Genomic DNA, 93,773 nt, shown 5'->3' on the forward strand with positions numbered 1-93,773 from the left:
ACTATGATGTGCCTGCCACTAAAGCGATAATGGAGGAATTAATTAAGATACCAACGCTTGCCGAGGCGGAAAAGATTGAGGTAAGTTTTGGTGGCAATACCTACACCATTAGTACACTTACAAAATATGATGAGGATCTAATGGATGAGAGCGTATCGACTTTAAGTGGAACGCTTTCAACGTCAAAAGAAGATCGCCAAACCCTTAAAGCGAATCCCTATACTCCTGCGGTCATTCGAACATTCTCGGAAATTACAATAGTTAATTTTCTTAAGCACCTAGGAATCGAAAAATTCTCTCCACAATATATGAGATCTATTGAACACTATAGCAAGCACAGGCCGCTAAGCAACTACATAGATTGCTTGACAGCTTACACTATGGATGCCATGGAAAGTGGAAATCCGCCTGGAAGAAATGATGGGCATGACATAGCGCATTTGGCCTACAGCGATGATGTAGAGTTTTTTGTATCAGATGACAAGATCTATCAACGCCTGCAGCAAGATCTATTCACTGTCAAATTTTTGAAATTTGACGAGTTTATTTTGCGAAAATTCTAGTCAAGCGTTTATACGCTGATTAAGTAAAGCACCCTGAGTTTCATTGGGCAAAGATACTTTCCGCGCTCCCGACGAGTTGTCTATGAAGGGCTGTTATGAGCCGGTTGCAGCCCTTGGCAACTGGCAGAGAACGGCCAGTATCTGCCCTTCGCAGAGGGGGCAGTAGTCGGTCAAAAATAGGAACTATTCATCAGTATATTCGGAGCATTTTAGTACCAAGTACTTTCGATGAACATTATAAAATACACATCCATTGTGAATGATCAGTCCTCAATGTAACTGAATAGGTGCATAAGCTGGTCGTTAGGGCTGGAGGCGCAGCAGAGCCACTGTACTACCCATAATCGAAAGTGATGGGTACTCGAAGGGAGTGGCACAGACAGCCGTTGATTGCTGTCAATCAGCGGCCGCATAACCTTGCACGTTTGCTTAGCTCTCAAGATGAATTTGCGATTTGAACAATTTACCTATCCGCAGAGATGCCGAGAGGCCGTCTGATGATGTGTAATTTCGGCCTATCAGCTTTGGCCAGTCTGTTGATGCCTGCTGTAACAGGCTGGTGACGGTGGGTTGGTCCGCGAGCTCGTCTACCGCATCACGATTTACTCCCTGTTGAATGATCACATTAGTGACCAGAACGCCGTCGATGCGCAAAGCTCGAGGCAGCGCGAGTTTGGTCTCACGGCCGATGAACCCGTCTTCGAATACCTGTCGTTGCGAAAGGTCTTCAGTCAATTCGCTGCGTATCCTCGTATCCCGCTCATTCAATGCCTGACGTTGACGGTCAGCCGCTGCCCTGGTTGGAGTTCTCAAAACATCCGCCCATACGCCTTCTGGCAACGCTACAGCCTCGGCTGCGTTCTCGAATCCGGACATTCTCAACAGTTTGGACATTACGCCTCGAGTGGCCGCGTCGTTGGCTTGAGGAATTTCACTCGACAAAATTTCTACAGGCTCATCCGGTGGAGGGTCAATCACGTGAAGTCTACTTCCACCCATATCTTCCAGACCGATGGTTAGGCCACACACCAGTCTCTGACCAGTGTAGTTAGGTGGAAACACCAATGAATGTTTCTGTGCAACGCCCCCCGCCAACTGTTGAGTGCTGTAATTGACACCCGACTGTGTACCTTTGCATTCGATGACGTGCCAGCGACCTTTCGAGTCTCTTGCCACGAAGTCTGGGGTCTTGTTAGGCCCTCGCTTGGCAAGACGTCGCTGGGTCACGCCGAGGGTCCGAGCGTGTTGGCGCATGAAATAGATACCGTCTACGACCAAATCAAAGTCAAGCGTGTCCCACAGCCATGCCATGGACACACCCATACCGAAATCATCGCTAAGAATGGTTTTCTGGTGAGGGTCGAGTGATGCAAAGCTCTTGGTCAGCTTCATCTGCACATCATTGGGTGTGATTGCGGCGAGATAGCGAACCCACGCCCAAAATTCGCTGAGACTGACGCCTGTGACGGCGGCTGGCGTAGTGAGGTAACCGATCGTCAAAAGCATTTCAGGAATGTTCAGATCGTATTCACTCAACCCTTTGTGAAATTTTCTGGGAAAGAGCGGATGGATATGAGAGCCTGGCCAAGTGGATTTGTCGATGAAGATAGATAGTTTTCGGTTCACGCCGTTACGGTCCTTGAATGGTTCACAACCAGGGTTGGCCATTTACCTTGGCAACCCATCCTTTTAACTTCGGGCTGGGTACCCAGACCTTTGTGACCTCTGTCTCAGAGGTTTTAGCGGCTCAATCTACAGATGGACGCCTCATGACGATATGCTCTGGAGTCACGTCTGCGTCCGAAAGTGTATACCGGCTGCTCACGCTGCAAACGGTGATATCCGTGTAGGGTGATGACAAGCATGGATATGAGGATGAATCGCCTCTGGGTTCGTGGACAACTTCGAGTCACAGCTTCTGGCCGTTTTCTGCCTGTCCCGACCGACCGAAATCGGCCAAAAGCAGTCGTTGGCAAAAGACTGCTTTCCACCACAAGGGAACCTCAAACTTATTAAGAAGGTTACTGAGCTCCAGTGCTTCAGTCCAAACAAATTGAGAGACTCAATCAAGCTACGTAAGGTTGCTCCGTTCTTCGCATATTCATGCAAAAAGAGACGGCGGTTTAGGAGGAGGGGGTGGTGCTTCAAGTCTTCTCATCCACTGATTGAAGGGCGCTGTTTGACCGGGAATTTGGAATGGATTAGAAAGAACGTGGCAATATTGTTCTGCGTGACTTGATCTGTCAGCAGGATATAAAAAGGACACGTCGTATTTCTTCAATAGAGCGAATGTACTCTCAGTTGGGTAGGGGTCGTCAATGTGATCATGTAGAAAAAGTTCATAAAGCAATAGCCAATTTTGGTCTAGCTCATAAAGGGTTGCGTTATTGATAACCCTTAATGCATATTCTTTAGCCAGGGCGATAGAGTTGTTGAACTTGCATAGCATAGTGATTGCTGCACAGTCTTCAGAATTAATCACCTCCGTAATTTGATTGTTGCCTGGCTCGCGATTGAGCTGCTTTAAATAATAAAGAGCCCAGCACATACCATCTGATCGCCTATGCAGTGCATTTATTGTAATGATCTTGTTGAGCTTGTCATGTGTTGCATCTACATCATACTCATCGGATCGAGCATCAATTTTTTCGAGTAGCGGAAGCAGGGCTGGGAAATGCCAAGAAAGATTTAAAGTATAGTTAAAAACTGCAGCCGCAGCTTCATTGTTTGATCGAGGGGCAATTGCACTGATAGCATATCTAAGCACGCTGCCATCTGGAGTTTCGTTGTTGAGACGGACGGCAAAATCAAGAAAGTTAATTGCCTCGCTGGTGTTTAGTGTAAGTAATCCTTCATTGTCCGTACGTTTAGGGAGAGCGTTGTTTAGCAAAGAGGTCCATGAGTCCTGCAAAGGCTCGGGCAATTCCTTGATGGAGGTTTTAGTTAAATTTAGAGATAGTCTATAACTTGAGAGCTCTTGTCCAAGTAGTCGGATAAAGCTTTGTGCCTCGTCATGAGTTTCACAGTACGCTGTGTAATCATCAATGTATCGTGTAAATATAAAACCATATCCGTCAAGCACTTTATCAATTCGGCATAAAATTATCTCTACAGCTAAGTTGGAGGCTGCGGGTCCAATAGGAAGGCCAGAGGTTTCGTTTCTTTTCGTGTTTCTGAATGCGATATCTAGAAGGCTACTCCAATGCTTTGGCTTTGCATAAAGATTTTTCTTTGCTTCGTCGTATCCTTGGATGGCCCATTCAAGAGAGTGCGAGTAGACGGAGCCAAAGCAGTTGGAAATGTCGGTATGGGCACGAAATCGCTTCCCAAAAGTATCTTCAAGAGCGGTATTAGTGCGCGCTTCATGGCTCTCGTAGTTCATGATAAACATTCGCCCATCGATATGTTCTTCTACTCTTATGGCGCTCTGGTCACTGGAGGTCAGTTTCGTTATTTCGTCGTAATTGGCCATGATTCTTGCATGCAATCTTGCATAAGCAAGCGGATGTAATAGAGCCAAGGTGCGGGAGATATTGTTGTACCTAGTTACGCGGTATTCAACAAGATCGAACCAGTGCTGCTTTCGAGTATCTTGAATAGGTAAATTTGAAAGCTCTACTGCAATTTCCGGAGTAAAGCGTCGTGTTGTAAAGCAAGGAGGTAATTCGCTAGCTGAGCCTTTCTGATTTGGGAAGTAATTCCATCTCGTCAAAGCCTCTGAGAAATGTCGTTCAGGAGAAAGGCCTAGTGGAATGCTAGTGAAGGGGCTAGTAAACTCTTTCAATTAAATCTCCTTATTCAACCGTTTGCTGCCTGAACATAAAAATCATATTACTCTGCTCCAAGAAAAACGAGTTGTCGAATTTTTCTAAGTGCTGAGCGATGTAACCGATTTGACTGGTCATGATACGCCGTCTAATGTGGCCAAAATTAGCTGAGATGAAAGGTTCGCTTGAGGCGGATGGGCGAATGTAGAGACTAGATAACGGCAGCATATGGCCGAAAGACTGACCAGTCTTGAGCGTCCGCTTATGGCCGGTTGCTGCCCCTCAAAACCGGCAGTAATGAGCCAAAAGCGATGGGGGGCCTCTGCTATGCTTTTCACCTGGCTTCCTGTCACTAGTGCTGCGCCATCCCTCCATTGAGATACGTTCGTTGGCTTTGAGTTAGCCGCGACGTTTGGGGCGACTGTATCCGGCTTGTTCGAGGAGTTTACTAGCCTCAATAATGTCTAGTGGGTGCCGCTCCGGATCCATCAGATCAGTGTAGAAATTTGCGCAGCCACCTACCACATGACCACTCCAAATGCAGGTTTCCCTGTACTCTTTACGAAAAACCTGAAGCAGTAAAGTTTTAAAATTAAGTGTTGGAGAAAATTTAGATTTGTAAGCGTTCCCCTTGATCATATAATCCTCCAAATTTAGCCTTATAGGCAGTCGAAAACCTTCCATTCGGGTGGACAGATCTAAGATAATATTAAACGTCAAAAACTCTACTCTGACCCCAAGAAGATCTTGTGCCAAAATCCTGTTTAATACGTTGTCTCTTCCCTCGTCAGTATTGTACAAACTGGTCCATACACCTTTCTGTGACGACTGGACCACGACAATGTGAGCACGTTGGATAGAGCCGGAGCCATCCATGACTATTGCATATTCGGCAGCGCACGGTTGACGATCGTTGCCAGCGTAAAAGATCTGCTTCAAAAGATTATCTCGCTCTCCTGGCAGTTAACTCAAAAAAGTCACGAGTTTGCTGCCGAACTGTGTGGTCTGTTTTGATAAACAACTATCCGCGCTTAGAATCATTTCAAGCTGCTTTACTTCAACCAATCCCTTTTGATAGAGGTCAGCCCATATGCTATCGAGAATTTCATGGTTTTCAATTAGTTCGGGCATGGCGCTTGCGATAATCTGGGATAAAGAAACTGTGGTTTGGTACGGTTTTACTCGGTTGTTATCCGCAAACCACCGATCAGGATTCTCGAAAAGCTTTAGCAGTCTAATGTGAGAAACTGTGCATACGTCTACAAAATTGAGAAATACCTGGCGATAATCATCGCTTGGACATGTAGGCAGCGCAGAATTTATTACAGCGTTGCGCAATGCTTCGAGTTTCTCTGCTTGGTGATTTCTTAGGGAGATATTGCAAACCTCCGCAACAGTGCTGACAAAGGCTTCATTTTCCTGTAGACCTGCCTCCGTTACAATTCCTTGCTCTATGAGGTCGTTAAGAGCAGCCCCAATGGCAAGCATTGTTTCCGTGCGGCGCCTATTTAAAGGAGCCTCGAGTAACGAATTAAAAATCTCCAATAACGGGCTTCCCACAACTGGGATCGCACCTATAGTAGCTCTTCCAATGCGGTGTAACTTCTCATCAAACGGCTCGACTTTTGGGTCTGCCGCTTCAAGATCAACTTTTTTCATGATTAGTGAATCCTTGATATGCCATGTGAGCTGATGCTTACTACGATCGTTGCTTGCCGTTGACAAGCATATCAACTTCACTTGGAGCTAGGTAGCGACTCAGTAATGGGACCCTAGCAGGCAATTACTATACCTGGTGTGTCTAATCCTCTATTCATACAGCTCTATTCGCTGACGGCTGATGTAGAGTATCTCTGGGGCATCGGACTGTTTTGCAAATCGAAACAGCCTGCACCGAGCTTGGAACTTAACGGAAGAAGGACCATTTTCCGAGCAACCTAGAGCCATGTGTCCGCCATTCGCCTGTTTCTGACCGTTGAATCCGAGGTCTGCAGGGGAGGGCTGATGTTCAGTTATGCGTTGAAATGTTGGATTGACTGTTAGCGTTCGAAACGCGATAACGGCTACCGTGATTGAGATTAAGGCCTCATTCCACACGAACTGGTCGGCCGGTTGTGGCGCTGCAGTGAAATGGGCTTGGAACCTAGCTTGCCCGCTTACATCGACTTAACCGAAATAACTTCCACAAACCTGAATTTTTTCTTGGCGATTTTTGTAGCTTCTTGCTCTGCAACTAGGGAGCTGAGCGTATCGGCTTCATGTACGATCTCGTGCATATTGCCTTCGAATTCATTCCCCACCCTCAGTGTGACTTTCAATCTCGGAGTAAAGGTTTTTGATAATTTATTTTTCTTCACTGCCTTTGTCGGCTTCGCGATCACGATTTCGGGTGCGGTATCTTGCACGTGTGTGTCGATTACTAAAGCAGGGACCTCAGGCTCACCGAACAGCGCCCGGCGCATCTCTTCTTCCGTCAATTCTGTATTCATACCATTTCTCGAGACGATGTCATGTATAGCGTTACCGATTCTATCAGTGTGGTCGGACTCGGTAGTGAAAAGACGCTGCGTGGCGCCTGATTTGCCAGAGTCACTAGATGCCGATGAATGTTAGTTTCTGCCCGGCACGTTCATTCGGATGCGGCGCTTATTGACACTCATGCTTGTGTTGTCGCGGCTTCACATTTACGCTTTGCTCCGTCGCGGTCAATCCCGCGACCGGGTGTCAGAACCTGAATTGTTCGAGGCGCATGGCGCCATAGCGAGTAGAAAGTGCTTACACAGACTTAGCTGCTGCTTTTCTATGGCGGTCCGTGCGGGGCAGGCTTTGGCCTGGCCGGTTCCCTCGGACGCCGGTTTCTGACCCCCGTACGGTCCGCCACCTATTTCGTGTCAGAACGGCTGGGTGGACGGCTCCTTAACTGTCCGAGGAGATAAGGAAAATGCCCTGTCCCCCTTTTAAGCTCGTGCGCCACCCCGGCCGTTTGTTTTGTACTTCAAACCATCTCGGAGGATTCCGTGATGTTTGATCTCTCGCTTCTAATCGGCCTCCCCAAACCCCACACCATCGATACAGCATCGCTTACCCCTGAAGATGGCGCGATTAAACTACGGCAGGCTGCCACGCTTCGGCTTAATGGAGCACAAAGTATTCTGCTTCATTTTCCGCAGGACGTTGAGCTGGCAGTGGAGCTGCTGGATGATGCCGCCGTGTTATACGACAAGGCGTTCCGGTACTTGACCGGCATCCCTGCTCAGCGCGTTCATCAGCAGATCGGTGAGTACGTCTCTGTCCCCTCCGCTGAAGGCTGTCCCGCGATCCAAACCCCGTGGGGCGATGAGTTCGCTCCGACGATCAAGGATGGCGTTCGGTGTGCAGAGACCTGGCTTGACGGTTCATCATTACCGTTATGGTGGGCACTGGCGCAGAACCGGAAACGTCATCGTCCAGGGGATTTTCAGGAAGCGTTCGAGGCCGGTTTTCTGCTGCGTTTGCAGCAGACGCTGCTCAACCTTCGTGACGCTGCTGCATCCCGACCAACAAGTTTCGATGCTTGAGGCGCTAATTGACGTTTGAGACTTTGCTTTTTCCGCCAAACCCTCCGATCCAGCGATCTTTGATCGCGCCGATCGGAGGGTTCACTCGCTTTTTCTCGAAGCCAACTCCTTCCACCTTCCCATTTCAAATTTGATTAGCGCCACGCCGTTGTTAATCCGTCAGTAATTGTCCGTGATCTCTATCGAGTGGAACGCAGTTTCAGCGTCAGAGCCGAGCTTGTCGTAGGGCTATGGCTAGAGAAGTGGCGACACCTGCGACACCGGCGACAACCCATGCAGAACGCGGCCTGGAGCATGGCGACAAAAGTGGCGACAGTCGCCACTTTTTGTACGCCTTGCCCTTGATGCTTGACCGTCTTTTCTAGTGGGTATAAAAATTGGTGCACGGATCGCTGTCGTTGACAGCAACAGCCCAGGTAGCCAGAACCTTCAAGGCTACGCCACTTGTGTGGTGGTTCTCCCCGAAGTGCGATTAGCGTCCGGCGGCTCGCACGGTCACTCTCCAAGGGTGATGGATGCCTACTCGACTTATCTGTCCGCAGCGGCAGACGACGGACCTTCCCCGCTGCACTGCAGCAACCTCACCTCTCAGCAGACTTCATTGCGCCAGACTGCGCCCGTCTCTTTCTCCCGGAAAGAGACGGGCGCTCGTACCACTGCTGCAAGCCACGTCGTATATGGCATTGTCGCAACTCTCCTCGTGACAATCGGACTGACAAATCCGATTTGTCGCCATCCGCAACGACACAGGTACCGGTGCCGCAGCTTACGGAAGTGCTGCACCTGACTGACAGTCAGGCATGCATCAGGTGTCTAGGTCTTTGCTTTCTCCCACCCAGGATATCCAGGTGCCGAACTCGTCAGTCGGCACAGCCTCCACCCGCCCGCCTCTTCGGATGCGTCACGGAGGTCAGATTCCTGGGGGCATGCCCTTGCTCCCGGTCGTAAGGAGCCGTTCGTTCCGCGTCAGTGAACATCTCACAGGTCGCAGGGGCCTTGATCCCTGATAACACTCAACAGCCGTGGCGGGACTACGTGAGGACAAACAACAATGAACGAGGAGAGGGCTAATGCAGCAGTTAGATCCGAAGCTTGAACTACCACGACCACCTCGACCGCTGATTGAGTCGAATCCCGCTGCCCAGCCTTATCCGGCGCAGGCACTGGGTGGGATTCTTGGGCCTGCAGTCGAACGCATGGCCGAGGTCATCGGGGTGCCCCAGGCATTGGCTGCACAATCGGTGCTGGCTGCTTCGGCGCTGGCCACCCAAGGTCATGCGGGCTTACAGCTCGACGGGAGAAATTATCCCCTGTCGCTGTACCTGATTACGGTGGCCGCGTCCGGTGATCGTAAGACCGCCGCAGACCGATGTGCATTGCTGCCAGCACGGCAATGGGAGCGTGAACAATGGCAGCGCTACCGCGAACAGCTTGCCCACTACCGCGCCGCACAGCGACAGGCGCAGCGTATCAAGCCTGGCGATCCTGAGTCCGCGAACGGAATGTCGCTCGAAGCGGAGCCCTCAGCCCCTAGGTTGATCACCACGGATCCGACTATCGAGGCCTTGATTAAGGGGCTCTGTCATGACTTGCCCAGCATGGGCCTGTTCTGTGACGAGGGCGGACAGTTCCTTGGCAGCAGCACTATGAGTCGGGATAACCGTTTGAAAGCGGTCACGACCTTGTCGTCACTCTGGGACGGTAGTCCGATTGATCGCGCTCGCTCCATGCCAGGCGAAAGCCTACGGGCTTATGACCGGCGCTTGAGCCTGCACCTGATGCTGCAACCGTACTTGGCCATGCAGCTACTCAGTGACCCGTTACTGCAGGGGCAAGGCATTCTCGGTCGCTGCCTGATGACCTGGCCCACCAGCCTGGCCGGACAACGCAGTTACCAGGCGGTCAACTTGTCCAAAGATCCCGCCCTAAAGCGATATCACCACCGTCTTTCGGCCCTGTTTCATCAGCCTTGGTCACTTTCCGCTGACGGTGCCTTGCGGCTATCACCGCTGACACTCAGTCCGTTAGCCCGCCGTCGCTGGATTGATTTGCATGATGCCATCGAAGCTCAACTGGGTGAGTTTGGTGAGCTGGCCAGCGTGCGGCCCAGCGGTTCGAAGGCCGCCGACAACCTGTTGCGCGTCGCCGGCATTTTGGCCGTAGTAGAGGAGAGCAGTGTTGTGGAGGTCGATCACATCCAGCGGGCCTCAACCTTAGTTGGCTATTACCTCACCGAGATCCAGCGCTTGACCGAACAGGAGCCGGTGTGCCGAGTAAAAGAGGAGGCAGACCGGCTGCTGCGCTGGCTGCAGGTCAAGAATTGGAAACGCTTCAGTATTCGAGAGCTGAATCGCAACGGTCCTCGCTTTGCCCGCAAGAGCAGCCGTCATGCCGCCAAGCTGCTGGTCGAGTTGATTGATCATCAGTGGTTGATCACCGATGGCCAAACCTTCGAGGTGCGTCATGTTCAATCTTGATGAAGCGCTGCGTAACCATCTGGCTCAGCGCCAAAATGAACCGAAAGTGCGGTTTGTCGCCGCGAGTGTCGCCACTTTGTCGCCACGCTCAAAGCCAGACAAGGCAAGGGTTGTCGCCGGTGTCGCCGATGTCGCCACCACCCGTAAAGCTATCTCCTCGACGACAGCCCTCATTCAATGGTTGGAAGAGGAGGGGGCGATCCTCTTCGTCATGAACAATTCGCTGTATTTTCGCCCGACTGATGGGGCCCAGCTCGCCATCGTGAGTGCGCACTGGCAAGCCCTCTTGCATGATCTCGCGGCAGTCGATCAGGAGCAGAGCAATGGCTCGGGTCGGTAAGCGAGCGGGGCGCAATTTCGGCTTCGGTCGTCAGCTCAGCTATGCCGGCCCGCAAGCCCTGAAAGATCTGTTCGGCGACGGCCATTTTGCTACCGTCAAAGCCCATAGCGATCGCTGGCAGGCCTTCGTGCAATGGTGTCGATCCGAGGAAGGACCAGGACTCAACGACGCGCTACAGATCGACCGTGAGATCCTTATGCGGTACGCCTTCCATTTGCGCGAGCAGGTTGATCAGGGCAACGTTGGCATTGCCACCGCGCAGAACCGCCTGTCCAGCGTGAACCGAACGATGGCCGCGCTGCGCGGTGATCAGTACGTCAAAATCCCCAGTCCAAGCAAGGCGCTGGGCTTGCAGCGCTCAAGCGTGCGTAGTGAGGCCCCGCAAGGCCAAGACCGTGCGCAGGTCGAGTTGATCGCACGGGCACTGTCAGATCGTCAGCAATCGAGGGTGAGTGCCATTGTGCTTCTCGCCCGGGAGACAGGTATGCGCCTGCGTGAAGCGATCTTGGCAGACTTGCCACGGCTGCAACGAGAGGCCCAACAGCTGGGGAAAATCAACATCCAGGACGGTACTAAAGGTGGTCGATCAGGGGCCTCGGCACCGCGTTGGATTACGGTCTCGGATCAAGTTCGCGATGCCCTGGATTGGGCCAGCGCGACCTCACCCAATGGCAGCCGGAATTTGTTGGCGCCCGACGAAAGCTACAAAGACTTTATGCAGGCAGTTGTGCGACCGGCACGGGACCTCCTGCATGAGCAGGGGTTGAAAGGTTTTCATGAGCTACGGGCGGCTTACGCCTGTGAGCGCTATGAGCAAATGACCGGCTTTTCTGCACCTGTAAATGGCGTTCGTGTTCATCCCGAAGATCGAGAGCTTGATCTGTGGGCGCGACAGCAGATCAGCCAAGAGTTGGGGCATAACCGCATCGATGTGGTGAGTGCCTACATCGGAGGTCGGCGATGACGTCTGAGTTCGACATAGCGTTGTTTCTGAGCCCTGTGCTCAAAGGTGCGCATGCCACGCGGCAGCGGCACATTAGGCAAGCAGAAAGGATGCACGAGGTGATTCGTGAGCGCTGGGGTTGCGCGACTCCCTGGTCCTGGAGAGAAAAGCACGTGAGATGGTTTCTGGAGCACTACCTGCGATGCTCAGCTCCAGCTACCGTCTACTACTACGAGTTAACAGCAGGGTTGATCCGCCTTAGAAAGGCAAAAGCCGTGGTTGTCTGATAGGCCTTTAGCGTGAGCCCCTGAGTATGGGAATGCGGAGCCTTCCCATACTCAGGGGCTTGGCCGAAGAAGCGCTGGCAAGCTCCACTACACGGATGGCATGAACTGTCGCCGTGATGTCAGCGTATCGGCACCACCTTGCGGTCCCTGGTTTGATTGATGGCCGACGCTGACAGGCTGCCGGTAGCCGCTTTCTGGATATGTTCACTCCACCAGGCCATCATCGGGCGCCGACGTTCGATGTAATCCGCCCGGTTGTAGGCGCTCCGAACTTCGTCCTTGTCGACATGCGCTAGCGCGACTTCGATTAGCTCCGGATCCCATCCATGCTCATTCAGGATGGTGCTCGCCATCGAGCGCAAGCCGTGGCTGACTAGGCGGTCCTGAAAGCCCATGCGCTTCAACGCCATGTTGGCGGTCTGGCTATTGGCATGGGTGCGGAGGGTTCTATCTGAGGGGAACACGTACTCTCTGTTACCGCTGAGTTGCTTGAGCGTCTCCAGTAACGAAAGTGCCTGATCGGTAAGCGGGATTGTGTGCGGACGACGCTTTTTCATGCGCTCTGGCGGAATGGTCCAAATGCGCTTGTCGAAGTCGATATCTGCCCATCGGGTGGTCGCCGCTTCGGCAGGGCGGGTCATGGTATGAAGCTGCCATTCGATCAGGCAGCGGGTTGTCCGCTTGATGCTGGCGTTCGCGATTTCCATCATGAGCTCCGGAAGCTCGTCAGGCGGTAGCGCGGCCATGTTCTCTTTCTTAGGTTTCTTGAACACCGCTCGAATGCCGCTGAGAGGGTTGGCAAAGATCATTCCGGAGTTGACCCCGTAGGTCATGATCTCGTTAAGGCGCTGGCTCACTCGCTTAACTGTCTCGAGGCTGCCTTTAGCTTCAATCGGACGAAGCAGCTTGATGACCATCGGCGCGTTCACTTCCGATAACGGCGTTGATTTCATGCTTGGAAAAACATGCAGTGTGAGCGAGCGCCAGATGTCTTCGGCATACGCCGGGGTGACGGAGTCTTTCTTCAATTCGAACCATGCGGTGGCTACGTTCTCGAACGTATGTTCCGTTTCCGCTCGTTTGGCTTCCTGCAGCTCATTGCGCTGAGCTTTTGGGTCGATGCCCTGTGCAAGCAGCTCTCTGGCCTCAACGGTTTTCTTCCTTGCTTGCGCAAGAGAAACCTCGGGATAAGAGCCCAGTGCCATGTTGATTCGATTCTTGGTGACGGGATGCCGGTAGTTGAAATTCCACTGCATCGAGCGATTGACCCTGACTCGCAGCTGGAGCCCGTCGCCATCGGTGAGGACGTAATCTTTGTCTTTCGGTTTGACCGCCTTGAGCTGACGGTCGGAGAGGCGAGTGGTTTGAGCGCACATGAGAAGTACTCCATGACACCTTTTGGTATTCCCAAGATTAGCGCCGGGTAGCCGGGAATACCATTGGGAATACCAAATTGCCTGGAACTCTAAAAACCTCGAAAGCCCGCAATAGCCCTGAAACCCCCGTATTTACTGGATTCCAGGCACAAAAAAAGACGTCCGTGGACGTCTTTAGATGATGAAGTGGTGGAGCCGGGGGGATTTGAACCCCCGTCCGCCAGTACTCCGCTGTCGGTACTACATGCTTAGCCGTTTCTATTAAGTTAACCCTCAGCGACCCGAAGGGCAGGGTGCTTTGGGCGAGTTGTGTAAGTTTTAGCCGCTTCGTCCACAACGTACTGCACGGCGATCCTGTTCTATATGACAATCACTTCAGGTTTACAGGCATCCCCTAGTGATTGCTGGACCCGAAGGTACCAGGAGGATGGCTAAGGCAGCTTACGCTGCGAGAGCTTGACCCTCGTAGGTTTCGTCATTGGCAACTATAGAAAGTTGCAACAGTGGATTTACGAGTTCTGTTACCAACTCGGCATGCACCTAGAGTTTCGCAACCGGCGTCGAATCCTAAACGGCCCCGATGCCTGCTGTGTGTAACCAGCAAGCCAGCGCAGTCTACGCCAATCCTGCGCAGAAGGCCAACCTCAAGGCTTATTTGCCTTCACCACCCTTGTTGATGTTTTGAATGCGCTGCAACTCTTGGGTGGTGATAGAAATGCATTCTTTGTCGTTGCCGCTCTCTTTTTCAGCCACGGCTTTGTCATGAGCGGCTTTGAGGTTGTCATTGGTGTTTTCGCTGGTTTGGCCAGACGTTGCCATCGCATCGTTGATCTTTTGCAGGTTGATGGAGCACAGATCATCTTTAGCCGGTTCGGCCGCAAATACGGGAGAAGCCAACATTGCAGCAGTGATAAACAGGCCAGCAAGAGCGGTACGCTTCATGGGAAAACTCCTTGTGCACAGATGAGGCCCGGTGTTTGCGGGCTCGGTTTTATACCCCAAACAGTGGGGCCTTAAGCCAATTGACTATAGCTGTGCTCAAGGGTTCTGCTTTTATTTGGCCATCATTGGATTAGTTTTTTTATGCTCAAAAAAGGTGCGCAGAACCTGCATTGTCTGGGGTAGTCGTTGCCACAGGCTGTGAGCTTTTCATTTGAGAAGCGCGCAGCCTTTGGCAGCGACATACCGACTACGTGGCGTTACAGCGATTTGGCCGCCGTCACGCGATCGACCAAATACACCAAGCCGTGGTAGTCAATGCCGCCATGTTGCGTCAGGCCAATCTCGCACGTGCGACTGGTGGAAATCCCTTCGCTGCAATGCTGCACGGCGTCTTTTAAGCTGCGCAGCGAATGGGCGTTCAGCTCTGGCGTGGTGAACCCTTTGTCGCCCGCGAAACCGCAACAGTGAATGCCTTCCGGGATCACGACTTCTGTGCTGCACATTCGTGCGATGTCGATCAGTGCCTGACTCTCGCCCAAGTGTTGCGTGCTGCACGTAACGTGGACGGCGATCGGAGCTTGTTGCGGGGTGAAGCGCAACTTATCCACAAGGTGGGTGCGAATGAAACGTACCGGGTCGTACAGGTCGAGACGCGTTTCACCCAGGTCTTGCACCAGGCGTAATGTGCACGGGCTAGTGTCGCAATAGATCGGGTCAAGCCCGCCACGGCTGGCGTGCAGTAGGGCGCCAATCAGTTCCTGGCGTTTGTGTTCGGCTTGTTCGGCGTAGCCCTTGGAGGCGAATGGCTGACCGCAACACAGGCTGTCCAGGTTGTCCGGGAAGACCACTTGGTAACCGGCTTTTTCCAGCAAGCCACGGGTTTTATCCAGCAGTGACATTTGCTCGCTGTCGCCTGCCGCGGGCCCCATCACGCGGGATACACATGCCGCGAGGTACACCACGCGTGGTCGTGCATCTTTCACGGGCGGGCTAAAGCGAATGGCCCGCTCGGGTTGCGGCATGGCGTTGGTCCACAGCGGGACTCGTCCTTTGCTGGCCTTGGTGAGCGTCGCCGACAGTTTGGTTAGACGCGGCGCGCCCAGTAACATGCGCGCACCGTTGGCCACGTGCAGGGTAAAGCGGGCGCCTTGTAGCGTGGTCGGAAAATGCGTGCCCAGCCAGTCGGCCGTTTTGAGGTGAGTTGCCTCGCGAGCGCGCAGTTTTTTGACCAGTTCTCCAGTGTTAATCCCTACCGGGCAACGTTGCGCGCATAAACCGGTCGCGGCGCAGGTATCGATGCCTTGGTATTCGTAGGCTTTTTCCAGTTCGCGGGTATCCACGCCTGCGCGTTTTTTCGCCTGTATGTCGCGCCAGATCACTATTCGCTGTCGGGGGCTGAGCGTCAGTCCTTTGGACGGGCACACGGGCTCGCAAAATCCGCACTCGATGCACTTATCCACAATCTCGTCGGCGGCAGGCAGGGGCTTCAAGTGTTTGAGGTGGATTTGCGGGTCTTCGCTGAGTACCACGTCCGGGTTGAGAATGCCTTGCGGGTCGAGCAGGCGTTTAAGTGCCCACATGAGTTGATACGCGTCGCTGCCCCACTCCAGTTCTACAAAGGGCGCCATGTTGCGACCGGTACCGTGTTCCGCTTTGAGGGAACCACCAAATTCCACGGCCACCAACTGCGCCACGTCATCCATGAACGCCTGATACCGTGCCACTTCTTGCGGGCTATTGAAGCCCTGGGTGAAAACAAAGTGCAGGTTGCCTTCAAGCGCGTGGCCGAACAGGATCGCTTCGTCATAGTGATGTTTGTCGAACAGCTCAATCAGGCGATTGACGCCGATGGCCAGTTGTTCGACAGGGAAGGTCACGTCTTCGATGATCACTGTTGTGCCGGTTTTACGTACCGCGCCGACTGCCGGGAAGGTGTCTTTGCGAATGGCCCACAGCTTGGCGTTTTCGGCTGGATCTTCGGTGAAGTCGACTTGTTTCTCGACAGGGAATGCCGACAGCGAACCCATGATGTGCGCCAATTGTTCGTGCAACAACGTCTGCGTAGCGGCGCGGGACTCGATCAGCAGGGCGCAGGCATTAGCCGACAGTTGTTGTACGAAAGCAGGCATGCCGGGCTTGTCTTGTACTGAGCGCAGGCTGCGGCGATCGAGAAGTTCAACCGCAGACACGGGTTGGCTTTTCAGTACAGTCACGGCGTTACAGCAAGTTTCAACGTCCGGGAACACGATCAACGCCGAGGCTTTGTTCGGGTGATCAATGACGGTGTCGTAAGTCACCGAGCTGATAAACCCCAGCGTTCCTTCGCTGCCCACCAGTAGGTGGCTGAGGATATCCAGCGGGTCGTCAAAATCCACCAGGGCGTTGAGTGACAACCCGGTGGTGTTTTTCAGACGGTATTTGTGGCGGATTTTCGCAGCCAAATCAGTGTTGGCGCGGGTCTCGCGGGCCAGGGTCGCAAGCTGTTCCAGTAACGGGCCGTGGCTTTGGCGAAAGTCGGCGACATTAGCGGCGTCTTCGGTGTCGATACGCGTACCGTCGGCCAGCACTACGCGCATGCCCGCCAGGGTGTGATAAGTGTTTTGCGCGGTGCCGCAGCACATGCCACTGGCGTTATTGGCGACGATGCCGCCAATTTTGCAGGCGTTGATCGAGGCCGGGTCGGGACCGATCTTACGCCCGTACGGTGCGAGCCAGGCATTGGCTTGTGCGCCAATCACACCGGGTTGCAGGCGGATTTGAGTGCCTTGGCCGCGAATTTCTTTAGCGTTCCAGTTATCGCCGAGCACGATCAGTACGGAGTCGCTGATGGCTTGGCCGGACAAGCTGGTGCCGGCAGCACGGAAGGTGACTGAAACCTGGTCGCGGCGCGCCAAGTGCAGCAGTTCAACCACTTCGTCTTCGGACTCGACGCGGATGATCAGCTTTGGGATCAAGCGATAAAAGCTCGCATCGGTGCCAAAGGCCAGCGTCGACAGCGCGTCAGTGAAGCGACGATCGGGTGGGATCAGTCGCTCAGCATCACGCACAAAGGCTACGGGCAGGCTCATGCATCCTCCAGAATTAACACCACCAGGTCTTTCGGACCGTGGGCACCGTAAGCCAGGACTTGTTCAATGTCAGCGGTTTTAGAAGGGCCGGACACCAGCAAGGCATTGGTCGGCATGCCGGCGGACCAGTTCATTTCACGTTGCACCTGATAGAAGTTGTCGCGAATTTCGCTGGCTTTCAGCAGGGCGAAATGCACCGGTGGCACAAGGCTCATCAGGCGCGGCTCTTCGGCTGTCGGCCACATGATCAGGCTACCCGTGGCCGCGATCGCGCCCAACGTAGTGGTCAAGCTGGCGGGCGTGTCGTTGAACAACTCGTCTTTCCATTCCTCCACCGGCCGATCGTAGGCTTTGAGTGTCGCTAGCGTCGGGTTCTGCGCCCAGTGCGCGGTAACTTTCTGTCCGTGGGGCGTCGACGGAGCAATCAGCAAACTCGGTAGCTGGCGATCTGTAATCAGCTGGGCCAGCAGCGCAGGCCAGTCGTGTTCGGTGCTGAGGTGGATTTCCGTGTGCACGGCTTCCATCAACTTACGCAGTTGGGGGATGCGCTGTTCAAGCGTGTACGTCCAGGGCTGGGTCACCAATTGTTCGTCGAAGTTGTCAGCCACGGGTGTAGTGCCCGTCAGGCTGTTGCGCAGTTTGTTGAGGATATTTTGCTTAGCGCTCATGACTGATCTCCCGACTGTTTCGCCAAGTGCTCGCGGGCCATGTCGTGCAACGAACGGGCGGCGGGTTTAGGGGCGCTGTGGTTTTGGGTCCAGGGTCCTACCTTGTTCGGCGTCAATGCGCGCAAGCGAGTGGCGGCCTTGAGGAACAAGCGGTACAGGTTGGGTGAGCTGTTGAGCTTGGCCCAGGCGTTCCAGATGAAGCGTTCTTTGCGTGAATACTTGCTGCCTTGACCGCGCATGATGCGAGGTTGGCTGGTGGGCGCTTTGACGTTTTCTTCACGCAGGCGGCGTAACAGAGCAGGAATCGGGATCTTGACCGGACAGACTTCCCCGCACGCTCCGCACAGCGACGAAGCGCTCGGGTGATCCGGCACCTTGGCCAGCCCCACCATGTGCGGCGTGATAATTGCGCCGATAGGGCCGGGGTACACCTCGCCGTAGGCATGACCGCCAATGCGTGTGTAAACCGGGCAGTGGTTCATGCAAGCGCCACAACGAATGCAATTGAGGGTTTGGCGCAGTTCACTGTCGGCAAATGCCTGGCTGCGGCCGTTGTCCAGCAGCACTAAATGCACTTCTTCAGGACCGTCTAACTCGCCGGGCTTACGTGGCCCAGAGATCATGTTGACGTAAGTCGTGATCGGCTGGCCGAGCGCAGAGCGGGTCAATAGCGAGAGCAGTGGGACCACATCACGCAGGTTCTCGACTACCTTCTCGATTCCGGTGACGGCAATGTGCACCGGTGGAACGGTGGTCGACATGCGCCCGTTGCCTTCGTTTTCCACCAGTAGCAGGGTGCCGGTTTCGGCCACCGCGAAGTTGACGCCTGAGACGCCGATATCTGCTTCAAAGAATTTTTGTCGCAGTACACGCCGACCAATCTGGATCAGTTGGTCGACATCTTTGGTGTAGTCCACACCGAGTTTTTCGTGAAACAAGTCGGCTACTTGCCCGGCGTTTTTATGGATCGCGGGCATGATGATGTGGGACGGTTTTTCGTTATCCAGTTGAACAATGTACTCACCCATGTCGGATTCGAGGCATTCAATGCCTTGAGCACCCAGGACATGGTTCATCTCCATTTCTTCGCTGACCATCGACTTGCCTTTGATCACCTGCTTGGCGGCGCGGCGGCGCGCAATCGAGAGCACGATGTCGTTGGCTTGTTCGACCGTTTCAGCCCAGTGAACGTGCACGCCGTTACGGGTCAGGTTGGCTTCGAGCTGTTCAAGCAGGTCTGGCAGTTTGGATAAGGCGCGGGCACGGATTGCATTGCCCAGTGCCCGTAGGTGCTCGCGCTCGTGGGCGTCGCTGAAGGCCACGGCGCGTTTGGTCATCAGAGAATCCATGGCGCTGCGAAAGTTATTGCGCAGTTGTTTGTCAGCCAAGGCTTCATGGGCGCGCTCGCGGAAGTCTTCTTCCACTGCAACGGTCGGAATCAGTGTGCCGGTGCTCATTGTTCACCTCCGGTGCGCTGCCACAGGAAACTGGCCAGATGCTGGCCGCGCAGGGATTGTTTCTGTTTTTCCAGTGAGCCGTTGATGTTCATCAAGCAACCGCAGTCAGCTGTGAGTACTTGATGCGCACCGGTTTCAATCAGGGAGCGGGTTTTGTCAGCCACCATCGCACCGGAAATATCCGGCATGCGCACGCTGAATGTTCCACCAAAGCCGCAGCATTCACTTTCGTGGCTGTGGTCGATGCGTTCCACATTCGCTAATTGCGCCAGCATTTCGCGGCCGTGCAGGTGGGTGTTCATTTCACGGCGGGCCGAGCAAGACGTGTGCAGCGCCACCTTGACCGGGGCGCCGTGGTCCTTGAATTGAACCTTGCACACGTACAGCAGGAATTCGGTGAGTTCGAAAGTACGCTCAGCCAAGGCATGCACGCGTTTCAACGTCTCAGGTTCGTCTTTGAACAGGTCTTCATAGTGTTCGCGCAGCATGCCCGCGCATGAGCCGGACGGCACGACAACGGGATAGCTCTCGGTAAACAAGGCGAGCTGTGCGCGTGCGACTTCGCGCGCCTGATCGGTGTAACCGGAGGTATAGGCGGGTTGTCCGCAGCAGCTTTGACCTTGCGGGTAGTCGACAGCAATGCCTTCGCGCTCTAGCAGGTGGATCGCGTCCATGCCGGCTTCAGGGAAGAACAGGTCGACCACGCAGGTGCCGAACAGGTACACCTTATGTGGTTTTTGCGTGGGGTAAATACGAGGTGTAGGGAGGGGCGGGGCGACACGGGTCGCGTTGGGCACGGCGTTGTAGAAAAGCTCGCTCATCAGGCGTCTCCGGGTGGTCCCGGTTATGTGTCCACGGGTGTGGACCGGGTAGTGAATTACTGACGCCGGGGCAGCCCCGGCGCCATTAACGTGCTGTAACCATAGCGCGTATCAGTGCACCAGCATGCCGGTGAACCAGTAGGCTTGCGCCAGCGTGATCAACCCCACGATGGTGGCGAAGAACAGGCTGTGTTTCAGGGTGAAACGGAACAGGTCGGATTCTTTACCCACCAGGCCGGTGGCCGCACACGCCACGGCAATCGATTGGGGTGAAATCATTTTGCCGGTTACGCCGCCGCTGGTATTGGCGGCCACCATCAGGGTGTCGCTGACACCAATCTGGTGTGCGGTGGTGGCTTGCAACGAGCTGAACAGGGCGTTGGACGAGGTGTCCGAGCCTGTCAGAAATACGCCCAGCCAGCCCAAGAAAGGCGAGAAGAACGGGAACGCAGCGCCCGTGCCAGCCAGCACCAACGCCATGGTCGAAGACATGCCGGAGTAGTTAGTTACAAATGCGAACGCCAGCACCATACCGATGGACAGGATGGGCCAGCGCAGTTCGAAGAATGTTTCTTTTAAAGTGGTCAGACCCGTTTTGATGTCGATTTTCAGGATCAGCATCGAGATCAAGGCCGAGAAGAAAATAGCGGTGCCGGTGGCGGAGATCGGATCAAGTTTGAAAACAGCTGCAATCGCAGTCGGTGCATTTACGATTGGTGCGGTTTTGATCACCAGTTGATCGAGGTGCGGGATCGCGAAGTTGAACACCCAGCCGTACATCGAACCGCCTGCCGAGAACAGGGCTTTGAACGGTTTAAGCGTCCAGATGGTGACCAGAACCGTCAGGATCAGGAACGGGGACCACGCTTTCAGGATCTGCAACAGGCTGTAAGGCGATGCCAGCAGATTGGCTGGTTTGCCGAAACCGCCCGGGTTGGCCGTCACGACAACATCAGAGGCCACGCCTGCAATCTGCGCGCCTGCGGTGCGTTTTGGTTGCCAGATTTTCAGAAACAGCGTCAGGCTGACCAGGCTGGCGAGGGCAGAGGTAATGTCCGGCAGCTCGGGGCCAATGTAGTTCGAGGTGAAGTACTGGGTCACAGCGAAGCTTAGCCCCGCCACCAGCGCGGCTGGCCACGTTTCACGCACGCCGCGCAGGCCGTCCATCATGAACACCAACCAGAACGGCACGAACAGCGACAGCAGCGGCAGTTGACGGCCTGCCATGGCGCCGATCTTGAACGCGTCAATGCCTGTCACTTGGCCAGCCACAATGATCGGGATGCCCAGTGCGCCGAACGCGACGGGGGCGGTGTTGGCGATCAGGCACAGGCCCGCGGCATACAGTGGGTTGAACCCCAAGCCTACGAGCAGGGCGGCCGTAATCGCTACTGGTGCGCCGAATCCGGCTGCACCTTCCAGGAAGGCGCCGAAGCAAAAACCGATCAACAGCACCTGCAAGCGTTGGTCGTCAGTGATCGACAGGACCGAACTGCGGATAATTTCGAACTGGCCACTTTTCACCGTCAGCTTGTAGAGGAACACCGCGGCCACGATGATCCAGGCGATTGGCCAGAGGCCGTAGGCAAATCCATAGCCCGCTGCTGCAAAAGCCATGTCGACAGGCATCTGGAAGGCAAAAATAGCCACCAGAATCGACAGGGCGAGGGTGATGCTGCCGGCGACATGTCCTTTGAGACGGAACACGGCCAAGGCCAGAAAGAAGAACACGATCGGGATGACGGCGGCGAGTGCGGACAAGCCGAGGCTGCCGAGCGGACTATAGAGCTGTTGCCAGGTTTGCATATGGGGTGGCCCCTAATTGTTATTGGTCGTTGCTGCTGGTCGCGTCTGGATAATTGGTATTACCAATTTACAGCCGCTGTCGGGTAGGTTAAAAGCCTTATGTGGGGTGTGTCAATTTGCCGCCCTAAATCTTTTGTCTGACAAAACGTTACTGGCGAATCTGATGGGGTGTTTGTTAATGCTTCTGGCAGGTGTCTGAAGCGCGCTAATCAGCGAGAATGGCGGCCCCGGCACGTGGCCGGGAGGATGGAGAGCGTTATGGGGTTTGATCAAATTCGTCAGCGCCGTTTGTCTGACGATATTGTCGAGCAGCTTGAGGGCATGATCCTTGAGGGCACATTGAAGTCCGGTGAGCGCTTGCCAGCTGAGCGTGCCTTGGCCGAACGATTCGGTGTATCGCGCCCGTCGTTGCGCGAAGCGATTCAAAAACTATCAGCCAAGGGGTTGCTGGTCAGTCGTCAGGGTGGCGGCAATTATGTGGCGACTTCACTTGGGTCGACGTTCAGTGATCCGTTGCTGCAATTGCTGGAAAGCAACCCTGAAGCGCAACGCGACTTGCTTGAGTTTCGTCATACGCTAGAGGCGTCATGTGCGTTTTATGCGGCTTTGCGCGCCACAGAGGTGGATCGTGATCGGCTGCGCCTTGCATTTGAGCGCTTGCAGGATTGTTATGCGCGGGTTGACGAGGTCAGTCGTGCCGAGGAGGGCGAGGCGGATGCAAGCTTCCATTTGGCCATTGCCGAGGCCAGTCATAACGCGGTGTTGCTGCACACCATTCGCGGGTTGTTTGACCTGCTAAAGCGCAACGTGGTGACCAACATTGGCGGGATGTACAAGCAGCGCAGCGAAACGCGCGACATGCTGATCAGTCAGCATCGCGAGTTGTACCTGGCGATTATTGAGGGGCGGGCAGAGGATGCGCGGGAAGTGGCCAGCCGCCATCTGATGTATGTGCAGGAAGTGTTGGAGGAGGTGCGTCAGGAGGTTCAGCGCACAGCGCGGGCCGAGCGGCGTAATGGGTTGTAATAGCTGCCGAAGGCTGCGTCCGGCGACGGAGTCGTCGTAAAGCCGGTGAACACGAACTTTCACTAAGGTCGTGTCTTCAGCATTTACGATCGCTTCGCGACCGAACGCAGCCTCGCAGAGCACGGCAGCTGCTACGGGGGGCTTGGAACTAGTCTTCCTTGCCCTTGTTGCGCACCGCACGCTGTAGCTCACGATCAGAATCGCGCTCGCGTTCGGTATGGCGCTTGTCGTATTCCTTCTTGCCTTTACCCAGGGCAATTTCGCACTTGATCAAGTGCTTGCTCCAGTAAATTGAGAGGCAGACGCAGGCGTAACCCTTCTGCTGTACCGCGGCAAACAGCTTTTCAAGCTCGCGCTTGTTGAGCAACAGTTTGCGGCTGCGCGTGGGGTCGGCAATAACGTGCGTGCTGGCGGTCGTCAAAGGGGCGATGTGGCTGCCGAGCAACCAGGCTTCACCGTCCTTGAGAAGCACATAGCTGTCGACCAGCTGTGCTTTGCCTGCACGCAGACTTTTTACTTCCCAGCCGGCCAGGACCAGACCAGCCTCGAACCGATGTTCGATGAAGTAATCGTGTCGCGCCTTTTTATTCTGCGCGATGGTCCCTGTGGGGTGTTTCTTTTGTTTAGCCATAGGGGCGGCATTATAGGCAGTTGCGAGCAAGTCGGCTACGGGCACCTGCGTGCTTGAGCACGTAGGTTGAATCCCGGACAATGCGCGCTCTTTTTTATCGGTTGGGCGTAGTAACGATGTCGACAGACAAGGTTTCTGTCCACGGCAGTTGGGCAAGCCGTTGGGTCTTTATTCTCGCTGCGACCGGTTCTGCCGTTGGTTTGGGCAGTATTTGGAAATTCCCTTACATGGTTGGCGTCTACGGTGGTGGCGCATTTGTGTTGGTATTTTTGGCGTGTATCGCGCTGATCGGTGTGCCGGTCATGCTGGCCGAGACGTTGATCGGGCGTCGCGCGAGGCTAAGTCCGGCTAACGCCTTGAAGGTGCTGGCGCTCCAGGCGGGGCATTCGGGGCGTTGGTCCTGGTGGGCCTTCGCCGGGATGATCACGGCGTTGCTGATTCTTTCTTTTTACAGCGTGGTCGGTGGCTGGTCGCTGGATTACATCATCAATATGGGCAAAGGCGACTTCCAGGGCACGACGGCCGATCAGGTGGGTGCTTATTTTGGCAAGGTTATTTCTGATCCCTGGCGTCTGACGTTCTGGCACACCGCGTTCATGCTGCTTTCAGCCTTTGTCATTGCTAAAGGTGTGGTGGCGGGGCTTGAGCGCAGTTTACGGATCATGATGCCCATCCTGTTTGTGTTGCTATTGGTATTGCTGGGTTACAGCATGACCACGGGGCATTTTATGGAGGGCGTGCATTTTATGTTCGACTTCAACCCGGACCGCGTTATGGATGGATTGCTGGCTGCGATGGGCCATGCGTTCTTTTCACTGAGCGTGGGCGTGGGGTCGATCATGATCTATGGCGCCTATATGCCGAAGAATGCATCGATATCCAGCACGGTGGTGGGCGTAGCGTTGATTGATACGTTTGTCTCATTGCTGGCTGGCCTGGCATTGTTTCCAATTGTATTTGCATCAGGACTTAACCCGAGTGAAGGCCCGGGGCTGATGTTTGTGACGTTGCCATTCGCCTTCGGTAACGTGGCGTTCGGCCAATTGATGGGCGTGGTGTTTTTCGTTTTGGTCGCTGTTGCGGCCTGGAGCTCTGCGATTTCCTTGCTGGAACCGATGGTGGCTTATTTGGTTGAGCGCACTAAGGTGCGGCGGCTTTGGGTCACGTTTTGGCTAGCGTTTAGCTGCTGGTTTGTTGGTTTGGGCACGGTTTTCTCGTTCAATATCTGGAAGCAGGCCAAGTTTTTTGTGAACGAAGAATCAGGCTTTCGCCTCTACCAATGGGGAGCGGAGCAGGGTTTGGACTTCTTTGGTGTCGTCGATTTCCTTACCTCGCGTATCATGCTCCCCTTGGGCGGGCTGTGTTTTGTAGTCTTTGCGGGCTGGATCATGGGCCGTGGCGCCGTGCGCGACGAGTTGTCGATGCGCAGCCCGGTACTGTTCGCCCTGACTCTTTTTTTGATGCGCTATGTGGCGCCACTCGGCATTCTGATTGTGTTTGCCGCCCAGCTGTGGAAGTAACGCTGACATGACTACCCATATTCAACGCTCCGCCTTGCTGCCTTACCCTGCGCAGGCTCTGTATGACTTGGTCAACGATGTGGCCAAGTACCCGGAGTTTCTGCCGTGGTGCTCTTCTGCCGAAATTATTGAAAGCACTGAAGTGCTGATGCGCGCCAGTTTGGGGGTGGCAAAGGGGGGCTTGAGCCAGCACTTTGTGACGCGCAATACCCTGGTGCCGGGCCAGTCGATTGAGATGAATCTTGAAGAAGGCCCGTTCAAGCAGTTGCACGGTGTTTGGGTCTTCAAACCCTTGGGCGAAAAGGCCTGCAAGATCAGTTTGGACATGTCGTTTGACTACGCCGGATCAATCATAAAAACAACGCTGGGTCCGCTGTTCAATCAGGCGGCAAATACGTTGGTGGACGCCTTTTGCCAGCGTGCCAAGCAGTTGTATGGCTAAGCCGGTGATTACCATTGAAGTGGTGTATGCCGCCGTTGAACGTCAGCGTCTGTTGGAGATGACTGTTGCCGAAGGCACCACCGTACGTGCAGCGGTGTTGGCGTCGGGGTTGAATGCTGATTTTCCCGAGTTGGATCTGGCGAGTTGCCCTGTCGGAATTTTCGGTAAGCAGGTTAGCGATCCCGAAGAACGGTTGTTGCAGGCGGGGGATCGAATCGAAATTTATCGACCGTTGCTGGCTGATCCCAAAGAAATTCGTCGCCAGCGTGCAGCCAGGGCGGCTGAGATTAAGCGGTTGAATCAGTCGTCGTAGTTTTGCAGGCAACAAAAAGCCCGGCATGCCGGGCTTTTTGTACCGAACGATTATTGTTCGGTGGTATCCAGTGGTTCTGGCGTCGGCACGGGCACTGTTTCGACCCCGTCGACATCCTTCTGGATTTGATCAAGCAGCGAACCAGGCTTGGCTGGAACTTCGCTCTTCTCGGTCGGAGCAGCCGGTGTGGTCACGTTGGAGCCACCGTCTTTACCAAGAATCGCTTCGTCTCGGCTTACACCAGGCATGAAATCACCTGACAAGCTGACGAGCTGGTCATTTTGGTTGAAGAACACGCTGACGCGTTCCTGTTGGCGTTCACCGCCGCCTGGTTGCAGGCTATACAAATAATCCCAACGATCCGGATGGAATGTATCGGTCAGCAGGGCGTTCCCCATGATAAACCGCACTTGCCGACGGGTCATTCCCGGGCGTAACTGGTTTATCATGTCCTGCGTGACGACATTGCCCTGCTGGATGTCGATTTTGTAAACCCCGGGGAATGAACAACCGGCGAGTGCGAGCAGTCCCACAAAGGTGAAACTGGTTAGCAAGAGCTTGGTGTTTTGCATCGGTGGGCGACTTCCACTATCTTGGCTGGGACAACGTAAACGCCGATCATACCCGTATTAAGAGAAGCTGCGAAGCGGCTTCCGCGAGAAAGCTAACCATGGTTGAAAATAGCGAACTACGTAAGGCCGGACTTAAGGTGACTCTGCCACGAGTCAAAATTCTGCAAATGCTTGATTCTGCTGAGCAGCGTCACATGAGCGCCGAGGATGTTTACAAGGCTCTCATGCAAGCTGGCGAGGACGTCGGTCTGGCCACGGTTTACCGTGTACTGACTCAGTTCGAGTCTGCTGGGCTGGTGATTCGCCACAATTTTGATGGCGGTCATGCTGTGTTTGAGTTGGCGGATGCCGACGGTGGCCACCACGACCATATGGTCAACGTGGACAGTGGCGAAGTGATTGAGTTTTTCGACGAAGACATTGAAAAGCTCCAGCATGCGATCGCTGCCAAACACGGTGTTGAGTTGGTAGACCACAACTTGGTGCTCTACGTACGTAAGAAAACCAAGTAAGCAAGTCACACGAATTGCGGTTCGTGAAACGATCGAAGGCGACCTTAGGGTCGCCTTCGTGCTTTCTCTCGGTCTAGTGTGTTAACCGTTCGTCGCTAAGCTGCCTGGTTTTTTGCACTGACGACCATTTTCTTGGCGTGCGCCAAGGACTCTTTGGTCAGGTCGATGCCTCCCAGCATGCGAGCGACTTCTTCTACGCGTTCTTTTTGGCTGAGTTTTGACACCGCCGTGCGCGTGGCTTCGCTGTCGCGGACCTTGTGCACAAATAGATGCTGATGGCATTGCGCGGCGACTTGCGGCAAGTGCGTCACGGTTAATACTTGGCCCCGCTCGCCCAAACGGCGTAGCAACTGGCCGACAATTTCTGCCGTTGGGCCACCAATCCCCACATCCACTTCGTCGAAAACAAGGGTCGGTACGCGAGAGGTTTGTGCGGTGATGACCTGAATGGCCAGGCTGATGCGTGACAGTTCGCCGCCAGATGCCACTTTTGCCAAGGCTTTGAGTGGCTGACCCGGGTTTGCACTCACCAGCAGTTCGACGTGTTCAAGGCCGTAGGGCATCGGGTCGCTGCTGCTTTGCGATTTGAGTTCGATCACGAAACGGCCACCGGGCATGCCCAGGCGCTGAATCTCTTCTTCAACAGCGCTGCCTAAGCGTGTGGCTGCTTGAGTGCGCAGGTTGCTGAGTTCGCGCGCACATTCTTGATAGTGACGAGCGTAAGCCGTCAGTTCATTCGCCAGTCGTTCGATGGACTCATCATTGGCATTGAGCGTTTCGAGTTCATCCATCAGTTTTTGCTGCAAAGCGCATACATCAGCGGGCTGGACGCGGTGTTTGCGCGCCATTGTATAAATGGAGTCCAGTCGTTCTTCTAAATACTGCAAGCGCCGCGGGTCTGCATCGAAATGATCAAGGAAGCGATTAAGCTCGCCGACGGCCTCTTCGACTTGAATCTGTGCACTCGCCAGTAGATCAGAGGCTTCATTCAAGGCGCTGGCATTGTTGTTAACGCTGGACAGCCGATTCAGGCTGACAGTCAGGGCGTTGAGCACATTGCCAGAATCGCTTTCGCTGCACTGCTCGACTACCTGGCGGCAGATGGTGAGCAGGGTTTCGGAATTGGTCAGGTTTTTGTGTTCCTGCTCCAGTTCTTCCAGCTCGTTTTCGGCAAGTGCCAGATTTTCGAGCTCTTCAAGCTGGTAGCTGAGCAGCTGGTGGCGCGCTTGTTGTTGCTCGCCTGAGTTGGAGAGATGTTCGAACTCTTGCTTGGTCTGGCGCCAGCGTTGTGCGGCGAGCTGAACCTGGCGAGCGAGATCGGTGGCGCCCGCATATTCGTCGAGTAGTCGGCGATGAGTGTCGGGTTTTAGCAGTGACTGGTGTTCATGCTGGCTGTGGATATCGATCAGCAATTCGCCCAAGGCTTTTAAGTCGCCTTGAGGGCATGGTGTGCCGTTGATGTACCCGCGCGAACGACCTTCACTGGTAATCACGCGGCGCAGAATGCATAGGCCATCGTTGTCGAGGTCGCGCTCGGCCAGCCAGGCCCGTGCTTCGGGGATTTCCTGTAAGTCGAAGCTGGCCAGGATGTCCGCTTTTTCGGCTCCGGGGCGGACTACACCACTGTCTGCGCGGTCGCCCAGGGTTAGTCCCAGTGCGTCGAGCATGATCGATTTACCGGCGCCGGTTTCGCCAGTGATTACACTCATTCCGCGATCGAGTTCAAGATCGAGGTGTTCAACGATGGCGTAATTGTGTACGGACAGGTGCACCAGCATAGGAGCCGCTCCAAAACGTAATGTCTGGTTATTTATACAGTGTTTTGATTCGTGCTGACAATGGGCGGACTTAGTTCGATTTGCTCGTATTCTCAGAATTCTTAGGCCGTTTAGTGTTTTTACGTGGCCAGGAGTGATGCAAACCCATGACTTCCTGTTTCTGGCTCTTGAACCTGAAAATTGCGACCCCATATAACTTGGCACAAGCGCGAGTCGAGCTCGCGGACAAAGTTTGAAAGGAGAAATCTATGGCAGACGAACAGACTATGGATACGCAGAACCAAGACGCTAATCAGGCCGCCGATGCAGCAGGCGAAGATCTGGTGGCCCGTGTGCAGTCACTTGAAGAGCAGCTGGCAGCCGCCAATGATCAGGCTCTGCGCGTAGCTGCCGATCTGCAAAACGTCCGCCGCCGTGCCGAGCAGGACGTTGAGAAAGCACACAAGTTTGCTTTGGAAAAATTTGCGGGCGACCTGTTACCGGTTATTGATAGCCTGGAGCGTGGTCTTGAGCTGTCCAGCCCGGACGACGAGAGCATTCGTCCGATGCGTGAAGGGATTGAGCTGACCCTGAAAATGTTTCAGGACACCCTGAAGCGTTATCAGCTGGAAGCGATCGATCCGCACGGCGAGCCCTTTAATGCTGAGCATCATCAGGCAATGGCCATGCAAGAAAGTGCTGACCTGGAGCCTAATAGCGTGATCAAGGTGTTTCAAAAGGGCTATCAGCTCAATGGTCGCTTGCTGCGCCCGGCCATGGTCGTAGTGAGCAAGGCGCCTGCGCCGGTTTCGCCTTCGATTGACGAGCAGGCTTGAAATCGGTCGTAAGGCCCCCATTTAGAAGTCAAGCGATTAAGTAATGCCGCAGTTGGTCATTACTGCTGCGGCAAAAAAATTCAAATTTAGGGAGAGTTAACATGGGCAGAATTATCGGTATTGACCTCGGGACCACTAACTCGTGTGTTTCGGTTCTGGAAAACGGCAAGGCTAAAGTCATTGAAAACGCTGAAGGCGCGCGTACTACGCCGTCGATCATTGCGTACGCCAACGATGGCGAAATTCTGGTTGGCCAGTCGGCCAAGCGTCAGGCAGTGACCAATCCGCATAACACCCTGTACGCGGTGAAGCGTCTGATCGGTCGTCGTTTTGAAGAAGAAGTTGTACAAAAAGATATTCAGATGGTGCCTTACAAGATCGTCAAGGCAGACAACGGCGATGCTTGGGTTGAAGTGAACGGCCAGAAAATGGCGCCGCCACAAATCTCGGCTGAAATTCTGAAGAAAATGAAGAAGACCGCCGAAGACTACCTCGGCGAGCCAGTGACTGAAGCGGTTATCACCGTTCCTGCTTACTTCAACGACAGCCAGCGTCAGGCAACTAAAGATGCCGGCCGCATTGCGGGTCTGGACGTTAAGCGCATCATCAACGAACCAACCGCAGCAGCTCTGGCCTACGGTATGGATAAAGCGCGCGGCGACCACACTGTCATCGTTTATGACTTGGGTGGCGGTACGTTCGACGTGTCGGTAATTGAAATTGCCGAAGTGGATGGCGAGCACCAGTTTGAAGTGCTGGCGACCAACGGTGACACGTTCCTGGGTGGTGAAGACTTTGACATCCGTCTGATTGACTACCTGGTTGACGAGTTCAAGAAAGAAAGCGGCATGAACCTTAAAGGTGACCCGCTGGCGATGCAGCGTCTGAAAGAGGCGGCTGAAAAAGCCAAGATCGAACTGTCTTCCAGCCAGTCGACTGATGTGAATCTGCCGTATATCACTGCGGATGCCACTGGTCCTAAGCACTTGAACGTGAAGATTTCTCGCGCCAAGTTGGAATCGTTGGTTGAAGACCTGGTTCAGCGCACTATCGAGCCTTGCCGTATCGCGTTGAAAGATGCCGGTATCGATGTGTCGAAAATCAACGACGTGATTTTGGTCGGTGGTCAGACACGTATGCCGCTGGTTCAGAAGCTGGTAACTGAGTTCTTCGGTAAAGAAGCACGTAAAGACGTGAACCCGGACGAAGCGGTTGCCATGGGTGCTGCTATCCAGGGCGCAGTATTGGCGGGTGATGTTAAAGACGTTCTGTTGTTGGACGTTAGCCCGCTGACTCTGGGTATTGAAACCATGGGCGGTGTAATGACTGCTCTGATCGAGAAAAACACCACGATTCCTACCAAGAAATCGCAAGTGTTCTCGACGGCTGACGACAACCAGGGCGCTGTGACTATTCACGTTCTGCAAGGTGAGCGTAAGCAAGCTGCTCAGAACAAATCGTTGGGCAAGTTCGACCTGGCTGACATTCCACCTGCTCCACGTGGTGTGCCACAGATCGAAGTGACCTTCGATATTGATGCCAACGGCATCTTGAATGTAAGTGCAAAAGACAAGGCGACTGGCAAGTCCCAGTCCATCGTGATCAAGGCTAACTCGGGTCTGTCCGAGGAAGAAATTGCTCAGATGGTACGTGACGCTGAAGTCAACGCCGAGGAAGACCGTAAGTTCGAAGAGCTGGCGGCTGCACGTAACCAGGGCGACGCACTGGTTCACTCGACTCGCAAAATGGTTGCTGATGCAGGCGACAAAGTAACCGAGGAAGAGAAGGTCGCAATCGAAGCTGCAGTAGTTGCTCTTGAAGCTGCTGTTAAAGGCGACGACAAAGCGGCTATCGAAGCCAAGGTTGAAGAGCTGTCCAAAGTGTCTGCTCCGGTTGCTCAGAAGATGTACGCCGAGCAAGCGAACCCGGCAGATGCGCAAGCTCAGTCAGCTGATTCGGCTGAAAAAGCAGACGACGTTGTCGATGCTGAGTTCGAAGAAGTAAAAGACAACAAGTAATCAGCTTGTTTGTCGCCCGGTTGACCGCGCTTAAGCGGTGACTGGTAGGATGTCGCCGCGCGGGAGCTAGCTCCCGCGTTGGCGTGTCTGGAGTAGAGGAATTTTTACAGCATGCGACAAGGTCGGGTGCTGGCGGGCCGGGTCGAAAATTTCTAACTTTTTGGCTTTGAGTTACCGCTCCTGTCGGCCAAAGCATTGGCTGTTAAACAGAAACCAAAATCGTTGAAAAGACGTGAGTCGAGACTGATCTCCATCGGGCTTGGCGGGTTTGGTGAGGCTCGGGAGGGTTTTGCCGAACGTCCTTGAGAGTGCAAAGAATTATGGCAAAGCGCGACTATTACGAAATTTTGGGTGTTGAACGCACCACAACTGAAGTTGAACTCAAGAAAGCGTATCGCCGCCTGGCGATGAAGCATCACCCGGATCGTAATCCGGATGACAAAGCATCTGAAGAGCTCTTCAAAGAAGCCAATGAAGCGTATGAAGTCCTGTCGGACTCCAGTAAACGTGCGGCCTACGATCAATACGGTCATGCCGGTGTTGATCCGCAAATGGGCGGCGGCGGTGCTGGTTTTGGCGGTCAGAACTTCTCCGATATTTTCGGTGATGTGTTCAGTGATTTCTTTGGCGGTGGTCGGGGCGGCTCCCGGGGCGGTGCGCAGCGTGGTAGCGATTTGCGCTATACGCTGGAGCTTGACCTGGAAGAAGCCGTGCGCGGCACCACGGTCAATATTCGCGTTCCGACGCAGGTCAATTGCAAGCCCTGCGATGGCTCTGGCGCGAAGAAAGGCTCTTCGCCTGTAACCTGTCCTACGTGCGGCGGTATCGGCCAGGTACGCATGCAGCAAGGTTTCTTTGCTGTGCAGCAGACCTGCCCGCGCTGTCATGGTCAGGGCAAAATCATTTCCGACCCGTGTGACAGCTGTCATGGCGCAGGTCGGGTCGAAGAATACAAAACCCTGTCCGTGAAAGTGCCTGCTGGTGTGGATACGGGTGATCGTATTCGTCTTTCCGGAGAAGGTGAAGCAGGCATTCAGGGTGGGCCGACTGGCGACCTGTATGTCGTGATCGATGTTCGTGAGCACGCGATTTTCCAGCGCGACGGTAAGCACCTGTTCTGCGAAGTGCCTATCAACTTTGCAGAGGCAGCATTGGGTGCTGAGCTTGAAGTGCCGACGCTTGATGGTCGCGTGAAGTTGAAAATCCCGGAAGGCACGCAAACCGGCAAGCAGTTCCGTCTGCGAGGCAAGGGTGTGGCTCCAGTGCGCGGTGGTGGTGCTGGCGACTTGATGTGCCGTGTTGTCATTGAAACGCCGGTCAAGCTGAGCCGTCGTCAGCGTGAGCTGATGGAGGAGTTTCGTTCGACACTGGAAGGCGATAGCAGTCATTCGCCGAATGCCACGGGTTGGTTTGAAGGCGTGAAGCGCTTCTTCGGCGATTTGTAAGGAGCAGGGCATGCGACGTATAGCTGTGATGGGCGCTGCCGGGCGCATGGGCAAGACGCTGGTCGATGCGGTGCAGCAGCGCTCGCCGCTGGGTGGTCTCACGGCGGCGATTGTCCGTCCAGGTAGCACGTTGGTGGGGGCTGATGCTGGTGAGCTGGCATCTCTGGGGCGCATCGGTGTGCCGTTGTCCTCTAATCTGGACGCAGTGATTGATGAGTTCGATGTGTTGATCGATTTCACGCTTCCAGAAGTGATGTTGAAAAATCTGGAGATCTGCCGCAAGTCGGGTAAGGCCATGGTTATTGGTACTACCGGATTGACTCAGCCTCAAAAGCATCTGTTGTTTGAGGCGGGCAAGGACATCCCGATTGTGTTTGCCGCCAATTTCAGTGTTGGCGTCAATCTATCGCTCAAGCTGCTGGATATGGCAGCTCGTGTGATGGGGGATGATGCGGACATTGAAATCATCGAGGCGCATCACCGTCATAAAATCGACGCACCCTCGGGCACTGCGCTGCGCATGGGAGAGGTCATCGCCGGTGCGTTGGGGCGCGATCTGGATAAGGTCGCGGTCTATGGTCGTGAAGGTCACACGGGCGCTCGTGAGCGTGAAACCATTGGCTTCGCCACTGTTCGCGGCGGTGATGTGGTCGGAGATCACACCGTGCTGTTCGCTACTGAGGGGGAGCGGTTGGAAATTACCCACAAGGCTTCCAGTCGAATGACCTTCGCCAAAGGCGCTGTTCGCGCAGCGTTGTGGTTGGAGGGGCGTGAGCCTGGCCTCTACGACATGCAGGATGTGCTCGACCTGCGTTGAGTTGACTCTGTAAAATCCGGCTGTTGGTACGCCACTAGCCGGATTTTTAACCGCTACGCGATGTTCTGTCGCATTCCTCTGCCTTTTAGGCTCTTTTAGCGGTAGACCAAAAAAGCCTTTTTCTGTAAGCTACAGCTTTAGTGTGTCCACTAAAAGCGCGCAGATAATTCGATGAAGAAGCGGGGTGACGTGTCCATACGTCACTCCGCTTTTTTACAACCTGCGATCGCCCTTTCAGGCTTTATTTACGGGAGGTCTTCTTGACTAAGCAAGCCATACTCGCCCTCGCTGATGGCAGCATTTTTCGCGGCGAAGCCATTGGAGCCGACGGTCAAACCGTTGGTGAGGTGGTGTTTAACACCGCAATGACTGGCTACCAGGAGATCCTGACGGATCCTTCCTATGCTCAGCAAATCGTGACCCTGACTTACCCGCATGTTGGCAATACCGGTACTACGCCGGAAGACGCCGAGTCTGATCGTGTTTGGTCCGCAGGTCTGGTAATTCGTGATCTGCCGCTGGTTGCCAGTAACTGGCGCAACACGATGTCGCTGGCCGACTATTTGAAAGCCAACAATGTAGTGGCGATCGCCGGTATCGACACGCGCCGCCTGACGCGCATCCTGCGTGAAAAAGGCGCGCAGAACGGTTGCATCATGGCCGGCGATAACATCTCTGACGAAGCTGCAATTGCCGCCGCACGCGGCTTCCCTGGCCTGAAAGGCATGGATCTGGCGAAAGTTGTCAGCACTGAAAAAGCCTACGAGTGGCGCTCCAGCGTCTGGAACCTTGCTACTGACAGTCACCCGACTATCGAGGCCAGCGAACTCCCTTACCACGTTGTTGCCTACGACTACGGCGTAAAGTGGAACATTCTGCGCATGCTGGTTGAGCGCGGTTGCCGCGTGACCGTAGTGCCAGCACAGACCCCAGCCAGCGATGTACTGGCACTCAATCCGGATGGCGTGTTCCTGTCCAATGGCCCGGGTGATCCTGAGCCTTGCGACTACGCAATCACTGCCATCAAGGAAGTGCTCAACACCGAGATCCCTGTGTTCGGGATCTGCTTGGGTCACCAGTTGCTGGCTCTGGCCTCAGGTGCCAAGACGGTGAAAATGGGTCATGGCCACCACGGTGCCAATCACCCGGTTCAGGACCTGGACACAGGCGTGGTAATGATTACCAGCCAGAACCACGGTTTTGCGGTAGACGAAGCGAGCTTGCCGGCCAACGTGCGCGCCATTCACAAGTCGCTGTTTGACGGTACGTTGCAAGGCATCGAACTGACCGACAAGAGCGCTTTCAGTTTCCAGGGTCACCCTGAAGCAAGCCCTGGCCCGAACGACGTAGCGCCGCTGTTCGATCGCTTCATCAATGAGATGGCCAAGCGCCGCTGATCAGTTTCCTGCCGTAACGCCTTGTGGCGGTCCCGATTCCGGTGACCCCCGGGCGCTTCAGGAACCTGATTGACAGCTTGCCGACTGACCTGCGGATTTGAGTGACAAACCCATGCCAAAACGTACAGACATAAAAAGCATCCTGATTCTCGGCGCTGGCCCGATTGTGATCGGCCAGGCGTGCGAATTCGACTACTCCGGCGCCCAGGCCTGTAAAGCCCTGCGTGAAGAGGGTTACCGCGTCATTCTGGTGAACTCCAACCCGGCCACCATCATGACCGATCCGGACATGGCCGACGCGACGTATATCGAGCCGATCAAGTGGCAGACTGTTGCCAAGATCATCGAAAAAGAGCGCCCGGACGCCCTGTTGCCAACCATGGGCGGCCAAACTGCACTGAACTGCGCGCTGGACCTCGAGCGCGAAGGCGTTCTGGAGAAGTTCGGCGTAGAGATGATCGGCGCCAATGCCGACACCATCGACAAAGCCGAAGACCGTTCGCGCTTCGACAAGGCCATGAAGTCCATCGGCCTGGACTGCCCGCGTTCCGGTATTGCCCACACAATGGAAGAGGCCAATGCGGTCCTCGAGCGTCTGGGTTTCCCGTGCATCATCCGTCCGTCCTTCACGATGGGCGGTACGGGTGGCGGTATCGCTTACAACCGTGAAGAGTTCGAAGAAATCTGTACGCGCGGTCTGGATCTGTCGCCTACCAAAGAGCTGCTGATCGACGAGTCCCTGATCGGCTGGAAAGAGTACGAGATGGAGGTGGTCCGCGATAAGAAGGACAACTGCATCATCGTGTGCTCAATCGAAAACTTCGACCCGATGGGTGTGCACACCGGTGACTCGATCACCGTTGCTCCGGCACAAACCCTGACGGACAAGGAATACCAGATCATGCGTAACGCCTCCTTGGCGGTACTGCGTGAGATTGGCGTTGAAACCGGCGGCTCCAACGTTCAGTTCGGCATCTGCCCGGACACCGGCCGCATGGTCGTGATCGAGATGAACCCGCGCGTTTCTCGCTCTTCGGCGCTGGCATCGAAAGCGACCGGCTTCCCGATTGCCCGCATCGCTGCCAAATTGGCCATCGGCTACACCCTGGATGAACTGCAAAACGAAATCACGGGCGGCGCAACGCCTGCGTCCTTCGAGCCGTCCATCGATTATGTTGTAACCAAGTTGCCGCGCTTTGCGTTTGAAAAATTCGCCAAGGCTGACGCGCGTTTGACCACGCAGATGAAATCTGTGGGTGAAGTCATGGCTATTGGCCGGACTTTCCAGGAATCCCTGCAAAAAGCCCTTCGTGGTCTGGAAGTGGGTGTCAGCGGTCTTGATCCCAAGCTGGACCTGAGCAACCCGGAAAGCATGGCCGTGCTCAAGCGCGAGCTGACAGTGCCGGGCGCAGAGCGTATCTGGTACGTAGCTGACGCGTTCCGCGCCGGCATGACCGTAGAAGATATCTTCGGCATGAACATGATTGACCCTTGGTTCCTGGTACAGATCGAAGATCTGATCAAGGACGAAGAAAAAATCAAAACCATGGCCCTGTCCTCGATCAATCGCGACGCCATGTACCGCTTTAAGCGCAAAGGCTTCTCCGATGCACGTCTGGCCGTATTGCTGGGCGTGACCGAGAAGAACCTGCGTCGCCACCGTCACAAGCTCGAAGTGTTCCCGGTCTACAAGCGCGTTGACACCTGCGCGGCCGAGTTCGCGACAGACACGGCCTACATGTACTCCACCTACGAGGAAGAGTGCGAAGCCAACCCTTCGGATCGTGACAAGATCATGATCCTGGGTGGTGGCCCGAACCGTATCGGCCAGGGTATCGAGTTCGACTATTGCTGCGTTCACGCGGCTCTGGCGCTGCGTGCCGATGGTTACGAGACCATCATGGTCAACTGCAACCCGGAAACCGTTTCCACCGACTACGACACTTCGGATCGCTTGTACTTCGAATCCGTGACCCTGGAAGACGTGCTGGAAATCGTGCGTGTCGAGAAGCCAAAAGGCGTCATCGTTCAGTACGGCGGCCAGACCCCGCTGAAACTGGCACGCGCTCTGGAAGAAGCGGGTGTGCCGATTATCGGTACCAGCCCTGACGCTATCGACCGTGCAGAAGACCGTGAGCGCTTCCAGCAAATGGTTGAGCGCCTGAACCTGCGTCAGCCGCCTAACGCCACGGTGCGCAGCGAAGACGAAGCTATTCGTGCTGCTGGCAAGATCGGTTACCCGCTGGTTGTTCGTCCTTCCTACGTGTTGGGCGGTCGTGCGATGGAAATCGTCTACGAAGAAGAAGAGCTCAAGCGCTACCTGCGTGACGCGGTGAAAGTGTCCAACGATAGCCCGGTGTTGCTCGATCACTTCCTTAACTGCGCCATCGAAATGGACGTAGATGCTGTCTGCGACGGCACTGATGTGGTGATCGGCGCGATCATGCAGCACATTGAGCAGGCAGGTGTTCACTCGGGTGACTCCGCGTGCTCGCTGCCGCCGTACTCGCTGCCGCTGCACATCCAGGACGAGATGCGCGAGCAGGTCAAGAAGATGGCGCTGGAATTGGGTGTTGTTGGCCTGATGAACGTGCAGTTGGCCTTGCAGGGCGAAGACATCTACGTCATCGAGGTGAACCCTCGTGCTTCGCGTACTGTTCCTTTCGTATCCAAATGCATCGGCGTTTCCCTGGCAATGATCGCTGCACGCGTCATGGCCGGTAAAACCCTGAAGGAAATTGGTTTCACTAAAGAGATCATTCCTAACTTCTACAGCGTGAAAGAGGCGGTGTTCCCGTTCGCCAAATTCCCGGGTGTCGATCCGATCCTTGGCCCTGAGATGAAGTCCACCGGTGAAGTGATGGGTGTGGGCGATACCTTTGGCGAAGCGTTTGCCAAAGCTCAGATGGGTGCAAGCGAAGTATTGCCAACGGGCGGTACTGCATTCATCAGCGTGCGTGACGATGACAAGCCTCTCGTGGCTGGCGTTGCGCGCGATCTGATTGATCTGGGCTTCGAGATCGTTTCCACGGTTGGCACTGCCAAGTTCATCGAGGCAGCGGGTCTGAAAGTGCGCCGCGTGAACAAAGTGACCGAAGGTCGTCCTCACGTTGTCGATATGATCAAGAATGATGAGGTCACTCTGATCATCAACACGACTGAAGGTCGCCAGTCGATTGCTGACTCTTACTCCATTCGTCGTAACGCTTTGCAGCATAAGATTTACTGCACCACGACCATTGCTGCTGGCGAAGCAATCTGTGAAGCGCTTAAATTCGGTCCTGAAAAAACCGTACGTCGTTTGCAGGATCTACACGCAGGATTGAAGGCATGACCAAGTACCCAATGACAGTCCAGGGTGCAAAAGCCCTGGAAGAAGAGCACGCACACCTGACCAAGGTTGTCCGACCAAAGTTGAGCCAGGATATCGGCACAGCGCGTGAGTTGGGCGACCTTAAGGAAAACGCTGAATACCATGCAGCCCGTGAGCAGCAAGGTATGGTTGAAGCGCGTATCCGTGACATCGAAGGTCGCATGCAGAATGCCGTGATCATCGATGTGACAACGATTCCTCATACCGGGAAAGTCATTTTCGGTACGACGGTCGAGATCGCCAACGTTGAAACTGACGAAAGCGTTACCTATCAGATCGTTGGCGAAGATGAAGCGGACTTCAAACTCGGAAAAATCTCAGTGGGTTCGCCCCTGGCTCGCGCCTTGATTGCCAAGGAAGAGGGTGATGTCGTGGCGGTGAAAACACCGGGCGGCGTCATTGAGTACGAAATTGTTAAAGTCAGTCACATCTGAGTCAAAGCGCCCGCTTCGTGCGGGCGCACTGCTTTTTGCCGCTGACCCGGCCAGGTCGGGTTGGCAGCTTGCACGTGCTGTATACAGATTTTTACCGGCGCTGGCGGCAAAAGGGTTGGCGCTGTTTTTGATCGATGAAGTGCGCGGTACGGATTGTACGCGGCGGGTAGCCTGAGCGGCTTGCGGGTAGTTTTAGCTATTGATCAGCAAGAGTATCAGGGCGCGCCAGGCGCACCCTTGACCCTTGTCGGCATCACTTGAAACGGTGGATGTTCGACAGTTGCTTGTTTACATTGACGTTTCTGCGGTACAGAAGCGCCATTTTGCCGATAACCTGTACCAATTCCGCTTTGCCGCTTTTGCACAGTTCTGCAACGGCTGCCAGGCGAGATTCGCGATCCAGGATGTTGACTTTGATTTTAATCAACTCGTGATCGCCCAATGCGCGTTCGAGTTCGGCTAAAACACCTTCAGTCAAACCATTGTCAGCCACAGTCAATACTGGTTTCAGATGGTGGCCAATGGATTTGTACTGTTTCTTCTGCTCTTGAGTGAGCGGCATAATCTGACCCCTGTGTCTGATCTTGTAAAAAGCGGCGGCCAGTTTACCCGAGCGAGTCCCAGACCGCCCAGTTAATCACGACCCGTTTAAATTTTTTGAGGTGGCCCGTGGCCCGTTCCAAAACTAGCCTGAATTGGCTGAAAGAACATTTCAACGATCCATACGTCAAGATGGCGCAGAAAGATGGGTATCGCTCGCGTGCCAGTTACAAATTGCTGGAGATTCAGGAGCGTGATCGTCTGATCCGCCCGGGCATGACTGTAATTGACTTGGGCGCTGCTCCCGGTGGTTGGTCGCAGGTGACCAGTCGTCTGATTGGCGGGCAGGGTCGTTTGATCGCATCTGACATCCTGGAAATGGACAGCATTCCTGACGTGACCTTCATTCAGGGGGATTTTACTCAGGATGACGTTTTGGCTCAGATCCTTGAGGCGGTCGGAAATACACAGGTAGACCTTGTGATTTCCGATATGGCCCCCAATATGAGTGGGTTAGCAGCTGTCGATATGCCGCGTGCAATGTTCTTGTGCGAATTAGCGCTGGATCTTGCCGGTCGCGTCCTACGTCCGGGTGGTGATTTCCTGATCAAGGTTTTCCAGGGCGAAGGCTTCGATCAGTACCACAAAGACATTCGTAAGCTGTTTGACAAGGTGCAGATGCGCAAGCCTTCTTCGTCTCGCGACAGGTCCCGTGAACAGTATTTGCTGGGCCGGGGCTTCCGCGGTATTGATGGTTCTGCCAGTGATGAGCGTCTCTGACCAGGGCGATAGTTTTTTTTGTATCGCTTTACAGATCTGGCATAACGAATATTGTGTAGTCAAAGTTTCACAAAGGGTTACAGACGGAGCCTGCAAGGGTTGTAGGCAATGTAGTAAGTTATGCCGGTGAATATCATGCGAAGCACGCTTTCAGTAGCGGAGCTTGCTTCAGAGGGTAGCTAATTGAACGATATGGCAAAGAATCTGATCCTGTGGTTGATCATCGCGGCGGTCCTTGTGACCGTGATGAACAACTTCTCGAGTCCCAACGAGCCGCAAACCCTCAACTATTCCGACTTCATCCAGCAAGTTAAGGATGGCAAAGTCGAGCGCGTAGCGGTTGATGGCTACGTGATCACCGGCAAACGCAGTGATGGCGATACGTTCAAAACCATTCGTCCGGCGATTCAGGACAACGGTTTGATCGGCGATCTGGTGGATAACCACGTCACCGTTGAAGGCAAACTGCCTGAGCAACAAAGCATCTGGACCCAGTTGCTAGTTGCAAGCTTCCCGATTCTGGTGATTATTGCGGTCTTCATGTTCTTCATGCGCCAGATGCAGGGCGGTGCCGGTGGTAAAGGCGGCCCGATGAGCTTTGGCAAGAGCAAGGCGCGTCTGCTGTCAGAAGATCAGGTCAAGACGACCCTGGCTGACGTAGCGGGCTGTGACGAAGCCAAGGAAGAAGTGGGCGAGCTGGTTGAGTTCTTGCGGGATCCGGGCAAGTTCCAGCGCCTGGGTGGTCGCATTCCACGCGGCGTGCTGATGGTTGGCCCGCCAGGTACCGGTAAAACCCTGATCGCCAAGGCGATTGCGGGTGAAGCCAAGGTGCCGTTCTTCACGATTTCCGGTTCCGACTTTGTGGAAATGTTCGTGGGCGTCGGTGCAAGCCGTGTTCGTGACATGTTTGAACAAGCCAAGAAACACGCCCCTTGCATCATCTTTATCGATGAAATCGATGCTGTCGGCCGTCACCGTGGTAACGGTATGGGCGGCGGTCATGATGAGCGCGAGCAGACCCTTAACCAGTTGTTGGTTGAGATGGATGGCTTTGAGATGAACGATGGCATCATTGTGATTGCCGCCACCAACCGTCCTGATGTGCTTGACCCTGCGCTGCTGCGTCCGGGTCGTTTTGACCGTCAGGTCGTGGTTGGCTTGCCGGACATTCGTGGTCGCGAGCAAATCCTCAAGGTACACATGCGTAAAGTGCCCATGGGTGATGACGTCCAGCCGGGCGTTATTGCACGCGGTACTCCGGGCTTCTCCGGTGCCGACCTGGCTAACCTGGTGAACGAAGCTTCCCTGTTCGCAGCACGTACCGGTAAGCGTGTTGTTGAAATGAAAGAGTTCGAGCTGGCCAAGGACAAGATCATGATGGGCGCCGAGCGCAAATCGATGGTCATGTCGGATAAAGAAAAACGCAACACGGCTTATCACGAAGCGGGTCACGCAATTGTTGGTCGCGTAGTGCCTGAGCACGATCCGGTCTACAAGGTGTCGATCATTCCTCGCGGCCGAGCCTTGGGCGTGACTATGTTCTTGCCTGAAGAGGATCGTTACAGCCTGTCCAAACGTGCGTTGATCAGTCAGATCTGTTCGCTGTATGGCGGCCGTATTGCTGAAGAAATGACCTTGGGCTTTGACGGCGTTACCACGGGTGCGTCCAACGACATCATGCGAGCGAGCCAGATTGCCCGCAACATGGTGACCAAGTGGGGCTTGTCCGAGAAGCTCGGCCCGCTGATGTATGCCGAAGACGAAGAGTCTTATCTTGGGCGTGGCGGTGGTCAGGGGGCAAATGTTTCAGGTGAGACGGCCAAGCTGATCGACTCTGAGGTGCGCAGCATCATTGACCAGTGCTACGGCACGGCTAAGCAGATACTGACCGACAACCGTGACAAGCTTGAAGCTATGGCGGATGCCCTGATGAAGTACGAAACGATCGATGCTGATCAGATCGACGACATCATGGCGGGTCGCCCTCCGCGCGAACCGCGTGATTGGGGTGATGGTTCAGGAACGCCGACAGCGCCGAGTCTGGACAAGACCGATCGCCCGGAAACACCTATCGGCGGCCCGGCAGCTGATCACTAAGGCTTGAAATGACTTCTGTTCAGTCCTCAACCCGGTTGCCTTGCGGCAACCGGGTTCTTGATTTTTCCCGCACGCATGTGATGGGTATTCTCAATGTAACCCCTGACTCGTTCTCTGATGGCGGTCGCTTTGCGCGCCTCGATGAAGCGTTGCGCCATGCGCAGGCGATGGTCGAGGCGGGAGCTACGTTGATTGATGTCGGTGGTGAGTCAACCCGGCCCGGCGCGCGCCACGTGAGTGCGCAAGAAGAGTTGGAGCGGGTTGCGCCGATAGTCGAGCGTATCAATCGTGAACTTGATGTCATCATTTCGGTCGATACCTCAACCCCCATTGTTATGACGGAGTCGGCCCGTTTAGGCGCTGGCCTGATCAACGATGTGCGTTCACTTCGCCGTGAAGGTGCCTTGCAGGCTGCTGCGGCGACGGGTTTGCCCGTTTGTCTGATGCATATGTCGGGCGAGCCTGGCGATATGCAGGATGACCCGCAGTATCAGGATGTGTTGGCTGAGGTACGTGCGTTTCTCGTGGATCGAATGCGGATGTGTGCAGCGCAAGGCATAGCGCCTGAGCGCATTATTCTCGACCCCGGTTTTGGCTTTGCTAAAACCTTGCAGCATAATTTGAGTTTGTTTAAGCATATGGACGCCTTGCATCTGTTAGGGCGGCCATTGCTCGTGGGTGTTTCGCGAAAAAGCATGATCGGGCAGGCTTTGAACCGGCCTGTGACTGAGCGATTGCCTGGCAGTCTGGCGCTGGCGGCACTGGCTGTGACCAAAGGTGCGCATATCTTGCGTGTTCACGATGTTGCCGAGACAGTTGATGTAGTACGGATGATTGCCGCGGTAGAGTCCGCCGACTAAGCATGATGGAGCACTTATGACGAAGAAGTATTTTGGCACCGACGGTATTCGCGGTCGGGTCGGCGTTTACCCAATCACCCCTGACTTTATGCTCAAGTTGGGCTGGGCTGCGGGAATGGCGTTTCGCAGCATGGGTGCTTGCCGGATATTGGTGGGTAAGGACACGCGCATCTCTGGCTACATGTTTGAATCTGCACTTGAGGCCGGGTTATCTGCGGCGGGCGCAGATGTGATGTTGCTGGGGCCTATGCCGACGCCAGCTATTGCGTACCTCACGCGTACGTTCCACGCCGAGGCTGGCATTGTGATCAGTGCTTCGCACAATCCTCATGACGATAATGGGATCAAGTTTTTTTCGGGGGAGGGCACCAAACTCCCTGATGAAGTTGAGCTGATGATTGAGGAGTTGCTGGAGGCGCCGATGACGGTGGTCGATTCCGGCAAGTTGGGTAAGGTGTCGCGCATCAACGATGCTTCCGGCCGCTATATCGAATTTTGCAAAAGCAGCGTTCCTACGAGCACCAACTTCAATGGTCTCAAGATCGTTATCGACTGCGCACACGGCGCCACTTACAAGGTTGCGCCGAGTGTGTTCAAGGAGCTGGGCGCCGAAGTTACAGTGCTTTCAGCTCAGCCTAATGGGTTGAACATCAACGAGAACTGCGGCTCGACCCATATGGGGCAGTTGCAGGCTGCGGTATTGGCGGAACATGCGGACCTGGGTATTGCCTTTGATGGCGATGGTGATCGGGTGCTGATGGTCGATCACACTGGCGCGATTGTTGATGGTGATGAGTTGCTGTTCATCATCGCGCGCGACCTGCACGAGCGCGGCAAATTGCAAGGCGGTGTGGTCGGTACACTAATGAGCAATCTCGGGCTTGAGTTGGCGTTGGCCGACTTGGGTATTGCGTTCGTGCGCGCCAATGTAGGCGACCGTTACGTCATCGCAGCCTTGCAAGAGCGTGACTGGCAAGTTGGCGGCGAAAACTCCGGTCATATTGTGTGTTTCCAGCACACCACCACAGGCGATGCCATCATTGCGGCACTTCAAGTGCTGCTTTCGTTGCGTCGACGTGAAGAGAGCCTGGCTCAGTCGCGTCAGGCGCTGCGCAAGTGTCCTCAAGTCCTGCTCAATGTGCGTTTTTCAGGGGGTGTTAACCCTGTTGAGCATCCGGCCATTAAAGAGGCTTGTGCGCGTGTGACCGAAGCTATGCAGGGCCGTGGTCGCGTGCTTTTGCGCAAGTCAGGGACTGAGCCGCTCGTGCGTGTCATGGTCGAAGGTGATGACGAAGTCATGGTTCGTGGCTATGCACAAGAACTGGCAAAACTGGTAAGTGAAGTTTGTGCCTGAATTCGGCTTGCCAGCGCGGATGTGGTTGGGTAACATCTGCGCCCACTTTGACCGACGAGGTAAAGCATGCGTCGCATGATGGTAGCTGGTAACTGGAAGATGCACGGTACCCGCGCCAGCGTCGCTAAGCTGATCGACGGTCTGCGTGGTCTGGCCTTGCCAAGCGATGTTGATGTTGCAGTATTTCCGCCGGATTTGTTCATTGATCGCGTGATCAATGGCCTTGAAGGTACGGCGATTTCGGTCGGTGCTCAGGATGCTGCAGTGGAGTCGGTGCAGGGTGCTCTGACAGGTGAGGTTTCGCCTTATCAGTTGGTAGATGCAGGCTGCAAATTGGTGTTGGTTGGGCATTCCGAGCGTCGCCTGATTTTGGGTGAGCAGGACGAAACGCTCAATCGCAAGTTTGCGGCGGCTCAGGCTGCGGGCCTGATGCCAGTGTTGTGTATAGGGGAGACCCTGGAGCAGCGCGAGGCGGGGCAAACGCTAGAAGTTGTAAAGGCTCAGCTGGATGCGGTCATTAATGCATTTGGTATTGATGCTTTTGCAAAGGCGGTGATTGCATATGAGCCAGTCTGGGCAATCGGAACTGGGCTTACAGCTTCTCCGCAGCAAGCGCAAGATGTGCATGCGGCCATTCGCGCACAGCTGGCGCAGCAGAATTCTGAAGTGGCACAAGGTGTGCGGCTTCTATACGGCGGCAGCGTGAAGGCGGCCAATGCGGTCGAACTGTTCAGCATGCCGGATATCGATGGGGGGCTCATTGGTGGGGCTTCCCTGAATGCAGATGAGTTCGGTGCGATCTGTCGCGCCGCGGGAAACTGAGAAAATGCTGGAAACAGTCGTAGTCGTTTTTCATCTGTTGGGTGCATTGGGCGTAATTGCTCTGGTATTGCTGCAACAGGGTAAAGGTGCGGATGCTGGAGCATCTTTCGGAGCAGGTGCTTCAAATACTGTGTTCGGAAGCCAAGGTTCCTCTACCTTTCTTAGTAAGTTTACTGCTATACTTGCCGCAGGTTTTTTCATAACCAGCTTGGGGTTAGGTTACTTTGCTAAAGAGAAGGCTCAAGAGCTGACTCAAGTAGGTTTGCCAGATCCAGCGGTGTTGGAAGTTCCAGTGCAAAAACCGGCTTCAGATGATGTGCCGGTGCTTCAAGAGCAAAAGTCGGCTACTCCAGCGACTGACGTGCCTCCAGCTCAAGAGCAAAAGTAAAACGGGTTTCATGATGTAACGTAGTATTGCCGAGGTGGTGGAATTGGTAGACACGCAACCTTGAGGTGGTTGTGCCCATAGGGTGTAGGGGTTCGAGTCCCCTTCTCGGTACCAATTATCAGGAATGCCCGCAATAGCGGGCTTTCTTGTATGTGGAAGGTTGGATTGACCCTGAAAAGGATCGACCGTATACTTCCGCTCCAGCTTTGTCGCGGGATGGAGCAGTCTGGTAGCTCGTCGGGCTCATAACCCGAAGGTCGTCGGTTCAAATCCGGCTCCCGCAACCAGTTTTAGCGGAGCCCCTAATTCAGGGGCTTTTTGTTAACTGGAGACTTTATAGCGTCGGTATTCAACGACGTTTCAGAGATGGGCGCTTCGCCCATTTTTTCATTTTGCACAGCATGCACAAACATGCACTAGGGGGTTCAGGTGTCGAGCAAGCTAGAACAGTTGCAGGACTTGTTGGCCCCGGTGGTCGTGGCCCTTGGCTATGAATGCTGGGGTATTGAATTTTCGGCTCAAGGCCGCCATTCAATGTTGCGTGTGTATATCGACAAGGAAGGCGGCGTATTGGTGGACGATTGTGCCATCGTGAGTCGCCAGGTAAGTGGCGTGCTGGATGTTGAAGATCCTATCGCGGCTGAATATACCCTTGAGGTTTCCTCTCCTGGCATGGAGCGCCCGCTGTTCACTCTTGAACAGTTTGCCCAGTATGTCGGTGAGCAAGTGAAGATCAAGCTGCGCTCCCCATTTGAAGGGCGACGCAACTTTCAGGGCCTTCTGCGCGGCGTAGAGGAGCAGGACATCGTGGTGCAAGTGGACGACCATGAGTTCTTGTTGCCGATCGATATGATCGACAAGGCCAACATTATTCCCAGTTTTGACTGAGACGCGGATCCCGCGGATCCAATGGCTTGCGAAAGGCGAGGCGTACGATGAGCAAAGAAGTACTGCTGGTTGTTGAGTCGGTGTCCAATGAAAAGGGCGTACCGGCAAACGTTATTTTTGAAGCGCTGGAGCTGGCTCTGGCCACCGCGACTAAAAAGCGTTTTGAAGACGAAGTCGAACTGCGTGTGGAAATCAATCGCCACACCGGTAACTATGAGACTTTCCGTCGCTGGACTGTGGTCGAAGACGAAGATCTGGATGATCCAGCATACGAGTTGGCTGTAGACCAGGCCCAGGCGAAACAGCCAGGCGCTGTAGCTGGCGATATTATCGAAGAGAAAATCGATTCTATCGAATTCGGTCGGATTGCTGCACAAACGGCCAAACAGGTCATTGTGCAAAAGGTCCGCGAAGCCGAGCGCGCTCAAGTCGTTGATGCCTATCGCGAGCGTCTGGGCGAGATTATTTCAGGTACCGTTAAGAAAGTTACACGTGACAACGTGATCGTTGATCTGGGTAATAACGCAGAAGCGTTGTTGGCTCGTGAAGACATCATTGCGCGTGAGACTTTCCGCGTGGGTGTACGTCTGCGTGCACTGCTGAAAGAAATTCGCACTGAGAACCGCGGTCCACAGCTGATTCTGTCGCGTACTGCGCCTGAGATGCTGATCGAATTGTTCCGTATTGAAGTGCCTGAAATTTCTGAGGGCCTGATCGAAGTGATGGCGGCCTCCCGCGATCCAGGATCACGCGCTAAAATAGCCGTTCGCTCTAAAGACAAACGCATCGATCCGCAAGGTGCTTGCATTGGTATGCGCGGTTCGCGCGTTCAGGCAGTATCGGGCGAGTTGGGCGGAGAGCGAGTGGATATCGTCCTTTGGGATGACAACCCGGCGCAGTTTGTGATCAACGCAATGTCGCCAGCAGAAGTGGCGGCAATTATCGTCGACGAAGATGCCCATGCAATGGACATCGCCGTTGGCGCAGACAATCTGGCCCAGGCGATTGGTCGCGGCGGTCAGAACGTACGTTTGGCCAGCCAGTTGACCGGCTGGACCTTGAACGTGATGACCGAATCGGACATCCAGGCTAAGCAGCAAGCAGAAACCGGCGATATCCTGCGCAACTTCATCGAAGAGCTGGAAGTTGATGAAGACCTGGCGCAGGTTCTGGTAGATGAAGGCTTTACTAGCCTGGAAGAGATTGCCTACGTACCGGTGGAGGAAATGCTCAACATCGATGGCTTTGACGAAGATACCGTCAACGAGCTTCGCGCTCGGGCCAAGGATCGACTGTTGACTAAAGCCATCGCTACTGAGGAAAAGCTGGCAGACGCCCATCCGGCCGAAGACCTGCTCTCGCTTGAGGGTATGGACAAGGATTTGGCGATGGAACTGGCGGTGCGCGGCGTAATTACCCGCGAAGACCTGGCCGAGCAGTCTATTGACGACCTGCTCGACATCGACGGCATTGACGATGATCGTGCCGGCAAGTTGATCATGGCCGCCCGAGCCCATTGGTTCGAGTAATTAGGCGCGGCCTGAGGAGAGAAATGCATGACGCAAGTCACGGTGAAACAACTGGCCGATGAGGTCAAAACACCGGTTGAGCGCCTGTTGCAGCAGATGCGTGAGGCAGGTCTGCCGCACAACGCCGCCGAGCAGAATGTGACCGACAGTGAGAAGCAAGCTCTGCTGACTCACTTGAAAAGCAGCCACAAGGCTAAAGTGGAAGAACCGCGCAAGATCACTTTGCAGCGTAAAACCACCAGTACCCTGCGTGTTGCTGGCAGCAAAAGCATTAGCGTTGAAGTACGCAAGAAGAAAGTCTTCGTACAGCAAAGCCCGGAAGAAATTGAAGCCGAGCGCAAACGTGAGATGGATGAACGTCGTGCAGTAGAAAATGCCGCACGTCAAAAGGCTGAAGAAGAGTCCAAGCGTCGCGCCGAAGAAGACGCGCGCCGTCAGCCTGCATCTACTCCTGCTGCTGCTCCAGCTGTTGCCGCGCCTGCACCTGTGCAAGCCGCAGCTCCAGCCGCACCGGCTCCAGCAGTTGATGCACGCAAGCGTGACGAACAGCGTCGCCCGGACAAGCCACGTGCTGACGATAACAATCGTCGCGGTAGTGGTGACGGCGATCGCAAAAACGCTCCGCATCGTGCCTCGGTTAAAGAAAAAGCACCGACTCCACGTGTTGCTCCGCGTACTTCCGACGAAGAAAGCGACAGCTTCCGTCGCGGTGGTCGTGGCAAGGGCAAGCTGAAGAAGCGCAACGCACACGGTTTCCAGAGCCCAACCGGCCCTGTAGTACGTGATGTACAGATTGGCGAAACCATCACTGTTGGCGATTTGGCTGCACAGATGTCGGTCAAGGCTGCCGAAGTTATCAAGTTCATGTTCAAGCTGGGTACTCCAGCGACTATCAACCAGGTACTTGATCAGGAAACTGCTCAACTGGTTGCTGAAGAACTGGGCCACAAAGTAACTCTGGTCAGCGACAACGCCCTGGAAGATTCCCTGGCCGAGTCCCTGAAGTTTGAAGGCGAGTCGTTCTCCCGTGCACCGGTTGTGACCGTAATGGGCCACGTTGACCACGGTAAAACGTCCCTGCTCGACTACATTCGTCGTGCCAAGGTAGCGGCGGGTGAAGCGGGTGGTATTACTCAGCACATCGGTGCGTACCACGTCGAAACCGAACGCGGCATGGTCACTTTCCTCGATACCCCGGGTCACGCTGCGTTTACCGCAATGCGTGCACGTGGTGCCAAGGCGACTGACATCGTGATTCTGGTTGTGGCTGCAGACGACGGCGTAATGCCGCAAACCATCGAAGCTGTTCAGCATGCGAAAGCAGCTGGCGTACCGCTGGTTGTTGCAGTGAACAAAATCGACAAGCCTGGTGCTGATCTCGATCGCATCCGCAGCGAACTGTCCGTTCACGGCGTGACCTCGGAAGAGTGGGGTGGTGACACTCCGTTTGTTTCGGTCTCGGCGAAAATGGGTACCGGCGTTGACGATTTGCTCGAAGCCGTATTGCTGCAAGCTGAAGTTCTGGAACTCAAGGCAACTCCATCGGCTCCTGGCCGTGGCGTAGTGGTTGAGTCCCGTCTGGACAAAGGCCGTGGTCCGGTTGCAACTGTTCTGGTTCAGGACGGTACACTGCGCCAGGGCGACATGGTTCTGGTCGGTTCCAACTACGGCCGTATCCGCGCCATGCTCGATGAGAACGGCAAGCCTATCAAGGAAGCCGGTCCATCCATCCCTGTCGAGATTCTCGGCCTGGACGGTACGCCAGACGCTGGCGACGAGATGAGCGTGATGACTGACGAGAAGAAGGCGCGTGAAGTTGCCCTGTTCCGTCAAGGCAAGTTCCGCGAAGTGAAACTGGCGCGTGCTCACGCAGGCAAGCTGGAAAACATCTTCGAGAACATGGGCCAGGAAGAGAAGAAGACGCTTAATATCGTCCTCAAATCTGACGTTCGTGGTTCGTTGGAAGCTTTGCAGGGCGCTCTGAGCGGCCTGGGTAACGATGAAGTGCAAGTGCGCGTAGTAGGCGGCGGCGTCGGTGGTATCACCGAAAGCGACGCTAACCTGGCACTCGCCTCCAACGCTGTATTGTTCGGCTTTAACGTGCGTGCTGATGCTGGCGCTCGCAAAATTGTCGAGCAAGAAGGTCTGGACATGCGTTATTACAACGTCATCTACGACATCATCGAAGACGTCAAGAAGGCCCTCACCGGCATGCTTGGCAGCGACGTCCGGGAAAATATCCTGGGTATCGCCGAAGTTCGCGACGTATTCCGTTCGCCGAAGTTTGGTGCGATCGCAGGTTGCATGGTGCTTGAAGGTGTTGTCCACCGTAACCGTCCAATCCGCGTACTGCGTGAAGATATCGTTATCTTCGAAGGCGAGCTGGAATCCTTGCGCCGCTTCAAGGATGACGCTGCCGAAGTACGTGCCGGCATGGAATGCGGTATCGGCGTCAAGAGCTACAACGACGTTAAAGTCGGTGACAAGATCGAAGTGTTCGAGAAGGTCCAGGTTGCTCGCAGCCTCTAAATCGCGAGCTTCAAGAGCCAGGACGAAAAGCGGCATGCCAATGCCAGCGGCTCGTCCCGGACTCTAAACGCAACGCCCGGTCCGGCTCCTGCCTGGCCGGGCGTTTGCCGCTTTCAGAACACATGGGTTTCCCATGGGTGAGTAACAGGTAACAAGACATGGCAAAAGAATACAGCCGTACCCAACGTATCGGCGATCAGATGCAGCGTGAGCTGGCACAACTGATCCGTCGTGAAGTCAAAGACCCGCGCGTAGGCCTGGTCACTATTACTGCTGTTGAAGTCAGCCGTGACGTTGGTCACGCCAAAATCTTCATCACTGTGATGGGCCAGGACAACGCTGAAGATATCGCTCAAACGATCAAGGTTCTGAACTCGGCTGCCGGTTTCTTGCGCATGCAACTTGCACGCGAAATGAAGCTGCGTAGCGTTCCACAGCTGCACTTCCACTACGACGAAAGCGTTGTCCGTGGCGCGCACCTGTCTGCTTTGATCGAGCGTGCGGTGGCTGAAGACAATCAGCACCCTGATGCGACGGCTCCTGAAGACACCAAGGAGTAACCGGTGGCTCAGGTCAAGCGTATCCGTCGTAACGTCAGCGGTATCATCCTGCTCGACAAACCGCTTGGGTTCACCTCCAACGCGGCCTTGCAGAAAGTCCGCTGGCTGCTCAATGCCGAAAAGGCCGGGCACACAGGTAGCCTCGATCCTTTGGCCAGCGGCGTATTGCCGTTGTGCTTTGGCGAAGCCACCAAGTTTTCGCAATACCTGCTCGATTCCGACAAGGGTTATGAAACCTTGATGCAATTGGGTAAGACCACCACCACTGCGGATGCGGAAGGCGATGTTTTGCTGACCCGCCCCGTAACCGTTGGTCGCTCCGATATCGAAGCTGTTTTACCCAAGTTTCGTGGGCAAATCAGTCAGATACCGCCGATGTACTCTGCCCTCAAGCGCGATGGTCAGCCGCTTTACAAGCTGGCCCGTGCAGGCGAAGTGGTGGAGCGTGAACCGCGTTCTGTTACTATTACCCGCCTCGAATTACTGGCCAGCGAAGGCGACACCGCGCGTCTGGCTGTCGACTGCACCAAAGGCACCTATATCCGCACCCTCGTGGAAGATATCGGTGAGCAATTGGGGTGCGGGGCTTATGTTGCAGAGTTGCGCCGCACGCATGCCGGACCTTTCAGTCTGGCCCAGACGGTGACGCTGGAAGAGTTGGAAGCTGTGCATGCAGAAGGTGGCAATGAAGCTGTTGACCGCTTCCTGATGCCCTCCGACAGCGGCTTGCTGGATTGGCCATTGCTGCACTTTTCGGAAGCCAGCGCGTTCTACTGGCTCAACGGCCAGCCGGTACGTGCTCCCGATGCACCCAAGTTCGGCATGGTGCGGGTACAAGATCACAACGGTCGCTTTATCGGTATCGGTGAAGTGAGCGAAGACGGGCGCATAGCGCCGCGTCGACTGATTCGGTCAGAATGACCGGAGCAGGACGGGCCGGGATTTCATTGTTGCGGGCCGTACTGAAACGAGGGTGGCTGTTATTAGGCACGGTCACATCTCATTTTTAAATACGAGGATTTGTCCTCGGCCTATTGGATCTGTCTTGCTCGCAAGCAGAGCCCCTTTATGAAAGGAAATGCCTCATGGCACTGACAATCGAACACAAAGCAGAAATCGTAAAAGACTACCAGCAAGCGCCAGGTGATACAGGTTCTCCAGAAGTGCAAGTTGCACTGCTGACCTTCAACATCAACACCTTGCAGGGTCACTTCAAAGAAAACAAAAAGGACCACCACTCCCGTCGTGGTCTGATCCGTATGGTAAACCAGCGTCGTAAGCTGCTGGACTACCTCAAAGGCAAGAACGTTGAGCGTTACAAAGCGCTGATCGCTCGCCTGGGTCTGCGTCGCTAATAGCGATGTTGCTAGAGGCTGGTTGTCTGTTGTGTGTCTGTGGGGTTCCTACAGGCTTGCGGCAGGCTTCCAGCCTCAAGTTTTATCTGGACTAGCCGGATCTTTACGAAAGCTTGCCCTGCTGGCCGTTTTCGTAAGCATCTTGAGTCGGGCCAATGCCCGACATTGCCCAAGCATTTCGCAAGAAACCCGTTCCCCAAGAGCCACAAAGAGAAGGTAGGACACCGTGAACCCGGTTATCAAAAAATTCCAGTTCGGTCAGTCGACCGTAACCCTCGAGACAGGCCGTATCGCCCGTCAAGCTTCCGGCGCTGTATTGGTCACTGTTGACGATGACGTCAGCGTATTGGTGACTGTCGTCGGCTCCAAGCAAGCTGATCCAGGCAAGGGCTTTTTCCCTCTGTCGGTTCACTACCAGGAAAAAACCTACGCCGCGGGTAAAATCCCGGGCGGTTTCTTCAAGCGTGAAGGTCGTCCTTCCGAGAAAGAAACCCTGACTTCGCGACTGATCGACCGTCCGATCCGTCCGCTGTTCCCTGAAGGCTTCATGAACGAAGTGCAGGTTGTCTGCACCGTGCTGTCCACCAGCAAGAAAACCGATCCGGACGTCGCTGCGATGATCGGTACTTCGGCTGCGCTGGCTATCTCCGGTATCCCTTTCGATGGTCCAATCGGCGCCGCTCGCGTTGCTTACCACGAAAGCACTGGCTACTTGCTGAACCCGACTTACGAGCAACTGGCTGCTTCTAGCCTGGACATGGTTGTTGCCGGTACGTCCGAAGCCGTATTGATGGTTGAATCGGAAGCTAAAGAGCTGACCGAAGACCAAATGTTGGGCGCCGTACTGTTCGCCCACGACGAATTCCAGGTTGTTATCCAGGCTGTTAAAGAGCTGGCTGCCGAAGCTGCAAAACCAACGTGGGACTGGGCTGCTGCCCCAGAAGCTACCGTACTGTTGGGCGCTATCCGTGCCGAATTCGGCGAAGCGATCTCCCAGGCTTACACCATCACCGTCAAGGCTGATCGTTACGCGCGTCTGGGCGAGCTGAAAGACCAGGTGGTTGCCAAGTTGTCCGGTGAAGAAGGCCAGCCTTCTGCCAGCGAAGTGAAAGCGGCGTTCGGCGAAATCGAATACCGCACCGTTCGCGAAAACATCGTTAACGGCAAGCCGCGTATCGATGGTCGTGACACCAAAACTGTTCGCCCTTTGAACATTGAAGTTGGCGTTCTGCCTAAAACCCACGGTTCGGCTCTGTTCACCCGTGGCGAAACTCAGGCTCTGGTTGTTGCAACTCTGGGTACTGCCCGTGATGCACAGCTGCTGGACACCCTGGAAGGCGAGAAAAAAGACCCGTTCATGCTGCACTACAACTTCCCTCCGTTCTCGGTAGGTGAGTGTGGTCGTATGGGTGGCGCAGGTCGTCGCGAAATCGGTCACGGCCGTCTGGCGCGTCGTTCGGTTCAGGCCATGCTGCCTGCTGCCGACGTGTTCCCGTACACCATCCGTGTCGTATCGGAAATCACTGAGTCCAACGGTTCCAGCTCGATGGCATCGGTGTGCGGTGCTTCCCTGGCATTGATGGACGCTGGCGTGCCGATGAAGGCACCGGTTGCCGGTATCGCGATGGGTCTGGTTAAAGAGGGCGAGAAGTTCGCCGTTCTGACCGACATCCTGGGTGACGAAGACCACCTGGGTGACATGGACTTCAAAGTAGCGGGTACCGCGAAAGGTGTTACTGCGCTGCAGATGGACATCAAGATCAAAGGCATCACCGAAGAAATCATGGAGATCGCACTGGGCCAGGCCCTGGACGCTCGCCTGAACATCTTGGGTCAGATGAACCAGATCATTGCTGTCTCGCGTAACGAGTTGTCGGCTAATGCACCGACGATGATCGCGATGAAAATCGACACCGACAAAATCCGTGATGTTATCGGTAAAGGTGGCGCGACTATCCGTGCAATCTGTGAAGAAACCAAAGCTTCGATCGACATCGAAGACGACGGTTCGATCAAGATCTTCGGCGAAACCAAAGAAGCAGCAGAAGCGGCGCGCCAGCGCGTTCTGGGTATCACCGCTGAAGCTGAAATCGGCAAAATCTACATCGGTAAGGTTGAGCGTATCGTCGACTTCGGCGCATTCGTTAACATCCTGCCAGGTAAAGACGGCCTGGTTCACATCTCCATGCTGAGCGATGCTCGCGTTGAGAAAGTGACTGACATTCTGAAAGAAGGTCAGGAAGTGGAAGTGTTGGTGCTGGACGTGGACAACCGCGGCCGCATCAAACTGTCCATCAAGGACGTCGCAGCAGCCAAGGCTTCGGAAGCTTAATCGCCTCTAAAACCTGTGTTTAAAAAAGGATCCTTCGGGATCCTTTTTTTATGTGTGAAGAAAAGATCGGCAACATCACGGGCCAAAGGCCATGACGAAAATACCGCAACTTGCATGTAGCTGGCAGGGCAAGTCATGCAATCTGCACGAGCAAGAAAAAATCGAGTTCTTCTAAGTATCTGTTTTATAAGGGTTTATTGTTTTTATAAAGTTGGCACAAGCCCTGCAATATTACAGATAACCCTGCTGCCAGATGACGGCGCAGATTCTAAAGAAGACAGGAGTTACTCGTATGAAGAAGTTCGCTATCGCTGCTGCAACTGCCACCGCGCTGACCCTGACCATGGCCAATGCCGCATTTGCTGCTCAGTCGACTACCCAAGCCCCAATGGTCGTCGCTGCTGGCGAAATGACTAAAGCTAAAGAAGCTACTTCTGATACTTGGATCACGACCAAAGTTAAATCTGACCTGCTGACCGAAAAAGGCATTCCAGGTACTGACATCAAAGTAGAAACCAACAAAGGTGTTGTTTCTCTGTCCTCCACTGTTGCAGTGACTGAGGCACAGAAAACCACCGCAGTGAACATTGCCAAGAAAGTTAAAGGCGTGAAAGCCGTTGCTGCTGATGGTCTGAAAGCTGAGTAATAACCCTTTCTCGTAGAACCGGGGGAAAGCCGGATCAGGTGCTTGAAGCTGCGCACCTGAAGCTTTCGAAATAGGTTCATGCGACGGCCACACGGATGTGGCCATTACAGCCCTCGGCGCTTGCGTCGGGGGCTGTTCTATTTGGGCGAAGGATGGGCGTTCCAAATTCAATAGTGGCGGTCGAGGCATAAGGCTGCGATCTGGCGCGAACCGGGCCTCGTTGAATGGTACGACGGCGGCTCTGTTGCGGATCAGCGTCTTGTATTTCTCGTAGGCTCCTACGGATTATGTTTGTACGCATTGTCGCAGCTGTCGAGGCTTGAAGCTGCGGCGTACTTCGTAGGTCGAAAGGGAAAGGAGATTGCGCTGGCTGCACAACCTCACGTCGCACGTGAGCGCTGGGACGTTTTTACTCAGTGGCTACACCGGTGAAGAGCAGGCTTGCTGCGAGCGGCATCTGACCACCGCAGTATTTCAATCGCGAGCAAGCACGCTCCTGTATATCTTCACCGCCGCTTAATTACTCACTGTCCAGGTGCAACGGTGAAATCACCCGGCCATCACTTTCAGCTTCGCCCAAGGTTGCGTCCACAAAGTACACGCGCTCATCTGCCAATTGGCCTTTGTCCACCAAGAAGTCCTTGATGCTACTGGCGCGGTCTTGCCCTAGTTGGCGCAACAGCACTTCGCTTTTGCTCCAGAATTCGATCAATGCGTCACTCATCTTTTTCGCACGTTCGTCACGGCTCAATTTAGCCCACTCAGCTGGCGGTTGCTGTTTCAGGCGGGTGCGGTAGATACCTTCAAGCAATGGGCCTTTTTCATCATCCGGCACTTTCAGTAATGAAGCCTGTGCTGGCACTTTGTCGCCTCGGCGTTGCAGGATTTTGTAGTAGTTGTATTGGTATTCGCGTTCCAGGCGTTCTTGTGCAATGAGCGGGCCGTCGCTGCTTTGTGCGGCGGTGCCTTCGATTTCAAGGCGCAGTGCCGGGCGTTCTTTGAGCGCCGCGGCCAATGTGGTCAGCGCTTTTTGCGCGTCAGGGCTCAGCTCGCTTGAACCAGGTGCGAAGGCCACGGTACCCAGGTCTTCAGCGCCACCGCCGCTGATCAGCCCGCCAATGAACTTGAAGGGGGCCTGAGCGGCGCGCAGCACTAGGTTGCGCAGAGTTTGCCAAACAATTGGCATCACGCTGAATTGCGGGTTGTTCAAATCGCCCGTGACGGGCAGCTCGATGGAGATTTTGCCGTCGGTGTCCTTGAGCAAAGCAATCGCGAGTTTGATCGGCAGATCCACGGCATCCGGGCTGTCGACCTTTTCGCCCAGTTGCAATTGCTCGACCACCAGTTTGTTCTCGGCCTTGAGCTGCCCCTTGGTGATCAAGTAGTGCAGGTCCAGATTCAGGCGACCCTTGCGGATGCGGTAGCCCGCAAATTTGCCCGAGTAAGGCGTCAGGGTTGTCAGCTCGACGCGCTTGAAACTGGTGGCAATATCCAGGCTGGCCATGGGGTCGAAAGGGTTGACGCTGCCTTTGATCGTCACGGGTGCATACCGGTCGACTTTACCTGCGATGTTGACGCTCGCCGGTTTGGCTTGTCGGCTGTCGATGGTGCCGATCTGTCCGTTGAGTTGCTGAATGGCAGTGGCGAAGTTGGGCGTGAGGCTGAAGTCTGCGAAGTTGGCCGACCCGTCATTGATCGCGATGCCTCCCACATGAATGCCCAATGGTTTTTCTTTGCTGGTGGCGGGTTTGGTCTCCTTTTTGGCGCCTGTGTCGGCGGGTTGCGGGATCAGCAGGTCATCAATGTTAGTGGTGCGATCATCGTTGATCATGAAGCGCACGTACGGTTGCGCCAGGTTGACTTTGGCAATCGACAGGCTGTCACCGTGCTGATAATTCAAGTTCTCCAGTACCACACGTTGCCACTTGAGAAAATCGCGGTTTTTGAGGGTGTCGAGTGTGTGCAGTTGGTCGACCTGTGCCTTGCCCTCCACGCTGAAAGCGAGTGGCTCGACGCTTTTCAGGTTGACTGCCAGATCGCTGCCCAGCATACCGCTGCGCAGTTCCAGGCGAATAAAGGGGTCGATGTAAGCCTGCGCCACGCGCAGGTCGATGTCTTGGGTGGTGACGTTGAGCTTGGCACTGATCGGGCTTAGATTGATCTCGCCGCTGGCAGTGAGCTTGCCTTGCTTGCCAATCCCGGTGTCGAGTTTCAGGTTGAAAGGTGACTGATTGAGGCTGTCGAAGTTTTTCAGGTCCAGGTTCAACGGGCCAATGTCCAGCGCGACCGGGGTTTTTGGTTCTTTATCTGCCAGATGCACGCGGTAATCGCGTAGCTGCACATCCTTGAGCAATACTTGCCACGGTTTGCTGGGGGCGACAGGTGCCGGTTTTGGGGCTTCAACGGTGACTGGCCCATCGGCTTTGGATGAGGTTTTGGTCGGTTGGCCGGCAAACAATTTTTGCCAGTCAAGTTGGCCGTCAGCTTCGCGCGTGGCCCAAGTCTCAAGATTTTTGCTGTTGATTTTACCGACCACCACTTGCTGCTTGGCCAGGTCTACGCGGGTATCACTGACGTCCAGGCGCTCAAGCCGCGCCAGCGGCCGACCGTCCGGTGCATTGATTTTGAACGGGGCGATACTGGCCGAGGCGTTGCTCAAGACCATTTCGGTTTCTTTGGACAGATTCAGTGTGTAGTCGGTCCTGAAGTTCAGCACCCCGTCTTCCAGTACCAGCGGCAGGGCGTCTCGCACATAGGGCCACCAGACTTTCATCTTGCCGTCAGTCACTTTGAGCGTGCCTTCGGATGCAATGGGCACCAGGCTCAAGGTGCCGGTCCAGTCAATGCGGCCGCCTTCTGGCCCGGCCGCCACTAAGGTCATGTCAGCGTTGTCATCGGGCAGCGTGCTGAGGTTTTTAAGTTCCAGATCCATTGAGTCATACAAAAACTCGATCGGCTCGCTTGGGCGCAAGTCAGCAAAATGCAGGTAGCCGCCCGCCAGCCCGATGCGGTCGATACGCAGGGGGAAGGGGTTGCTGTCAGGTGTCTGGGGCGCAGGTTCGCTGGCAGGTAACGTGAACAATTGGGTCAGGTTCAGCGTGCCGTCCTTGCTGAACAACAGCTGCGTCTTGGGTTTGTCCAGTTGCACGTCTGCCAGGTGCAAGGCTTTTGTCCACAGGCTGTCGGCTTGCACGTTGGTGTACAGGCGCTCGAAGCCTACTTGCTCCTTGCCCGGCTCACCGACCTTGAACCCCCACAGTGTCAGCTCCAGACTGAACGGGTTGAACTCCAGTCGGTCGAGCCTGGCGGGCACGGTGGCGTAGTTGGCCAACTGCTGGTTGATGATGCGTAAGCCAATGCCGGGCAGGATCAAAAAACCCAGCAAGCTATAAAGTGCGAGGGCAGTCAGCACGGCGCCAATGGCGCGAATCAATCCTTTGGGCATGTGAGGCGTCGTCTATAGCAGTCGGGAGTGCCTTGGAGTATGGCACGCGATTCTGGTTCCGAGACGATCGCCTTATTTTTAGTAGGACTTTTTGCGTGCGAGATTAGGCGCTTAGAACTGTAGGATCAGCGTCTTTAGTGGCGGCTGCTGGTCCATTGACGGAAAGTCGCTGGCCGGATTAAGCACTTGCCAGTCCCGGACAGGGCGGCCGGCTTTCTCAGCACAGCGCAGGACTTGCTCGCGCCAGTCGTCCATGCTGACTTTCGCCAGATTATTGCAACAGATCAGCACGCCATCCGGCGCGGTGGCCAATACCGCGGGTTTGAGCAGGCTTTGATAGTCGCGCAACAGGTCTACCGTGCCGAACGCACTCTTGGCCCACGCGGGAGGGTCCAGCAGCACCAGGTCGTATTCACGCTGATCCATGCGCGGGTAAGCGGGCAGCTTGTGGCGACGCTGGATAATCGGCAATCCCGCCAGTTGGCGAATGGCAGCGAAATAGTCCGATTGCACAAACTTCATCGTGGGCAATTCGGGATTTAGCAGCCCGTTTTCGCGTCCGACCGCCAAGTTGCCTTCAGCAAAGTCCAGATTGCACACCTCGCTTGCGCCGCCTGCCGCAGCGCTTAAGCCAACGCCACAGGTGTAGGCGAACAAGTTAAGCACGCGCTTGCCGGCGCTGTGCTGTTTGACCCAGCCGCGCGCGTTGCGCAGGTCGAGAAACAGCAGAGGGTCTTGCCCCGCGTGACGGCCGCGCACACGGTACTTCAGGCCCCATTCGTGGCCGATCATGTCTGCCAATGCGGCGTCTTCGGCGCGGTAGACGGTGTCTTCGCGATCAATACGTGAATTGCCCTGAGAGCGGTCGTTGTAGACCAGCAGCAGTTCCAGGCCCAAGTGCCGATTGATCGCTTCATGCAATTGCAGCAAATCATCGCGCTCAAGGCGCTGGTGAAAGCTTTGCACCAGCAGTTGCGGGCCGTAGCGGTCGATAGTCAGACCGCCAGCGCCTTCCTGGCTGCCGTGGAACAGGCGATAACAGTCAGTGCTTTGAGCGTGCAGCTCGGCCAGCAAGTCGTGACGGTTATCGAGGGCGGCGCGCAGCGCCTGATTCAAGGAAGACATGCGTTGCGCCTTGGGGGACAGATAGGGCGCGCGAGTTTAACAGAATCGCGTGAAGGTTTAGGGGTGCGCACAGCCTCATCGGGCTGGCTACGCTGTTCGTATAGACGCTATCGAGGCGTAAAAGGATGGACTGTTGGTGTGTGTAACAGTTGCCGGAGGCGACGTCCGAGGGCGAAGCCGTCGACCTGCCTTAGAAAACGGTATTGCGGGTACATCGCGCACATGGAATTTACGACGGTTTTGCCGCCGGACGCAGCCTCGCATCACCCGTCAGCGCTACGGGCTATACATGTGCGAGGCTTTACGCCCTGAGGTGGCCGTTATTCGCGTTCGAGCGCCAGAGCTACACCCTGTCCACCGCCGATGCACAAAGTGGCGAGGCCTTTTTTAGCGTCACGCTTGAGCATTTCGTGGAGCAGGGTGACCAGAATCCTACAGCCCGACGCGCCAATCGGATGACCAATGGCAATTGCCCCCCCGTTGACGTTGACCTTGTTCGCGTCCCAATCCAGCGCTTTGCCGACCGACAAGGCTTGCGCCGCGAAGGCTTCGTTGGCCTCGATCAGGTCCAGTTGCGCCAGCGTCCAGCCTGCTTTAGTCAGGCAGCGTTGAGTCGCGCTCACGGGACCAATGCCCATGATGGCCGGGTCTACACCGGCGTTGGCGTAGGCCGCGATTTTAGCCAGTACCGGTAAACCCAGCTCACGGGCTTTGGTCGCACTCATCAGCATGACGGCGGCTGCACCATCATTGAGTGAGGAGGCATTACCTGCTGTGACAGATCCGTCTTTTTTGAACGCAGGTTTAAGCTTGGCCAGCGATTCGGCCGTCGTGCCCGCGCGCGGTTGTTCGTCTGTGGCAAACGCGATCGGATCACCTTTGCGTTGCGGGATCAAAATCGGCGTGATTTCGTCCACAAAACGCCCGGTCTCAATGGCTTCGATGGCTTTGCGCTGCGAGGCGGCGGCAAAGGCATCCTGGTCTTCGCGACTGATGCCGTACTTATCCACAAGGTTCTCTGCGGTGATGCCCATGTGGTAATCATTGAATGCATCCCACAGGCCATCGCTGATCATGGTGTCGACGATTTGGCTATGGCCCATGCGCAGGCCGGTTCGGGCGCCGGGCACGATGTAGTTGGACAGGCTCATGTTTTCCTGGCCGCCTGCGATGATCACGTCAGCGTCGCCACAACGGATGGCCTGGGCAGCCAAATGCAGCGCTTTGAGCCCGGAGCCGCAGACTTTGTTGAGCGTCATTGCTGGCACGGCAAATGGCAGGCCGGCCTTGATGGCTGCCTGGCGTGCCGGGTTTTGACCTGCACCCGCGGTGAGGACTTGCCCCATGATGACTTCATCGACCTGTGCACCCTCCAGACCGGTTTTTTCGAGCAGTTGGCGAATGACCGCGGCGCCCAAGTCGACAGCGGGTACATGGGCCAGTGAGCCTTGAAAGCTGCCGACGGCAGTGCGGGTAGCGGCAACGATGACAACGTCTTGCATAGCGGGAGTCCTGATTATTATTGGAGAGGCCGCGTCAGACGCAGCGGTAGGAATCAAGCGCCATGGTGGCATACAAACAGCGGCATCGTCTCGTCACGGCTGGCGCACAGAGATGAGCGTCCTTGTGTGATGGCATGGCGGTTACCCACCGTGCCGGCCCATGCGTCGCTGCGCCCTTTGCACCGAGCCATTGCGCACTGCCCAGCGCAGAACCGGCGCGGTGCTGTTGACTGTGGCGCGGATCAGCGTGCGTGTCGGCGGACGTTGATGAAGCCCCAACTGATCACTGGCCCAGTCGGGCAGCAAGTCGATGCCGGCTTGCATCATCAACGCGGCAAATGGTTTGGCCAGCAAACTGGGGGCCGGGGCGTTGAGCAACAGGCGAATCACTTCATGGCTGCGCTCATCACACAGCAACTGCGGGCGTATGGCTTGCAGGTAGTCTGCGATGTGCTGGCGTGAGCGGGGCACGTCTGTAGCGCCCAGGCGTTCAGCGACCACGGCAATTTCGTCGTAGTAACGGTCTTGATCGGCTGGGGACAAATCCGGATTGCGATAGCGTAAATGAGCGGCAAGGAAATTACTGACTTCCGCCACATGCACCCACGTCAGTAATTGCGGGTCACTGGCAGCATAGGGACGGCCGTCAAGTCCGGTGCCGGTCACTTGCAGGTGAATGCGGCGTACTTTGTCGATCAGCCAGTCGGCATCGCCTGAGGAGCCAAAAGTGGTGCCAGAGATGAACTGGCCAGTGCGACGCAATCGCCCCAGCATGTCGAGTCTGAAATTGGAGTGATCCCACACCCCGGCCAGTGCCAGAGGATGCAAGGCTTGCAGCATCAGGGCGCTGATGCCGCCGATCAGCATGCTGGTGAAATCACCGTGTACTTGCCAGCTGATGGAGTCGGGGCCGAACAGGCCGGGGTCGCCCTTGGGGTTTTCGAGGTCGAGCTGGCCGAGCGAAAGGCCGGTCAGACTCATGATTTGGCGTTCGATGGGGCGGCGGATAAATTCCATGGCGTCTCGGTGCCGCCAGCCAGTCGTGAAGACTGGCTGGCGCTCAATCAACCGCGATGGCGACCGCGGAAGTAGTTGATCAGGCCTTGCGTTGACGCATCATCGGCAGGCTCTTCGAGGCTGCCGGTGAGGCGATAGTAAACGCCTTTGCCCAGTTCTTTGCCCAACTCTACGCCCCACTGGTCGAAGGCGTTGATGCCCCAGATCACGCTTTGCACGAACACTTTGTGCTCATACAGCGCCACCAGCGCGCCAAGGCGACGCGGGCTGATGCGTTCAACCACCAAGGTGTTGCTCGGACGGTTGCCCGGAATCACTTTATGCGGCGCGAGCTTTTGCACGGCGTCTTCGGGCATGCCCTGTTCGCGCAATTCGGCTTCGGCTTCGGCGCGGGTTTTGCCCAGCATCAGGGCCTGGCTTTGCGACAGGCAGTTGGCATAGAGCCACTGATGGTGGTCGGCGACCGGGTTGAAGCTGACAATCGGCACGATAAAATCGGCCGGAATCAATTGGGTGCCTTGGTGCAGCAACTGGTGATACGCATGCTGGCCATTGCAGCCCACGCCCCCCCAAATCACCGGGCCGGTGTCGGTGGACACGGGGGTGCCGTCCTGACGCACGCTTTTGCCGTTGGATTCCATGTCCAGCTGCTGCAAGTGTTTGGTGATGTTGCGCAGGTAGTGGTCGTACGGCAGGATCGCGTGGCTTTGCGCACCCCAGAAGTTGCCGTACCAAACGCCAAGCGCTGCCATCAACACCGGCATGTTCTGTTCGAACGGGGCGGTCTGGAAGTGTTGGTCCATGCTGTAGGCGCCGGACAACAGTTCTTTGAAGTTGGACATGCCGATCGCCAGGGCAATTGGCAAGCCGATGGCCGACCACAGCGAATAACGCCCACCCACCCAGTCCCACATCGGGAAGATGTTTTCTTCGCGAATACCAAACGCGACCGCTGCCTCGTTGTTGCTCGACACGGCGATGAAGTGGCGATGCAGTTCAGCTTCCGAACCGCCTTGCGCCAAGTACCACGCGCGGGACGCTTGGGCATTTTTGAGGGTTTCGAGGGTGTTGAACGATTTCGACGACACGATGAACAGCGTGGTTTCGGCGCGCAGCTTGTGCGACAGCTCGTGGAATTCACTGCCGTCGATGTTCGCCAGGTAATGACAGCGAACGCCTTTTTGCGCGTAGGACAACAGCGCTTCGGACACCAGCTCTGGGCCAAGGAACGAGCCGCCGATGCCAATGTTCACGATGTCGGTAATCGGTTTGTCGGTGTAACCGCGCCACAGGCCTTCGTGAATGCGACCGACCAGCTCGGTCATCTTGTTCAGGACTTTGTGCACCTCGGGCATGATGTCCGCACCGTTGACCGACAGCTTGTCGGCAACTGGGCGGCGCAGCGCGGTGTGCAAGGCCGGACGGCCTTCGGAGGCATTGACGATCTCCCCCGAGAATAACGATTTGATCGCGCCCTGAAGATCGACTTCGTTGGCCAGATCGACCAGCAACGAACGGGTTTGGTCAGTGATCAGGTTTTTTGAATAGTCCAAAAACAGCCCGCAGCTGCTCAGGGTGAAATCTTCAAAACGTTTTGGGTTGCTGTTAAACGCATCGCGCATGCTGAAGTTTTGCATGCTGGCGCGGTGTTGCTTCAACGCTTGCCAAGCGGGCAGAGCGGTAACGTCGTGAGGAGTGCGGTAGTACGCCATCGCTGCGGATATCCTTTTTTGCTTGAACTGCCTGTTGGACACTGAAAACCCCGAAACCTCCTGATTAACCTCGGGAGGCATCGGTTGACCTGCAAATGCACATCGGACACAAGCAGGGCGATCACATTAACCCTAGTGCCTGCATCTGTCTTGGCTTTGTCTGACGCCGGGCTGTAACTTTTGTCACGACCGTGTGACGCCCGGTGAATCGTTTCAGTGTTTCTTTATCGGGTGCGGCTGACGCGCCAGCTATCAATCAGAGCGTGTTGTCCAGGTTCAGGTGGATGTTGTCGATCAAGCGCGTAGTGCCCAAGTAGGCCGCGACCAGAATGACCAGATCCCGGTCACTGGTTTGCGCGGGCAGCAACGTCGTTGCGTGGCGAACTTCCAGATAATCCACTCGCAACCCGATGGCTTCAAGGTGGGCCGCCTGTTGGGTCACCCGCGTGGCGTAGTCGCGTTCACCGGCTTTGATGGCGTCTGCCATTTCGCGCAGGTGGCGATACAGGGCGGGCGCCAAGGCACGCTGCTCTTCATTCAGGTAGCCATTGCGCGAGGACAAGGCCAAACCGTCTTCGGCGCGTACAGTCGGTTCGCCGATGATTTGGACGGGCATGTTCAGGTCGAGCACCATGGCGCGAATAACGGCCAATTGCTGGTAGTCCTTCTGACCAAAGATCGCCAGATCGGGCTGAACCATGTTGAACAGTTTGTTGACGACCGTGGTGACGCCATCGAAATGCCCAGGGCGACGGCTGCCGCAGAGCTCATTGCTCAATTGAGCCGCAGTGACGCGGGTTAGCCCCGTCATCCCGTGGGGGTACATTTCATCCACCGTTGGAGCAAACAGCAGGTTACAGCCTGCTTGCAGGAGTGTTTCCTGATCGGCAGCGAGGGTGCGCGGGTAGGTGTCGAGGTCTTCGTTGGCCCCAAATTGCAGAGGGTTAACGAAAATGCTCGCGACCACGAAATCGGCCTGCTGCGCCGCCTTGCTGACCAGCGCGGCATGGCCGCTGTGCAAGTTACCCATAGTCGGTACCAGGCCGATTTGTTTGCCTTCGCTACGTGCGCGGGCGATGGCTGCGCGCAACTCGCGAACGGTTTTTACTGTGTTCATGCAGAGAATCCGTGTTCGGTGCCAGGAAAGCTGACGGCTTTGACTTCAGTCACGTAGGCGCTGAGAGCCGATTGAATGTCAGGTTGGCCGGCCATGAAGTTCTTCACGAATTTAGGCACGCGGCCAGTCAAGGACAAGCCAAGCATGTCATGCAGCACCAACACTTGACCGTCGGTATCACTGCCGGCGCCGATGCCGATCACCGGGATTTTCACCGCGTGGGTGATTTCTTTCGCCAGTTCGCTTGGCACGCATTCGAGCAGCAACATGGCGGCACCGGCTTGTTCCAGTGCAATTGCATCTGCACGCATCTGGCGTGCCTGGTTTTCGTTACGGCCTTGTACCTTGTAACCGCCCAATACGTTTACCGTCTGTGGCGTCAGGCCCATGTGCGCGCACACAGGAATGCCGCGCTCAGTCAGCAGGCGGATGGATTCGGCCAGCCAGACGGCACCTTCGACCTTGACCATGTGCGCGCCCGCCCTCATGAGTTGTGCGCTGTTGTTCAGCGTTTGCTCAAGGGTGGCGTTCGCCATAAAAGGCAGGTCGGCGAGTATCAGGGCGTCCTGATTGCCGCGTTTAACGCACGCCACGTGATACGCCATGTCATCGTTGGAAACAGGCAGGGTGCTGTCATGCCCTTGCAAGACCATGCCCAGGGAGTCGCCCACCAGTAACACTTCTACACCGGCCTGGTTGCAGGCATGTGCGAAGGTGGCGTCATAGCACGTCAGCATGGTGATTTTTTCACCTTTTTGCTTAAGGCTTTGCAGGGTGGTCAGGGTAATAGCTGGCATGAAAAGGATCCTCGTCAGGCAGTGCGATAACCACTGCGAGCAACGCGCGTGATTCATCGTTATAAGCAGGCACACCTTTATAGAGGTGCTAAACGGCCTGCTTTTCACATTGCGCCACCGGGTAGGTGGCAGCGGGATGCCTATAGTCGTGACGAGGACACGGGAAGTCAATTAGAGGTGTTACCGCCGATGTGTTACCGCGCTAATTGATTCGATTCAGCTAAGCCGGGCAGGCGCTCAAGACCGACAAAGGGGCAGTCTTTGAGAAGTTGTTCAAGGCTGCGGCCATCGGCCAGTTTGAGCGAAGCGGGCGCCAGCTCGGCCAAGGGGTACAGCACGAAAGGACGGGCGTGCATGTGGTAATGCGGGACCTTGAGCCGAGGCTCGTCGATCAGCTGATTGCCGAACAGCAGGATGTCGAGGTCCAGCGTGCGCGGCCCCCAGCGCTCAAGTCGCTCACGGCCTTGGTCGTTTTCGATGGCTTGCAAAGCATCGAGCAGCTCAAGGGGGGCCATGTGAGTCTCGATGGTTGCCACTGCGTTGGTGTAACGCGGTTGGCCTGGCAGCAGGGAGTCGCTTTGATAGAACGCTGAGACCCCGACAAACACCGAGTTGGGCAGTTGCGCAATCGCTTCTACCGCGTTGCGCAATTGCTCGGCCGGGTCAGCCAGATTGCTGCCCATTCCAATGTAGATGCGTTCCATCACTTACTCGTCGGCGCCAGCGCTGCGTTTGCGCTTGTTAGCGCCTGTACGGCGGCGTTTACGCGGTGCAGGGCCGGTGCCATCGTCCTTGGCGTTGCTCAGGTCGCGAATCATGTCGCGGCGGCCACTGTCGTTGGCATCCTGATAGTCGGTCCACCATTCGCCCAGGCCGTTGGTCTGCTCGCCAGCGCTTTCACGCAACAGCAAAAAGTCGTAACCGGCACGGAAGCGCGGATTGTCGAGCAGCATGTCGGCACGTTTGCCGCTGCGACGCGGCAGACGCTCTTGCATGTCCCAAATTTCGCGAATCGGCATTGTGAAGCGCTTGGGAATTGCAATGCGCTGGCACTGTTCGGCGATCAGTTCGTGCGCGGCTTCTTGCATGGCAGGAATAGGCGGCATGCCTTGGTCTTGCAGGCGCAAAATACGGGCGGGCAGAGCAGGCCACAACAGGGCTGCAAACAGGAACGCCGGGGTCACCGGTTTACCCTGCTTGATTCGCAGATCTGTGTTGCGCAACGCTTCGCTGATCAAGGTGTGGGTGTAGGTCGGGTTGTGCTCCAAAGCTTCGGCGCTGGCCGGGAACAAGGGATCGAACAACTCAAGGTCGACCAGCATCTCGAAGGTGTCGCAGGCGTTACCGGAGAGGAAGAGCTTGAGCACTTCTTCGAACAGGCGAGCCGACGGGATTTCGCGCAGCATGGGGGCCAGCTCGCGGATCGGCGCGGCGGTGTGTTTTTCAATCCCGAAGTTCAGCTTGGCGGCAAACCGTACCGCCCGCAGCATGCGCACCGGGTCTTCCTGGTAACGCTGTTGCGGATCGCCAATGAGGCGCAGCAGGCGATTGCGGATGTCGTGTACACCATTGGCGTAATCGAGAATGCGCTCGCTGACCGGGTCGTAATACAGGGCATTGATCGTGAAGTCGCGACGTTGGGCGTCTTCTTCGAGGGTGCCGTAGACGTTGTCGCGCAAAATACGCCCGCTTTCATTACGCGAGGACTGGTTGCTGTCTTCCTCTTCGTCGTTTTGCGGATGATTGGCACGGAAGGTCGCCACCTCGATGATTTCGCGCCCAAAGTGGATGTGCACCAACTTGAAGCGACGACCGATGATTCGCGCATTGCGAAATTCGGCACGCACTTGTTCTGGCGTAGCGCTGGTGGCCACGTCAAAGTCTTTGGGTGTGATGTTGAGCAGCATGTCGCGTACGCAACCGCCGACCAGATAAGCCTGGTAACCGGCGTTTTGCAGGCGTTCGACAATGTTGACCGCGTAGCGGCTGAACTGGGCACGTTGCAGCGAATGTTGGCTGCTGTTGAGCACTTCAGGGGTGCTGCGCAGTTGTTGCGTACGACGCTTGGGAGAACGGAATGACTGGAACAGCTTCTTCAGCATGGGATGCACTGTTTGAAGGAATGTTCGGCCAAAACGAAGAATGACCGCATGATGGGCGGGGATTCTAGCATTTAGTCAGGGGATGGTGTAGGACGCGTAGCCTGTCGATTGCCTCTAGTGGCCTTGGTCGTTACGAGAGTACCGGGCCAGACGGGCTGTAAAATTTTCTGAATGTCAGGAACCACAAGGGGAGCCGAAGCTCCCCCAGAATTAGTTGCGTGCTCTATTTTTATTATTGGTTGCGGGCTTTTTGTTTTTGTTAATTGCCCTGGTTACCCAAGTTTTACCTGTGTAACCCTCCCAATAGGGAGATAAGAGCAAACGGATTGCTTTGGTCGCTGTGTTGATGTGATCAGTGATCCAACTAGTTCAGGCTCTGCTTTAAGTGCAGTTTTTGTTGTTCTCTGCCTAGTCGTGGGGCAAGCCCCAATGACAACACCTCTCCAAAAGAATCAGTTAGCTGCGCCTCCGCCGTGTTGTTCTTGTTATGCGTGAGCCGATACGTCTTATTTTTATTGTGTGTTGCTGTGATTCTTATTGTTCTTGTACGAATACATATAGCAGGGGTCGTGCCAACTTTTGTCCGGCCCAGCAAAATAAGGGTCTTTCTGGGTTTTCATGTTTTTTAGCGCAAAAAAAAGCCGGGCCTTCGTTACCGTAAGACCCGGCTTTTGTTACGTGTTTAGCGTGCGGTAACAGTTTTTTCACCGTCGGCCGTGTTACCTGTCACGTTACCCTTCGCTGGTGACACCGGTTTTTCTGCGTGGAATACCCAGGCGCTGGCGCCGTTCCCACAAGCATTTACGACTCACGCCCAGTTTTCGCGCCAGTTCGGTCTCCGTCATGTGGTCCTGGTGCTCAAGCACAAAGTGCTGGAAGTAGTCTTCCAGCGACAGGTCTTCAGTCGGGTCATGGCTGGTGTTACCGCTACTGATGCCCTGTTGTGGGCCCAGGCCGATAAAGTCGTCGTCTTGCAGATCGCTCAACTCGATGTCGATGCCCAGCAGTTCGGCTGAAATTTCCGGGCTTTCGCACAGAATCACAGCACGCTCTACGGCGTTTTCCAGTTCTCGTACGTTGCCTGGCCACGTGTAATGTCGAATGGCTTGTTCGGCATCGGGAGCAAACTTCAAGTCGGTGCGCCCCACTCGGGCACTTTGACGGGCGAGGAAGGCATGGGCGATTTCGTTTACGTCCGCGCCACGTTCACGCAATGCCGGCAACTTGAGGGCAATGACGTGCAGGCGGTAGTACAAGTCTTCACGGAACTGGCCGACTTTGGCCAGGCTCTTGAGGTCTCGGTGGGTGGCTGCGATCAGGCGCACATCGACCTTTTGCGATTGCACCGAACCCACACGGCGAATTTCGCCCTCTTGTAACACCCGCAGCAGACGGGCTTGTGCTTCCAGTGGCAGCTCACCGATTTCATCAAGGAACAATGTGCCGCCATCGGCCGCTTCAACCAAGCCTGCACGGCCTGCGCTGGCGCCGGTGAAGGCCCCTTTTTCGTGGCCGAACAACTCAGATTCAATCAACGACTCAGGAATCGCCGCACAGTTAACCGAGATCATCGGCGCTTTGGCGCGCTTGGAAAGGTTATGCAGCGCGCGGGCCACCAGTTCTTTACCGGTACCGGACTCACCCTGGATCAGGACATTGGAGTCGGTGGGCGCCACTTTGCGGATCTTGCTGTACAGATCCTGCATAGGCGGGCATGAACCGATGATGCCGATTTCGCCATTACAGTTATCGCTCGCGCTTTTATCGGCACCCGACGCTTTGGCTGGGCGCTCGGCAGGCTGGCTTTGAGCGTTTTGGCGATCACGCAAAATACGTGCGACGGCTTGCAGCATCTCATCGTGATCAAACGGTTTGGCGATGTAGTCGACGGCGCCCATTTTCATCGAGTCAACCGCTGAGCGCAGGCTGGCATAGCTGGTCATGATCAGCACCGGTTTGCCTTCGCCCAGCTTGATCAACTCGGTGCCAGGTGCCCCTGGCAAGCGCAGATCGCTGACAATCAGGTCGAACGAGGGAATGCTGAAACGCTCTTGAGCTTCCTGCACCGAGCCTGCTTCGCTGACCTGGTACTGATTACGCTCCAACAAACGGCGCAACGCGGAGCGGATGATTGTTTCGTCTTCGACGATCAAAATATGCGGCATTGATTCAGTTCTCTCGACGGTCTCAGTTCACAGCGGACGTCGCTTCGACATGGCGCGGTAGTGTCACCCGGATACGGGTTCCGCGCTGGCTTTGAATGTCAGCCGGGCTGTCGATGGTGATTTGTCCATAATGCTCTTCAACGATGGAATAGACCAGTGCAAGGCCCAGACCGGTGCCTTCCCCAGGGTCTTTGGTGGTGAAGAACGGTTCGAACAGGCGGTCCATGATGTTCTTCGGGATGCCCGTGCCCTCGTCCTCTACGATCAGGTCGACGGTGTGTTCGCTGGCTTCGCTTTTGACCCGTACGGCGCTGCCGGCAGGGCAGGCGTCGCGGGCGTTGGACAGCAAGTTGATCAGCACTTGCGCCAGGCGCTGCGGATCACCTTCGACCCAGTGGTCGGGATCGCACAAGTTATAAAACTGCACTTCAAAATTGCGCCGGTTCAAGGCCAGTAGACCGATGGCATCCTGAGCCACCTCTGCCAGACAAACGGGCTCGTCCGTGTGCTGATGGCTGCCCGCGTGAGCGAAACTCATCAAGGACTGCACAATGCGTGAGATACGTTTGGTTTGCTCAAGGATCTGGCCGCTGATTTCGGTCAGCTCGCTGTCATCTTCGCGTTCTTCACGCAGATTCTGCGCCAGGCAGGCGATCCCGGTGACAGGGTTGCCGATTTCATGGGCAACCCCTGCCGCCAGACGGCCGATGCTTGCCAGTCGCTCCGAATGCACGAGTTTGTCTTCGAGCATTTGGGTTTCAGTGAGGTCTTCTACGAGCAGTACCAAGCCACTGTTGCCGGGCGCCAACGGTTCGTCGATGGCGGCCTTGTGCAGGTTTAGCCAGCGGGTTTGACCGTCCAGGGCCAGGTGTTGTTTGTGCAAGTGCTCATCGGGCAGCTCAATAAAACCTTGCAACAGCTGGCGCCAGGGATCACCCAGCGTATTAAGGCGCGAACCCACCACGCGCTGAGCCGGGATGCCGGTCAGCTCTTCCATGGCTTTGTTCCACATCAGGATCTCTTGGTCCTTGGCCAGTGAGCACACGCCCATCGGCAACTCTTGCAGTGTTTGGCGATGGTAACGACGTAAGGCGTCGAGTTCGGCCGCCAGACCGGTCAAGCGTGAGTGGTAGTCCTCTAGCCGACTTTCAATGAAGTGAATGTCTTCGGTGACGTAGTTTTCGCCGCCTGACTTGTAGGGCAAGAAGGTTTCGACCATATCCTGAGCGACGCTGGGCCCCATCAACCCGGAGAGGTTGGCTTCGATACGGTCGCGCAAGCGGCGCAAGGCATACGGGCGGCGTTCGTCGAAGGGTAGATAAAGGTCGCGCAAGGCTTGCTCGACTTCTTTTTGCGCGGCCTTGGCTCCCAATGGCTTGGCCAGTTGGGTGGCGAACTCTTGCGGCGAGGCGGCATGCAGTTCACGTCGCTGCGGGCGGCGCACGTTATCTACCGCACAGGCTTCAGCGGCGCTGGCTTCTTCTGGGCTGGCGTTGGTGAACAACGAAATCAAGGTGAACATCAGTACGTTGGCGGCCAGTGACGCAATGGCAGCCATGTGCCAACTGGTGTCGTCCAGCACGTAGATCATGTCCAGCCACGGAATGTAGAAGCCCTGAAAGTTGCCAATCAGCGGAAGCAGCATGCTGATCATCCAGACCGCGATACCCGCGAGCAGTCCGGCGATAAAGCCGCGACGGTTGGCGGTTGGCCAGTACAAGACAGAGAGTACGCCCGGCAGAAATTGCAGGGTGGCGACAAACGCGACGATGCCAAGGTTGGCCAGGTCTTGTTCGGCGCCCAGCAACAAGTAAAAGCCATAGCCGGCCATGATGATGGCGACGATCAGGGCGCGGCGCGTCCATTTCAGCCAGCGGTAGATGTTGCCTTCAGCCGGTGGCTGATAAAGCGGCAGCACCAAGTGATTCAAGGCCATGCCCGAGAGAGCCAGCGTGGTCACAATAATCAGCCCGCTGGAAGCGGATAAGCCGCCGATATAAGCCAGCAAGGCCAGCGATTTACTGTTGGCAGCAATGCCAATGCCCAGGGTGAAATATTCGGGGTTGGTGGTCGCGCCCAGCTTTAGTCCGGCCCACAAAATGAGCGGCACTGCGAGACTCATCAGCAGCAGGAACAACGGCAGGCCCCAGCTGGCGCTGACCAGCGCCCTGGGGTTGAGGTTTTCGGTGAAGGTCATGTGATACATGTGCGGCATCACAATGGCCGAGGCAAAAAACACCAACAGCAGAGTGCGCCACGGGCCTTCTTGCAGAGGGGTATGCAAAGAGGCCAGTGCGGTCTGATTTTGTTGCAGCCACACCTCAAGTTGTTGCGGGCCATCAAATACGCCGTATAGCGCATAGAGGCCCACCCCGCCGATGGCGAGCAGTTTGATGACGGACTCAAACGCGATGGCGAAGACCAGCCCTTCGTGTTTCTCGCGCGTCGCGATGTGCCGGGAACCGAAGAAAATAGTGAACAGCGTGATCATGGCGCAGAAGCTGAGTGCGACACGGTGTTGCACGGGTTCGCGGGTGAGGATGCTGATGGAGTCTGCCACGGCCTGGATTTGCAGGGCTAACAGCGGTAGCACGCCAATCAGCATAAAGATGGTGGTGAGCGCGCCGGCCCATGTGCTGCGAAAGCGGAAAGCAAACAAGTCGGCGAGTGAGGACAGTTGGTACGTGCGAGTGATTTTCAGAATGGGATAAAGCAGTACAGGCGCTAGAAGAAAAGCCCCTGAAACGCCGAGGTAACTGGAGAGGAATCCGTAACCGTATTCGTAAGCCAGCCCCACCGTGCCATAAAACGCCCAGGCACTGGCATAGACACCCAGTGACAGGGTGTAGGTCAGCGGGTGACGAATAATGGCGCGCGGGATCATCCCGCGCTCGCTGATCCAGGCCACACCGAACAGCACCAGCAGGTACGCGGCGCTGACGAGCACCATCTGGGTCAGGCTAAAGCTCATCGGCATCTTTTTGGCTCTGAAGAATAAAGGTCACCACGATCAGAATCAGCCAGAGCAGGTAGGGCCGATACCAGGCACCTGTCGCATTGATCCACCAATCCATGATGGCAGGGGAAAACAGGTAGATCCCGACCACCAGCAACAGGACCAATCGATAGATATACATCCTGGCCTCACTTTTACGGGCCGCATGCCCAAAAACGTGCGGCGATGGTAACGGATGGCTGGCAACCTGCAAGAGGTGTCAGCGTAATTGCGCTTCTTGCAAGGTGAGCGCGCGCGGGATCAGCCCGGCGTCCCAGTGCGCTACGCCCCAGTCTAGAACCTCACGCGGGCTTGCGTGCGCAAGGCTGTCGTCAGTGGGCTGGCCCAGCGCGCGCAGGGCACGTAACAGCAGCGGCGTGGCTTGCTCGGGCGTCAGGGGGGGCGAGCGGTAGGACTTGCCCAGTTTGTGGCCGTCGGGTTGCACGATCAGCGGCACGTGCAGGTAGCGCGGTTGTGACAATCCCAGCAGCTCTTGCAGGTAAAGCTGGCGCGGTGTTGAGTCCAGCAAGTCGGCGCCGCGCACGATATCGGTAACACCTTGGGCGCCATCATCGAGTACCACCGCTAACTGGTAGGCATACAGCCCGTCGCGGCGGCGAATGATGAAGTCGCCGACCTCGCGTCCTACATGTTGGCCATACCTGCCTTGCACGCGATCGGTGAAGGCGTAGTGCAGTTCAGGCACCCGCAAGCGGATGGCTGCGTTTTCCATCGGGTGGCCGGCGTTCCGGCAAAAGCCGGGATAGATTCCGTTGTAGCCTTCGAGTTGTTTACGCGAGCAGGTGCAGGCATAGGCCAGGCCTTGGCTGAACAATTTATCCACAACCTGGGCATAAGCCTCGTGACGTTCGCTTTGGCGTATCAACGTCCCATCCCATTCAAAGCCATAGCGCTCAAGGGCCTGCAGAATGGCGGTTTGGGCGCCGGGCATTTCACGCGGGGGATCTAGGTCTTCCATGCGCAGCAACCAGCGGCCACCCACTGAGCGGGCGTCAAGATAAGAGGCGAGGGCAGCGACCAGTGAGCCAAAGTGCAAATGGCCACTGGGGGTTGGGGCGAAGCGCCCGATGTAAGAGGGGTTTGAGCAAGGAGCGGTCATTGCATAATTCCGTAGCAACTGCCGAAGGCTGCGTCAGAGTGCGAAGCGATGGTGGACCCAGCGTGCAAGAGTGGTCTGCCGTAGCGCAGAGCCTGACGTTACGACGACAGCGTCATTGTTGCCACGGTACGCGGTCATATCGCAAAAACAAAAATGGGGCGTTCGCACGCCCCATTTGGTCAAGCCAGCGGTTATTTGCCGACTTGTTTTTCCTTGATTTCAGCCAAGGTTTTGCAGTCTACGCACATGTCAGCAGTCGGGCGTGCTTCGAGTCGGCGAATACCGATCTCAACGCCACAGGACTCGCACCAGCCGTATTCTTCGTCTTCGATCAATTGCAGCGTCTTGTCGATTTTCTTGATCAGCTTGCGCTCGCGATCGCGGGCACGCAGTTCCAGGCTGAATTCTTCTTCCTGGCTAGCGCGGTCGGCCGGGTCAGGAAAGTTTGCCGCTTCGTCTTTCATATGATCAACGGTGCGGTCGACTTCCTGCATCAAGTCCTGTTTCCACTTTTGCAGAATCTTGGTGAAGTGCTTGCGCATGGGCTCGCCCATGTACTCTTCACCCTTCTTTTCAACGTAGGGTTCGAAGCCGCTAAGTTGACTATTCTGTTGCTTTGCTTGTGTGGGCATGAAATGGACCGCCTCTCATTCTTCTAATCCATTGCGCAGGATTGCAACATCACCGACACCTGCCGGCCCTGCGGCTGCAAGCGGGCGAACTTACCAGATCAAATCGGGCCGCGCTACTCCCTGTTGTCTGGCCTGTGGCCGATGATTGTGTACAACGCCTGTGGTGCTTGAGATTAATGGCTGAATATTAATTTTAGTCGAGCTGTGACCGGGGCTTGCGCCGTTTGGTTCTACTCGCGCTGGTGTTAAGACTGTATTTAGCTCTCCCTTGAGCACGGCCTTGGGTAGAATCGGGCTTTTGCTTACCCAGGAAGGCAGGCTCATGGCTCAGTCTTACAGTGCGCGAAGCCGCGCAATCGAACCGTTCCACGTGATGGCATTATTGGCCCGAGCCAATGAGTTGCAAGCGGCGGGGCACGATGTAATTCACCTGGAGATCGGTGAGCCTGACTTCACCACCGCCGAGCCCATCATTGCGGCAGGGCAAGCGGCGTTGGCGGCGGGTAAAACCCGCTACACCGCGGCCCGCGGCCTGCCAGAGCTGCGCCAAGCCATCTCGGGGTTTTATCAACAACGCTACGGGCTGGATATTGACCCGGAGCGAATTCTGATTACTCCAGGTGGATCAGGCGCACTGCTTTTAGCCAGCAGCCTACTGGTAGATCCGGGAAAGCACTGGCTACTTGCTGATCCTGGCTACCCCTGTAACAGACATTTCCTGCGTCTGGTTGAAGGCGCTGCGCAATTGGTGCCCGTCGGTCCGGAGGTGCGCTATCAACTGACCGCCGACCACGTTGAGCGTTATTGGGATCAAGACAGCGTGGGTGCCTTGGTCGCATCGCCTGCCAACCCCACTGGCACCCTGTTGAGTCGTGAAGAGTTGACGTCGTTGTCAGCTGCGGTAAAGGCGCGTAACGGGCATTTGGTGGTCGATGAGATCTATCACGGCCTGACCTACGGGTGTGACGCACCGAGTGTGCTGGAGGTTGATGACAGCGCTTTTGTACTTAACAGTTTTTCCAAGTATTTCGGTATGACCGGCTGGCGCCTGGGATGGTTGGTGGCGCCACCGCAAGCCGTGGCAGATCTCGAAAAGCTGGCACAAAACCTCTACATCAGCGCGCCAAGCATGGCGCAATACGCCGCGTTGGCCTGCTTTGAGCCGCAGACGCTGGCCATTTTGGAGGAGCGACGCGCCGAGTTCGGCCGTCGTCGTGACTTCTTGCTGCCCGCATTGCGTGAGCTAGGGTTCGGAATCGCAGTAGAGCCCGAAGGCGCGTTTTACCTGTATGCCGACATCAGCGCATTTGGGGGCGATGCCTTCGCGTTTTGCCGACATTTCCTAGAAACGGAGCACGTAGCCTTCACGCCGGGCCTTGATTTTGGCCGTTTTCAGGCGGGGCATCATGTGCGCTTTGCCTACACCCAAAGCCTGCCACGCCTACAGCAAGCGGTTGAGCGCATTGCGCGTGGCTTACAGAGCTGGAAAGCCTGATGCTTTTTTCTCCAGCGTTGGAAGAAGGGCGTTTGATCAAGCGCTACAAGCGTTTCTTGGCCGACATCGAAACTGCCGACGGTGAGTTGATGACCATCCACTGCCCGAACACTGGATCCATGCTTAATTGCATGGTCGAGGGTGGGCAGGTCTGGTTCAGTCGCTCCAATGACCCAAAGCGCAAGCTGCCGGGCACGTGGGAAATCAGCGAGACGCCACAAGGGCGGTTGGCGTGTGTGAACACCGGGCGCGCGAATCGCTTGATTGAAGAGGCGTTACTGGCCGGTCAGATCAGTGAACTCAAGGGTTTCACCGCGCTCAAACGTGAAGTGGCATACGGGCAGGAAAACAGCCGGATTGATTTTCGCCTGGAGTACCCTGACGGTTTTGCGTTTGTTGAAGTCAAAAGTGTGACCTTGGGGTTTGAGGACTCGCGTATCGCTGCCTTTCCGGATGCGGTCACACAACGGGGTGCCAAACACTTACGTGAACTTGCGAGTTTGGCGCGTGAAGGCGTGCGAGCCGTGCAACTGTATTGCGTCAATCTTACGGGGGTCGATGCGGTGCGGCCGGCGCAAGAAATTGACCCCGGTTACGCGGCCGCATTAAGCGAAGCGGTCGCTGCTGGCGTGCAAGTGCTGGCTTACGGCGTGAGCCTTACTCCTGAAACGGTTGTGGTAGACCGACGCTTAGCAGTCATCTTCTGAAGCGTCATCGCTCATCCATATGCCTTGGCTGTCTTCACGACAGTCAATGGCTGTCAGAAATTGCCCGGCGCAAGGCCCGGCAACGCACTCACCAGACTCAATCAAAAATAAGGCCGCGTGTGTCGCGCATTTAATCAGGCTGGCACTTTCATCGAGGAATTGATCGGGCTGCCATTCCAACCTGACGTGGCGGTGTGGACAGCGATTTTTATAGGCGTAGACCTGCCCTTCGCGACGGACGACAAACAGGTCCAGCTCAGGCGTGTCGACGCTGCGGCTGCAACCCTCGCTCAATTCGTGTGAGTGACATAACAACTTCATTGCAATCCTTAATAGCACCTGATGCTAGCGTTGAGGGCGCAGGTTAGAGCGAGTTAAATGGTTGACGTGCAAATGCAAACAATTATCAAATGGCCCGCTGTACTTCGATGTGTTGTTTCAACGGTGCGGGATTTTCACGTATCCCGCTGAGTTCTCTTTTCAAGGAACGCCTCTGTATGCGCTTGAGTATCCGCCTGATTACGCTCTGTGCAGGCCTTTTGATCAGTCACCTCGGCTCAGCTGCCGAACTGCCACAACGCTGGGTCAGTGCCGGTGGCGCACTCTCGGAGTGGGTGAGCACATTGGGTGCGGAGTCTAAATTGGTTGGGGTCGATACCACTAGCCAACATCCTGCATCACTTAAATCGCTGCCCAGCATCGGTTATCAACGTGAGCTCTCGGCGGAGGGTATTTTGAGTCTGAGGCCGGATGTATTGATTGGCACCGAAGAGATGGGGAAGCCTGGAACGTTGTCGCAGATTCGTGGTGCCGGGGTGTCCGTTGAGATGTTCTCGGCACAGCCTGAGCTGAGTGCTTTGCAGTCTAACCTTGCGCGTTTGGGCCGTCTGTTGGGTGACGAGCCTCACGCAATGCAGGTGTTTGAGAGCTATCAGCAACAGATGGAGCAACAACAAGCTCAAGTCAAGCAACTACAGGCCAAGTACAAGGCCCCGGGTGTTTTGCTGTTGCTGGGGCATGCAGGCGGAAAACCCATGATTGCCGGGAAGGACACCGCAGCCGACTGGCTGTTGACGCAAGCCGGAGGTCATAACCTTGCGACCCACACCGGTTACAAACCTTTTTCAGTTGAGGCATTGGCGGGGCTCAATCCCGAGGTGCTGGTGTTTGCTGACCGCAGTTTGAGTGGGGACGCCGCGCGCGCAGCGCTCTTGAAAGAAAACCCGGTTTTGGCATCGATTCGCGCGGCTAAAACCGGGCGCATTTATGAAGTTGATCCGACGCTGCTGGTGGGGGGGCTGGGGCCACGTTTGCCGGACCGTCTCAAACAGCTTACGGCTGAGTTTTACCCTGCGGCCTCGGTTGCTCCATGAGGACGCTGGTAAAGCCCCGTCCTTTGTTTATAGGGTTGGGCATGTTGTGCCTACTGGCGACCTGGCTGTCGTTGGCACTGGGGCCAGTGAGCCTGCCGCTCTTTGACACTTTGCGCGCAGCATTGCGCTTGCTCGGTATGCCGATCCAGGGCGAAGGCCTGGAGCAGGCGGAGCTGATACTTGGGCAGATCCGTGTGCCGCGTACCTTATTGGGTTTGGCGGTGGGCGGTGTGCTGGCACTCTCGGGCGTTGCCATGCAGGGCTTGTTTCGAAACCCTTTGGCCGATCCAGGTTTGGTGGGCGTGTCCAGTGGCGCCGCGCTGGGTGCGGCTATCGCCATTGTTGGCGGCTCAGCCTTTGGCGGTTTGCCTGATGTCCTCGGGCCTTATGTGTTGTCGTTAAGCGCGTTTCTCGGCGGGTTGGGCGTCACGGCGCTGGTTTACCGTTTGGGGCGGCGTAATGGCCAGACGAATGTCGCGGTTATGTTGCTTGCCGGCATCGCCTTGACTGCCTTGGCCGGTTCCGCGGTGGGGCTTTTCACCTATCTGGCGGATGACGCGACCCTTCGCACGCTGACCTTCTGGAATTTGGGCAGTTTGAATGGCGCCAGTTACGCGCGACTGTGGCCGTTACTACTGGTCACTGCGGGCGTTGCGCTCTGGTTGCCTCGCCGGGCAAGTGCATTGAATGCGCTGTTGCTGGGTGAGTCAGAGGCCAACCATTTGGGCATTGATGTTGAAGGGCTCAAGCGTGAACTGGTGTTTTGTACGGCTTTGGGTGTGGGGGCTGCTGTGGCAGCGGCCGGTATGATCGGTTTTATTGGTTTGGTGGTGCCGCATCTGGTGCGGCTCCTGGCGGGTCCCGATCACCGCGTGTTATTGCCTGCGTCTGTAATGGCGGGCGCCAGCTTATTGTTGTTCGCGGACCTGATTGCACGTTTGGCGCTGGCGCCCGCCGAATTGCCGATAGGCATTGTGACGGCTTTTCTGGGTGCACCATTCTTCCTCTATTTATTACTGCGAGGCCGTCACTGATGTTGCGAACGGAGAACTTGCACATTCGTCGCAACCAGAAAATGGTGCTGTCGGATGTCACGCTTGAGGTTCGCCCTGGGGAAGTGCTCGGCGTGCTGGGGCCTAATGGCGCAGGTAAGAGCACACTGTTGGCTGCTCTGTGCGGGGAGCTGGCGCCAACGCAGGGGCAGGTGTGGCTTGATCATCAGGCCTTGAATCAGTGGAAAGGCCCCCAGCGCGCTCAGCGACTGGCCGTGTTGCCGCAAACTTCGACGCTGGACTTCGCGTTTCGAGTTGAAGAGGTGGTGGGCATGGGCCGTTTGCCCCACCAGACGGGCCATGTTCGCGATGCCGAAATCGTGCATGAGGCTCTGAAGGCCGCTGACGTAGAACATTTGGCCGGGCGCAGTTACCTGGCGTTATCGGGCGGGGAGCGTCAGCGGGTGCATCTGGCGCGTGTGTTAGCGCAGTTGTGGCCGGGGCAGGGCGGGCAAACCTTGTTGCTGGATGAACCCACGTCAATGCTGGACCCTTTGCACCAGCACACCACACTCAAAGCCATCCGCGCCTTTGCCGACCGCGGCGCGGCGGTGTTGATCATCTTGCATGACTTGAACCTGGCAGCGCGGTATTGCGATCGTTTGCTGCTGTTGGAGGACGGCCAAGCGCGTGCTTTAGGCCGTCCGCGAGGTGTGTTGCAGCCAGAATTACTCAAAGCTGTGTTTGGCTTGGATGTGTTGGTTCAGCCGCACCCTGAGCTAGGGCACCCGTTGATTATTGCGCGCTGAAATAAGGCATCGGCGTTAAGGCTGTTACTGTTCGACAGGCAAAAAAAGACCCGGCAAGAGCCGGGTCAAATAACCGTGATTAGCCTGATGAGGAGATTTTCTGAGAGTCCGAACCAAGGGCCTTCCAGAAGATCGGCTGGTCTCGCGACCAGATGGCGTAATCATAACAATTCTCATTACGCTGTCAACACCTGTTTATCGACTTTCTTCGCGCGCCCTAAAAACTGTCAGGCTTTGCGCGTGGGCGACAAAACGTCCACCTGTTTATTCAAGGCTTCTTTGCGATCCACAGGAATGTCATTCCAGTGCACATCCAGCAAAGCGCCCTCAATCGCATAGAGCAGCACTTTAGATGCTCTAAACCCGCGCGCTTTGACGGCGCGATAGGCATCGACTGCGCCCAGCCGTTTCAAATCTGAAGCGCTATGAATACCTACAGCGTGTAGCCATTGCGCCGACGTCTTTCCAAGATTTCTCAAGTTCTGGAGTTCATCATTCATCAAGCCTCCTTGCGACGGCACGCGCAGTGTTTACGGGACTAAGCCAGTCTTACAGGAGTGTAGCGCTCGGTAGGAAAACCGCAGTTCTTTAGTCGGTTTTGGAACAAGTAGGCATTTTGAAATGTGTTTTTTGGTTGTTGAGGACAACCAAAGAAGGGCTGGAAGCATTTAGTTAGAGCGGCTGAATGTCAGCGACAGGCAAGTCCACGCCGACGCAAAAAGCGTAGGACTCGATGTCGTATTTTCCTACTTTGTGCGGTAGCGCAACCGCGTGCCGAAGTTGACGGACATGAGAATCTCATCGGCGGTCAGTTCAACCGGGAAGTAAGCGCCGGAAATCTGCGCGTGGGCCAGGCTGGCGCCTTCAATGCAGGTTGTGCGTAGATCGAGTCCGCGCAAATCAGCAGAGCGGAAATAACCGTCTGTGAAATCGACCTCCTGAGCATTCAGTTCGCGCAGGTCGAGCCCTCGAAAGTCTCCACCGGACATGTCGATAGGGCCTTGTGGGCGCTCTTGGTTAAATCCGCGGATATCGTCCTTGTGCAACAAGGCGTAAAGCGCAGAATCAAGCAGTCGTGGGCGGCTCATGGTTGCGTCTCCTGTTGGATTTATGACGCCATTATAGTGCCACTATTGCGAGGCCGTGAAACCCTTGCGGTTTCGCGGCCTGGTTTAGCGATTAAAGGCCGGGTAATCGTTGACGAATATCTGCGATCAATGTGTCCAGGCTTTTACTGTTGTGGGTTTCAACGTGCTTGCTGCGTAGCGCTTCATCTGCGCCGAGTGGCTCGCGGCTTGTCTGTTGCGCGCGTACCACCTCAAGGGTGGCGTCTGAGGGGTCCTTTGCTTCGGACTGGCGATGAGCTAGCCATCCTTCGATCACTGCATCGGGTGCCGTGCAGTCGAGGATCAAGCAAGGCACGCCCGTGGACTCGGCCACGCTGGCAGCAGCGTCACGCTGATCACGCTTGAGGTAGGTGGCATCAATGACCACCGGGAAACCCGCACGCAGCACGGTTTCGGCCAATTCGTGCAGCTTTTTGTAAGTGCTGACGCTTGCGTCGGCATTGTAGATCCCTTGGCCTACAGCATTTTCCGTCTTTTGCTCACCAAACAACTGCTTGCGGATGACATCAGAGCGCAATCGAATCGCACCCAAAGACTCAACCAGACGCATGGCAACCGAGCTTTTACCCACAGCCGAAACGCCGTGTGTGATGGCGAGGAAGCGGGAAGGAATAGTGCTGTAGCTTTCTGCCAGGTTGGCGTAGTTGCGGTACTGGCGCAGCGTGGCGGCGCGTTGCACCGGGCTGGCTTCGGCCGGCATGCTGAACAGACTGACTTTGGCGCGCACCAGGGCACGATAGGCTTTATAGAAGTTGAGCAGTTCAAGGCCCTGATAGTCGCCTGTCAGCTCCAGGTATTGGCTGACAAAACGGCGCGCCAAACATTTCAGGCCACGGTCTTCGAGGTCCATTGCCAGGAAGCCGACATCGCCGTAAACATCGGTGAAGCGGAAGGGTTCGTTGAACTCAATACAGTCGAAGATCACCACGTTGCCATCAATCAGGGTGGCGTTACCCAGGTGAATATCACCGTGACATTCGCGGATGAAGCCTTGGGCTTTGCGCTGCTCCAGCAAAGGCTTGAGGCGGGTAAAGCTGGCTTCAGCCCACGCTTGAAGCGCGTCCAGTTGCTGTAGGTCTGCTTTATCTGTCAGGAAAGGCCGAATTTGATCGAAGTTTTGGCGCACTGGCTCCATCACGGCTTCAGGCGTGCCTTGATAGTGCTCAAGTGGCACGTGAGGCGCATGTGTATGGAAGTGAGCAATTTGTTGCGCCATTTCGTCGATGTGACCGGCAGTCAGTTCGCCATTGGCCTGCAATGTGCTGAGCATTTGGCTCTGCGGGAATTGGCGCATTTTCAGCGCATATTCGATGACCGGGCCATCGCCAGCCAATACGGGGGCTTCAGCTGTGCCCGTAATCGGCACAACGTCCAGGTACAAACCTTCAGTCAGACGCTGGTTCAAGCGCAGCTCTTCGTTGCAAAAGAACTGACGTTTGGCAAGGTCGGTGAAATCGAGAAAGCCAAAATTAACCGGTTTTTTCAGCTTGTAGGCGTAAGGGCCGGTGAGGATCACCCAGGAAATGTGCGTTTCGATGACCTGAAACCCATCAACTTCATGTGGGTATAGGTTCGGGTTCTGTAGCGCGGCGATCAGGTTCTGGCTCACGATTGATCCTTCAAGGCTGGGAAAATTCAATGGGCCATTATGGCTGTTGACAGCGGTACTGCAAACCGCCGGGCTGCGCATGATGAACATGAATAAAGTGCGTATAATCCGCCGCCATGACTCGTACCCGATCCCCTCGTTCCCGTTCCAAACGTCCTGCTCGCGGCGGCCTTCGCCCGTGGCTGGGCTGGGCGCTTAAGCTCAGTCTGGTCGGCCTGGTTGTGCTGGCAGGTTTTGCCGTTTACCTCGACGCTATCGTTCAGGAGAAATTCTCCGGTAAGCGCTGGACTATCCCGGCCAAGGTTTACGCCCGGCCTCTAGAGCTGTTCGTCGGCCAAAAGCTGAGCAAGAACGACTTCCTGACGGAACTCGATGCTTTGGGTTACCGGCGTGAAAACGCGGTCAGTGGCCCCGGCGCGGCGTCCGTGAATGGCAATACGGTTGACCTCAATACCCGCGGTTTTCAGTTTTATGAAGGCGCTGAGAAAGCGCAGCCGGTGCGTGTGCGTTTTTCTGGCGATTATGTGGCTGAGCTATCGGCGTCCAACGGCTCCAAACTGCCAGTGGTGCGCCTTGAACCCTTATTGATTGGCGGGCTTTATCCCAAGAACCTTGAAGACCGCATTCTGATCAACATTGATCAAGTGCCGCCGTTTCTGCTGGAAACGCTGGTGACGGTTGAAGATCGTGATTTTTACCATCACTTGGGTGTTTCGCCGAAGTCGATTGCCCGTGCAATTTGGGTCAACTCATCCTCCGGGCAAATGCGCCAGGGCGGCAGTACGCTCACTCAACAGTTGGTCAAAAACTTCTACCTGACCAATGAGCGCAGCCTGAGCCGCAAGCTGACCGAAGCGATGATGGCGTTACTGCTGGAGCTGCATTACGACAAGCGCGAGATCCTTGAGGCTTATCTCAATGAGGTTTTTGTCGGCCAGGACGGTCAGCGTGCGGTGCATGGTTTTGGTCTGGCCAGTCAGTTCTTCTTCAGTCAGCCATTGGCGGAACTCAAACTGCACCAAGTGGCGCTATTGGTGGGAATGGTCAAAGGGCCATCGGCTTATAACCCGCGTCGTTATCCGGAACGTGCGCTTGAGCGACGTAATTTGGTACTCGACTTGCTGGAGCAGCAGGGCGTGGCAACCGCGGAGCAGGTGGCAGCGGCCAAGAAAATGCCTCTGGGTGTGACCAAACGCGGCAGTTTGGCCGACAGTTCTTTCCCGGGTTTTCTTGATTTGGTGAAGCGTCAGTTGCGTGAAGATTATCGCGACGAAGATTTGACCGAAGAGGGGCTGCGAATTTTCACCAGCTTTGACCCGATTCTGCAAATGAAGTCCGAAGCTGCCGTGGGCGAAACCTTCAAGCGTCTGGCTGGGCGCAAAGGTGCTGATGAAGTTGAAGCGGCCATGGTGGTGACCAACCCGGAGACCGGTGAAGTCCAGGCTTTGATTGGCAGTCGTGTGCCAGGTTACGCGGGCTTCAATCGTGCGCTGGATGCGGTACGTCCGATTGGCTCATTGATTAAGCCCGCCGTGTACTTGACGGCTCTTGAGCGCCCGAGTCAGTACACACTGACCAGTTGGTTGTCAGACGAACCATTGTCGATTAAAGGTGCGGACGGGCAAGTCTGGAAACCTCAGAACTATGACCGCCGCTCCCATGGCACGGTTTTCCTTTATCAGTCGATGATGAACTCCTACAACTTGGGCACTGTGCGTCTGGGTCAGGAAGTGGGGGTGCCGAATGTGCTCAAGACCCTGGCGCGGCTGGGTGTGGAGCGCGAGTTTCCGGCGTTCCCTTCCATGTTGTTAGGGGCTGGCGCACTCAGCCCGATGGAAGTGGCGACGATGTATCAGACCTTGGCCAACGGTGGCTTTAATACGCCGATGCGCGGGATTCGCAGTGTGTTGACGGCCGAAGGCGAACCGCTCAAGCGCTATCCGTTCCAGATCCAGCAGCGCTTTGATCCGGGCTCGATCTACCTGATTCAAAACGCCATGCAGCACGTGATGCGTGAAGGCACCGGGCGCTCGGTTTATAACGTATTGCCTAAAAGCCTCGCGTTGGCGGGTAAAACGGGCACCAGTAACGATTCGCGTGACAGCTGGTTTGCAGGGTTCAGTCAGGATGTGTTGGCCGTCGTTTGGCTGGGGCGTGATGACAACGGCAAAACACCGTTCACGGGTGCAACGGGTGCTTTGCAGGTATGGACCAGCTTCATGAACAAGGCCGATCCATTGCCGCTGGACATGCCGCAGCCGGATAACATCGTGCAAGCCTGGATTGATCCACATACCGGGCAGGGGTCTGATGCCAACTGCCCTGGAGCGGTGCAGATGCCGTATATTCGCGGCAGTGAACCGCCAGCGGGAGCCAGTTGCGCAGCGCAAACGCCTGCAACCGGTGACGCTGTGATGGATTGGGTCAAGGGCTGGTTGAATTAAGCAAAGAGGGTTTGACGTGAATAAGTGGTGGTTTCCGGCTGTAACAGCCCTGGCTTTGCTCAATGGTTGCGCCAGCGTGCCGCAGGGTTCAATCCCTGTGGTCGACTCAGGTGTACCGGTGTCGAATAACGAACGTATTTCGGCCCAGCGCACGGCCGGGAATTACCCGCAAGCAGCTGCGCCACGTGCTGCGCAGTCTCAGGCAATTGCTCAGGACTCGGGTGTGGTCGTGATGATTCCGGGCGGTGGCGCGGCAGTGTCGACCCCGATCAGCACCGAACCGTTCACGCCAGGGCCGATTACGCCCGGCCCTGCAGCGGCGCCAATCAGTACCGGCAGTTACACGCCGGGGGCGGCCTACAGCGCACCGACACCGATTACGCCAAGTGGAATCCCGTCGAACAGTGGCGGGCTGGCGGCCGATGAGCAACTGGATGGTCCGGTGCTGGCGCTGCTTACAACGGCTCAACAGCAACAAGCCACGGGCGACTTGAATGGTGCCTCATCCAGTCTTGAGCGTGCGCAACGTGTCGCACCCCGTGAGCCGCAGGTGCTCTATCGACTGGCGCAAGTTCGTATGGCGCAAGGGGACGCGGCTCAGGCCGAGCAGTTTGCACGTCGCGGTTTGACATTCGCCAATGGCCGACCCGATTTGCAAGCCAGCCTGTGGGGGTTGATTGCCCAAGCGCGTGAGAAACAAGGTGATGCCGCTGGCGCTGCATTGGCTCGTCAAAAAGCCAAGGTAAGTCTGTGATGGATGCCCGCTTTCTTGATATCGCTGAACAGTTGTTGTTGATTGAGGGTGAGTTGCGCACACAGGGCTGGTGGGACGACGTACCTCCCAGCGCCGAAGCATTGAGCAGTGTCGAGCCGTTCTCAGTGGATAAGCTGGACTTTCATCAGTGGTTGCAGTGGGTTTTTCTGGTGAAGATGAAGCAGATTCTTGAGCAGGATCTACCACTGCCCAACGCGTCAGGAATTCTTGAAATGGCCGAAATGGTGTATGCCGATCGGCCGCAAGAGAGCCTTGGTCTGCGTGACGCGCTGAAAAAATTCGACCAATTGATCGTCGACGCTCGTTAATTGCCTGACGGCCCGATTTTTCGGCAGTCGTGCGCATATTTCTATCGCTTTGCGCCATTCACGCGAGTTTTATCCCTCACCAAGCCCATTTATTTCATGTTCAGATGCGCGTAGTTGGAAAAAAGCGCAATTTTTACTTGACTTGGATGGGGTGAATGAGAAGAATCGAAAGTCCGCTGTAGAGGGACTGCCAGAAGCAGGCCCTCTCAGCAGATCATGAGGCGCACACCCGCGCCGACCTGTTACACCCGCAACGCGTTACCTCGCGCTGGGTGGGAAAACTCCGCAATATTTGGAGGGCTCCCAATACTTGCTCAGTCAGTGCTGACGTAGTCGGCGACCACCGTCGCTCATGCTCTGCTGAAAAGTAAACCTATTAAGACCCGTTCGTTTTTTGCGATCGGTATTCTGGCGTTTTAGAGGTGAACAACGTGGAGCTTTTATCTGGCGGTGAGATGCTGGTCCGCTTTTTGCGCGACGAAGGTGTCAAACATATCTACGGGTACCCTGGTGGTGCTCTCCTGCACGTCTACGACGCACTGTTCAAAGAACCGGAAGTGACTCACATCCTGGTTCGTCACGAGCAAGCGGCGACCCATATGGCTGACGGTTATGCCCGTGCCACCGGTAAAGCCGGTGTGGTACTGGTGACTTCCGGGCCGGGTGCTACCAATGCCATTACCGGTATTGCTACCGCCTATATGGACTCCATTCCGATGGTGATCATTTCCGGCCAGGTGCCTAGCACGATGGTCGGCACCGATGCGTTCCAGGAAACCGACATGATCGGTATTTCCCGGCCGATCGTGAAGCACAGCTTTATGATCAAGCATGCTTCGGAGATCCCGGAGGTCATGAAAAAGGCGTTCTATCTCGCGCAGTCCGGTCGCCCTGGTCCAGTGGTTGTCGATATCCCTAAAGACATGACCAACCCGGCTGAGAAGTTCGAATACGTTTTCCCGAAAAAAGCCAAGTTGCGCTCTTATAGTCCAGCGGTTCGTGGACACTCCGGGCAAATCCGTAAGGCCGCAGAAATGTTGCTGGCGGCCAAGCGCCCGGTTCTTTACGCAGGCGGTGGCGTTATCTTGGGCGGCGGTTCTGCACCGTTGACTGAGTTGGCGAAAATGCTCAACGTGCCCGTGACCAATACGTTGATGGGATTGGGCGCTTACCCTGGCACTGATCGTCAGTTCATTGGCATGTTGGGAATGCATGGCAGCTTTACGGCCAACATGACCATGCATAACGCAGATGTCATTCTGGCAGTGGGTGCGCGCTTCGATGATCGTGTCATCAACGGCCCTTCCAAGTTTTGCCCGAATGCCAAAATCATCCATGTCGATATCGACCCGGCATCCATCTCCAAAACCATCAAGGCGGATGTGCCAATCGTTGGCCCGGTTGAGAGTGTCATGACCGAAATGGTCGCGATTCTCAAGGAAATTGGCGAAAAGCCCAATGCCGAAGCGGTTGCTGCCTGGTGGAAGCAGATTGACGAGTGGCGTGGTGATCGCGGTCTGTTCCCGTATGAAAAGGGCGACGGCAGCAAGATCAAGCCACAAGCCGTTATCGAAATGCTTTGTGAAGTGACCAAGGGCGATGCATATGTCACCTCTGATGTCGGGCAGCACCAGATGTTTGCCGCCCAATACTATCGCTTCAACAAGCCGAATCGCTGGATCAATTCCGGTGGTCTGGGAACGATGGGTTTTGGTTTCCCGGCAGCGATGGGTGTGAAGCTGAATTTTCCTGATGCCGATGTCGCGTGTGTGACAGGCGAAGGGAGCATTCAGATGAATATCCAGGAGTTGTCTACTTGTTTGCAGTACGACTTGCCCGTAAAGATCATCAGCCTGAATAACGGCGTGTTGGGGATGGTTCGCCAGTGGCAGGATATGAACTACGGCAGTCGTCATTCGCATTCCTACATGGAGTCGTTGCCTGATTTCGTCAAGCTGGCCGAAGCGTATGGTCATGTGGGAATTCGCATCACCGACCTGAAAGACCTGAAGCCGAAGATGGAAGAAGCCTTCGCCATGAAAGATCGCTTGGTGTTCCTGGATATTCAGGTGGATACCAGTGAGCACGTGTACCCGATGCAGATCAAAGATGGGTCCATGCGAGACATGTGGCTGAGCAAGACGGAGCGTACTTAATCATGCGGCACATTATTTCTTTGCTTCTTGAGAACGAACCGGGTGCTTTGTCTCGTGTTGTAGGGCTTTTTTCGCAACGTAACTACAACATTGAAAGCCTGACCGTGGCGCCGACTGAAGACCCGACCTTGTCGCGTCTGACGCTCACCACGGTGGGGCACGATGAAGTCATCGAGCAGATCACTAAAAACCTGAACAAGCTGATTGAAGTGGTCAAGTTGGTCGACCTGTCCGAGAGCGCTCACATTGAACGTGAGCTGATGTTGGTCAAAATCAAGGCCACGGGTGCTCAGCGTGCGGAGATCAAGCGGACGACGGACATATTTCGTGGCCAGATAGTTGATGTCAGCGCCAGTGTTTATACCGTTCAATTGACCGGTACAAGTGACAAGCTCGACAGTTTCATCCAGTCGATTGGAACCGCTTCGATCCTGGAAACAGTTCGCAGTGGCGTCACCGGGATAGCCCGTGGCGACAAAGTACTCAGCCTCTAAAACAAATAAGTGCTAATGGCCTGAATGGCCTGGATATAAGGGAAAATCATGAAAGTTTATTACGACAAAGACTGCGACCTTTCGATCATCCAGGGCAAAAAAGTAGCCATCATTGGTTACGGCTCCCAGGGTCACGCTCAAGCCTGCAACTTGAAAGATTCCGGCGTTGACGTGACTGTAGGTCTGCGTAAAGGTTCGGCCACTGTCGCTAAAGCTGAGGCTCACGGCCTCAAAGTGACTGACGTTGCAAGCGCTGTTGCTGCTGCTGACGTGGTCATGATTCTTACCCCGGACGAGTTCCAGTCGTCGCTGTACAAGAACGAAATCGAGCCGAACATCAAGAAAGGCGCCACACTGGCCTTCTCTCACGGTTTTGCGATCCATTACAACCAGGTTGTACCGCGTGCTGACCTCGACGTAATCATGATTGCGCCGAAAGCTCCGGGCCACACTGTGCGTTCCGAGTTCGTGAAAGGCGGTGGTATTCCTGACCTGATCGCGATCTACCAGGACGCTTCGGGCAACGCCAAAAACGTTGCTCTGTCTTACGCGTCGGGCGTGGGCGGCGGCCGCACCGGTATCATCGAAACCACCTTCAAGGACGAAACTGAAACTGACTTGTTCGGTGAGCAGGCCGTTCTCTGCGGCGGTACCGTTGAGTTGGTCAAAGCAGGCTTTGAAACACTGGTTGAAGCCGGTTACGCGCCAGAAATGGCTTACTTCGAGTGCTTGCACGAATTGAAGTTGATCGTTGACCTCATGTACGAAGGCGGTATCGCCAACATGAACTACTCGATCTCCAACAACGCAGAGTACGGCGAGTACGTGACGGGGCCGGAGGTGATCAACGCTGAATCCCGCCAGGCAATGCGTAATGCGCTCAAGCGCATTCAGGATGGCGAGTACGCGAAGATGTTCATCAGTGAGGGTGCTACAGGCTACCCATCGATGACTGCCAAACGTCGTAACAACGCAGCTCACGGCATCGAAATCATCGGCGAGCAATTGCGCTCGATGATGCCTTGGATCGGTGCGAACAAAATCGTCGACAAAGCTAAAAACTAAGTTTTTGACGTAAAGAAAGACGCGGCCTCGGCCGCGTTTTTTCGTTTAAGGGGTGGCTTCTGGTATAAAGCATGATTGTTTGCGAACCCGCGATGGTCGCAAGCCTCTATCGAAACTTTCCATATCGTTGCAAGGTAATGTCCATGAGCGAACGTCCCGAAGAGCCAAAACAGGCCTCTGACGCCGATAGCCTGCTGCCTATCGATGAGCATGTCGAAGAAGGACATGACGCCGAAGGCCGTAAAGTCCGGCATCGTGGTATCTATCTGCTACCAAATCTTTTCACGACGGCAAACCTGTTTGCAGGTTTCTATTCCATCATCAACTCGATGAGTGCTCAAAGCGCCATGAGTGCAGGTGATGCGGCGAGTGCCAGCAAATACTTTGCCTTTGCCGCTATTGCGATCTTTGTCGCCATGGTGCTGGACGGGCTTGATGGCCGTGTAGCGCGCATGACCAATACCGAAAGTGCTTTCGGCGCTGAATACGACTCGCTGTCTGACATGGTTGCGTTTGGCGTGGCCCCTGCATTGCTCGCCTTTGGCTGGGCCTTGGGTGACATGGGTAAAGTCGGCTGGATGGTCGCCTTCATCTATGTAGCAGGTGCAGCACTGCGTTTGGCGCGTTTCAACACTCAGGTCGGAACCGCCGACAAGCGTTACTTTATTGGCCTGGCAAGCCCGGCTGCCGCAGGTGTGGTGGCCGGGATCGTATGGGCCTTCAGCGATTACGGCATTCAGGGCTCGAAAATGTCGTTCCTGGTTGCTTTGCTTGTCGCTGCTGCGGGCATGCTGATGGTCAGCAATATCAAGTACAACAGCTTTAAAGAGCTGGACCTAAAAGGTCGTGTACCGTTTGTAGCCATTCTGGCTGTAGTCCTGGTGTTCGCTGTGGTGTTCAGTGATCCGCCGCGTATTTTGCTGTTGGTATTCCTCGCTTATGCAGCGTCGGGTCCCGTTCAATATTTATTGCGTCTGCGCCGTAACAAAAACGCCGAGTGATGTAATTTCTCCCATACTCCGTAGTCTATTGGTGCATCAGTCCTCCAATGCTACGGAGTTGTCATGCTAATCAAGCTCCCAAAAGCGTCCGACAGTAAAGAGTCGGATATCACGCCTGAATCCTTCTATTTATCCCGTCGTTCATTGCTTGGCAGCTCGCTTGCCGGGTTGGCTGTGTCTGCGCTTCCATGCTGGGTAAAGGCTGAAGAGGCTGCTCGTTATGCTGATGTAGAGCCGGGTAAACCACCCGCTTGGTTCACCGAAAAATTGCCCCAGACCCAATGGCAGGCCGTTAACGTAAAGGGTGAAGCAATCACGCCTTTTAAAGATGCCACTCACTACAACAACTTTTACGAGTTTGGTACTGACAAAAGCGACCCGGCGCAAAACGCAGGTGCTTTGAAGACTCAGCCGTGGACTGTGGTTATAGACGGCGAGGTGGGTAAGCCGGGGCGCTATGCGCTGGAAGACTTTATGAAGCCTTACCAGTTGGAGGAGCGGATATATCGCCTGCGTTGCGTTGAGGCGTGGTCGATGGTGATTCCTTGGATGGGCTTCCCTTTATCGGCGTTGCTCAAGCAGGTGGAGCCTACGTCAAAAGCTAAATACATCCGTTTTGAAACATTGCAGGACCCTAAGGTCATGCCGGGGCAGCGTTCAGGTTTCGCATTGATTGACTGGCCCTATGTCGAGGGCTTGCGACTTGATGAGGCAATGAACCCATTGGCTATTTTGGCGGTGGGGATGTATGGACGGGAGTTGCCTAATCAGAACGGTGCCCCGTTACGGCTTGTGGTGCCTTGGAAGTATGGCTTCAAAAGCGTGAAGTCCATTGTGCGAATCAGCCTGGTGGAGGATCAGCCCAAGACGACCTGGCAAAGCATTGCGGCAGATGAATACGGGTTCTATGCAAATGTGAACCCGCAAGTCGACCACCCGCGCTGGACTCAAGCGCGTGAGCGGCGTCTGCCTAGCAGTCTGTTTAGCCCGAATGTGCGCGAGACGCAGATGTTCAATGGGTATGGCGATGAGGTTGCCTCTTTATACAGTGGCCTTGATCTACGGAAGAACTATTAATGCGATTCGCGTATTGGCGTTCTGCTGTGTTTATAGCAGCAGCTATTTGGCCACTGTTATGGCTGTATGAGGCTTGGAGTCAGGCCTTGGGGCCTGATCCCGGAAAAGTATTAGTTGATCGGCAGGGGTTGGGGACGCTGATTTTATTGTTGATCACGCTGTGCATGACGCCTCTGCATAAAGTGACTGGGTGGGCGGGGTGGATTGTCGTACGGCGTCAGATCGGTTTGTGGTGCTTTGCTTACGTTGTTCTGCATCTGCTTGCGTATCTGGCGTTTGTGCTGGGGTTCGACTGGTCGCAGTTGGGTGTTGAGTTGCGCAAGCGCCCTTACATTATTGTGGGCAGTCTTGGTTTCTTGGGGTTGTTGGTGCTGGCTGTGACGTCGAACCGATACAGTCAGCGACGCTTGGGCGCCCGGTGGAAAAAGCTGCATCGCCTTGTCTACGGCGTTTTGGGGCTTGGATTACTGCATATGCTGTGGATAGTGAGGGCGGATCTCAAGGAGTGGTCTATCTATGCGGCCATTGGCGTTGTGTTGATTGTGCTGCGCGTGCCTGTTGTGGTGCGGCGTATTGCGCGTCTATATAAGAAGAAATCGATGCCCGCTAATTAAGTCAAAATTAGCCCTTGACTCAGATTTAAAACACCCTATAATTCGCCCCACTTCCGGCGTAGTCGAAACGGAAAACTCCTTGAGTATCAATGAGTTGAACGGTTTTCGGCGATGCTAGCTTCAAATCATCGAAGCAGGAAATGAGGTGTTGAC

At 55.5% G+C, this 93,773-nt stretch carries 80 protein-coding genes, 2 tRNA genes and 1 other RNA gene (1 of these 83 only partly in view); 48 read left to right on the forward strand and 35 right to left on the reverse strand.

Annotated features, from left to right (window positions below):
- Positions 1-563 carry the 3' portion of a hypothetical protein gene (locus ACP7A4_RS20900; RefSeq protein WP_426248126.1) on the forward strand. 226 nt of this gene lie to the left of the window's left edge, so only the last 563 of its 789 coding nucleotides appear in the window; its start codon lies off the left edge, out of view; the stop codon is at positions 561-563.
- A gap of 429 nt (positions 564-992) precedes the next feature.
- On the opposite strand, the gene ACP7A4_RS20905 is transcribed toward ACP7A4_RS20900, so the two are convergent.
- The 5 genes from ACP7A4_RS20905 to ACP7A4_RS20925 form a co-directional block, all read right to left on the reverse strand.
- Positions 993-2,231: a hypothetical protein gene (locus ACP7A4_RS20905; protein WP_426248128.1), complete on the reverse strand. Its 1,239-nt coding sequence runs from the start codon at positions 2,229-2,231 to the stop codon at positions 993-995.
- A 433-nt stretch (positions 2,232-2,664) separates the two neighbouring features.
- Positions 2,665-4,347: an antiviral reverse transcriptase Drt4 gene (drt4, locus tag ACP7A4_RS20910; RefSeq protein ID WP_426248130.1), complete on the reverse strand. Its 1,683-nt coding sequence runs from the start codon at positions 4,345-4,347 to the stop codon at positions 2,665-2,667.
- A 382-nt stretch (positions 4,348-4,729) separates the two neighbouring features.
- A complete protein-coding gene (locus ACP7A4_RS20915) occupies positions 4,730-5,269 on the reverse strand; it encodes a hypothetical protein (RefSeq protein ID WP_124323456.1) in 540 nt (179 codons plus the stop codon).
- A 24-nt stretch (positions 5,270-5,293) separates the two neighbouring features.
- Positions 5,294-5,989, reverse strand: a complete 696-nt coding sequence (locus tag ACP7A4_RS20920; RefSeq protein WP_020293161.1) for a hypothetical protein — start codon at positions 5,987-5,989, stop codon at positions 5,294-5,296.
- 497 nt (positions 5,990-6,486) lie between these two features.
- Positions 6,487-6,819, reverse strand: coding sequence for a hypothetical protein (locus ACP7A4_RS20925; RefSeq protein WP_124323457.1), 333 nt, complete (start codon positions 6,817-6,819; stop codon positions 6,487-6,489).
- 531 nt (positions 6,820-7,350) lie between these two features.
- Between ACP7A4_RS20925 and ACP7A4_RS20930 the strand changes: the two genes are divergently transcribed.
- The 5 genes from ACP7A4_RS20930 (at position 7,351) to ACP7A4_RS20950 (ending at position 11,934) form a co-directional block, all read left to right on the forward strand.
- Positions 7,351-7,887, forward strand: coding sequence for a LasR-specific antiactivator QslA (locus ACP7A4_RS20930; protein ID WP_124323458.1), 537 nt, complete (start codon positions 7,351-7,353; stop codon positions 7,885-7,887).
- Positions 7,888-8,957: 1,070 nt separating this feature from the next.
- Complete coding sequence (locus tag ACP7A4_RS20935) at positions 8,958-10,364, forward strand: YfjI family protein (protein ID WP_124323459.1); 1,407 nt, start codon at positions 8,958-8,960, stop codon at positions 10,362-10,364.
- Entirely contained in the window at positions 10,351-10,704 is a 354-nt protein-coding gene (locus ACP7A4_RS20940) for a hypothetical protein (protein ID WP_124323460.1), read from the forward strand. The genes ACP7A4_RS20935 and ACP7A4_RS20940 overlap by 14 nt, the downstream gene beginning before the upstream one ends.
- Positions 10,688-11,668, forward strand: a complete 981-nt coding sequence (locus ACP7A4_RS20945; RefSeq protein ID WP_124323461.1) for an integrase domain-containing protein — start codon at positions 10,688-10,690, stop codon at positions 11,666-11,668. Before ACP7A4_RS20940 ends, ACP7A4_RS20945 begins: the two co-directional genes overlap by 17 nt.
- Complete coding sequence (locus tag ACP7A4_RS20950) at positions 11,665-11,934, forward strand: hypothetical protein (protein WP_124323462.1); 270 nt, start codon at positions 11,665-11,667, stop codon at positions 11,932-11,934. Before ACP7A4_RS20945 ends, ACP7A4_RS20950 begins: the two co-directional genes overlap by 4 nt.
- Before the next feature lie 119 nt (positions 11,935-12,053).
- On the opposite strand, the gene ACP7A4_RS20955 is transcribed toward ACP7A4_RS20950, so the two are convergent.
- The 8 genes from ACP7A4_RS20955 to ACP7A4_RS20990 all read right to left on the reverse strand — a co-directional run bounded on the left by ACP7A4_RS20955 (position 12,054) and on the right by ACP7A4_RS20990 (position 22,072).
- Positions 12,054-13,310 carry an integrase domain-containing protein gene (locus ACP7A4_RS20955; RefSeq protein ID WP_426248134.1) on the reverse strand — a complete coding sequence of 419 codons (1,257 nt, stop codon included), beginning with the start codon at positions 13,308-13,310 and terminating at the stop codon, positions 12,054-12,056.
- Between the two features lie 187 nt (positions 13,311-13,497).
- Positions 13,498-13,889, reverse strand: a transfer-messenger RNA (tmRNA) gene (gene ssrA / locus ACP7A4_RS20960).
- Between the two features lie 72 nt (positions 13,890-13,961).
- Positions 13,962-14,252: a hypothetical protein gene (locus tag ACP7A4_RS20965; protein WP_426248136.1), complete on the reverse strand. Its 291-nt coding sequence runs from the start codon at positions 14,250-14,252 to the stop codon at positions 13,962-13,964.
- Positions 14,253-14,509: 257 nt separating this feature from the next.
- On the reverse strand, positions 14,510-17,320 hold the full coding sequence (locus tag ACP7A4_RS20970; RefSeq protein WP_426248138.1) for an FAD-binding and (Fe-S)-binding domain-containing protein: 2,811 nt from the start codon (positions 17,318-17,320) through the stop codon (positions 14,510-14,512).
- Entirely contained in the window at positions 17,317-17,988 is a 672-nt protein-coding gene (locus ACP7A4_RS20975; RefSeq protein WP_203303610.1) for a LutC/YkgG family protein, read from the reverse strand. Before ACP7A4_RS20975 ends, ACP7A4_RS20970 begins: the two co-directional genes overlap by 4 nt.
- Positions 17,985-19,445 (reverse strand): LutB/LldF family L-lactate oxidation iron-sulfur protein, encoded by a 1,461-nt coding sequence (locus tag ACP7A4_RS20980; RefSeq protein ID WP_426248141.1) that lies wholly within the window; start codon positions 19,443-19,445, stop codon positions 17,985-17,987. The genes ACP7A4_RS20975 and ACP7A4_RS20980 overlap by 4 nt, the downstream gene beginning before the upstream one ends.
- A complete protein-coding gene (locus ACP7A4_RS20985) occupies positions 19,442-20,266 on the reverse strand; it encodes a (Fe-S)-binding protein (protein WP_426248142.1) in 825 nt (274 codons plus the stop codon). The genes ACP7A4_RS20980 and ACP7A4_RS20985 overlap by 4 nt, the downstream gene beginning before the upstream one ends.
- A gap of 111 nt (positions 20,267-20,377) precedes the next feature.
- Positions 20,378-22,072, reverse strand: a complete 1,695-nt coding sequence (locus ACP7A4_RS20990) for a lactate permease LctP family transporter (RefSeq protein ID WP_048365984.1) — start codon at positions 22,070-22,072, stop codon at positions 20,378-20,380.
- Positions 22,073-22,330: 258 nt separating this feature from the next.
- Between ACP7A4_RS20990 and ACP7A4_RS20995 the strand changes: the two genes are divergently transcribed.
- Complete coding sequence (locus ACP7A4_RS20995) at positions 22,331-23,098, forward strand: GntR family transcriptional regulator (RefSeq protein ID WP_048365985.1); 768 nt, start codon at positions 22,331-22,333, stop codon at positions 23,096-23,098.
- Positions 23,099-23,246: 148 nt separating this feature from the next.
- Here ACP7A4_RS20995 and smpB read toward each other — a convergent pair whose 3' ends face one another.
- A complete protein-coding gene (gene smpB, locus ACP7A4_RS21000) occupies positions 23,247-23,729 on the reverse strand; it encodes an SsrA-binding protein SmpB (RefSeq protein ID WP_048365986.1) in 483 nt (160 codons plus the stop codon).
- Positions 23,730-23,845: 116 nt separating this feature from the next.
- Here smpB and ACP7A4_RS21005 point away from each other — a divergent pair, with 116 nt between their 5' ends.
- From ACP7A4_RS21005 to ACP7A4_RS21015, 3 genes are read left to right on the forward strand one after another with little or no spacing between them, the layout of a single operon-like run.
- Positions 23,846-25,249 carry a sodium-dependent transporter gene (locus tag ACP7A4_RS21005; RefSeq protein ID WP_059762591.1) on the forward strand — a complete coding sequence of 468 codons (1,404 nt, stop codon included), beginning with the start codon at positions 23,846-23,848 and terminating at the stop codon, positions 25,247-25,249.
- A gap of 7 nt (positions 25,250-25,256) precedes the next feature.
- Positions 25,257-25,691, forward strand: a complete 435-nt coding sequence (locus ACP7A4_RS21010; RefSeq protein WP_426248143.1) for a type II toxin-antitoxin system RatA family toxin — start codon at positions 25,257-25,259, stop codon at positions 25,689-25,691.
- On the forward strand, positions 25,684-26,004 hold the full coding sequence (locus ACP7A4_RS21015) for an RnfH family protein (RefSeq protein ID WP_059762589.1): 321 nt from the start codon (positions 25,684-25,686) through the stop codon (positions 26,002-26,004). The genes ACP7A4_RS21010 and ACP7A4_RS21015 overlap by 8 nt, the downstream gene beginning before the upstream one ends.
- A 50-nt stretch (positions 26,005-26,054) precedes the next feature.
- Here ACP7A4_RS21015 and ACP7A4_RS21020 read toward each other — a convergent pair whose 3' ends face one another.
- On the reverse strand, positions 26,055-26,576 hold the full coding sequence (locus ACP7A4_RS21020; protein WP_048365990.1) for an outer membrane protein assembly factor BamE: 522 nt from the start codon (positions 26,574-26,576) through the stop codon (positions 26,055-26,057).
- Positions 26,577-26,674: 98 nt separating this feature from the next.
- Here ACP7A4_RS21020 and fur point away from each other — a divergent pair, with 98 nt between their 5' ends.
- Positions 26,675-27,088 (forward strand): ferric iron uptake transcriptional regulator, encoded by a 414-nt coding sequence (gene fur / locus ACP7A4_RS21025; RefSeq protein WP_003439580.1) that lies wholly within the window; start codon positions 26,675-26,677, stop codon positions 27,086-27,088.
- A 95-nt stretch (positions 27,089-27,183) separates the two neighbouring features.
- On the opposite strand, the gene recN is transcribed toward fur, so the two are convergent.
- A complete protein-coding gene (gene recN / locus ACP7A4_RS21030; protein ID WP_059762586.1) occupies positions 27,184-28,866 on the reverse strand; it encodes a DNA repair protein RecN in 1,683 nt (560 codons plus the stop codon).
- 248 nt (positions 28,867-29,114) lie between these two features.
- On the opposite strand from recN, the gene grpE reads away from it, so the two are divergent.
- The 7 genes from grpE (at position 29,115) to greA (ending at position 39,165) form a co-directional block, all read left to right on the forward strand.
- A complete protein-coding gene (grpE, locus tag ACP7A4_RS21035) occupies positions 29,115-29,681 on the forward strand; it encodes a nucleotide exchange factor GrpE (protein WP_048365992.1) in 567 nt (188 codons plus the stop codon).
- Positions 29,682-29,782: 101 nt separating this feature from the next.
- Entirely contained in the window at positions 29,783-31,699 is a 1,917-nt protein-coding gene (gene dnaK, locus ACP7A4_RS21040; protein ID WP_048365993.1) for a molecular chaperone DnaK, read from the forward strand.
- 320 nt (positions 31,700-32,019) lie between these two features.
- The gene (gene dnaJ / locus ACP7A4_RS21045) at positions 32,020-33,144 is read left to right on the forward strand and encodes a molecular chaperone DnaJ (protein WP_059762584.1); all 1,125 of its coding nucleotides are present in this window, start codon (positions 32,020-32,022) and stop codon (positions 33,142-33,144) included.
- A 10-nt stretch (positions 33,145-33,154) separates the two neighbouring features.
- Positions 33,155-33,961: a 4-hydroxy-tetrahydrodipicolinate reductase gene (dapB, locus tag ACP7A4_RS21050; protein WP_059762582.1), complete on the forward strand. Its 807-nt coding sequence runs from the start codon at positions 33,155-33,157 to the stop codon at positions 33,959-33,961.
- 260 nt (positions 33,962-34,221) lie between these two features.
- Positions 34,222-35,358 (forward strand): glutamine-hydrolyzing carbamoyl-phosphate synthase small subunit, encoded by a 1,137-nt coding sequence (carA, locus tag ACP7A4_RS21055; protein ID WP_048365996.1) that lies wholly within the window; start codon positions 34,222-34,224, stop codon positions 35,356-35,358.
- Positions 35,359-35,470: 112 nt separating this feature from the next.
- Positions 35,471-38,692, forward strand: a complete 3,222-nt coding sequence (carB, locus tag ACP7A4_RS21060; protein WP_048366043.1) for a carbamoyl-phosphate synthase large subunit — start codon at positions 35,471-35,473, stop codon at positions 38,690-38,692.
- Positions 38,689-39,165, forward strand: coding sequence for a transcription elongation factor GreA (greA, locus tag ACP7A4_RS21065; RefSeq protein ID WP_048365997.1), 477 nt, complete (start codon positions 38,689-38,691; stop codon positions 39,163-39,165). Before carB ends, greA begins: the two co-directional genes overlap by 4 nt.
- Positions 39,166-39,418: 253 nt before the next feature.
- On the opposite strand, the gene yhbY is transcribed toward greA, so the two are convergent.
- Positions 39,419-39,727 carry a ribosome assembly RNA-binding protein YhbY gene (gene yhbY, locus ACP7A4_RS21070; protein ID WP_048402595.1) on the reverse strand — a complete coding sequence of 103 codons (309 nt, stop codon included), beginning with the start codon at positions 39,725-39,727 and terminating at the stop codon, positions 39,419-39,421.
- A gap of 107 nt (positions 39,728-39,834) precedes the next feature.
- On the opposite strand from yhbY, the gene rlmE reads away from it, so the two are divergent.
- From rlmE to ACP7A4_RS21150, 16 genes are all read left to right on the forward strand, one after another.
- Positions 39,835-40,485, forward strand: a complete 651-nt coding sequence (rlmE, locus tag ACP7A4_RS21075) for a 23S rRNA (uridine(2552)-2'-O)-methyltransferase RlmE (protein WP_048366000.1) — start codon at positions 39,835-39,837, stop codon at positions 40,483-40,485.
- Positions 40,486-40,677: 192 nt separating this feature from the next.
- Entirely contained in the window at positions 40,678-42,582 is a 1,905-nt protein-coding gene (gene ftsH / locus ACP7A4_RS21080) for an ATP-dependent zinc metalloprotease FtsH (RefSeq protein WP_059762579.1), read from the forward strand.
- Positions 42,583-42,590: 8 nt separating this feature from the next.
- On the forward strand, positions 42,591-43,442 hold the full coding sequence (gene folP, locus ACP7A4_RS21085) for a dihydropteroate synthase (protein ID WP_059762577.1): 852 nt from the start codon (positions 42,591-42,593) through the stop codon (positions 43,440-43,442).
- A gap of 16 nt (positions 43,443-43,458) precedes the next feature.
- Positions 43,459-44,796: a phosphoglucosamine mutase gene (glmM, locus tag ACP7A4_RS21090; protein ID WP_048366003.1), complete on the forward strand. Its 1,338-nt coding sequence runs from the start codon at positions 43,459-43,461 to the stop codon at positions 44,794-44,796.
- Between the two features lie 66 nt (positions 44,797-44,862).
- A complete protein-coding gene (tpiA, locus tag ACP7A4_RS21095) occupies positions 44,863-45,618 on the forward strand; it encodes a triose-phosphate isomerase (RefSeq protein WP_426248145.1) in 756 nt (251 codons plus the stop codon).
- A gap of 4 nt (positions 45,619-45,622) precedes the next feature.
- Positions 45,623-46,006 carry a preprotein translocase subunit SecG gene (gene secG, locus ACP7A4_RS21100; protein ID WP_059762572.1) on the forward strand — a complete coding sequence of 128 codons (384 nt, stop codon included), beginning with the start codon at positions 45,623-45,625 and terminating at the stop codon, positions 46,004-46,006.
- A 28-nt stretch (positions 46,007-46,034) separates the two neighbouring features.
- Positions 46,035-46,120 (forward strand) — tRNA-Leu (locus ACP7A4_RS21105).
- A 96-nt stretch (positions 46,121-46,216) separates the two neighbouring features.
- A tRNA-Met gene (locus ACP7A4_RS21110) sits at positions 46,217-46,293 on the forward strand.
- A 142-nt stretch (positions 46,294-46,435) separates the two neighbouring features.
- A complete protein-coding gene (rimP, locus tag ACP7A4_RS21115) occupies positions 46,436-46,894 on the forward strand; it encodes a ribosome maturation factor RimP (protein WP_048366006.1) in 459 nt (152 codons plus the stop codon).
- A gap of 47 nt (positions 46,895-46,941) precedes the next feature.
- Positions 46,942-48,423: a transcription termination factor NusA gene (gene nusA / locus ACP7A4_RS21120; RefSeq protein WP_059762570.1), complete on the forward strand. Its 1,482-nt coding sequence runs from the start codon at positions 46,942-46,944 to the stop codon at positions 48,421-48,423.
- A gap of 27 nt (positions 48,424-48,450) precedes the next feature.
- On the forward strand, positions 48,451-50,952 hold the full coding sequence (infB, locus tag ACP7A4_RS21125) for a translation initiation factor IF-2 (protein WP_059762567.1): 2,502 nt from the start codon (positions 48,451-48,453) through the stop codon (positions 50,950-50,952).
- Between the two features lie 158 nt (positions 50,953-51,110).
- Positions 51,111-51,512: a 30S ribosome-binding factor RbfA gene (gene rbfA / locus ACP7A4_RS21130; protein ID WP_047277524.1), complete on the forward strand. Its 402-nt coding sequence runs from the start codon at positions 51,111-51,113 to the stop codon at positions 51,510-51,512.
- A gap of 3 nt (positions 51,513-51,515) precedes the next feature.
- Positions 51,516-52,433, forward strand: a complete 918-nt coding sequence (gene truB / locus ACP7A4_RS21135; RefSeq protein WP_048366009.1) for a tRNA pseudouridine(55) synthase TruB — start codon at positions 51,516-51,518, stop codon at positions 52,431-52,433.
- A gap of 164 nt (positions 52,434-52,597) precedes the next feature.
- Complete coding sequence (rpsO, locus tag ACP7A4_RS21140) at positions 52,598-52,867, forward strand: 30S ribosomal protein S15 (protein WP_048366010.1); 270 nt, start codon at positions 52,598-52,600, stop codon at positions 52,865-52,867.
- A 226-nt stretch (positions 52,868-53,093) separates the two neighbouring features.
- Complete coding sequence (gene pnp, locus ACP7A4_RS21145; RefSeq protein ID WP_426248146.1) at positions 53,094-55,199, forward strand: polyribonucleotide nucleotidyltransferase; 2,106 nt, start codon at positions 53,094-53,096, stop codon at positions 55,197-55,199.
- 292 nt (positions 55,200-55,491) lie between these two features.
- Positions 55,492-55,845: a BON domain-containing protein gene (locus ACP7A4_RS21150; protein ID WP_426248147.1), complete on the forward strand. Its 354-nt coding sequence runs from the start codon at positions 55,492-55,494 to the stop codon at positions 55,843-55,845.
- Between the two features lie 520 nt (positions 55,846-56,365).
- Here ACP7A4_RS21150 and ACP7A4_RS21155 read toward each other — a convergent pair.
- The 14 genes from ACP7A4_RS21155 to dksA form a co-directional block, all read right to left on the reverse strand.
- Complete coding sequence (locus tag ACP7A4_RS21155; protein WP_426248148.1) at positions 56,366-59,290, reverse strand: DUF748 domain-containing protein; 2,925 nt, start codon at positions 59,288-59,290, stop codon at positions 56,366-56,368.
- 111 nt (positions 59,291-59,401) lie between these two features.
- Positions 59,402-60,415: a class I SAM-dependent rRNA methyltransferase gene (locus ACP7A4_RS21160; protein ID WP_059762561.1), complete on the reverse strand. Its 1,014-nt coding sequence runs from the start codon at positions 60,413-60,415 to the stop codon at positions 59,402-59,404.
- Between the two features lie 320 nt (positions 60,416-60,735).
- The gene (locus ACP7A4_RS21165) at positions 60,736-61,917 is read right to left on the reverse strand and encodes an acetyl-CoA C-acetyltransferase (RefSeq protein ID WP_059762559.1); all 1,182 of its coding nucleotides are present in this window, start codon (positions 61,915-61,917) and stop codon (positions 60,736-60,738) included.
- 141 nt (positions 61,918-62,058) lie between these two features.
- On the reverse strand, positions 62,059-62,934 hold the full coding sequence (locus tag ACP7A4_RS21170; RefSeq protein WP_203303600.1) for an oxygenase MpaB family protein: 876 nt from the start codon (positions 62,932-62,934) through the stop codon (positions 62,059-62,061).
- 47 nt (positions 62,935-62,981) lie between these two features.
- On the reverse strand, positions 62,982-64,646 hold the full coding sequence (pgi, locus tag ACP7A4_RS21175; RefSeq protein ID WP_059762554.1) for a glucose-6-phosphate isomerase: 1,665 nt from the start codon (positions 64,644-64,646) through the stop codon (positions 62,982-62,984).
- A 256-nt stretch (positions 64,647-64,902) separates the two neighbouring features.
- On the reverse strand, positions 64,903-65,763 hold the full coding sequence (panC, locus tag ACP7A4_RS21180; RefSeq protein WP_059762551.1) for a pantoate--beta-alanine ligase: 861 nt from the start codon (positions 65,761-65,763) through the stop codon (positions 64,903-64,905).
- Positions 65,760-66,560, reverse strand: coding sequence for a 3-methyl-2-oxobutanoate hydroxymethyltransferase (panB, locus tag ACP7A4_RS21185; RefSeq protein ID WP_059762549.1), 801 nt, complete (start codon positions 66,558-66,560; stop codon positions 65,760-65,762). The genes panC and panB overlap by 4 nt, the downstream gene beginning before the upstream one ends.
- A gap of 194 nt (positions 66,561-66,754) precedes the next feature.
- The gene (gene folK / locus ACP7A4_RS21190; RefSeq protein ID WP_048366020.1) at positions 66,755-67,264 is read right to left on the reverse strand and encodes a 2-amino-4-hydroxy-6-hydroxymethyldihydropteridine diphosphokinase; all 510 of its coding nucleotides are present in this window, start codon (positions 67,262-67,264) and stop codon (positions 66,755-66,757) included.
- A 3-nt stretch (positions 67,265-67,267) separates the two neighbouring features.
- Entirely contained in the window at positions 67,268-68,662 is a 1,395-nt protein-coding gene (locus tag ACP7A4_RS21195) for a polynucleotide adenylyltransferase PcnB (RefSeq protein WP_048366021.1), read from the reverse strand.
- A 731-nt stretch (positions 68,663-69,393) separates the two neighbouring features.
- A complete protein-coding gene (locus ACP7A4_RS21200) occupies positions 69,394-70,827 on the reverse strand; it encodes a sigma-54-dependent transcriptional regulator (RefSeq protein WP_426248150.1) in 1,434 nt (477 codons plus the stop codon).
- A 22-nt stretch (positions 70,828-70,849) separates the two neighbouring features.
- Positions 70,850-73,804 (reverse strand): sensor histidine kinase, encoded by a 2,955-nt coding sequence (locus ACP7A4_RS21205; protein WP_165599919.1) that lies wholly within the window; start codon positions 73,802-73,804, stop codon positions 70,850-70,852.
- A complete protein-coding gene (locus ACP7A4_RS21210) occupies positions 73,788-73,964 on the reverse strand; it encodes a hypothetical protein (RefSeq protein WP_047277492.1) in 177 nt (58 codons plus the stop codon). The genes ACP7A4_RS21205 and ACP7A4_RS21210 overlap by 17 nt, the downstream gene beginning before the upstream one ends.
- A 78-nt stretch (positions 73,965-74,042) precedes the next feature.
- Positions 74,043-74,942, reverse strand: coding sequence for a tRNA glutamyl-Q(34) synthetase GluQRS (gluQRS, locus tag ACP7A4_RS21215; RefSeq protein WP_426248151.1), 900 nt, complete (start codon positions 74,940-74,942; stop codon positions 74,043-74,045).
- A 191-nt stretch (positions 74,943-75,133) separates the two neighbouring features.
- Positions 75,134-75,574: an RNA polymerase-binding protein DksA gene (dksA, locus tag ACP7A4_RS21220; protein WP_003439669.1), complete on the reverse strand. Its 441-nt coding sequence runs from the start codon at positions 75,572-75,574 to the stop codon at positions 75,134-75,136.
- A 322-nt stretch (positions 75,575-75,896) separates the two neighbouring features.
- Here dksA and ACP7A4_RS21225 point away from each other — a divergent pair, with 322 nt between their 5' ends.
- Positions 75,897-77,069 carry a pyridoxal phosphate-dependent aminotransferase gene (locus tag ACP7A4_RS21225; protein ID WP_048402574.1) on the forward strand — a complete coding sequence of 391 codons (1,173 nt, stop codon included), beginning with the start codon at positions 75,897-75,899 and terminating at the stop codon, positions 77,067-77,069.
- Positions 77,069-77,776, forward strand: a complete 708-nt coding sequence (sfsA, locus tag ACP7A4_RS21230; RefSeq protein ID WP_426248153.1) for a DNA/RNA nuclease SfsA — start codon at positions 77,069-77,071, stop codon at positions 77,774-77,776. Before ACP7A4_RS21225 ends, sfsA begins: the two co-directional genes overlap by 1 nt.
- Here the strand turns inward: sfsA and ACP7A4_RS21235 are convergent.
- Positions 77,759-78,097: a Rieske (2Fe-2S) protein gene (locus tag ACP7A4_RS21235; protein ID WP_059762536.1), complete on the reverse strand. Its 339-nt coding sequence runs from the start codon at positions 78,095-78,097 to the stop codon at positions 77,759-77,761. The two genes, sfsA and ACP7A4_RS21235, sit on opposite strands and share 18 nt — an antisense overlap.
- Before the next feature lie 176 nt (positions 78,098-78,273).
- Between ACP7A4_RS21235 and ACP7A4_RS21240 the strand changes: the two genes are divergently transcribed.
- From ACP7A4_RS21240 to ACP7A4_RS21250, 3 genes are read left to right on the forward strand one after another with little or no spacing between them, the layout of a single operon-like run.
- On the forward strand, positions 78,274-79,149 hold the full coding sequence (locus ACP7A4_RS21240) for a heme/hemin ABC transporter substrate-binding protein (RefSeq protein ID WP_203303597.1): 876 nt from the start codon (positions 78,274-78,276) through the stop codon (positions 79,147-79,149).
- A complete protein-coding gene (locus ACP7A4_RS21245) occupies positions 79,146-80,183 on the forward strand; it encodes a FecCD family ABC transporter permease (protein WP_203303596.1) in 1,038 nt (345 codons plus the stop codon). The genes ACP7A4_RS21240 and ACP7A4_RS21245 overlap by 4 nt, the downstream gene beginning before the upstream one ends.
- Before the next feature lie 44 nt (positions 80,184-80,227).
- On the forward strand, positions 80,228-80,950 hold the full coding sequence (locus ACP7A4_RS21250; RefSeq protein WP_426248158.1) for a heme ABC transporter ATP-binding protein: 723 nt from the start codon (positions 80,228-80,230) through the stop codon (positions 80,948-80,950).
- A gap of 227 nt (positions 80,951-81,177) precedes the next feature.
- Here the strand turns inward: ACP7A4_RS21250 and ACP7A4_RS21255 are convergent, their stop codons facing one another.
- From ACP7A4_RS21255 to ACP7A4_RS21265, 3 genes are all read right to left on the reverse strand, one after another.
- Positions 81,178-81,450, reverse strand: coding sequence for a TfoX/Sxy family protein (locus ACP7A4_RS21255; protein WP_048366031.1), 273 nt, complete (start codon positions 81,448-81,450; stop codon positions 81,178-81,180).
- 246 nt (positions 81,451-81,696) lie between these two features.
- Positions 81,697-82,038 (reverse strand): pentapeptide repeat-containing protein, encoded by a 342-nt coding sequence (locus tag ACP7A4_RS21260; RefSeq protein WP_059762528.1) that lies wholly within the window; start codon positions 82,036-82,038, stop codon positions 81,697-81,699.
- Between the two features lie 91 nt (positions 82,039-82,129).
- A complete protein-coding gene (locus tag ACP7A4_RS21265; protein ID WP_059762670.1) occupies positions 82,130-83,686 on the reverse strand; it encodes an AAA family ATPase in 1,557 nt (518 codons plus the stop codon).
- A 116-nt stretch (positions 83,687-83,802) separates the two neighbouring features.
- On the opposite strand from ACP7A4_RS21265, the gene mrcB reads away from it, so the two are divergent.
- The 9 genes from mrcB to msrQ all read left to right on the forward strand — a co-directional run bounded on the left by mrcB (position 83,803) and on the right by msrQ (position 93,620).
- Positions 83,803-86,130 (forward strand): penicillin-binding protein 1B, encoded by a 2,328-nt coding sequence (mrcB, locus tag ACP7A4_RS21270; protein WP_048402566.1) that lies wholly within the window; start codon positions 83,803-83,805, stop codon positions 86,128-86,130.
- Between the two features lie 16 nt (positions 86,131-86,146).
- A complete protein-coding gene (locus ACP7A4_RS21275; protein ID WP_059762526.1) occupies positions 86,147-86,884 on the forward strand; it encodes a tetratricopeptide repeat protein in 738 nt (245 codons plus the stop codon).
- Positions 86,884-87,213 (forward strand): YqcC family protein, encoded by a 330-nt coding sequence (locus tag ACP7A4_RS21280; RefSeq protein ID WP_203303593.1) that lies wholly within the window; start codon positions 86,884-86,886, stop codon positions 87,211-87,213. The genes ACP7A4_RS21275 and ACP7A4_RS21280 overlap by 1 nt, the downstream gene beginning before the upstream one ends.
- Before the next feature lie 431 nt (positions 87,214-87,644).
- Entirely contained in the window at positions 87,645-89,369 is a 1,725-nt protein-coding gene (locus tag ACP7A4_RS21285) for an acetolactate synthase 3 large subunit (protein ID WP_048366045.1), read from the forward strand.
- 2 nt (positions 89,370-89,371) lie between these two features.
- Positions 89,372-89,863: an acetolactate synthase small subunit gene (gene ilvN / locus ACP7A4_RS21290; protein ID WP_048366036.1), complete on the forward strand. Its 492-nt coding sequence runs from the start codon at positions 89,372-89,374 to the stop codon at positions 89,861-89,863.
- Between the two features lie 48 nt (positions 89,864-89,911).
- Positions 89,912-90,928 (forward strand): ketol-acid reductoisomerase, encoded by a 1,017-nt coding sequence (gene ilvC, locus ACP7A4_RS21295; protein WP_048366037.1) that lies wholly within the window; start codon positions 89,912-89,914, stop codon positions 90,926-90,928.
- A 143-nt stretch (positions 90,929-91,071) separates the two neighbouring features.
- A complete protein-coding gene (gene pssA / locus ACP7A4_RS21300) occupies positions 91,072-91,929 on the forward strand; it encodes a CDP-diacylglycerol--serine O-phosphatidyltransferase (RefSeq protein WP_048366038.1) in 858 nt (285 codons plus the stop codon).
- 63 nt (positions 91,930-91,992) lie between these two features.
- Complete coding sequence (gene msrP, locus ACP7A4_RS21305; protein WP_426248156.1) at positions 91,993-93,006, forward strand: protein-methionine-sulfoxide reductase catalytic subunit MsrP; 1,014 nt, start codon at positions 91,993-91,995, stop codon at positions 93,004-93,006.
- The gene (gene msrQ / locus ACP7A4_RS21310; protein ID WP_059762520.1) at positions 93,006-93,620 is read left to right on the forward strand and encodes a protein-methionine-sulfoxide reductase heme-binding subunit MsrQ; all 615 of its coding nucleotides are present in this window, start codon (positions 93,006-93,008) and stop codon (positions 93,618-93,620) included. Before msrP ends, msrQ begins: the two co-directional genes overlap by 1 nt.
- Positions 93,621-93,773 lie beyond the last annotated feature (153 nt).

This window comes from Pseudomonas sp. TWR3-1-1 (assembly GCF_049896545.1).
GTDB classification, from domain to species: domain Bacteria; phylum Pseudomonadota; class Gammaproteobacteria; order Pseudomonadales; family Pseudomonadaceae; genus Aquipseudomonas; species Aquipseudomonas weihenstephanensis.

Bases quoted from the DNA above. Each gene is read 5' to 3' on its own strand.
- ACP7A4_RS20905 (WP_426248128.1), bottom strand. From the start codon at position 2,231: ATGGCCAACCCTGGTTGTGAACCATTCAAGGACCGTAACGGCGTGAAC.
- ACP7A4_RS20920 (WP_020293161.1), bottom strand. From the start codon at position 5,989: ATGAAAAAAGTTGATCTTGAAGCGGCAGACCCAAAAGTCGAGCCGTTT.
- ACP7A4_RS20925 (WP_124323457.1), bottom strand. From the start codon at position 6,819: ATGAATACAGAATTGACGGAAGAAGAGATGCGCCGGGCGCTGTTCGGT.
- ACP7A4_RS20930 (WP_124323458.1), top strand. From the start codon at position 7,351: ATGTTTGATCTCTCGCTTCTAATCGGCCTCCCCAAACCCCACACCATC.
- ACP7A4_RS20935 (WP_124323459.1), top strand. From the start codon at position 8,958: ATGCAGCAGTTAGATCCGAAGCTTGAACTACCACGACCACCTCGACCG.
- ACP7A4_RS20940 (WP_124323460.1), top strand. From the start codon at position 10,351: ATGTTCAATCTTGATGAAGCGCTGCGTAACCATCTGGCTCAGCGCCAA.
- ACP7A4_RS20945 (WP_124323461.1), top strand. From the start codon at position 10,688: ATGGCTCGGGTCGGTAAGCGAGCGGGGCGCAATTTCGGCTTCGGTCGT.
- ACP7A4_RS20950 (WP_124323462.1), top strand. From the start codon at position 11,665: ATGACGTCTGAGTTCGACATAGCGTTGTTTCTGAGCCCTGTGCTCAAA.
- ACP7A4_RS20955 (WP_426248134.1), bottom strand. From the start codon at position 13,310: ATGTGCGCTCAAACCACTCGCCTCTCCGACCGTCAGCTCAAGGCGGTC.
- ACP7A4_RS20965 (WP_426248136.1), bottom strand. From the start codon at position 14,252: ATGAAGCGTACCGCTCTTGCTGGCCTGTTTATCACTGCTGCAATGTTG.
- ACP7A4_RS20970 (WP_426248138.1), bottom strand. From the start codon at position 17,320: ATGAGCCTGCCCGTAGCCTTTGTGCGTGATGCTGAGCGACTGATCCCA.
- ACP7A4_RS20975 (WP_203303610.1), bottom strand. From the start codon at position 17,988: ATGAGCGCTAAGCAAAATATCCTCAACAAACTGCGCAACAGCCTGACG.
- ACP7A4_RS20980 (WP_426248141.1), bottom strand. From the start codon at position 19,445: ATGAGCACCGGCACACTGATTCCGACCGTTGCAGTGGAAGAAGACTTC.
- ACP7A4_RS20985 (WP_426248142.1), bottom strand. From the start codon at position 20,266: ATGAGCGAGCTTTTCTACAACGCCGTGCCCAACGCGACCCGTGTCGCC.
- ACP7A4_RS20990 (WP_048365984.1), bottom strand. From the start codon at position 22,072: ATGCAAACCTGGCAACAGCTCTATAGTCCGCTCGGCAGCCTCGGCTTG.
- ACP7A4_RS20995 (WP_048365985.1), top strand. From the start codon at position 22,331: ATGGGGTTTGATCAAATTCGTCAGCGCCGTTTGTCTGACGATATTGTC.
- smpB (WP_048365986.1), bottom strand. From the start codon at position 23,729: ATGGCTAAACAAAAGAAACACCCCACAGGGACCATCGCGCAGAATAAA.
- ACP7A4_RS21005 (WP_059762591.1), top strand. From the start codon at position 23,846: ATGTCGACAGACAAGGTTTCTGTCCACGGCAGTTGGGCAAGCCGTTGG.
- ACP7A4_RS21010 (WP_426248143.1), top strand. From the start codon at position 25,257: ATGACTACCCATATTCAACGCTCCGCCTTGCTGCCTTACCCTGCGCAG.
- ACP7A4_RS21015 (WP_059762589.1), top strand. From the start codon at position 25,684: ATGGCTAAGCCGGTGATTACCATTGAAGTGGTGTATGCCGCCGTTGAA.
- ACP7A4_RS21020 (WP_048365990.1), bottom strand. From the start codon at position 26,576: ATGCAAAACACCAAGCTCTTGCTAACCAGTTTCACCTTTGTGGGACTG.
- fur (WP_003439580.1), top strand. From the start codon at position 26,675: ATGGTTGAAAATAGCGAACTACGTAAGGCCGGACTTAAGGTGACTCTG.
- recN (WP_059762586.1), bottom strand. From the start codon at position 28,866: ATGCTGGTGCACCTGTCCGTACACAATTACGCCATCGTTGAACACCTC.
- grpE (WP_048365992.1), top strand. From the start codon at position 29,115: ATGGCAGACGAACAGACTATGGATACGCAGAACCAAGACGCTAATCAG.
- dnaK (WP_048365993.1), top strand. From the start codon at position 29,783: ATGGGCAGAATTATCGGTATTGACCTCGGGACCACTAACTCGTGTGTT.
- dnaJ (WP_059762584.1), top strand. From the start codon at position 32,020: ATGGCAAAGCGCGACTATTACGAAATTTTGGGTGTTGAACGCACCACA.
- dapB (WP_059762582.1), top strand. From the start codon at position 33,155: ATGCGACGTATAGCTGTGATGGGCGCTGCCGGGCGCATGGGCAAGACG.
- carB (WP_048366043.1), top strand. From the start codon at position 35,471: ATGCCAAAACGTACAGACATAAAAAGCATCCTGATTCTCGGCGCTGGC.
- greA (WP_048365997.1), top strand. From the start codon at position 38,689: ATGACCAAGTACCCAATGACAGTCCAGGGTGCAAAAGCCCTGGAAGAA.
- yhbY (WP_048402595.1), bottom strand. From the start codon at position 39,727: ATGCCGCTCACTCAAGAGCAGAAGAAACAGTACAAATCCATTGGCCAC.
- ftsH (WP_059762579.1), top strand. From the start codon at position 40,678: ATGGCAAAGAATCTGATCCTGTGGTTGATCATCGCGGCGGTCCTTGTG.
- folP (WP_059762577.1), top strand. From the start codon at position 42,591: ATGACTTCTGTTCAGTCCTCAACCCGGTTGCCTTGCGGCAACCGGGTT.
- glmM (WP_048366003.1), top strand. From the start codon at position 43,459: ATGACGAAGAAGTATTTTGGCACCGACGGTATTCGCGGTCGGGTCGGC.
- tpiA (WP_426248145.1), top strand. From the start codon at position 44,863: ATGCGTCGCATGATGGTAGCTGGTAACTGGAAGATGCACGGTACCCGC.
- secG (WP_059762572.1), top strand. From the start codon at position 45,623: ATGCTGGAAACAGTCGTAGTCGTTTTTCATCTGTTGGGTGCATTGGGC.
- nusA (WP_059762570.1), top strand. From the start codon at position 46,942: ATGAGCAAAGAAGTACTGCTGGTTGTTGAGTCGGTGTCCAATGAAAAG.
- infB (WP_059762567.1), top strand. From the start codon at position 48,451: ATGACGCAAGTCACGGTGAAACAACTGGCCGATGAGGTCAAAACACCG.
- rbfA (WP_047277524.1), top strand. From the start codon at position 51,111: ATGGCAAAAGAATACAGCCGTACCCAACGTATCGGCGATCAGATGCAG.
- rpsO (WP_048366010.1), top strand. From the start codon at position 52,598: ATGGCACTGACAATCGAACACAAAGCAGAAATCGTAAAAGACTACCAG.
- ACP7A4_RS21150 (WP_426248147.1), top strand. From the start codon at position 55,492: ATGAAGAAGTTCGCTATCGCTGCTGCAACTGCCACCGCGCTGACCCTG.
- ACP7A4_RS21155 (WP_426248148.1), bottom strand. From the start codon at position 59,290: ATGCCCAAAGGATTGATTCGCGCCATTGGCGCCGTGCTGACTGCCCTC.
- ACP7A4_RS21160 (WP_059762561.1), bottom strand. From the start codon at position 60,415: ATGTCTTCCTTGAATCAGGCGCTGCGCGCCGCCCTCGATAACCGTCAC.
- ACP7A4_RS21165 (WP_059762559.1), bottom strand. From the start codon at position 61,917: ATGCAAGACGTTGTCATCGTTGCCGCTACCCGCACTGCCGTCGGCAGC.
- ACP7A4_RS21170 (WP_203303600.1), bottom strand. From the start codon at position 62,934: ATGGAATTTATCCGCCGCCCCATCGAACGCCAAATCATGAGTCTGACC.
- pgi (WP_059762554.1), bottom strand. From the start codon at position 64,646: ATGGCGTACTACCGCACTCCTCACGACGTTACCGCTCTGCCCGCTTGG.
- panC (WP_059762551.1), bottom strand. From the start codon at position 65,763: ATGAACACAGTAAAAACCGTTCGCGAGTTGCGCGCAGCCATCGCCCGC.
- panB (WP_059762549.1), bottom strand. From the start codon at position 66,560: ATGCCAGCTATTACCCTGACCACCCTGCAAAGCCTTAAGCAAAAAGGT.
- folK (WP_048366020.1), bottom strand. From the start codon at position 67,264: ATGGAACGCATCTACATTGGAATGGGCAGCAATCTGGCTGACCCGGCC.
- ACP7A4_RS21195 (WP_048366021.1), bottom strand. From the start codon at position 68,662: ATGCTGAAGAAGCTGTTCCAGTCATTCCGTTCTCCCAAGCGTCGTACG.
- ACP7A4_RS21200 (WP_426248150.1), bottom strand. From the start codon at position 70,827: ATGCCGCATATTTTGATCGTCGAAGACGAAACAATCATCCGCTCCGCG.
- ACP7A4_RS21205 (WP_165599919.1), bottom strand. From the start codon at position 73,804: ATGCCGATGAGCTTTAGCCTGACCCAGATGGTGCTCGTCAGCGCCGCG.
- ACP7A4_RS21210 (WP_047277492.1), bottom strand. From the start codon at position 73,964: ATGTATATCTATCGATTGGTCCTGTTGCTGGTGGTCGGGATCTACCTG.
- gluQRS (WP_426248151.1), bottom strand. From the start codon at position 74,942: ATGACCGCTCCTTGCTCAAACCCCTCTTACATCGGGCGCTTCGCCCCA.
- dksA (WP_003439669.1), bottom strand. From the start codon at position 75,574: ATGCCCACACAAGCAAAGCAACAGAATAGTCAACTTAGCGGCTTCGAA.
- ACP7A4_RS21225 (WP_048402574.1), top strand. From the start codon at position 75,897: ATGGCTCAGTCTTACAGTGCGCGAAGCCGCGCAATCGAACCGTTCCAC.
- sfsA (WP_426248153.1), top strand. From the start codon at position 77,069: ATGCTTTTTTCTCCAGCGTTGGAAGAAGGGCGTTTGATCAAGCGCTAC.
- ACP7A4_RS21235 (WP_059762536.1), bottom strand. From the start codon at position 78,097: ATGAAGTTGTTATGTCACTCACACGAATTGAGCGAGGGTTGCAGCCGC.
- ACP7A4_RS21240 (WP_203303597.1), top strand. From the start codon at position 78,274: ATGCGCTTGAGTATCCGCCTGATTACGCTCTGTGCAGGCCTTTTGATC.
- ACP7A4_RS21245 (WP_203303596.1), top strand. From the start codon at position 79,146: ATGAGGACGCTGGTAAAGCCCCGTCCTTTGTTTATAGGGTTGGGCATG.
- ACP7A4_RS21255 (WP_048366031.1), bottom strand. From the start codon at position 81,450: ATGAATGATGAACTCCAGAACTTGAGAAATCTTGGAAAGACGTCGGCG.
- ACP7A4_RS21260 (WP_059762528.1), bottom strand. From the start codon at position 82,038: ATGAGCCGCCCACGACTGCTTGATTCTGCGCTTTACGCCTTGTTGCAC.
- mrcB (WP_048402566.1), top strand. From the start codon at position 83,803: ATGACTCGTACCCGATCCCCTCGTTCCCGTTCCAAACGTCCTGCTCGC.
- ACP7A4_RS21280 (WP_203303593.1), top strand. From the start codon at position 86,884: ATGGATGCCCGCTTTCTTGATATCGCTGAACAGTTGTTGTTGATTGAG.
- ilvN (WP_048366036.1), top strand. From the start codon at position 89,372: ATGCGGCACATTATTTCTTTGCTTCTTGAGAACGAACCGGGTGCTTTG.
- ilvC (WP_048366037.1), top strand. From the start codon at position 89,912: ATGAAAGTTTATTACGACAAAGACTGCGACCTTTCGATCATCCAGGGC.
- pssA (WP_048366038.1), top strand. From the start codon at position 91,072: ATGAGCGAACGTCCCGAAGAGCCAAAACAGGCCTCTGACGCCGATAGC.
- msrP (WP_426248156.1), top strand. From the start codon at position 91,993: ATGCTAATCAAGCTCCCAAAAGCGTCCGACAGTAAAGAGTCGGATATC.
- msrQ (WP_059762520.1), top strand. From the start codon at position 93,006: ATGCGATTCGCGTATTGGCGTTCTGCTGTGTTTATAGCAGCAGCTATT.